This window comes from Mesorhizobium sp. B2-5-3 (assembly GCF_006441005.1).
Lineage (GTDB): Bacteria > Pseudomonadota > Alphaproteobacteria > Rhizobiales > Rhizobiaceae > Mesorhizobium.
In genome coordinates this window covers 1-111,374 of the sequence record NZ_VFUS01000008.1, presented here as the reverse complement: position 1 = coordinate 111,374, position 111,374 = coordinate 1, and the positions used below count along the sequence as shown (strand labels likewise).

116 protein-coding genes, 1 pseudogene and 1 riboswitch (1 of these 118 running past the window's edge) are annotated in these 111,374 nt (G+C 63.8%); of the genes and pseudogenes, 66 read left to right on the top strand and 51 right to left on the bottom strand.

Annotation, left to right across the window (positions count from 1 at the left end):
- From FJ867_RS19945 to FJ867_RS19920, 6 genes are all read right to left on the bottom strand, one after another.
- Window positions 1-663, bottom strand: partial view of a mandelate racemase/muconate lactonizing enzyme family protein gene (locus FJ867_RS19945; RefSeq protein ID WP_140818337.1) — the 5' portion only. The gene continues 522 nt to the left of window position 1, outside the view; 663 of the gene's 1,185 nt are visible here — the first part of the coding sequence; the start codon lies at window positions 661-663; its stop codon lies beyond the left edge, outside the window.
- Entirely contained in the window at window positions 660-1,766 is a 1,107-nt protein-coding gene (locus tag FJ867_RS19940; RefSeq protein ID WP_140818335.1) for a mandelate racemase/muconate lactonizing enzyme family protein, read from the bottom strand. Before FJ867_RS19940 ends, FJ867_RS19945 begins: the two co-directional genes overlap by 4 nt.
- Window positions 1,767-1,795: 29 nt before the next feature.
- On the bottom strand, window positions 1,796-2,488 hold the full coding sequence (locus tag FJ867_RS19935) for a GntR family transcriptional regulator (protein WP_140558256.1): 693 nt from the start codon (window positions 2,486-2,488) through the stop codon (window positions 1,796-1,798).
- Between the two features lie 176 nt (window positions 2,489-2,664).
- A complete protein-coding gene (locus tag FJ867_RS19930; RefSeq protein ID WP_140818333.1) occupies window positions 2,665-3,819 on the bottom strand; it encodes an efflux RND transporter periplasmic adaptor subunit in 1,155 nt (384 codons plus the stop codon).
- 15 nt (window positions 3,820-3,834) lie between these two features.
- Window positions 3,835-7,011 (bottom strand): multidrug efflux RND transporter permease subunit, encoded by a 3,177-nt coding sequence (locus tag FJ867_RS19925; protein ID WP_140629458.1) that lies wholly within the window; start codon window positions 7,009-7,011, stop codon window positions 3,835-3,837.
- Window positions 7,005-7,253 carry a hypothetical protein gene (locus FJ867_RS19920; protein ID WP_140818331.1) on the bottom strand — a complete coding sequence of 83 codons (249 nt, stop codon included), beginning with the start codon at window positions 7,251-7,253 and terminating at the stop codon, window positions 7,005-7,007. The genes FJ867_RS19925 and FJ867_RS19920 overlap by 7 nt, the downstream gene beginning before the upstream one ends.
- Window positions 7,254-7,498: 245 nt before the next feature.
- Here FJ867_RS19920 and FJ867_RS19915 point away from each other — a divergent pair, with 245 nt between their 5' ends.
- Window positions 7,499-8,092 (top strand): TetR/AcrR family transcriptional regulator, encoded by a 594-nt coding sequence (locus FJ867_RS19915; protein ID WP_140497923.1) that lies wholly within the window; start codon window positions 7,499-7,501, stop codon window positions 8,090-8,092.
- 332 nt (window positions 8,093-8,424) lie between these two features.
- Here FJ867_RS19915 and FJ867_RS19905 read toward each other — a convergent pair whose 3' ends face one another.
- The 5 genes from FJ867_RS19905 to FJ867_RS19885 all read right to left on the bottom strand — a co-directional run bounded on the left by FJ867_RS19905 (window position 8,425) and on the right by FJ867_RS19885 (window position 13,830).
- On the bottom strand, window positions 8,425-9,447 hold the full coding sequence (locus tag FJ867_RS19905; RefSeq protein ID WP_140514733.1) for a LacI family DNA-binding transcriptional regulator: 1,023 nt from the start codon (window positions 9,445-9,447) through the stop codon (window positions 8,425-8,427).
- A 116-nt stretch (window positions 9,448-9,563) separates the two neighbouring features.
- Window positions 9,564-10,355: an ATP-binding cassette domain-containing protein gene (locus FJ867_RS19900; RefSeq protein WP_140497927.1), complete on the bottom strand. Its 792-nt coding sequence runs from the start codon at window positions 10,353-10,355 to the stop codon at window positions 9,564-9,566.
- Between the two features lie 3 nt (window positions 10,356-10,358).
- Window positions 10,359-11,345, bottom strand: a complete 987-nt coding sequence (locus FJ867_RS19895) for an ABC transporter permease (protein WP_140558252.1) — start codon at window positions 11,343-11,345, stop codon at window positions 10,359-10,361.
- 119 nt (window positions 11,346-11,464) lie between these two features.
- Entirely contained in the window at window positions 11,465-12,400 is a 936-nt protein-coding gene (locus tag FJ867_RS19890; protein WP_140497931.1) for a substrate-binding domain-containing protein, read from the bottom strand.
- 272 nt (window positions 12,401-12,672) lie between these two features.
- Complete coding sequence (locus FJ867_RS19885) at window positions 12,673-13,830, bottom strand: fumarylacetoacetate hydrolase family protein (RefSeq protein WP_140818329.1); 1,158 nt, start codon at window positions 13,828-13,830, stop codon at window positions 12,673-12,675.
- A 127-nt stretch (window positions 13,831-13,957) separates the two neighbouring features.
- Between FJ867_RS19885 and FJ867_RS19880 the strand changes: the two genes are divergently transcribed.
- The 3 genes from FJ867_RS19880 (at window position 13,958) to FJ867_RS19870 (ending at window position 15,793) form a co-directional block, all read left to right on the top strand.
- Entirely contained in the window at window positions 13,958-14,737 is a 780-nt protein-coding gene (locus FJ867_RS19880; RefSeq protein ID WP_246675087.1) for a 2'-5' RNA ligase family protein, read from the top strand.
- 131 nt (window positions 14,738-14,868) lie between these two features.
- The gene (locus FJ867_RS19875; protein WP_140497937.1) at window positions 14,869-15,222 is read left to right on the top strand and encodes a nuclear transport factor 2 family protein; all 354 of its coding nucleotides are present in this window, start codon (window positions 14,869-14,871) and stop codon (window positions 15,220-15,222) included.
- 217 nt (window positions 15,223-15,439) lie between these two features.
- A complete protein-coding gene (locus FJ867_RS19870; protein ID WP_140520840.1) occupies window positions 15,440-15,793 on the top strand; it encodes an ArsC family reductase in 354 nt (117 codons plus the stop codon).
- Between the two features lie 186 nt (window positions 15,794-15,979).
- Here the strand turns inward: FJ867_RS19870 and FJ867_RS19865 are convergent, their stop codons facing one another.
- Genes FJ867_RS19865 through FJ867_RS19855 form a run of 3 tightly spaced genes read right to left on the bottom strand, consistent with a single transcriptional unit; the run spans window position 15,980 to window position 18,602 of the window.
- A complete protein-coding gene (locus FJ867_RS19865) occupies window positions 15,980-16,333 on the bottom strand; it encodes a DUF488 domain-containing protein (RefSeq protein ID WP_140520839.1) in 354 nt (117 codons plus the stop codon).
- Window positions 16,334-16,356: 23 nt separating this feature from the next.
- Complete coding sequence (locus FJ867_RS19860; protein ID WP_140818327.1) at window positions 16,357-17,613, bottom strand: aminopeptidase; 1,257 nt, start codon at window positions 17,611-17,613, stop codon at window positions 16,357-16,359.
- A complete protein-coding gene (locus FJ867_RS19855; protein ID WP_140580732.1) occupies window positions 17,610-18,602 on the bottom strand; it encodes a LysR substrate-binding domain-containing protein in 993 nt (330 codons plus the stop codon). The genes FJ867_RS19860 and FJ867_RS19855 overlap by 4 nt, the downstream gene beginning before the upstream one ends.
- A 93-nt stretch (window positions 18,603-18,695) precedes the next feature.
- On the opposite strand from FJ867_RS19855, the gene FJ867_RS19850 reads away from it, so the two are divergent.
- The 3 genes from FJ867_RS19850 to sbmA all read left to right on the top strand — a co-directional run bounded on the left by FJ867_RS19850 (window position 18,696) and on the right by sbmA (window position 21,508).
- On the top strand, window positions 18,696-18,896 hold the full coding sequence (locus tag FJ867_RS19850) for a hypothetical protein (protein WP_140520836.1): 201 nt from the start codon (window positions 18,696-18,698) through the stop codon (window positions 18,894-18,896).
- Window positions 18,897-18,972: 76 nt separating this feature from the next.
- Window positions 18,973-20,133 carry a YbfB/YjiJ family MFS transporter gene (locus tag FJ867_RS19845; RefSeq protein ID WP_140818325.1) on the top strand — a complete coding sequence of 387 codons (1,161 nt, stop codon included), beginning with the start codon at window positions 18,973-18,975 and terminating at the stop codon, window positions 20,131-20,133.
- Between the two features lie 115 nt (window positions 20,134-20,248).
- Entirely contained in the window at window positions 20,249-21,508 is a 1,260-nt protein-coding gene (gene sbmA / locus FJ867_RS19840) for a peptide antibiotic transporter SbmA (RefSeq protein WP_140497950.1), read from the top strand.
- A gap of 36 nt (window positions 21,509-21,544) precedes the next feature.
- Here sbmA and FJ867_RS19835 read toward each other — a convergent pair whose 3' ends face one another.
- On the bottom strand, window positions 21,545-22,558 hold the full coding sequence (locus FJ867_RS19835) for a polysaccharide deacetylase family protein (RefSeq protein WP_140818474.1): 1,014 nt from the start codon (window positions 22,556-22,558) through the stop codon (window positions 21,545-21,547).
- Window positions 22,559-22,748: 190 nt separating this feature from the next.
- Here FJ867_RS19835 and FJ867_RS19830 point away from each other — a divergent pair, with 190 nt between their 5' ends.
- Together FJ867_RS19830 and der are read left to right on the top strand one after the other, a co-directional pair.
- On the top strand, window positions 22,749-23,414 hold the full coding sequence (locus FJ867_RS19830; RefSeq protein WP_140514747.1) for a tetratricopeptide repeat protein: 666 nt from the start codon (window positions 22,749-22,751) through the stop codon (window positions 23,412-23,414).
- 3 nt (window positions 23,415-23,417) lie between these two features.
- A complete protein-coding gene (der, locus tag FJ867_RS19825; protein WP_140497954.1) occupies window positions 23,418-24,851 on the top strand; it encodes a ribosome biogenesis GTPase Der in 1,434 nt (477 codons plus the stop codon).
- Window positions 24,852-24,925: 74 nt separating this feature from the next.
- Here der and FJ867_RS19820 read toward each other — a convergent pair whose 3' ends face one another.
- Window positions 24,926-25,846 (bottom strand): LysR substrate-binding domain-containing protein, encoded by a 921-nt coding sequence (locus FJ867_RS19820; protein ID WP_140497956.1) that lies wholly within the window; start codon window positions 25,844-25,846, stop codon window positions 24,926-24,928.
- Between the two features lie 116 nt (window positions 25,847-25,962).
- On the opposite strand from FJ867_RS19820, the gene FJ867_RS19815 reads away from it, so the two are divergent.
- From FJ867_RS19815 to FJ867_RS19785, 7 genes are all read left to right on the top strand, one after another.
- Window positions 25,963-27,291, top strand: a complete 1,329-nt coding sequence (locus tag FJ867_RS19815) for an MFS transporter (RefSeq protein ID WP_140818323.1) — start codon at window positions 25,963-25,965, stop codon at window positions 27,289-27,291.
- A 100-nt stretch (window positions 27,292-27,391) separates the two neighbouring features.
- On the top strand, window positions 27,392-28,573 hold the full coding sequence (locus FJ867_RS19810) for a cell wall hydrolase (RefSeq protein ID WP_140818321.1): 1,182 nt from the start codon (window positions 27,392-27,394) through the stop codon (window positions 28,571-28,573).
- Window positions 28,574-28,829: 256 nt separating this feature from the next.
- Entirely contained in the window at window positions 28,830-29,228 is a 399-nt protein-coding gene (locus tag FJ867_RS19805) for an AtpZ/AtpI family protein (RefSeq protein ID WP_140498124.1), read from the top strand.
- A gap of 87 nt (window positions 29,229-29,315) precedes the next feature.
- A complete protein-coding gene (locus FJ867_RS19800; protein ID WP_140497962.1) occupies window positions 29,316-30,074 on the top strand; it encodes a F0F1 ATP synthase subunit A in 759 nt (252 codons plus the stop codon).
- Between the two features lie 84 nt (window positions 30,075-30,158).
- A complete protein-coding gene (locus tag FJ867_RS19795) occupies window positions 30,159-30,383 on the top strand; it encodes a F0F1 ATP synthase subunit C (RefSeq protein ID WP_140497964.1) in 225 nt (74 codons plus the stop codon).
- Between the two features lie 94 nt (window positions 30,384-30,477).
- Window positions 30,478-31,077: a F0F1 ATP synthase subunit B gene (locus tag FJ867_RS19790; RefSeq protein WP_140497966.1), complete on the top strand. Its 600-nt coding sequence runs from the start codon at window positions 30,478-30,480 to the stop codon at window positions 31,075-31,077.
- A 10-nt stretch (window positions 31,078-31,087) separates the two neighbouring features.
- Entirely contained in the window at window positions 31,088-31,579 is a 492-nt protein-coding gene (locus FJ867_RS19785; protein ID WP_140497968.1) for a F0F1 ATP synthase subunit B, read from the top strand.
- A gap of 291 nt (window positions 31,580-31,870) precedes the next feature.
- Here the strand turns inward: FJ867_RS19785 and FJ867_RS19780 are convergent, their stop codons facing one another.
- Both FJ867_RS19780 and FJ867_RS19775 read right to left on the bottom strand, forming a co-directional pair.
- Window positions 31,871-32,566 (bottom strand): ribonuclease HII, encoded by a 696-nt coding sequence (locus tag FJ867_RS19780; RefSeq protein ID WP_140497970.1) that lies wholly within the window; start codon window positions 32,564-32,566, stop codon window positions 31,871-31,873.
- Window positions 32,567-32,707: 141 nt separating this feature from the next.
- A complete protein-coding gene (locus FJ867_RS19775) occupies window positions 32,708-33,862 on the bottom strand; it encodes a PA0069 family radical SAM protein (protein WP_140514951.1) in 1,155 nt (384 codons plus the stop codon).
- 150 nt (window positions 33,863-34,012) lie between these two features.
- On the opposite strand from FJ867_RS19775, the gene FJ867_RS19770 reads away from it, so the two are divergent.
- Window positions 34,013-34,537, top strand: coding sequence for a glycosyltransferase (locus FJ867_RS19770; protein WP_140818473.1), 525 nt, complete (start codon window positions 34,013-34,015; stop codon window positions 34,535-34,537).
- Window positions 34,538-34,685: 148 nt separating this feature from the next.
- Here FJ867_RS19770 and FJ867_RS19765 read toward each other — a convergent pair whose 3' ends face one another.
- From FJ867_RS19765 to FJ867_RS19735, 7 genes are all read right to left on the bottom strand, one after another.
- Window positions 34,686-34,931, bottom strand: coding sequence for a hypothetical protein (locus FJ867_RS19765; RefSeq protein ID WP_140671798.1), 246 nt, complete (start codon window positions 34,929-34,931; stop codon window positions 34,686-34,688).
- Window positions 34,932-35,253: 322 nt separating this feature from the next.
- Complete coding sequence (gene moaB, locus FJ867_RS19760) at window positions 35,254-35,808, bottom strand: molybdenum cofactor biosynthesis protein B (RefSeq protein WP_140818319.1); 555 nt, start codon at window positions 35,806-35,808, stop codon at window positions 35,254-35,256.
- The gene (locus tag FJ867_RS19755; protein ID WP_140497978.1) at window positions 35,795-36,697 is read right to left on the bottom strand and encodes a 4-(cytidine 5'-diphospho)-2-C-methyl-D-erythritol kinase; all 903 of its coding nucleotides are present in this window, start codon (window positions 36,695-36,697) and stop codon (window positions 35,795-35,797) included. The genes moaB and FJ867_RS19755 overlap by 14 nt, the downstream gene beginning before the upstream one ends.
- Window positions 36,698-36,723: 26 nt before the next feature.
- Window positions 36,724-36,909 (bottom strand): hypothetical protein, encoded by a 186-nt coding sequence (locus FJ867_RS19750; protein ID WP_140497980.1) that lies wholly within the window; start codon window positions 36,907-36,909, stop codon window positions 36,724-36,726.
- A gap of 137 nt (window positions 36,910-37,046) precedes the next feature.
- Window positions 37,047-37,910, bottom strand: coding sequence for a S49 family peptidase (locus tag FJ867_RS19745; protein ID WP_140497982.1), 864 nt, complete (start codon window positions 37,908-37,910; stop codon window positions 37,047-37,049).
- Between the two features lie 87 nt (window positions 37,911-37,997).
- A complete protein-coding gene (locus FJ867_RS19740) occupies window positions 37,998-38,798 on the bottom strand; it encodes a methyltransferase (protein ID WP_140564280.1) in 801 nt (266 codons plus the stop codon).
- Window positions 38,798-39,022: a DUF2007 domain-containing protein gene (locus FJ867_RS19735; RefSeq protein WP_135901951.1), complete on the bottom strand. Its 225-nt coding sequence runs from the start codon at window positions 39,020-39,022 to the stop codon at window positions 38,798-38,800. Before FJ867_RS19735 ends, FJ867_RS19740 begins: the two co-directional genes overlap by 1 nt.
- 165 nt (window positions 39,023-39,187) lie before the next feature.
- Here FJ867_RS19735 and FJ867_RS19730 point away from each other — a divergent pair, with 165 nt between their 5' ends.
- From FJ867_RS19730 to FJ867_RS19710, 5 genes are all read left to right on the top strand, one after another.
- Entirely contained in the window at window positions 39,188-40,204 is a 1,017-nt protein-coding gene (locus tag FJ867_RS19730; RefSeq protein WP_140818317.1) for a polyprenyl synthetase family protein, read from the top strand.
- 106 nt (window positions 40,205-40,310) lie between these two features.
- Entirely contained in the window at window positions 40,311-40,979 is a 669-nt protein-coding gene (locus FJ867_RS19725; RefSeq protein ID WP_140497988.1) for a GntR family transcriptional regulator, read from the top strand.
- A 105-nt stretch (window positions 40,980-41,084) separates the two neighbouring features.
- A complete protein-coding gene (locus tag FJ867_RS19720) occupies window positions 41,085-41,666 on the top strand; it encodes a biotin transporter BioY (protein WP_140818315.1) in 582 nt (193 codons plus the stop codon).
- A gap of 8 nt (window positions 41,667-41,674) precedes the next feature.
- Window positions 41,675-42,142, top strand: a complete 468-nt coding sequence (locus tag FJ867_RS19715; RefSeq protein ID WP_140497994.1) for a DUF1284 domain-containing protein — start codon at window positions 41,675-41,677, stop codon at window positions 42,140-42,142.
- Between the two features lie 159 nt (window positions 42,143-42,301).
- A complete protein-coding gene (locus FJ867_RS19710; protein ID WP_140818313.1) occupies window positions 42,302-44,074 on the top strand; it encodes a tetratricopeptide repeat protein in 1,773 nt (590 codons plus the stop codon).
- Window positions 44,075-44,136: 62 nt separating this feature from the next.
- Here the strand turns inward: FJ867_RS19710 and FJ867_RS19705 are convergent, their stop codons facing one another.
- Window positions 44,137-44,598, bottom strand: coding sequence for a GNAT family N-acetyltransferase (locus FJ867_RS19705; RefSeq protein WP_140818311.1), 462 nt, complete (start codon window positions 44,596-44,598; stop codon window positions 44,137-44,139).
- A gap of 186 nt (window positions 44,599-44,784) precedes the next feature.
- Between FJ867_RS19705 and FJ867_RS19700 the strand changes: the two genes are divergently transcribed.
- The 3 genes from FJ867_RS19700 (at window position 44,785) to glyS (ending at window position 48,909) form a co-directional block, all read left to right on the top strand.
- On the top strand, window positions 44,785-45,729 hold the full coding sequence (locus tag FJ867_RS19700; protein ID WP_140818309.1) for a glycine--tRNA ligase subunit alpha: 945 nt from the start codon (window positions 44,785-44,787) through the stop codon (window positions 45,727-45,729).
- Window positions 45,730-45,870: 141 nt separating this feature from the next.
- Entirely contained in the window at window positions 45,871-46,533 is a 663-nt protein-coding gene (locus FJ867_RS29090) for a DUF559 domain-containing protein (RefSeq protein ID WP_246675086.1), read from the top strand.
- Between the two features lie 75 nt (window positions 46,534-46,608).
- Window positions 46,609-48,909, top strand: coding sequence for a glycine--tRNA ligase subunit beta (glyS, locus tag FJ867_RS19685; protein WP_140818307.1), 2,301 nt, complete (start codon window positions 46,609-46,611; stop codon window positions 48,907-48,909).
- A gap of 87 nt (window positions 48,910-48,996) precedes the next feature.
- Here glyS and FJ867_RS19680 read toward each other — a convergent pair whose 3' ends face one another.
- Window positions 48,997-49,446, bottom strand: coding sequence for a hypothetical protein (locus FJ867_RS19680; RefSeq protein ID WP_140559365.1), 450 nt, complete (start codon window positions 49,444-49,446; stop codon window positions 48,997-48,999).
- 162 nt (window positions 49,447-49,608) lie between these two features.
- On the opposite strand from FJ867_RS19680, the gene FJ867_RS19675 reads away from it, so the two are divergent.
- The 3 genes from FJ867_RS19675 (at window position 49,609) to FJ867_RS19665 (ending at window position 52,773) form a co-directional block, all read left to right on the top strand.
- Window positions 49,609-50,583: an L-threonylcarbamoyladenylate synthase gene (locus tag FJ867_RS19675; RefSeq protein WP_140762446.1), complete on the top strand. Its 975-nt coding sequence runs from the start codon at window positions 49,609-49,611 to the stop codon at window positions 50,581-50,583.
- A 10-nt stretch (window positions 50,584-50,593) separates the two neighbouring features.
- On the top strand, window positions 50,594-52,024 hold the full coding sequence (locus FJ867_RS19670) for an FAD-binding oxidoreductase (protein WP_140818305.1): 1,431 nt from the start codon (window positions 50,594-50,596) through the stop codon (window positions 52,022-52,024).
- 182 nt (window positions 52,025-52,206) lie between these two features.
- Window positions 52,207-52,773 (top strand): DUF6101 family protein, encoded by a 567-nt coding sequence (locus FJ867_RS19665; RefSeq protein ID WP_140498020.1) that lies wholly within the window; start codon window positions 52,207-52,209, stop codon window positions 52,771-52,773.
- Between the two features lie 75 nt (window positions 52,774-52,848).
- On the opposite strand, the gene ubiA is transcribed toward FJ867_RS19665, so the two are convergent.
- Window positions 52,849-53,832: a 4-hydroxybenzoate octaprenyltransferase gene (gene ubiA / locus FJ867_RS19660; RefSeq protein ID WP_140818303.1), complete on the bottom strand. Its 984-nt coding sequence runs from the start codon at window positions 53,830-53,832 to the stop codon at window positions 52,849-52,851.
- Between the two features lie 69 nt (window positions 53,833-53,901).
- Window positions 53,902-54,813 carry a LysR family transcriptional regulator gene (locus tag FJ867_RS19655; RefSeq protein ID WP_140818301.1) on the bottom strand — a complete coding sequence of 304 codons (912 nt, stop codon included), beginning with the start codon at window positions 54,811-54,813 and terminating at the stop codon, window positions 53,902-53,904.
- 91 nt (window positions 54,814-54,904) lie between these two features.
- On the opposite strand from FJ867_RS19655, the gene FJ867_RS19650 reads away from it, so the two are divergent.
- Both FJ867_RS19650 and purD read left to right on the top strand, forming a co-directional pair.
- Complete coding sequence (locus FJ867_RS19650) at window positions 54,905-55,726, top strand: phytanoyl-CoA dioxygenase family protein (protein WP_140818299.1); 822 nt, start codon at window positions 54,905-54,907, stop codon at window positions 55,724-55,726.
- A 158-nt stretch (window positions 55,727-55,884) separates the two neighbouring features.
- A complete protein-coding gene (gene purD, locus FJ867_RS19645; RefSeq protein ID WP_140818297.1) occupies window positions 55,885-57,168 on the top strand; it encodes a phosphoribosylamine--glycine ligase in 1,284 nt (427 codons plus the stop codon).
- Between the two features lie 24 nt (window positions 57,169-57,192).
- Here purD and FJ867_RS19640 read toward each other — a convergent pair whose 3' ends face one another.
- From FJ867_RS19640 to FJ867_RS29085, 4 genes are all read right to left on the bottom strand, one after another.
- A complete protein-coding gene (locus FJ867_RS19640; RefSeq protein ID WP_140580949.1) occupies window positions 57,193-58,308 on the bottom strand; it encodes a glycoside hydrolase family 25 protein in 1,116 nt (371 codons plus the stop codon).
- A 127-nt stretch (window positions 58,309-58,435) separates the two neighbouring features.
- Window positions 58,436-58,927: a GNAT family N-acetyltransferase gene (locus tag FJ867_RS19635; RefSeq protein WP_246675085.1), complete on the bottom strand. Its 492-nt coding sequence runs from the start codon at window positions 58,925-58,927 to the stop codon at window positions 58,436-58,438.
- Window positions 58,928-58,935: 8 nt separating this feature from the next.
- Window positions 58,936-59,223 carry a DUF1778 domain-containing protein gene (locus tag FJ867_RS19630; RefSeq protein WP_140514791.1) on the bottom strand — a complete coding sequence of 96 codons (288 nt, stop codon included), beginning with the start codon at window positions 59,221-59,223 and terminating at the stop codon, window positions 58,936-58,938.
- A gap of 38 nt (window positions 59,224-59,261) precedes the next feature.
- Window positions 59,262-59,510: a hypothetical protein gene (locus FJ867_RS29085; RefSeq protein ID WP_140514793.1), complete on the bottom strand. Its 249-nt coding sequence runs from the start codon at window positions 59,508-59,510 to the stop codon at window positions 59,262-59,264.
- A gap of 227 nt (window positions 59,511-59,737) precedes the next feature.
- On the opposite strand from FJ867_RS29085, the gene FJ867_RS19620 reads away from it, so the two are divergent.
- Entirely contained in the window at window positions 59,738-61,507 is a 1,770-nt protein-coding gene (locus tag FJ867_RS19620) for an acyl-CoA dehydrogenase (protein WP_140559372.1), read from the top strand.
- A gap of 19 nt (window positions 61,508-61,526) precedes the next feature.
- Entirely contained in the window at window positions 61,527-62,276 is a 750-nt protein-coding gene (locus FJ867_RS19615) for a crotonase/enoyl-CoA hydratase family protein (RefSeq protein ID WP_140818293.1), read from the top strand.
- Between the two features lie 140 nt (window positions 62,277-62,416).
- Here FJ867_RS19615 and pdxH read toward each other — a convergent pair whose 3' ends face one another.
- Window positions 62,417-63,034 carry a pyridoxamine 5'-phosphate oxidase gene (gene pdxH / locus FJ867_RS19610; RefSeq protein ID WP_140498039.1) on the bottom strand — a complete coding sequence of 206 codons (618 nt, stop codon included), beginning with the start codon at window positions 63,032-63,034 and terminating at the stop codon, window positions 62,417-62,419.
- A 40-nt stretch (window positions 63,035-63,074) separates the two neighbouring features.
- On the opposite strand from pdxH, the gene FJ867_RS19605 reads away from it, so the two are divergent.
- The 4 genes from FJ867_RS19605 to FJ867_RS19590 all read left to right on the top strand — a co-directional run bounded on the left by FJ867_RS19605 (window position 63,075) and on the right by FJ867_RS19590 (window position 66,146).
- Window positions 63,075-63,536, top strand: coding sequence for an RT0821/Lpp0805 family surface protein (locus FJ867_RS19605; RefSeq protein WP_140498041.1), 462 nt, complete (start codon window positions 63,075-63,077; stop codon window positions 63,534-63,536).
- A gap of 99 nt (window positions 63,537-63,635) precedes the next feature.
- Window positions 63,636-64,583, top strand: a complete 948-nt coding sequence (locus FJ867_RS19600; protein WP_140564266.1) for a DnaJ C-terminal domain-containing protein — start codon at window positions 63,636-63,638, stop codon at window positions 64,581-64,583.
- Window positions 64,584-64,688: 105 nt separating this feature from the next.
- Entirely contained in the window at window positions 64,689-65,507 is an 819-nt protein-coding gene (gene fabI, locus FJ867_RS19595) for an enoyl-ACP reductase FabI (RefSeq protein WP_140498045.1), read from the top strand.
- A 51-nt stretch (window positions 65,508-65,558) separates the two neighbouring features.
- Window positions 65,559-66,146: a histidine phosphatase family protein gene (locus FJ867_RS19590; protein WP_140520815.1), complete on the top strand. Its 588-nt coding sequence runs from the start codon at window positions 65,559-65,561 to the stop codon at window positions 66,144-66,146.
- A 104-nt stretch (window positions 66,147-66,250) separates the two neighbouring features.
- On the opposite strand, the gene FJ867_RS19585 is transcribed toward FJ867_RS19590, so the two are convergent.
- A complete protein-coding gene (locus FJ867_RS19585; protein ID WP_140498049.1) occupies window positions 66,251-66,511 on the bottom strand; it encodes a DUF1344 domain-containing protein in 261 nt (86 codons plus the stop codon).
- A 182-nt stretch (window positions 66,512-66,693) separates the two neighbouring features.
- Here FJ867_RS19585 and aroC point away from each other — a divergent pair, with 182 nt between their 5' ends.
- Together aroC and ribB are read left to right on the top strand one after the other, a co-directional pair.
- The gene (gene aroC, locus FJ867_RS19580) at window positions 66,694-67,815 is read left to right on the top strand and encodes a chorismate synthase (protein ID WP_140520814.1); all 1,122 of its coding nucleotides are present in this window, start codon (window positions 66,694-66,696) and stop codon (window positions 67,813-67,815) included.
- A gap of 100 nt (window positions 67,816-67,915) precedes the next feature.
- On the top strand, window positions 67,916-69,016 hold the full coding sequence (gene ribB / locus FJ867_RS19575) for a 3,4-dihydroxy-2-butanone-4-phosphate synthase (RefSeq protein WP_140498053.1): 1,101 nt from the start codon (window positions 67,916-67,918) through the stop codon (window positions 69,014-69,016).
- Between the two features lie 50 nt (window positions 69,017-69,066).
- On the opposite strand, the gene FJ867_RS19570 is transcribed toward ribB, so the two are convergent.
- A complete protein-coding gene (locus tag FJ867_RS19570) occupies window positions 69,067-70,290 on the bottom strand; it encodes an MFS transporter (RefSeq protein WP_140674977.1) in 1,224 nt (407 codons plus the stop codon).
- A gap of 120 nt (window positions 70,291-70,410) precedes the next feature.
- On the opposite strand from FJ867_RS19570, the gene FJ867_RS19565 reads away from it, so the two are divergent.
- Window positions 70,411-71,016, top strand: a complete 606-nt coding sequence (locus FJ867_RS19565) for a TetR/AcrR family transcriptional regulator (protein ID WP_140818291.1) — start codon at window positions 70,411-70,413, stop codon at window positions 71,014-71,016.
- A gap of 45 nt (window positions 71,017-71,061) precedes the next feature.
- Here FJ867_RS19565 and bluB read toward each other — a convergent pair whose 3' ends face one another.
- Window positions 71,062-71,814, bottom strand: coding sequence for a 5,6-dimethylbenzimidazole synthase (gene bluB, locus FJ867_RS19560; RefSeq protein ID WP_140818289.1), 753 nt, complete (start codon window positions 71,812-71,814; stop codon window positions 71,062-71,064).
- A 48-nt stretch (window positions 71,815-71,862) separates the two neighbouring features.
- Window positions 71,863-72,043: riboswitch (cobalamin riboswitch) on the bottom strand.
- 121 nt (window positions 72,044-72,164) lie between these two features.
- Here bluB and FJ867_RS19555 point away from each other — a divergent pair.
- The 6 genes from FJ867_RS19555 to FJ867_RS19530 all read left to right on the top strand — a co-directional run bounded on the left by FJ867_RS19555 (window position 72,165) and on the right by FJ867_RS19530 (window position 77,129).
- Window positions 72,165-73,091: a histone deacetylase family protein gene (locus tag FJ867_RS19555; RefSeq protein ID WP_140818287.1), complete on the top strand. Its 927-nt coding sequence runs from the start codon at window positions 72,165-72,167 to the stop codon at window positions 73,089-73,091.
- 3 nt (window positions 73,092-73,094) lie between these two features.
- Window positions 73,095-73,346: an exodeoxyribonuclease VII small subunit gene (locus tag FJ867_RS19550; protein ID WP_140498064.1), complete on the top strand. Its 252-nt coding sequence runs from the start codon at window positions 73,095-73,097 to the stop codon at window positions 73,344-73,346.
- Window positions 73,347-73,444: 98 nt separating this feature from the next.
- Window positions 73,445-73,711, top strand: coding sequence for a DUF2277 domain-containing protein (locus FJ867_RS19545; protein WP_010914875.1), 267 nt, complete (start codon window positions 73,445-73,447; stop codon window positions 73,709-73,711).
- A 40-nt stretch (window positions 73,712-73,751) separates the two neighbouring features.
- Window positions 73,752-74,672 carry a pirin family protein gene (locus FJ867_RS19540; RefSeq protein ID WP_140498066.1) on the top strand — a complete coding sequence of 307 codons (921 nt, stop codon included), beginning with the start codon at window positions 73,752-73,754 and terminating at the stop codon, window positions 74,670-74,672.
- Between the two features lie 77 nt (window positions 74,673-74,749).
- Window positions 74,750-76,687 (top strand): 1-deoxy-D-xylulose-5-phosphate synthase, encoded by a 1,938-nt coding sequence (dxs, locus tag FJ867_RS19535; RefSeq protein ID WP_181168400.1) that lies wholly within the window; start codon window positions 74,750-74,752, stop codon window positions 76,685-76,687.
- A gap of 148 nt (window positions 76,688-76,835) precedes the next feature.
- Entirely contained in the window at window positions 76,836-77,129 is a 294-nt protein-coding gene (locus FJ867_RS19530) for a hypothetical protein (protein ID WP_140520807.1), read from the top strand.
- Between the two features lie 25 nt (window positions 77,130-77,154).
- Here FJ867_RS19530 and FJ867_RS19525 read toward each other — a convergent pair whose 3' ends face one another.
- Window positions 77,155-77,556, bottom strand: coding sequence for a GFA family protein (locus FJ867_RS19525; RefSeq protein WP_140629233.1), 402 nt, complete (start codon window positions 77,554-77,556; stop codon window positions 77,155-77,157).
- Between the two features lie 174 nt (window positions 77,557-77,730).
- Here FJ867_RS19525 and FJ867_RS19520 point away from each other — a divergent pair, with 174 nt between their 5' ends.
- The 3 genes from FJ867_RS19520 (at window position 77,731) to FJ867_RS19510 (ending at window position 80,161) form a co-directional block, all read left to right on the top strand.
- The gene (locus tag FJ867_RS19520) at window positions 77,731-78,495 is read left to right on the top strand and encodes a TlyA family RNA methyltransferase (protein ID WP_140580777.1); all 765 of its coding nucleotides are present in this window, start codon (window positions 77,731-77,733) and stop codon (window positions 78,493-78,495) included.
- Entirely contained in the window at window positions 78,492-79,727 is a 1,236-nt protein-coding gene (locus FJ867_RS19515) for a class I SAM-dependent RNA methyltransferase (RefSeq protein ID WP_140818283.1), read from the top strand. Before FJ867_RS19520 ends, FJ867_RS19515 begins: the two co-directional genes overlap by 4 nt.
- A gap of 149 nt (window positions 79,728-79,876) precedes the next feature.
- Entirely contained in the window at window positions 79,877-80,161 is a 285-nt protein-coding gene (locus tag FJ867_RS19510) for a hypothetical protein (protein ID WP_140818281.1), read from the top strand.
- Between the two features lie 21 nt (window positions 80,162-80,182).
- Here FJ867_RS19510 and tldD read toward each other — a convergent pair whose 3' ends face one another.
- Window positions 80,183-81,595 carry a metalloprotease TldD gene (gene tldD, locus FJ867_RS19505; RefSeq protein ID WP_140818279.1) on the bottom strand — a complete coding sequence of 471 codons (1,413 nt, stop codon included), beginning with the start codon at window positions 81,593-81,595 and terminating at the stop codon, window positions 80,183-80,185.
- Window positions 81,596-81,759: 164 nt separating this feature from the next.
- Window positions 81,760-82,305: an invasion associated locus B family protein gene (locus tag FJ867_RS19500; RefSeq protein ID WP_140494976.1), complete on the bottom strand. Its 546-nt coding sequence runs from the start codon at window positions 82,303-82,305 to the stop codon at window positions 81,760-81,762.
- 258 nt (window positions 82,306-82,563) lie between these two features.
- Between FJ867_RS19500 and coxB the strand changes: the two genes are divergently transcribed.
- From coxB to rnhA, 12 genes and pseudogenes are all read left to right on the top strand, one after another.
- Window positions 82,564-83,580 carry a cytochrome c oxidase subunit II gene (gene coxB, locus FJ867_RS19495; protein ID WP_181167186.1) on the top strand — a complete coding sequence of 339 codons (1,017 nt, stop codon included), beginning with the start codon at window positions 82,564-82,566 and terminating at the stop codon, window positions 83,578-83,580.
- A gap of 38 nt (window positions 83,581-83,618) precedes the next feature.
- Entirely contained in the window at window positions 83,619-85,271 is a 1,653-nt protein-coding gene (ctaD, locus tag FJ867_RS19490; RefSeq protein WP_140494972.1) for a cytochrome c oxidase subunit I, read from the top strand.
- Window positions 85,272-85,343: 72 nt separating this feature from the next.
- Window positions 85,344-86,288, top strand: coding sequence for a heme o synthase (locus FJ867_RS19485; protein WP_140494970.1), 945 nt, complete (start codon window positions 85,344-85,346; stop codon window positions 86,286-86,288).
- A 2-nt stretch (window positions 86,289-86,290) separates the two neighbouring features.
- Window positions 86,291-86,452 carry a hypothetical protein gene (locus FJ867_RS19480; protein ID WP_140494968.1) on the top strand — a complete coding sequence of 54 codons (162 nt, stop codon included), beginning with the start codon at window positions 86,291-86,293 and terminating at the stop codon, window positions 86,450-86,452.
- 8 nt (window positions 86,453-86,460) lie between these two features.
- Complete coding sequence (locus tag FJ867_RS19475; RefSeq protein ID WP_140514826.1) at window positions 86,461-87,093, top strand: cytochrome c oxidase assembly protein; 633 nt, start codon at window positions 86,461-86,463, stop codon at window positions 87,091-87,093.
- A gap of 1 nt (window position 87,094) precedes the next feature.
- Entirely contained in the window at window positions 87,095-87,973 is an 879-nt protein-coding gene (locus tag FJ867_RS19470; protein ID WP_140494964.1) for a cytochrome c oxidase subunit 3, read from the top strand.
- Between the two features lie 76 nt (window positions 87,974-88,049).
- A pseudogene (locus FJ867_RS29080) lies at window positions 88,050-88,234 on the top strand (L,D-transpeptidase family protein); the annotation flags it as partial.
- Window positions 88,235-88,237: 3 nt separating this feature from the next.
- Window positions 88,238-88,624, top strand: coding sequence for a DUF983 domain-containing protein (locus tag FJ867_RS19460; RefSeq protein ID WP_140494962.1), 387 nt, complete (start codon window positions 88,238-88,240; stop codon window positions 88,622-88,624).
- On the top strand, window positions 88,621-89,373 hold the full coding sequence (locus FJ867_RS19455) for an SURF1 family protein (RefSeq protein WP_181168399.1): 753 nt from the start codon (window positions 88,621-88,623) through the stop codon (window positions 89,371-89,373). The genes FJ867_RS19460 and FJ867_RS19455 overlap by 4 nt, the downstream gene beginning before the upstream one ends.
- Before the next feature lie 87 nt (window positions 89,374-89,460).
- A complete protein-coding gene (gene ispH, locus FJ867_RS19450) occupies window positions 89,461-90,471 on the top strand; it encodes a 4-hydroxy-3-methylbut-2-enyl diphosphate reductase (protein WP_140558201.1) in 1,011 nt (336 codons plus the stop codon).
- A 5-nt stretch (window positions 90,472-90,476) separates the two neighbouring features.
- Window positions 90,477-91,439, top strand: coding sequence for a homoserine kinase (locus tag FJ867_RS19445; protein ID WP_140818277.1), 963 nt, complete (start codon window positions 90,477-90,479; stop codon window positions 91,437-91,439).
- Window positions 91,436-91,969: a ribonuclease HI gene (gene rnhA / locus FJ867_RS19440; protein ID WP_140494956.1), complete on the top strand. Its 534-nt coding sequence runs from the start codon at window positions 91,436-91,438 to the stop codon at window positions 91,967-91,969. Before FJ867_RS19445 ends, rnhA begins: the two co-directional genes overlap by 4 nt.
- Window positions 91,970-92,141: 172 nt before the next feature.
- Here rnhA and FJ867_RS19435 read toward each other — a convergent pair whose 3' ends face one another.
- The 3 genes from FJ867_RS19435 to FJ867_RS19425 all read right to left on the bottom strand — a co-directional run bounded on the left by FJ867_RS19435 (window position 92,142) and on the right by FJ867_RS19425 (window position 93,998).
- Window positions 92,142-92,621: a DUF2938 domain-containing protein gene (locus FJ867_RS19435; RefSeq protein WP_140520804.1), complete on the bottom strand. Its 480-nt coding sequence runs from the start codon at window positions 92,619-92,621 to the stop codon at window positions 92,142-92,144.
- Window positions 92,622-92,623: 2 nt separating this feature from the next.
- Complete coding sequence (locus tag FJ867_RS19430) at window positions 92,624-93,106, bottom strand: peroxiredoxin (RefSeq protein WP_140520803.1); 483 nt, start codon at window positions 93,104-93,106, stop codon at window positions 92,624-92,626.
- An 85-nt stretch (window positions 93,107-93,191) separates the two neighbouring features.
- Window positions 93,192-93,998, bottom strand: coding sequence for a protein-disulfide reductase DsbD domain-containing protein (locus FJ867_RS19425; RefSeq protein WP_140674956.1), 807 nt, complete (start codon window positions 93,996-93,998; stop codon window positions 93,192-93,194).
- 169 nt (window positions 93,999-94,167) lie between these two features.
- Here FJ867_RS19425 and FJ867_RS19420 point away from each other — a divergent pair, with 169 nt between their 5' ends.
- Window positions 94,168-94,776: a YqgE/AlgH family protein gene (locus FJ867_RS19420; RefSeq protein WP_140494949.1), complete on the top strand. Its 609-nt coding sequence runs from the start codon at window positions 94,168-94,170 to the stop codon at window positions 94,774-94,776.
- Between the two features lie 22 nt (window positions 94,777-94,798).
- Here the strand turns inward: FJ867_RS19420 and FJ867_RS19415 are convergent, their stop codons facing one another.
- Genes FJ867_RS19415 through thrC form a run of 4 tightly spaced genes read right to left on the bottom strand, consistent with a single transcriptional unit; the run spans window position 94,799 to window position 101,007 of the window.
- Window positions 94,799-97,687 (bottom strand): EAL domain-containing protein, encoded by a 2,889-nt coding sequence (locus tag FJ867_RS19415; protein WP_140514838.1) that lies wholly within the window; start codon window positions 97,685-97,687, stop codon window positions 94,799-94,801.
- A gap of 3 nt (window positions 97,688-97,690) precedes the next feature.
- Window positions 97,691-98,287 (bottom strand): GNAT family protein, encoded by a 597-nt coding sequence (locus FJ867_RS19410; RefSeq protein WP_140520802.1) that lies wholly within the window; start codon window positions 98,285-98,287, stop codon window positions 97,691-97,693.
- Between the two features lie 15 nt (window positions 98,288-98,302).
- On the bottom strand, window positions 98,303-99,595 hold the full coding sequence (locus tag FJ867_RS19405) for a pitrilysin family protein (protein WP_140494943.1): 1,293 nt from the start codon (window positions 99,593-99,595) through the stop codon (window positions 98,303-98,305).
- Window positions 99,596-99,609: 14 nt separating this feature from the next.
- A complete protein-coding gene (gene thrC / locus FJ867_RS19400) occupies window positions 99,610-101,007 on the bottom strand; it encodes a threonine synthase (RefSeq protein ID WP_140564255.1) in 1,398 nt (465 codons plus the stop codon).
- Window positions 101,008-101,136: 129 nt separating this feature from the next.
- On the opposite strand from thrC, the gene FJ867_RS19395 reads away from it, so the two are divergent.
- Window positions 101,137-101,862 carry a hypothetical protein gene (locus FJ867_RS19395; RefSeq protein ID WP_140514841.1) on the top strand — a complete coding sequence of 242 codons (726 nt, stop codon included), beginning with the start codon at window positions 101,137-101,139 and terminating at the stop codon, window positions 101,860-101,862.
- Between the two features lie 35 nt (window positions 101,863-101,897).
- On the opposite strand, the gene FJ867_RS19390 is transcribed toward FJ867_RS19395, so the two are convergent.
- Window positions 101,898-102,587 (bottom strand): HAD family phosphatase, encoded by a 690-nt coding sequence (locus tag FJ867_RS19390; protein WP_140514843.1) that lies wholly within the window; start codon window positions 102,585-102,587, stop codon window positions 101,898-101,900.
- 165 nt (window positions 102,588-102,752) lie between these two features.
- Here FJ867_RS19390 and FJ867_RS19385 point away from each other — a divergent pair, with 165 nt between their 5' ends.
- Window positions 102,753-103,886 carry a site-specific DNA-methyltransferase gene (locus FJ867_RS19385; protein WP_140514844.1) on the top strand — a complete coding sequence of 378 codons (1,134 nt, stop codon included), beginning with the start codon at window positions 102,753-102,755 and terminating at the stop codon, window positions 103,884-103,886.
- A gap of 66 nt (window positions 103,887-103,952) precedes the next feature.
- Here the strand turns inward: FJ867_RS19385 and FJ867_RS19380 are convergent, their stop codons facing one another.
- Both FJ867_RS19380 and mutY read right to left on the bottom strand, forming a co-directional pair.
- Entirely contained in the window at window positions 103,953-104,564 is a 612-nt protein-coding gene (locus FJ867_RS19380; RefSeq protein ID WP_140494934.1) for an HAD family phosphatase, read from the bottom strand.
- Window positions 104,561-105,775, bottom strand: a complete 1,215-nt coding sequence (gene mutY / locus FJ867_RS19375; protein WP_140494932.1) for an A/G-specific adenine glycosylase — start codon at window positions 105,773-105,775, stop codon at window positions 104,561-104,563. Before mutY ends, FJ867_RS19380 begins: the two co-directional genes overlap by 4 nt.
- A gap of 56 nt (window positions 105,776-105,831) precedes the next feature.
- Here mutY and FJ867_RS19370 point away from each other — a divergent pair, with 56 nt between their 5' ends.
- From FJ867_RS19370 to smc, 3 genes are all read left to right on the top strand, one after another.
- Window positions 105,832-106,332, top strand: coding sequence for a DUF721 domain-containing protein (locus tag FJ867_RS19370; protein WP_140555929.1), 501 nt, complete (start codon window positions 105,832-105,834; stop codon window positions 106,330-106,332).
- A 142-nt stretch (window positions 106,333-106,474) separates the two neighbouring features.
- Window positions 106,475-107,218, top strand: coding sequence for a DsbA family protein (locus FJ867_RS19365; protein ID WP_140494928.1), 744 nt, complete (start codon window positions 106,475-106,477; stop codon window positions 107,216-107,218).
- A gap of 114 nt (window positions 107,219-107,332) precedes the next feature.
- A complete protein-coding gene (gene smc / locus FJ867_RS19360) occupies window positions 107,333-110,791 on the top strand; it encodes a chromosome segregation protein SMC (protein WP_140818275.1) in 3,459 nt (1,152 codons plus the stop codon).
- A 79-nt stretch (window positions 110,792-110,870) separates the two neighbouring features.
- Here smc and FJ867_RS19355 read toward each other — a convergent pair whose 3' ends face one another.
- Window positions 110,871-111,239 (bottom strand): VanZ family protein, encoded by a 369-nt coding sequence (locus FJ867_RS19355; RefSeq protein WP_140818273.1) that lies wholly within the window; start codon window positions 111,237-111,239, stop codon window positions 110,871-110,873.
- Window positions 111,240-111,374: the final 135 nt, after the last annotated feature.

Below are 111,374 nucleotides of genomic sequence, written 5' to 3'. Positions count from 1 at the left end.
CTCTTCCAGCGGCCGCGTCAGTCGCCGGGCGGTGCTGAGCGAATAGGCCTGGTTGGAATCGATGCGGATCATTGCATCGTCGCCGAGCTTCCTGCGGATCAATTCGATCATCTTCAGCGAGATTTTTGGATCCTGCGTCGAGAACTTCCCTTCGAAGAAGGTCGTTCCGTGGGTCTCATGAAGCTCGACGCAGTAGTCGGCGACTTCCTCCGCTGTCGTCTCGCCTTTCACGCTTGGCCCGTTGCCGCGTAGCGAAAAGTAATCGGTGAACGGGATCTCCTTGCGCACGGCGCCGCCGAGCAATTGGTAGAGCGGCTGGTTCCACGCCTTGCCGCGCAGGTCCCAGAGCGCCATCTCGATCGCGCCGAAGGCCATGATGCGGGTGCGGTCGTTGATCGACTGCACGCCGGTCCAGTAGGGCAGGCAGACATGCTCGGCGCCGGCGATGTCGAAGGCGTCGCGGCCCACGAGCCGGGGTGCCAGGATGTCGTTGATGATCGCGGCTGCTGCCGGCATCGGTGCTTCGCCGAGGCCGATCAGGCCATCTTCGGTCTCCACTTCGACAATGGTCGGCGAGAAGCCGTCGAGTTCACCGAACACCCAGGCATAAGGCGCCTCGAGCCTGAGGTTGATCGGCGTCGCGTTGATGCCGCGGATTTTCACCGGCCGACCTCGAAGAAGGGCTTGCCGAGCAGATCCGGGACGACGTCGATGCCGAGGCCCGGACCATCCGGAACGCCCATGCGGCTGCCGGTGACCGGCGGCTTGTTCGACGCCGTGCGCACCGTCACCCATTCGTGGAAGGCGATGGCGTGCAGGCGGCGCTCCTGCGGCGTCGACAGCGACAGATGCGCCATGGCTGCCGTGTCGATCTCGGCGCCGCCGGTATCCTCGACGGTGATCATGAAGCCGAGGTCGACGGCGACATCGCGGATCAGCCGGGTCCTGCCGACGCCGCCGAGCCGCGAGATCTTCAGCGTCAGCCCGTCGGCCGCGCCTCGGCGATGGATTTCCAGCATGTCCTCGAGCGAGGTGACGGATTCGTCGAGCACCATCGGCTTGTCGAGCATGCGGCGCACCGACATGTTTTCCTCGATCGTCGTGCAGGGTTGCTCGAATGTGTAATCGATCGAGCGCGTCGCATCGGCGAACTGGCGCGCCTGGTAGGGCGTCCAGCCGGCATTAGCGTCGCAGAAGATGACAGTGTCTTTCGGCACTGAGGCGGCGACCGCCGTGACGCGTTCGATGTCGTCGCGGACGTTGCCGCCGACCTTGACCTGCAGCCGGTGGAAGCCGTCCTGGACGATGCGCTGCGCAAGGGCGGCCATGGCATCGACGCTGCCATGGGTGACGACCTTGTAAAGCTCGGCCGTATCGCTCTCCTTGCCGCCCAGCATCGTCACCAGCGGCACGTCGGCGGCGCGCGCGGCGAGATCCCAGCAGGCCATGTCGAGCGCCGACTTGATGTAGGGATGCCCTTTGAACACGATGTCCATCAGCCGGCCGATGCCGGCGAGGCCGCGCGGGTCGTGGCCGATGAGGTGCGGGGCGATCTCCATAACGCCGGCACGGGCGCCCGCCGGGAAGGCGGCCGAATAGAAATTGCCGAGCGGCGCCATCTCGCCCCAACCGGTGATGCCATCGTTCGAGGTGATGGCGACGATCACCGCGTCGAAGGCGTCGGCGACGCGCCCCTTGGACATGCGGTAGGGGCCGTCCACGAAGGGCTGCACGACATGGTAGGCTTTGATGGTTGCGATCTGCACGTTAATGTCCGTTGTCCGCTGGGGAAGTATCAGGCGCCCTTCGACGGGCGACGTTCGAGCGCGCGCGCGTAGGCTAGAAGCTCTTCGAAGTCGTGGTCTATATGCTCGCGGGCGTGGCGCTGGGCAGCGCGCATGTCGTCGCCCTTGAGCAGCCGCACGTAAGTCTCGTGAACGTTCTCGGCAGGCACCGCTTCGTTGCGTGCCTGCTGGTGCAGGGCAAAATACATCTGCAACCGGCTGGTCAGCCGTTGCCATGTTTCCAAAAGAACGGAATTGTCGGCCCATTCGTGAATCAGGCCATGCAGTTGCAGCGCGGTTTCGATCTGCCTTGTGGTGTCGCGGTCGCGCGTCGCCTGCTTCACCGCCTCATGGCGCCGGTCGAGCTCATCGAAAAAGCGCTGGTCGCGCAGCTCCCATGTCCGCTCGATGGCGAATTCGTCGAGCACCTTGTTGAGCGAGTAGACATCGTCGATGTCCTTGGCGGTGACATTGATGACGAAGGTGCCGGCATAGGGGATGCTGGTCAGGATGCCTTCCTGCACCAGCTCGCGCATTGCTTCGCGCAAAGGCGCGCGGCTGACGCGCATCTGCTCGGAAATCCTGAGCTCGTTGAGCTTTTGGCCCGGCTCCAACTGGCCGGTCAGGATTGCCCGTCGCAGCAGCGCCACGATCTCCGCGCGTCGGGTCGTATCCGCGATTGGACTGAAATCCGCCTTTGCCATCCCGGCCACTCCCGACGAAACAAGGGCAAGACAAGCAGATTGTCGACAATCTAACAAGGACTTTTGCGGCTTTTTTCACATGGCCGGTACTGGTCGGGCGGAGCTGCTCGCAAAAGCGGCGCCCGCGACCTGTGGGAAGGCCGGGGCGCCGCGCTGAAACCGGGCCTGCGGGGGAGTCAGGTGGCCGGTTTCTGTGGCAGTGGCGAAATCGGCATTCCAGGGCCGATCTTCTGCAGATTGCCTGTTATCACCCGGTCGCCTTCCGTGACTCCGCTCAGGATGGCCACCAGGTCGCCGCTGGTCGGCCCGGTCGAGACCAGCCGCTGGTCGACCGTGTTGCCCTTGCCGACGACGTAGAGATATTTGCCGAGCTGGCTCGAACCCAGTGCCACCTGCGGCACCATAAGCGCATCGGGCTGCTGTTTGACGTGCAGCCGGACGCGGACATATTGGCCAGGCAGCAGCGCGAACTTGGCGTTGCCGATGGTGGCGCGCGCGGTGATGGTGCCCGTCGAATGATCGATCGTATTGTCGATGAAGGTGAGCTCGCCCTTCTGATGGGCTTCGGTCTCGCCCGGGAGCAGCACCTCGACCTCGATCGGGCCGGCGGCGCGAGCTTCCTCGATCTGCGCCAGATCGCTCTCGCTCGGATTGAAGGTTACATAGATCGGGTCGAGCTGCACCAGCGTGTTGAGCACCGTGCCGGCGACGCTGACCAGCGTGCCGATCGAGGCCTGGTTACGGCCGATGCGGCCTGCGAAGGGAGCGCGAATCTCCGAATAGCTCAAATTGAGCTCGGCCGAGCGGACCGCCGCCTGGTTGAGCGCCAGCGACGCCTGCGCCTCGCGCAAGGTGCTGGTGCGCTGGTCGAAGCTGTCCTTGGCCAGATAGCCGCTCTTGGCGAGCTCGGTGCCGCGGCCGAGATTGGAGCGGGCATAGTCGAGCGTCGCTGTATCACGCTGCACCTGCGCCTTCGCCTGGTCGAGCGCCGCCTGGAAGTCCTGCGGCGCGATCTTGTAGAGGAGGTCGCCCTTCTTGACGTCGGCGCCGTCTTCGGCGGCCTGCTCTTCCAGGTAGCCCGGCACTCTGGCCTGCAGCGTGACGCTGCGGATCGGTTCGGTGCGGGCGGCATAGTCGAGATAGATCGGGATCGTCTTCTTCACCACGCTGGTCACCGGCACCGGCATGACGAATGCCGCGGGAGCGGGCGTTGCCGCTCCGGCCGTGCCGGCCTTGAGGCTGAGGCTGCCCATATCGAGCAGGTGAACGCTCGCCACCGAGATTGCACCCAGCGCGACAGCGGCGCCCAAAGCGATTTTCCATTTACGCATGTTCAGTCTCCAATCTTATTCGGCCGCTTGCGCCATGGGCGGCAAGGCGGGTTCGGCAGTTGGTTCGGAATGCAGGGAAGCGGGCTCTTCACCGCCGCGCCGTTCGCGCAGCTGTTCGATGACCGCATAGAAGACCGGCACGAACACCAGCGACAGGATGGTCGCCGCCACCATGCCGCCGAAGACGGTGGTGCCGATCGATTGACGGCTGGCAGCACCGGCGCCGGTCGCGAACATCAGCGGCAGCACGCCCAGGATGAAGGCGAAGGCCGTCATCAGGATCGGCCGCAGCCTCAGCCGTGCCGCTTCCATCGCCGCTTCGACGATGCTGAGGCCTTCTTCGCGCCGTCGCCGGGCGAACTCGACGATCAGGATGGCGTTCTTCGCCGCCAGGCCGATCAGCATGACGAAGCCGATCTGCGAGTAGACGTCGATCTGCATGCCGCGCACCCACAGCACCACGAACGCGCCGAACAAGGCGAGCGGCACTGCCAGCAGCACCATGAACGGCATCGCCCAGCTCTCATATTGCGCCGCCAGGATCAGGAAGACGAAGACGATGGCGAGGCCGAAGACGACCGACGCAATCGATCCCGCCTTGAGCTCCTGGAAGGTGATGCCGGTCCATTCGAAGCCGAAATCCCTTGGCAGAGCCGTGGCGGCGGCCCGTTCCATGGCGGCGACCGCCTGGCCCGACGAATAGCCGGGCGCGGCGCCGCCATTGATCGAGGCCGAGGCGTTGTTGTTGTAGTGCGGCACCGTTTCCGGGCCGACGAACGGCACCAGCTTGCCCAGCGTGCTGAGCGGCACCATGCCGCCGGAGGCATTGCGCACATAGAGCCGCGAAATGTCGGCCGCACCCGCGCGTGCATCCTTGTCGGCCTGGATGGTCACCCGGAAGGTGCGGCCGAACAGGTTGAAGTCGTTGACGTAGAGCGAGCCGAGATAGATCTGCAGCGTGTTGAAGACGTCAGGCAGGTTGAGCCCGAGCAGCTTCGCCTTGGCGCGGTCGAGGTCGTAGTTGAACTGCGGCGTCGAGGTCGAGAATGGCGAGAAAAGCTGCTGGGGGTTGATTTCCGGCTGCTTGCGCGCCTCGGCGATCACGGCTTGCGTCGCGTCGTTGAGCGCGGTGCTGCCGCGGCCGGTAAGGTCCTCGACGACGAATTCGAAGCCGCCCGTGGTGCCGATACCCGGGATCGAGGGCGGATCGAAGGAGAGCGCGAACGCCTCCGGGATCTGCATCAGCTTGCCGCGCACGTCGGCGACGAGCTTGGAGGCGCTCTGGTCGGGACCGCGCTCCTCCCACGGCTTGAGGATGGCGAATTCGACCGCGGAATTCGACTGCGCAGCGCTGGTCAGGAAGTTCAGGCCGCTGATCGAGCCGACGATGTCGACGCCGGGCGTCGATTGCAGGATGTCGCGCGCCTTCTGCGCCACCGCGTCGGTGCGTTCCAGTGAAGCGCCGTCGGGCAACTGGATGACGACGAAGAAATAGCCCTGGTCCTCGACCGGAAGGAAGGTCGAGGGAAGCTTCGCCCAGACGAAATAGGTGGCGACCAGCCCGGCCGCGAACAGGCCGAGCATGATCCAGCGCAAACGGATGAGGATGCGCACGCCATTGGCATAGGCATGCGACAGCCTGTCGAAGCCCGTATTGAACCAGCGGAACAGCACGAATTGCGTGCCTTGGCGATGGCGCAGGAAGGCGGCGCTCAGCGCCGGGCTCAGCGTCAGCGAATTGAAGGCGGAAATGCCGACCGAGATCGCCACCGTCAGCGCGAACTGGTTGTAGAGGCGTCCCGAAACGCCGGGGATGAAGGCGACCGGCACGAAGACGGCCATCAGCACGGCTGTGGTGGCGATGATCGGACCGGTGACCTCGGCCATGGCGGCTTTCGTCGCTGCCAGCGGTTTCAGCCCGGCCTCGAGCTGTCGTTCGACATTCTCGACCACCACGATGGCATCATCGACGACAAGGCCGATCGCCAGCACCATGCCGAGCAGGGAGAGCATGTTGAGCGAGAAGCCCATCATCTCCATGACGACGAGCGTCGCCACCAGCGACACCGGGATGGCGATCGTCGGGATAATTGTGGTGCGCCAGCTTTGCAGGAAGATGAACACCACGGCGACGACGAGAACCAGAGCCTCGCCGAGCGTGATCAGCACGTCATGCATGGAGGCCGAGACGAAGCGCGTCGTGTCGTAGTGCATGGCATAGCTGACGCCCTTGGGGAAGCGGGCGGACAGCTCCTGCATCTTGTCCTTGACGCGCTGCTGCAGATCGAGCGCGTTGGAGCCGGGCATCTGATAGACGGCGAGCACCACGGTCGGGTCCTTGCCGAAGAAGGCCGACGACGAATATTGCAGGGCGCCGAGCTCGATGCGGGCGACGTCGCGCAGCCGCACCAGCGAACCGGTGGTGGTGTTGGCGCGCACGACGATGTCGCCGAACTCCTTGGGATCGCTCAACCGGCCAACGGCATTGACCTGCATCTCGAAAGCGGTGCCGGCAGGCGCCGGAGACTGGCCGATCTTGCCGGCGGCCACCTGGACGTTCTGCTCGGCAATGGCGTTCTGGACGTCGACGGCGGTGATGCCGAGATTGGCGAGCTTGTCCGGATCGAGCCAGACGCGCATCGAATAGCGCCGCTCGCCGAAGATCTGCACGTCACCGACACCGGGCAGCCGCTTCAGCGGGTCGACCACTTGCAGATAGGCAAGGTTCGACAGTGCCACCGGATCGACGGAACCGTCGGGCGAGGTGAGGTTGACGATGAGGACAAAGTTCGGATTCTGCTTCTTGATCGTCACGCCGCCCTGATTGACGATCGCCGGCAGCGACGAGGCAGCCTGCGAGACGCGGTTCTGGACGTCGACGGCGGCGGTGCTCAGGGAATAGCCGACATCGAAGGTGATGGTGATCGTCGAGGAGCCGTCGTTGGAGCTGGTCGACGACATGTAGGTCATGCCTTGCACGCCGTTGATCTGCTGCTCCAGCGGCGTCGTCACCGTGTCGGCGACCACCTGCGCGCTGGCTCCCGGATAGTGGGCGCTGACCACGACCTGCGGCGGTGTGATGTCGGGAAACTGCGAGACGGGCAGCAGGAAATAACAAATCGTCCCGGCGAGCACCATGATGATGGCGATCGCCGAGGCGAAGATCGGGCGGTGAATGAAGAAGTTTACCACGACACGCACGCCTCTCCGGCTGCTCTTGCCCTGCCGAACGCAGTGGCAACCCTGGACAGCCTCTGGCCGCGTCCGAACTCTTCCGACGAACGGAGCAACGGCACCTCGCCGCGCTGCGAACCGGCAAGCGTGCGCAGCATTGTTTCGAAAGCGCGCGGATCGACCCCGTCGGCTTTCATGACCAGCCGGATCATCGGATCCCGGATGGCTTCATCTATGGTAAGATCGCGGCGCTGTGGCATTGGCCGGCTCCTTGTCTGTCGATTCGCAGCCCATGCTCGCGAACCGTTTTTCATCTCTTCACCGGCCGGAGCCGCATGAAATGCAATTTTTCGCCCGCCCCGATCTGGCCGGACCAGATCACGGTCTTGTTATTGACGGCGGACGCCATAGGTGTTACCAGTAAGTAACATTCTGGAAGTTACAGACCGGTAACACCCTAGTCAAGAGGTGGCCGAGGGATTTTTGGAAACGAAGGAGATCAATGATGACAGACGGCGTCGTGGAGCGTCCTCGTCCCCGGGATCGGATCCTGGAGACGGCGCGCGACATGTTCCACAAGCACGGCATCAAGGGCGTCGGCGTCGACGCCATCACCGAGGCTGCCGGCACGAACAAGATGACGCTCTACCGTCATTTCGAATCCAAGGACGATCTGATCATCGAATGCCTGCGCGCCACCGCATCAAAGGCCGGCGCGATGTGGGACGCATTCGAAGCCGAGCACCCGGGCGACAAGCTCGCGCAACTGCATGCCTGGGTTCGCAAGGCGGCCGAGATGCTTACGGCCGATTGCCGCGGCTGCGACATGGCCAACGCCGCGGTTGAGCTGACTGAACCCGACCATCCGGCCAGGCGCGTGATCAAGGAACTCAAGGAAGCCCAGCGCGAGCGCCTGGTGGCGCTCTGCCGGGGCGCCGGCATCGGCCAGGCCGAACTTCTGGCCGATACGCTTTCGCTGCTGTGCGAAGGCGCGCGCGTGAGCGTGCAGACCGTTGGCACCGAAGGTCCCAGCGCGCAATTGGTGCGCATGGCGGAAGGGTTGATCCAGTCCTTCAGGGGCGGAGCCGCCGCGGGCTGATCCATCGGCAAGGCTCATTGGCGCCGGACAGCGCGTGCGCTTCCGGTTTGCCGTGGCTTTGATGTTGCGTGGATTCCCTGCCGTTCCCGGAAATGTCCGGCATGCAATAAAAAAGCCCGCTGCCGGGAGGAGGTGGCAGCGGGCTCGATTTCGAATGTGGTGCGGGAGGAGGTGCACCCCACTCAGCGCCGGCATCGCATCTGGGAGGAGTAGATGGCCGACAACCAAAAGCTATGAGTTGCCCAATGATTCGGCAATCGTGAATCGTGCATAGCAGCTGTGCAGATTCGCCGTATCGCTCGCGACGTGATCGGAAGGCCTCGCGGCCCGCGTCACTGCACCGGGACGTTTTCCCGGAAGATCAGCCGCGGCTCGATGAATTTCCGCGTCAGGTAGGGCGCCGATGATGCGATCGAGCCAAGCAGGCGGATGACCGATTGCTCGGCGATCAGCCTGGCATTCTGGTCGATGACGACGTCGGCGAGATCGTCGACGAGATAGCCGCGCGTTTCCCTCGTCAGGTCGTGACAGATGAATACCGGCTTGCGGTTGGGCCTGGCCTCCCGGATGGCCTTGGCAACGCCGGAGCGTCCGGCTCCAATGCAATAGATGCCGAGCAGTTCCGGCTCGTTGCGCAGCGCCTTCATGGTTTCGGCATAGCTGGCACCGGTCTCGTCGTTGATCTCGACGGCGCTGCTGACGCTCAGGTTGGGGAACTCCTCGCCGAGCACGGAGCGGAAACCCATCTCACGTTCCTCATGGCCGCGATAGGAGCGCGAGCCGACCACCATCGCCAACTGGCCCTCGCGGTCGGCGAGGAAGCGCCCCATCAGGAGTGCGGCGGTCCGTCCCGCCACCCGGTTGTCTATGCCGACATAGGCCGAGCGTGGTGCGGCCGGAATATCGGACACCAGCGTCACCAGGCGAATGCCGGCCTCGACGATGTCGCGCAGGATGTTGCGCGTCCTGGGATGATCGACGGCGATGACGCCGACGCCGTTGGCTTTCAGCGACAGGTTTTCGACGGCGGTCTGCAAAGCGTTCGGCGAGATTCCGGCGAGGTTGTGGATCCGGCACGAGGCAACGAGCGGCAGGCGCGAGGCATAATCCTCGATATGCCTGGCCAAATCCTGCATGAAGGCGTTGCTGCCGATCGGCAGGAAGAATTCCAGATTGGCCGGCCGCGAGGGGAGCGTTACCTGATCGGCGACCGGCAGATAGCCGAGTTGCTTGGCGGCCTCCATGACGCGCTGCCGGTTGGCCGCGCTGACCCCCTTCCGGTTGTTGAGCACCCTGTCGACCGTCGCCGTCGACAGTTCGCAGTTCCTGGCGATGTCAGAGACGGTGGCTTTCATGCCGCAACCCTATTGCCGATGCGATGGCACGCCAGACGGGCGATTTGAGCGGCGCCGATCGCGCCCATCGCCCGGATGCCCATTCTGCTGTTTCGCCAGGGATGTTGCGCTCGTCCTCAATGCGACCCCTTGCCATCGGCGATGGCGTCGCGGATCTCCTTGTCCGACATGCCGGTGATGACGCGTTCAACCTCCGCCACGCTGGTCGTCTTGGGGTCGATGTCCCCGGCCACCACCTTGCCGCGCCGCATGACGACGATGCGGTCCACCACCTGGAAGACATGGTGGATGTTGTGCGCGATGAAGATGCAGGAATGGCCGGAATCGCGCGCGCTGCGCACGAAGCTCAGCACGCCCTGGGTTTCGGCGACGCCGAGATTGTTGGTCGGTTCGTCGAGGATGATGAGATCGCTGTCGAAATGCATGGCGCGCGCTATCGCCACCGCCTGGCGCTCGCCGCCGGAGAGCGAGCCGATCGGCGTCGTCGGCGGAATGTTCTTGGAAATGCCGACCTGCTTGAGTAGGTCGCGGGCGACCGTGTTCATCGCCTCCTGGTCCATGCGGTTGAGGAAGCGCGGCGGCTTGATCGGCTCGCGCCCGAGGAACAAATTGCGGGCGATCGACAGTTGGGTGACCAGCGCCGAATCCTGGTAGATGGTCTCTATGCCGTTGGCGATGGCGTCGCTGGTGTTGCGCAGGTTCACCTTCTTGCCGCGGATGAAGATGTCGCCGCTGGTCAGCGGCACCGCGCCCGACAGCACTTTGATCAGCGTCGACTTGCCGGCGCCATTGTCGCCGAGCAGGCCGACGATCTCGCGCTCGTTGACATGGAAATTGGCGTCCACCAGCGCCTGCACGCGCCCGTAGGACTTGCGGATGTTCTGCATGCGGATCAGTGGCTCGGCCATGGTTCACGTCCCTGCCTGATGCCGGCGTTCCAGCCATGAATGAAGCGCCATCATGCCAAGGATGATCGCGCCGATGAAGATGTTGTAGGCAAGGCCGGGCACGCCGATCAGCACGATGCCGTTGCGCATGACGCGCAGGATCAGGATGCCGAGCACGGTGCCGATGATGGTGCCGCGCCCGCCCGTCAGCGCCGTGCCGCCGATCACCACCATGGCGATGACCTCGAGTTCGTAGCCGGTGCCGCTGTTGGGGTTGGCCGCCGAGGTGCGCAGCGAGGAGATGACGCCTGCAAGCGAGGCCATGACCGAGGACAGCACGAACAGGCCGATCTTGACGCGGCTGACATTGACGCCGCGCGCCCTCGCAGCGTTCGGGTTGCCGCCGGCGGCCTGGATCCAGTTGCCGGTGCGGCTTTGCGTCAGCACATAGCCCAGCGCGATGGCCGCGGCGATGAACCAGAACAGCGACATGTAGATGCGGAACGGGCCGATGAAGAAATCGCCGACCAGCGCCTCCGCCAGCCAACTGCCCTCGGCGCTCCAGGTGCGCTGCGGAAAGCCGTCGGTGACGAACAGCGCGGTGCCGCGCACCACCAGGAGCATGCCGAGCGTGACCAGAAAGGACGGGATCTTGAGCTGCGTGACGAACCAGCCATTGACCAGGCCGATGAAGGCGGCGACCAGCAGCGCGACAACGAAGCCCATCTCCAGCGAGGTGAGGCCGCTGTTGAACAGCGTCCACATCAGCACCGGCGAGAAGCCGAACAGCGAGCCGACGGAAAGGTCGAATTCGCCCGACGTCATCAGCAACGTCATCGCCAGCGCGATCAGCCCGAGCTCGACCGTGAAGGCCAACGTGTTGGAGATGTTCTGGGGTGACAGGAAGTCGTGGTTGAAACCCCAGAAGACGGCGATCTCGACGACGAGCAGCACGAAGGGGCCGAATTCCGGCCGCGCGATCAGGCCTTGGACAAGCGAACGATTTTCCACGTGTAACCCGCGACTGGTTGGAATGGGCCGGACCATCGGGCCGCATCAAACGGCTCGATACCAGGCGAAAGGGCGGGACGCCGCACGCCCGGTGGACGCGCGGCGCTGGAGATCAGGGGCTATTTGCCGGACAGGATCTTGTCGTAGATCTCGGCGGTGTCTTTCTCATAGAGCGCGCCGGTGATGACGTTGAAGCCCGGGGGAATGCCGCTTGCGGCCATGTTGGCGAGCGACAGCGCGACATAGCTGGTCGCTTGCGGATCCTGCCACTGGCCGGCATTGACGTAGCCGTTCAGCACTTCCTGGGTGGTGTCGAGCGAGTTGCCCCAGCCGACGACGGGGATTTCGCCGGGCTTGACGCCGACCTGGTCGAACACGCGTTTGATCGAGCCGGTGACGAGGTCGCCAAGGCCGATGATCGCCTTCACCTTAGCCTTGTTGGCGGTGAGATAGTCGACCATGCGGTTGATCACCTCGGCCTGGTCGAGCGTCGCCTCGGTCACCTCATAGGTGATGCCGAGCGGCTCGAACACGCTCTTGATGCCTTCCTCTTCCTGCACGCCATAGGTGGCGCCGGGAATCTCGACAGGCATCCAGACGAAGTCGCCCTTCTTCACCAGGCCCTTGTCGACCAGATACTGCGCCCAGTGCTTGCCGAAGGTGACATTGTCGCCGCCGACATAGGCGTTGAAATTGGCCTTGGGATCGGGCGTGTTGAAATTGATGATCGGAATGTTGGCCGCGCGGGCTTCCTTGACGATCTCGACAAGGCTGCCCGGATCGGGGCTGGTGGTGGTGATGCCGTCGGCCTTGGCCGAGATCGCGGCCCGCACCGCCTCCTGCTGCGAGGCGACGTCGCCATTGTGGAACGAGGTGTTGACGGTATTGCCGGTGTCCTTGGCCCATTGCTTGGCGCCGGCAAGGAAGTATGTCCAGACCGGATCGGCCGGGCCGCCATGTGAAATCCAGTAGAACGTCTTGGCCTGCGCCGCCGCCGGAATGACCGTCAGCGCGACCAGCAGGCCGTATAGAACCACTCTTAGCCGTGTCAGCATTTGATTTCCTCCCGTTTGAAACTGATCAGTTCGAAACCGCCCTCTTGATCGGGCAAGACCGCGTCCTCCCCGCCAACGTCGTGTTGGATGATCAGAGCATCCTCTTTTTCGACAAATGGCAAGCCTCCGCCTGTCAGTCGTAGTCGGCGCCTGACGGGGCGCCATCAGCGGTCCCATCAGATTGCATCAGTTCGGATGATTTTTCGCGGCAGGTGATACCGGCCTCGAGGGTCGCCGGAGCGATGATTGACCGCCCTCGGGTGAACCCAGAGCTAGAGGAGGCCGGCCCTGGCAAGATCGCGCATCAGATGGCTGGCGCCGTAGGTCCAGTGCGGGCAGTCCGGCGACAGTCGCACCCGGTTGACCAGCGCGCCGAATTTCTCCGACGAGATGGTGACGATGTCGCCGACCTTATGGGTAAACCCCTTGCCCTTCTCGCCGCGGTCCTTCGAAGGCACGAACATGGTGCCGAGATAGAGCGCCAGGCCGTCCGGGTACTGGTGATGCGCGCCCATGGCAGCCGCTACGAGCTCTTCGGGAGAGCGGCTGATCTCGGCCATCGAGCTCGCGCCCTCCAGCGAGAACCCGTCCTCACCTTCCACTTTCAGCCGGACCACGGCCCGCTTTACGTCGTCGATGGAGAACGTGCCGTCGAACAGGCGGATGAAGGGGCCGAGCGAGGCGGAGGCGTTGTTGTCCTTGGCCTTGCCGAGCAGCAGCGCGGAGCGCCCTTCGACATCGCGCAGATTTACGTCGTTGCCGATGGTGGCGCCGACGATCCTGCCGCTTGAGGCGGCGATCACGGCGATCTCCGGCTCCGGATTGTTCCAGGTCGAGACGGGATGCAGGCCGACATCGGCGCCGAAACCGACCGAGGCCATCGGCTGGCATTTGGTGAAGATCTCGGCATCGGGGCCGATGCCCACTTCCAGATATTGCGACCAGGCGCCGCGCGCGATGAGCTTGGCCTTGATCTCCATCGCTTCCGGCGAACCGGGCTTGAGCTTGGACAGATCGTGGCCGATCAGCCCGGCAATGTCGGCGCGGATGGCGTCGGCCTTTTCCGCCGAACCGCGCGCCTGTTCCTCGATGACACGTTCCAAAAGGCTGACGACGAAGGTGACGCCCGAGGCCTTGATCGCCTGCAGGTCGACGGGGGAGATGAGATAGGGCCTTGCCGGATCACGCGTGGCTTCGAAACTGTTGGCCGCGATGCCGTCGAGCGAGCCGATCGGCTTGCCTTTGGCCGAGCGCACGTATCCTGCCGGATCGCCCATCTCGCAAATATCGCGCACGGTTGGCGCCGTACTCGACGTGATGTCGAACACGGTGCCGTCGCGCACCGTGACCACCATGGGATGCGAGGCATCGCTGCTCCTGGCGCGCCCGACAAAAAGGCCTTCGGCGGGCAGTTGCATCGGGTTCGTCATGTGTGCGGTCCTCTGATCATCAAAAATGCGGCTTGCTGGTTCGGCGCGGCACTTTCACCGGATTCCTGTCAAAGGTCTATCCCGTTTGTGGTGAGCCAGGCGCCATGTCTGCCGGCGTCGTCGGCGATTGGCGTACCGCAAGGAAGCACTCCTTCAGGGGTTGAATGCATGCGGCGGTGCGGGAGTCCCGACGCCTGCTTCATTTTTCGGCTTGCGTTTGTTCTCGTTTTGTTCTAATATGCCCAACCTGAGTCAATTGGCGGACGAGATCAGTATGAGTGGGCAACCCGCATTCGGAACCGCGAAGAACGGCCAGGCCTTTTTCCGATGGGAACAGGCCGGGAAGCATTTCCACCGGCTGTTCTTTGCCATCCTCGTCGGCAGCGCGATTGCTGGTCGTCTCGCGCGAAAGGCCATTGCCTTGAACCGTGAGTTCAGATTGCAAGGCTGGCTGGTTCCGGAAAATCACATCCACATCTCGCTTGTCGGCCTCGGCGACCATGAGGAGTACCCGCAGGAGTTGGCAGAGGCCGCCTGTCATATCGGATCGATGATCGTTGCGAAGCCCTTCGAGGTCTCGTTCGATCGCCTGTCGGCTTTTGGCGGTGGTGCACTGGTCCTGCGCGGCAGCGATGGCAATCCGTCGCTGCAGAAGTTCTGGCGTGACCTGACGGCGGTGATCTCGGACAGCCCGCTAAAACCCTTTCTCACCAGGTCCATCGAACCGCATGTCACATTGCTTCGTGATGAAGTGGGCGTTCCCAGCATTCGCGAGCGGTCGATCGATCCGATCGGCTGGATTGTCCGGGATTTTGTGCTGATCCACAGTCTCATTGGGAAAGGCGCCTACAAGCAGCCCGGACGCTGGCGGCTGACCGGTCAGGACGATGCACTGCCCGCCATGTGAGAGCCTGGAATCGTCCTCGCATAGTCCGCGCGGTCCATCATCCTGACATGGCATGTCAGCTACCAGACGGCACGACGATGGCAGGCCGCCAACCTTTCCCTATTTGCAATGCGTCTGAACAGGAGGAACACATGACCAACACGGAAATTGCCAAGGATTTCACGGAGCTTCTCAAGCGCGGTGACTACGAAAGTGCTGCCGAGAAATACAACGCCGACGACATCGTCAGCTATGAGGCCATGGAGGGGCCGATGGCCGTCTGCCGCGGCAAGGACGCCGTCAAGCAGAAAGGCCAGTGGTGGCAGGAAAACAACGAAGTCCATGGCGGCTCGGTCGAGGGCCCTTATGTCAACGGCGACCAGTTCGCCGTGCGCTTTACATTTGACATAACGCCCAAGGCCACGGGCCAGCGTGTCACCATGGACGAGGTTGGCCTGTACACGGTCAAGAACGGCAAGATTGCCGAAGAGCGCTTCTATTATTGAGACGGGTTTCCGGCTGTCGGCACATTTCGCCGCATCCTAAGCGGCCAGGATCATGTCCTGGCCGCTATCCGACCTGATGCACATCGTCGTCACGGATCGGCGACCGCGCGCCCGCCATTGAAGAAACTTACTCTTCGATGGTTCTGCCGGGCCGCTGGCAAAGCGCGCCGGGGCTGCTTAATCTGCGGCCAGATTCGAAGTCCGGAAGGCACCTGTTTTGACGATCACCATGTACGGCATCACCACCTGCGACACGATCAGGAAGGCCCGCGTCTGGCTGGAGGGCCACGACGTGCCGTACCGGTTCCACGACTATCGGGCCGAAGGCATCGAGGCGGGCAGGCTGGATGGCTGGGTCCGCAAGGTCGGCTGGGAAAAGCTGCTCAATAAGGGCAGCACCACGTTCCGCGAGTTGCCGGACAAGGATAAGCAGGGCCTGGATGAAAAGAAGGCCAAGGCACTGATGCTGGCCAAGCCGACGATGATCAAACGGCCTGTGCTCGAGGTTGGCGACCGCATCCTGGTCGGGTTCAAGCCGGATGTTTATGAGGCGGCGGTGGTCGGGAAGTAGGGCGCGGTACACTCTCAGTTCGTCATCCTAGGGCGGAGCAAGGAGCGAAGCGACGCGGCGCAGACCCTAGGATCCATGCCGTGACTTTTGGGCGTCGCAGCCGTGCAGATTCTGCTCCGTTGCATTTGCGGACGGACGTCACGGCATGGATCCTCGGGTCAAGCCCGAGGATGACGAAGGGACAGGTCACTGTCCTCTCAGATACCCCGCCAGTACCACGGCATTGTTGTGCGCCTCGTCATGGGCGCCGTAGAGCAGCGTCACCTTGCCGTCGCGGAGCAGGGCGCGCAGTTGCGCCACGGCCTCGCCATTGCCTTCCAGTTCGGCACGATACCGCTTCTGGAACTCGGCCCATCGTTCGGACTCGTGCCCGAACCACTTGCGCAAGTCGGTGCTCGGCGCGATGTCCTTCAGCCATAGCGCCAGCGCGGCATGCTCCTTGCTGACGCCACGTGGCCAGACTCGATCGACCAGGACCCGCTGCCCGTCATCGAACGAGGGTGGTTCATACACCCGCTTGACCGCGATCTCGAAGGCCATCCGCTCTCCTTCGTGCGCTCCCGTCAGGCCCACTCGCCCTTGCGCATGACCGGCACGCGGCTGCCGTCCTTGCCGACGCCTTCGATGTCGATCTTGTCCGAGCCGATCATCCAGTCGATGTGGATGAAGCTCTTGTTGCCGCCGCGCTCCGCGATCTCGGCCTGGCTGAGCGAGGCGCCGTCGACGAAGCACTTCGAATAGCATTGGCCGAGCGCGATGTGACAGGCGGCGTTTTCGTCGAACAGCGTGTTGAAGAACAACAGGCCGCTCGCCGAGATCGGTGAGGAATGCGGCACCAGCGCCACTTCGCCAAGCCGGCGTGCGCCCTCGTCGGTGTCCAGCACTTTCTTCAGCACGTCCTCGCCCTTCGAAGCCTTCGCCTCGACGATCCTGCCGCCCTCGAAACGCACCGAGATCTCGTCGATCAGCGTGCCCTGGTAGGAGAGCGGCTTGGTCGATGAAACATGGCCTTCCACCCGCCGCGCATGTGGCGTGGTGAAGACCTCCTCGGTCGGGATGTTGGGATTGCAGGTGACGCCGTTCTTGGCGGTGGAGGCGCCGCCCATCCACTCATGGCCGTCGGCCAGCCCGACCGTCAGGTCGGTGCCCGGCCCGGTGAAATGAAGCGAATGGAAAGCATGGCCGTTGAGCCATTCGGTGCGGCTGCGTAGGGCCGCATTGTGCGCCTTCCAGTTGCCGATCGGATCTTCCACGTCCACCCGCGACGCGGCGAAGATGGCGTCGGCGAGCTTGGCCACCGCAACGTCGTCGGCATCATCGGGGAAGACCTGCTTGGCCCAGGCGAGATCGGGATAGGCGACGATGTTCCAGTTGATGTCGAAGCCGGTGATCTTTTCCAGCGCCGGCTGGTAGGCCATCGAATTGGCCTTGTTGGCGCGCGCCACGTTCGCCGGGTCCTGCGCCGACAGGAGCGAAGGATCTTCGCCGCGCACGGCAAGTCGCGCCGCATTGTTGGAGAAGGCTTTGGCCATGCCTTCATAGAGCCAGCCGGCGGCGCGGTCGAAGCCGGCGTCCGCGCCATAACGAAAGCGCGCCAGCGTGATCTCGTCATCGTTGAAGATCGGCGTCACCAGCCCCGCGCCGGCCTTGTAGGCATGCTCGACGATGCGCCGGGTCAGCGGCAGCGCGGCGATGGAGGAGGTCAGCACCAGGTCCTGCCCGGGCTGCAATTGCAGCCCCACCTTGATGGCGACTTCGGCCAGCCTGTCGAGCTTCACCGGGTCGATCGTTGCGGAAACGCCGCGCGAATGTGTGGTCATGATCCTGCCTGCCGTAGTTTGATGTCGGACTCTACATAGACCGGCGCCACGGTGCTTTCCACCGTGATCGCATCGGTCGTGCCCGTCTTCGCGGAGCCGAACCGCGCCATCGTCGCCTCGATCTCTTCCCTGATCCAGAGCTTGAAATCCCGGACCTTGCGGCTTTCGGCCTTGGCGGCGGAGGTCACCAGCCAATAGCCAAGCCCGCTCTGGGCGCGGATCCCGAACGGCGCGACGAGCCGCCCGTCGGCCAGCGCGTCGGCGGCGAGCAACTGCCAGCCCAGCATCACGCCATGGCCGGCAATCGCCGATTCCAGGCAAAGCATCGGATCGGTGAAGCGAGCGCCCTTCAGGAAAGTGACTGGTTCGACACCGGCGGCGTCGAACCAGCTTTCCCAGTTGATCATCGCTCGTTCGTCGGTAATCGCGCAGGTCTGGGCAAGGTCTTCGATCGATTTCAGTTTCTTCGCTATCGAGGGCGCGCAGACCGGGAACACCTCTTGTGCCAAAAGCAACTCCGCCTTGCTGGCCGGCCATGTGCCGTCGCCAAGCCGGATGGCGATATCGATATCGGAATGGTCGAGGTCGGCCAGCCGCACCGAGGCGTCGATGCGCAACAGCACGTTGGGATGCCGGGTGAAGTGATGCGACAGCCGCGGCAGCAGCCATTTCGAGGCGAATGCCGGCGCCACGGAAACCACCAGCGTGCATTGTCGCGCCTCGTCGGCCAGCGCCACGGCCTGGGTGAGCTCGCGGAAACCCGCGCCGAGGCGCATCGCGAACATGGCGCCGAATTCGGTCAGGACCAGCCCCTTGGTCGTTCGCTCGAACACGGCCTGGCCGAGCTGCTGCTCCACGCGCTTTATCTGCTGGCTAACGGCGCTGGCCGAAACGTTGAGTTCGCCGGCGGCCGCGGCGAGCGAGCCGAGACGGGCGACGGTCTCCACGGCGCGAAGGCCGTTGAGGTGGACGCGGTTGAGCATGGCCATTGAGTTTTTCTAAACCAGCGGGGCTGAAATCTCAATTGAAAGTGATGCCGAAAACGCAGACTTTATTCACGGGACAGGCCTGCGGAGGCTGACATGTTGAGGCTGTTATCGTCGCTCAAGATAGTATTCCCTGTGCACGAGCCGCCAGACGGCTGCGAAATGGTCGCCTGGCTGGCCGATCCGCTTGCGCATCCCGTGCTCGACGCCATGTCGGAGCGTGAGCTCGGCGACATGCCGTTCCGGCTGACGGCGCGACGCACCGCCCACGAGACGGCGCAAGCGGGCTGCCGCTGATTGGTGCTGACGGTCCGGCGTCTGGCCCAACGCAAGCGCGTTGTGTCGCCGGTCTTCGCACTTATTGTGCACCGCGATGACATCCGCTACCTCAACAGCGCTGCGGTTCGCTTTCGCCGGCATGATCGCCATGGCTGTCGCCATGGGCATTGGTCGTTTCGTCTATACGCCGATCCTGCCCGGCATGATGGAAGAACTCCATCTGTCGGCGGCCGATGCGGGCTGGATCGCGTCAGCCAATTATCTCGGCTACCTCGCCGGCGCCTTCGCCGCGGCGGGCGGCTGGGCGCATGGACGCGAGCGCCTGCTGATGCTGGCCGGCCTCGGCGCCAGCGCCTTGCTTGCCGCGCTGATGGGCTTGTCGGATACGATCGCCGCCTTTCTCGTCATCCGCTTTCTTGCAGGCCTGGCCAGCGCCTTCGTCATGGTGTTCCTGGCCAGCATTGTTTTCAGCCATCTTGCCGCGGCCGGCCGCAACGATCTGCAGGCGTGGCATTTCGGCGGCGTCGGCCTCGGCATCGCCGTTTCCTCGGTGCTGATGGCGGTCCTGGTCAGCGAACATGCCGGCTGGGCGGCGGGCTGGCTGTGGTCGGCGGCGATCTCGGCTTGTGGCTTCATCGTGGTGGCGCTGCTGGTGGACAGCGGTCCGCTGGCCAGCGGCGATACCGGCCGCGAGCCGGCGCTGCCAAAGGACCGCTCGCTGACCAAGGTGATCGTCGCTTACGGCTTGTTCGGCTTCGGCTACGTGGTGACGGCGACCTTCCTGGTCGCCATTGTCCGGCAAGGCGGCGGCGGACGCGTGTTCGAGGCGGTGGTCTGGATGGTCACCGGTCTTGCCGGCTTTCCCTCGGTCTGGCTCTGGCAGAAGATATCGGCGCGGATCGGCCTATACGCGACCTATGCGCTGGGATGTTTCGTCGAGGTCGTCGGCATTGTCGCAAGCGTCGCGGTAGGCGGGCGCACCGGGCCGCTGCTCGGCGGCCTGCTCGTTGGCGGCACGTTCATAGCCATCACCGCGCTTGGCCTGCAGACCGCGCGGCAACTGGCGCCACAGGCCCCCCGGCGGACCTTCGCCTTGATGACGGCTTCGTTCGGTCTTGGCCAGATCATCGGCCCGATTGCCGCCGGGCTCCTGGCGCAGGCGTCGGGCGATTTCTTCCTTGCCTCGATCGCCGCCGCGGCCGTTCTGGTCGCCTCCGGCGTCATCATATGGTCGGCCGCGCCAAAATCGCCATGATTGTGGGTTTGCTCGGTGCCGGGCATCGGGCATGGGCATTTTCTTTCCCCCTAATGTGTGACTTTATGCCTGCTGAACCCAGCTGATTTGCGCAAAAATCGAGGAATTCGCCACAGTGTTCGTATCCTTCTTCCCGCAGCCGAAGCTGTTTTTCTCTTCGGCCGCCGTCTGGAGCCTTGCGGCGATCCTGTTCTGGTTTTTCGGGGGTGAGCAACTGGGCGCCGTCTTCGGCCTGCCGCCGGCAGCAGCCGGTGCACCGCCCATTATCGGCATCGCCGTCCTCGTCTCGAAGCCGTTTCTCTGGTTCTACATCTACTTCGCGTTTTGCGTGGTCGCTTTCTATGCGTTCTGGAGCTGGTATTCGCCGCATCCGTGGCAACGTTGGTCTATCCTGATGACGGCGGTCATCCTGTTCTTCATCTATTTCAATGTGCAGGTCAGCGTCGCCGTCAATGCCTGGTACGGCCCCTTTTTCGACTATGTGCAGGGGCTGATGTCGGGCACCGGAAAATCGACCAACGCCGAATTCTACATTGGGCTGGCCGATTTCTCGTGGCTTGCGCTGGTCGGCATGAACGTGCAGGTGGTCAACGCCTTCATCGTCAGCCACTGGATCTTCCGCTGGCGCACGGCGATGAACAACTATTTCGTCGAGAACTGGGGCAGGCTGCGCCACATCGAGGGCGCCTCGCAACGTATCCAGGAGGACACGATGCGGTTTTCCCAGATCATGGAAGATCTGGGTTCCAGCTTCGTCCAGTCGATCATGACGCTGATCGCCTTCCTGCCGGTCATGATCCAGTTGCAGGCCCATATAACCGAGTTGCCGATCATCGGCGCGATCCCCCAGCCATTGGTGGTCGCGGCACTGGCCTGGTGTCTGTTCGGAACGATTTCGGTCATGATCGCCGGCATGAAGCTTCCAGGGCTGCAGTTCCGCAACCAGCGCGTGGAGGCGGCCTACCGCAAGGAGCTCGTTTACGGCGAGGATCATGCCGACCGGGCCCAGCCCGCCACCACCGCCGCGCTGTTCGCCAATGTTCGCCACAATTATTTCCGGCTGTATTTCCACTACATCTATTTCAATGTCGTCCGGTACACCTACCTGCAGGCCGACAATATTTTCTCGCTGCTGATCCTCGGGCCGTCGCTGGTCGCCCACAAGATAACGTTCGGCGCGCTGAACCAGATTTCGAATGCATTCGGCAAGGTGACGGGTTCCTTGCAGTTCCTGCTCACCTCCTGGTCGACCATCGTCGAACTGCAATCGGTGCATAAGCGCCTGCGCGCCTTCGAGGCGACGCTGCAGGGCGAGCCGCTGCCGGAAATCGACCAGCGCTATCTGGCGCGGCAAGGCGCCGAGGATCCCGCTTAAGTCAGGAAAGACCTGGGTGCGAAACGGGTCGGCGGCTCAGCCGCCGACGGAAGCCTGCTTCTGGCCAGCACCCTGCCGCGAGATATAATCGCGAAAACTGATGCATTCGACGTCTGATTTGACGCAGACCTCGCCGGCAAAACGCTCCAGCGCGTTCCAGTAGGCGCCGTCATTCATCAGCGCGAAATGGAAGCCGAGTTGCAGCGGAACGCGCTTGCCCCGGTATTGATCCTCGAAGGCGGCGCGGAAAGCCCGGTAGGTGCGGTCCGCGAACTCGCCTGCCTTGCTCGGCCGCTCGAAGCCGCCGGAATGCCTGACATAGAGATTGTAGTCCATGGCGATAACCGGCCGCGATTTCGGTCCTTCCGGGATCTGCGGCAGTGAAAAGCGCGCGAGGCCGGCGGTGGTCGGCGGCTGGACCGGGCCGCGCGAGACGCCGCTGGCGTCGAACCGGTAACCGGCGGCGGGCAGCGCCTCGTAGAGCGCCTTGCTCGTCGACAGATAGGGCGCGCGGAAGCCAACCACCGCATGCCGCGCGAAATCGCGCCAGCCGGTCGGCTCGGGCTCGATGCCGTTGATCGCATAGGCGTTTTCGAGGATGTGCTCGAACGAGGCGAACTCCTTCAGCCAGTCGGCCTTGCTCCAGCCCTTGCCGTCGAAATGGCCGCAGCCATGACTGGCGATGTCATGGCCTTCCGATGCCGCAAGCCCGATCTGCTCCAGCCGCTGGCTCACTTCCTGCGTCGAGGCGGCGAAGCCGATGTTGGATTTGCCCGATGTCTTGCCCGGCGCGGTGTATTGGCTGCGCGTTTCCGATGACAGCAGGAAGACACAGGAGAGGAAATAGGTGAAATGCGCTCCGGTGCGCTTCGCCAGCGCCCGGCTGCGCTTCCATTGCGAGATGTCGCGGGCGCTGTCGAAGGAGATGATGACGACCTGCTTCGGCCTTGCCGGCAAAGGCGCCCGCGAGCCGGGTGGATCGGCGAAAGCCGCACCGGCCGTGGCAAGCGAAGCGAGACAGAACGCGGCAACGCGAGACGAAAAGGATATTGGCAACAGCTACTGACCCCCGGCGGTTTTGGCCCCGCTATAGCGCAAATGTGGCGTGGGTGCGGTGGGCTTTTTGTCCGTTTGCCCCGCGAATAGGTGATTTTCCCGTCGAACCCCTTCCATGCCGACAAAATTTCGCTAAAACGCGGGCTCGCGAACGCTCCGGCCCGGGGCAGGAATGGTTTTATTGATGTCCGACGACAGTTTTATCCGTGAAGTCAACGACGAGATCCGTCGCGAACAGGCGCAGAAGCTGTGGGACCGTTTCGGCCCGGCCCTGCTTGTGGTCGCGGTGCTGGTCGTGCTCGGCACCGCCGCCTTCGTCGGCTACCGCTACTGGGACGAGACCCGCGCCAACCGTTCGGGCGATGCCTTCTCGCAAGCGTTGAAGCTGGCCAATGACGGCAAGAACGACGAGGCGCTGGCCGCGCTCGATCAATTGGAGAAGGATGGCTACGGCGCCTATCCGCTGCTCGCTCGCATGCGCGCGGCCACCGTCAAGGCCGACAAGGGCGATGTCGACGCAGCCGTCAAGGATTTCGACGAGGTGGCGGCCGACGCCGCCATTCCCCAGGGCATTCGCGACATGGCGCGGTTGAGGGCGGCGCTGCTGCTGGTCGATCACGGCTCCTTCGCCGATGTGTCGAGCCGCGTCGAGGCCCTGACCTCGGACACCAACACGCTGCGCCACACCGCGCGCGAGGCGCTCGGGCTGGCCGCCTGGAAGGAAGGCAAGACCCAGGATGCGCTGAAGCTGTTCGACCAGATCGCCGCCGATGACGGTGCCCCGCGCAACACCCGTGAACGGGCGACCCTGATGTCCGAGCTGATCCGCGGCTCGGGCAGCGCGTCGTGACATATGAGCTTCAAAGTCGCCATCATCGGCCGGCCTAACGTCGGCAAATCGACTCTTTTCAATCGGCTGGTGGGAAGGAAGCTGGCGCTTGTCGATGACACGCCGGGCGTCACCCGCGACCGCCGCGTCCATGCGGCAAAGCTTTACGACCTGCATTTCGACGTCATCGACACTGCGGGTTTCGAGGACGCCGCCGCCTCGACGCTGCCCGGCCGCATGCGTGCGCAGACCGAGATCGCTATCCGTGAGGCCGACCTGATCTTCTTCACCGTCGACGCCAAATCCGGCCTGTTGCCGGACGACCGGACCTTTGCCGAGATCGTGCGCAAATCCGGCAAGCCGGTCGTGCTGGTCGCCAACAAGGCCGAGGCGAAGGGCGCGCAGGGCGGCATGCTGGAGGCCTGGGAGCTCGGGCTTGGCGAGCCGGTTCCGGTCTCGGCCGAACACGGCCAAGGCATGCCCGACCTGCGCGACGCGGTGATCGCCGCACTTGGCGAGGCGAGAGCCTTTGGCGAAGATGAGGACGACGACGAGGAGATCGCCTCCAGCGAGGTGCTGATCGGCGAGGATATCGCCGATCCCGACGCCGACGAGGTGCCGGCCTATGACGACACCAAGCCGATGCGCATTGCCGTCGTCGGCCGCCCCAATGCCGGCAAGTCGACGCTGATCAACGCACTGATCGGCGAGGAGCGGCTTTTGACCGGACCGGAAGCCGGCATCACCCGCGATTCCATCTCGGTCGATTGGGACTGGCGCGGCCGCCGCATAAAATTGTTCGACACCGCCGGCATGCGCCGCAAGGCCAGGATCCATGAAAAGCTCGAGGTCATGTCGGTGCAGGATGGCCTGCGCGCCATCCGCTTCGCCGAGATCGTCATCATCGTGCTCGACGCCACCATCCCTTTCGAGAAGCAGGATCTCCAGATTGCCGACCTGATCATCCGCGAGGGCCGCGCGCCGGTGATCGCCTTCAACAAATGGGACCTGATCGACAATCCGCAGGAACTGTTGGCAGAACTGCGCGAGAAAACCGAACGGCTTTTGCCGCAGGCGCGCGGCATGCAGGCGGTGACGGTTTCGGCCGAGACCGGACGGGGCCTCGACAAGCTCATGGAAGCCGTCATCCGCACGCACAAGGTCTGGAACAGCCGCGTCTCGACCGGCAGGCTCAATCGCTGGCTGGAAGGCATTCTTGCGCATCATCCGCCGCCCGCGGTTGCCGGTCGCCGGCTGAAGGTCAAATATGTCACGCAGGCCAAGACGCGCCCGCCGGGCTTCGTCGTCTCGTGCTCGCGCCCGGATGCGATGCCGCAATCCTATGTCCGCTATCTCACCAACAGCCTGCGCGAAGCCTTCGACATGCCGGGCGTACCGATCCGCATGGCGTTGAGGACTTCGGACAATCCCTTTGCCGGCAGGGCCAAGAAGCGCTGACGTCCGGGGGAAGGGTGCCAACCCTTCGACGCGGTGTAGACCCTGGAATGACGAAGAGGGGCTGCGACCAGGGCCTAGGCGACCTTCAGCAGGTTCTCATCCGTCCGCGCGCCCTCCGGTAGTGCCTGCCGCGCCGCTTCCAGCAGGATATCGGCGAGGCGGGCGGCCACCGGTTCGGGTTCGGCATCCCTGCGGTGCAGGAACAGCGTCATCCTGGGCAGCGCCGGCAGACCGGCAATCTCCGGCGTCATCGCGCTGACGCTGGCCGGCAGGCCGATGTCGGTGCGGATCGTCAGCCCGAGCCCGGCTGCCACAGCCGCCCAGATGCCACCAAGGCTCGGGCTGGAGAAGGCCATGCGCCAGGGCAGGCCGGCGCGGTCGAGCGTTTCGGTTGCGACCGTGCGCAACAGGCAAGGTGCTTCCAGCGCCACCAGCGGCAGCGGCTCGCCATGGCGCAGGCTGGTCTCGATGCGCTTTGCCGGGCCGATCCAGCGCATCTGCACGTCGGCGACATGCTGGCTGTATGGCAGCGTCGCGCCGCTGTGCCAGGCAAGTGCGATGTCCAGGCTGCCCGAGATGATCCGCTCCGCGAGCTCATGGCTGCGCGCGATGCGGGCCTCGATCTTGACTTTGGGATGGGCACGGGCGAAGCGGCCGAGCACGTCAGGTAGCACCGCCTCGCCAAAATCCTCCTGCAGGCCGAGCCGCACCCAGCCTTCCAGCTCGACATCATGGATAGCGGCGGCCGCCTCGTCATTGAGCTCGACCAGCCGCCGCGCATAGCCGAGCATGGTCTCGCCGGCTTCCGTCAGTGCCAGCCCGCGTCCCGACTTGCGGAAGATAGGCGTCGCCGCCTGCTCCTCCAGTTTCTTCAACTGCGCGCTGACCGCCGAGGTCGAGCGGCCAAGCCGGTCGGCCGCCTTGGCGAAGCTGCCAAGCTCCATTCCGGTGACGAAGCTTCTGAGGACGTCGAGGTCGAATGTCACGCGTCGCATGATAATCCCGTTTTTTAGGATTGTGCGTCAAAAACTTCCTGATTTTATGGACAAAGCTATGGCGATAGACATGCGCCGTCAAGGCCGGTCACCGGGCCGCAAACGGGAATGAAACCATGTCCGCCATCGTCACCCGCACCGATTGTCAGTCGACGCCACGGGCCGAAGGCTCCGGCTCCAGGACCTTCGCGCCCAACCACCGCTGGAAGGTGCTGGGCATCGGCGTCGCCGCCAATGCCGGTTTTTCCGCTACTTTCTCCGGCATACCGGCAACCGCGGTGCTGATGCGGCAGGGCTATCATCTCGGCAATGCTCAGCTCGGCCTGGCGCTTGGCCTTCTCGGTCTGGGCGTTGCGCTCAGCGAACTGCCCTGGGGCCTGCTCACCGATCGCTGGGGCGATCGCCGTGTGCTTTTGACCGGGCTCGGCGCCACGGCGGCGTGGCTGTTCCTGATGGCGTTGCTCATCGTTCCATCCTCGTCCGGCGAGCCGGGCGTTCATGTCCTGGCCGCTGCCTTGCTCGTCACCGGCCTGCTCGGCGGCAGCGTCAACGGTTCGAGCGGCCGCGCCATCATGGGCTGGTTCCGCGAAGGCGAGCGCGGATTCGCCATGAGCATCCGGCAGACGGCGGTGCCGCTTGGCGGCGGGCTGGGCGCTCTTGTCCTGCCCTCGCTTGCCGCCAGGCATGGCTTCGCGGCGGTCTATGGCCTGCTCGCCGCCTTCTCCGTGATCTCCGCCTTCTTCGCCTGGCGCTGGCTGCACGAACCGCCGACGCAGGGTTCGGCCGCGCCGACCGTTCTGGCCGGGCCCCCGCCGCTGCGCAATGTCGAGGTCTGGCGCATCGCAGCGGCCATCGGCCTGCTGTGCTTTCCGCAAGTGGCCGTACTCACCTTCGCATCGGTCTTCCTGCACGACTTCGCCGGCATGGGGACCCTGGCCACCAGCGCAAGCCTCGCCGCCGTGCAGACCGGCGCCATGGCGATGCGCGTCTGGAGCGGCCGCTTCACCGACCGCCACGGCAACCGCCGGCCGTTCCTGCGCCTGTGCAGTGCGCTCAGCGCGCTTGCCTTCACGCTGCTCTGGCTGCTGGTCCTGGCCGGCCCGACCATATCAGGCGGCCAACCCGTCGTGATGGCCACGCTTCCCGTGATGCTGATTGTCGCAGGCATCCTGGTCTCCGCCTGGCATGGCGTCGCCTACACCGAGCTTGCCACGCTTGCCGGCGCTGGCCATGTCGGCACCGCGCTCAGCCTGGCCAACAGCTTCGTTTTCATAGGTTTCTTCCTGGTTCCGGTGGCCATTCCGGGGCTCTTGCATCTCTGGTCCTGGCCCGGCGTTTGGTTGTCGGCGGCGGCGTGCGCGTTGATCGCGTGGCCCATCTTCCTGCGGCCGGCCTCCATGTCCGTCCCGCCGCAAAACCGCCCCACTTCGCAACCACGAGCCTGAGCCGACCGGGAAAACCCGATCGAAGCTGTTAACGTCCCATCAAGGTTAATGCATCATTTTGCTCTCCAGTGGGGTCAGTAGCGTTCCTGGAGAGAGTTCCGTGCATCGACGTGTCTTGACGCGCCTTGTTGCCGTCGCCGGTGAGAAGAAACGCAGCCTCGTGGCACCTTTCATCGTCGGCCTCGGCATCTGGATCGGATTTCCGACGGTTTCCGCCTACCAGGATATGACGAGCCTCGTTTCCGGCCTCGAGGCGCCGACCCGCTGGAATTCCTATGTCGAGAAATCCGTCGCCGGATCGGTCCATGCCGCTGAGATGCCGTTTGTCGACGACGCTGTGACGGGTTCGCTCTCCGGATCGGGGGTGCGCCTGCCCGGCGTCGGCGCCGTCTCCTTTCGCGGCAAGGGCGGCAAGGTCAGCACTACGCCTGATGAGGACCGCATCGTGCGCGCCGACAAGAAGGGCCGCATCGTCCAGATCTCTCCCGTCGCCCCGCCGAAGAACTTCAACGCCGGCTCGATCTTCGAGCGCACCTCATCCCTGCTGCGGCCCAGCATGGACAGCGGCCTGAAGATGGCTTTCGCCAAACCCCAGATCAAAGGCAAGGAAATCCAGATCGCCGCGGCATTCCACGCGCGTGAGGACAAGAAGCCGGATCCCGGCGTGTCGCCCATGCTTGCCGCCCTGGTCAACAACGATCATCCGGATGTGCTGGCGACGGCCTATGCGCAGGCCGCGCCCGATTATGCCAAGGCGTCGCCCTTCGAGGCCCTGCTCCAGGACGAGGAGCCCAACAGCGGCCGTTTCATCCCGCCGATGGCCAAGGGCGACCATTCTTGGATCCAGAATCCGCTTCCGGCGAGCGTCTTCTCCAAGCCCGAGCAAAAATGCCTGGCCAACGGCATCTACTTCGAGGCGCGGGGCGAATCCGTGCGCGGCCAGGCCGCCGTTGCCCAGGTCATCCTCAACCGTGTCCGCAATCCGGCCTATCCCAATTCGATCTGCGGCGTCGTCTACCAGAACGACAGCTGGTTCAACCGTTGCCAGTTCTCCTTCGCTTGCGACGGCAGGAAGAAGCGCATCGACAACCCGGTCGCCTACAAGGCCGCGCAGGATGTCGGCATGGCGGTGACCGCCGGCAAGGTCTTCATTCCCGAAGTCGGATCGTCGACCCATTACTATGCCAATTACGTCCATCCCAACTGGGCGCGCACGATGCAGAAGATGACCAAGATCGGCCTGCATATCTTCTACCGCACCTATGGCGGCGGCTGGAGCTGAACGCCCGATAGGCGTCCATATTTTTGCGCGGCTGCGCGGTCTCTCGAAGAGCCGTCGCGCGGAGGATTCGCTCAAGGCGTTCGCGCCGCCATGGCGGGCACGATGTCGCACCTCTCTATTATATTGATTTCATTGTATAAAATACATGGTAACGAACTTCCGCCCGTGGCTTGACGGGCGCAAACCCTCTAACTATGTTGCCGGCGACTTTAGAAGCGGACGGACGGTGACGGTCTGCCCGGGCAGGGGGGTTGCGATGGCCGACGAAACTGGGCCAGGCGGAACCGGAGAAACCGGCCGCGGCAAGCAGCACGAAGCCGCCATCCGCGACGACGAACTTGAGCGCCGCCGGCGTGAACTTGAAGCATCGCTTGCGACAAGACGGCCGGACCGGCTCGAGGGGAAAGACGCGAAACCAGTGACCGGGTACGGTCAGGCACTCAAGCTGTCCAGCGAGTTCATCGCCGGGGTGGTAGTCGGTGCCGCCATCGGCTGGATCATCGACCGTCTGGCGGGGACATCGCCATGGGGTCTGATCGTGTTTCTGCTGCTTGGTTTTGGCGCGGGCGTGCTCAATGTCATGCGTTCGGCAGGCGTTGTGGCGGAATTCGGACAGGGCGACAAATCGCGCTCTGGCCGCGACGACAGCAAGTGACCGCCGTTCAGGCGGCACTTGGAAATAGCCGCCTTTCGACGGGCGGCATGGTAACAAGGCCGCATGCGGCACTGACGGGGTTTGAACGTGGCAGCTGACAAGGTCGATCCGATCCACCAGTTCCATATCAACAAGCTGATACCGATCGATATCGGCGGTTACGACTTGTCCTTTACCAATTCGGCGCTGTTCATGGTCGCGACCGTGGTCGTCGCCGCGGCATTCCTGTTTCTGACGACGTCGAGCCGCAGCCTCGTTCCCGGCCGGCTGCAATCGATCTCCGAAATGGCCTATGAATTCGTCGGCAACATGTTGCGCGACGCCGCCGGCACGCAGGGCATGAAGTTCTTTCCCTTCGTGTTTTCCCTGTTCATGTTCGTGCTGGTCGCCAACCTGCTTGGCCTGTTTCCGTATTTCTTCACCGTCACCAGCCACATCATCGTCACCTTCGGCCTCGCCGTGTTGGTTATCGGCACCGTGATTGTCTACGGTTTCGGCAAGCACGGCCTTGGTTTCCTCAAGCTGTTCGTGCCGCAAGGCGTGCCGGTGTTCCTGCTGCCGCTGGTGGTGCTGATCGAAGTGATCTCGTTCGTGTCGCGCCCCGTCAGCCTCTCGGTTCGTCTGTTCGCCAACATGCTCGCCGGGCACATCACGCTGAAGGTCTTCTCCGGCTTCGTGGTCAGCCTCTCGGCGCTGGGCGCGGTCGGCGTCGCTGGCTCGGTGCTGCCGCTGGCGATGGCCGTGGCGTTGACCGCGCTCGAACTGCTGGTCGCCTTCCTTCAGGCCTATGTCTTCGCGGTGCTGACCTGCATGTATCTCAACGACGCCCTGCACCCGGGGCACTGATAAAAAATTTCCGGCGCAAGAGTTTTCAACATTGCCGCCGGAATGGAATCGCAACGGAATTTCAGATCCAAAGGAGTTGAACAAATGGACGTAGAAGCAGCAAAGTACATCGGCGCCGGCATCGCTTGCCTCGGCATGGGCGGCGCGGGCATTGGCCTCGGCAACATCTTCGGCAGCTATCTCTCGGGCGCGCTGCGCAACCCGTCGGCCGCCGATGGCCAGTTCGGCCGTCTGATCTTCGGCTTCGCCGTGACCGAAGCTCTGGGCATCTTCTCGCTTCTCATCGCGCTGCTGGCCCTGTTCGGCTGAGCCCCTGTTTGGCTGAGCCGCCATTTGGCTAAGCTATGGGAAGATTGGACAGGCCGGCCGCGAGAGCGGCGGGTCTGATATCAGGGGATAGTCCATGTTCGTGACATCTGCCTTTGCGCAAGAGTCCGCGCCTGCCACCGAGGCTGGCCACGCTGCGACGGAAGGCGACACGCATTCCGGCACCAGCGTGCCTGCCGAAGCTCATGGCATGTTTCCGCCATTCGATCCGGCGACGTTTCCGTCGCAGCTTCTTTGGCTGGCGATCACGTTCGGGCTCTTCTACCTCTTCCTGAAGAGGGTGGTGGTGCCGCGCGTCGGCGGCATCATCGATGTCCGCAACGACCGTATCAGCCAGGATCTCGATCAGGCCGCGAAGCTGAAGGGCGAGGCCGACGCCGCCGTTGCTGCTTACGAGCAGGAGCTGGCGGAAGCCAAGAAGAACGCCAACGCCATCGGCCAGCAGGCCAATGACGCGGCCAAGGCGGAAGCCGAGACCGCGCGCAAGAAGATCGAGGCCGCGCTCGACGAGAAGCTCGGCGAGGCCGAGGCGCGCATTTCTTCCATCAAGGCCAACGCCATGAAGGAAGTCGGCAGCATCGCCGAGGACACTGCCTCGGCGATCGTCGAGGCGTTGGTCGGCGGCAAGGCCAGCAAGGCCGAGATCGCGGCCGCGGTCAAATCCGTGGCCGGGTGAGGAGCGCATCATGGACGCCACATCTCTTGCAACGCTCTGGGCCACGATCGCCCTGGTCATCTTTTTGGGCATCGCCATCTACATCAAGGTGCCCCGCCTGATCGCCAAGGCGCTCGATGCCCGCGCCGCCAGGATCAGCAGCGAGCTTGACGAGGCGCGCAGGCTGCGCGAGGAGGCCCAGCAGCTGCTTGGCCAATACCAGCGCAAGCGCAAGGAAGCCGAGCAGGAGGCCGCAGACATCGTCGCCGCGGCCAAGCGCGAAGCCGAACTGCTCGCCGCCGAGGCGCACAAGAAGACCGAGGACTACGTCGCGCGGCGCACCGCTCTTGCCGAACAGAAGATCGGCCAGGCCGAGCGCGAGGCGATCGGCGAAGTGCGCGCCAGCGCCGTCGACATTGCCGTCGAAGCCGCTCGCACGCTGCTCGCCGGCAAGATCGACGCCAAGGCCGGCGCGGATTTGTTCAAATCCGCGCTCCAGGATGTGAAGGCGAAGCTGAACTGAGCCTTGACCGACGCAGAACAATCAAAAGCCGCCTGGGCAACCTGGCGGCTTTTTTGTTGGAGCAGTGCGCAGAAGCTGCCAATCTCCCCCCTCGTGGGGGAGATGCCCGGCAGGGCAGAGGGGGGCGCTGTCCCGCCAGCCTGTCAGACAATCCCTCAGACAATCCCTGCGCTGCCTTGCGACTTCTGCGTGAGTAGAAGTAGTTCTGGAAGGTAGCGATCTTTCGCGCCCCCCTCTGTCCTGCCGGACATCTCCCCCACGAGGGGGGAGATCAGCTATATCGCTGCCGGCTCACTCCAGCCCGGCGAAGCTCTCTTCTTCCACCACCTCGGCACCTTCAAGCCTGAATGGCGCGAACGACACGCGGTGCAGCCGCGCCACCGGCCCGTGCGTCTCGATCGCGGTGCGATGGCGGACCGTGGCATAGCCCATATGCACTTCGAAGCCGTAGTGCTGGTGATGGCTGCCGCAGCCGCACATCATGCGGTCGCGCATCACCTTGGCGACGATCGAGGCGGCGGCGATGGATTGCGAGCGCTGGTCGCCCTTGATCAGCGCGCGCCCCGTGCAAGGCAGGCCCGGCGGCACGTCGCGCCCATCGGCAAGCGCGAGCTTCGGCTGCACCGGCAGGCCGGCGACCGCACGGCGCATCGCCTCCAGGCTCGCCTTGAGGATGTTGCTGCCGTCAATGCCCTCGGCGCTGACCGAGGCCATCGACACGCCGAGCGCGGAGCCGATGATGCGCACGAACAGCGCCTCGCGTTGCAAATGGCTGAGCCGTTTGGAATCGTCGAGGCCGTCGGGGATGTTGGCAGGGTCGAGCACGACCGCAGCCGCCACCACCGGTCCGGCCAGCGGGCCGCGTCCGGCCTCGTCCATCCCCGCGACCGGCCACAGGCCTTCGGCCATCGCCTTCGTCTCGAAGGAGAAATCGGGTTTCTCGACGATTTCGAAGAGAGGCGGAGAATCAGAACGCGCGCGAGCCATGTTGCGGCGAGGTTCGCATCGGCTCTGATTCTCCGCAAGTCCCTCCGGGTCGGGTGGGGCGCCGGACCGGGAGGGCACCGTCTGCAGGCCGGGGCAGGCCGGACGGGATTTTTCGCCACGGCGGCAAACAGCCGCGGTCGTTCAAAGCAGCATCAACTGCTCCTGGTCCTTGCCGGCGGCGACGAACTGGTCGGTCCGCAGCGTGCGCCGCTCGGCATTGAGACCGAGCCGCTTGGCGGTGATTTCGAAGCGCCGGCCGATCTGCCAGGCGTAAGGACCCGCGCCCTTCATGCGCTTGCCCCATTCCGAATCGTAATCCTTGCCCTCGCGCATCGAGCGGATCAGCGACATCACATGGCGATAGCGGTCGGGATAGTGGCGCAGCAGCCAGTCCTTGAAGATCGGGCTGACCTCGAGCGGCAGACGCAGCACGACATAGCCCGCCTCGCGTGCGCCGGCATGGTGCGCCGAATCGAGGATGCGTTCCATCTCCTGGTCGGTCAGCCCGGGGATGATCGGCGCCACCATGACCGAAGCAGGGATGCCGGCATCCGCAAGCTGCCTGATCGCCTCCAGCCGCTTGGCCGGCGTCGAGGCGCGTGGCTCCATGGTGCGCGCCAGCATGCGGTCGAGCGTCGTCACCGACAACGCCACCTTGGCGAGGCCCCGTTCAGCCATGCGTGACAAGATGTCGATATCGCGCGTCACCAAGGCGGATTTGGTGACGATGCCGACCGGGTGGCCGCGCGCCTCCAGCACTTCGAGGATCTCGCGCATGATCCGATACTGCTTCTCGATCGGCTGGTAGGGATCGGTATTGGTGCCGATGGCGATGGTTCGCGGCTGGTAACCGTCCTTCGACAGTTCCTTGTCGAGCAGGCGCGCCGCGTCGGGCTTGGCGAACAGTTTGGATTCGAAATCCAGCCCCGGCGACAGGCCCATGAAACTGTGCGTCGGCCGCGCAAAGCAATAGACGCAGCCATGCTCGCAGCCGCGATAGGGATTGATCGAGCGGTCGAAGGAGATGTCGGGCGATTCATTGCGGGTGATTATGGTACGCGGCTTCTCGACCTGCACCTCGGTCTTGAAGGGAGGCAGTTCCTCCAGCGAGTTCCAGCCATCGTCGAAGACATGCCGGCTGACCGGCTCGAACCGGCCGGACGGGTTGATGCCTGCCGACCGGCCGCGGTTGCGGTCCGGACGCACGCGCATGCCGCTCTGCTCGATCATCGCGTTGGCCATTTCGGCTCGTCCTGCTCCGAAGGCGGCAATGTCGGCGCGCATGATCGGTTCCATCTTCGCCCGCTCCCAGGGACTGTCCATGTTGTTTCGAATCGCTCTGTTCATGAATTTAATCCTATTTGCCGAACGAGAACAAAGCAAGAACTTTCTATGGTGCGCCGCAAAAACTGGCGCTGCGTTCCGCTTTCCGCTATTCGGCAAATGATGCTCACCGTTCTCATAGAGACCCACAATGACGAGGAGGGCCTCGCTCGCACCTTGGCGACGCTGATCGGCGGCGCCGTGGAGGGCGTGGTTCGCGAGGTCATCGTCTGCGACGCCGGTTCCACCGACCAGACCCATCGCGTCGCCGAGCATGCCGGGTGCCAGTATGCGACCGACGGCGTCGCGGCGGCCATCCGGCACGCGAAGGGCGATTGGCTGTTGCTGCTGGAACCGGGCGCGCGGCTGGTCGACGGATGGATCGGCGAGGTCGTTGCGCATACAGCGAGGCAAACCATGGCGGCGCGGTTTTCACGCACACGCGCCGGCCGCGCGCCATTCCTGGCCCGTATCTTCTCGGGAAACCGTGCCTTGGCCGACGGGCTGCTGATCAGCAAGCGCCAGGCCACATCCTTGTCGAAAAGAGCCGGCAGCGCCGAGGCTCTCGCTCGCGGCCTGGCGACCAAGCGGCTGGATGCCGAAATCTGGGCCGCTCCGGCAAAACAAGAGCACCGCCCGTCCAAATGATTTTGCAGCTGCTCTGTCTACGTGCGTTGCACATGTGACGCGCAGCCAGTTTCCGATCACGCGGGTGCCGGCGCGCAGGCCGCGGCTGATGATGGAAGTGGTTTCGGTGTCTCGCGGTCCTCGCGCCGGCGCTTCCACGGCGAGCCGGTCATTCGCTAAAACGCATCTCGACAGGCATCCAGCGAAGACGACGTCTGGCTTGACGCTGTGCCTTGCTTTCCGCGTCGTAGTCGACCGGGATCGGTTCCTGACTGAACGACCTTTGATCGTCCAGGGCGTTGATGATGACGATTGCCCTGGCATCGTCCTCTCCGGCGATTGCGGCGGTATAGACACCGCATTCACCGCAGATAAGGTAGTCGGCCGTCCCCAATCCAAAACGGTATTTCTTCAATCGCTGGATGTCCTTGACTGAGATGACCAGTCTGCCGTCCGGATCGGCGACGGCGCGCGAGCCATGCTTCGTACAGAACGAGCACTGGCAGGCGCGAACCTCGATTTTCGATGGATCGAGCTCGGTTGAAAATCGAAGGCGTATGTTGCCGCAATGGCACCCGCCATTATGCACTGTCATCGCGTCCGCCCGTCTTCAACGGCGATGGCCGCCGCCGCGAGACGATACGTCCTGCCGCATCCGGTTTGGAATGGTCTTTCGAAGGCGAAGGCGGTGTTCTGCCTGGCAAACGCGGCGTGAAACCAGCGCCTTGCCTCGGCTTTCACGGAGCCGACATGCCGCGCCGCAGGTGCTCGTCCAGGCGCGGCATGATCTCGACGAAGTTGCAGGGCATGTGCCGGTAGTCGAGCTGCGCCTTCAAGATGCCGTCCCAGGCATCCTTGCAGGCGCCGGGCGAGCCCGGCAGCACGAAGACGAAGGTGGCGTTGACGACGCCGCCGGTCGCCCGGCTCTGGATCGTGGAGGTGCCGATCTTGTCGTAGGAAATGCGGTGGAACACCTCGGAAAAACCATCCATGCGCTTTTCGAAGATCGGCTCCAGCGCGTCCGGCGTCACGTCGCGCCCGGTGAAGCCGGTGCCGCCGGTGGTGATGACCACATCGATCCCATCATCCTTCGACCAGCCGAGCACCTTGTTGCGGATCTTGTCTCCATCGTCGGTGACAATGTCGCGGGCGGCGAGGATGTGGCCGGCATCCGCGATGCGATCGGCCAGCGTCTGGCCGGACCTGTCGTCGGCAAGGCTGCGCGTGTCGGAAACGGTCAGCACCGCGATGCGGACCGGAATGAAGGAACGGCTCTCGTCAGTCCTGGCCATGGGCATCTGCCTCCGCCGTCATGCTGCGCGTCGCGGCGACGAACCAGTCGGGTTGCCGGGCGCGGATGTCCGCGGCCGCGCGCTTGGCGACATTGCCGGTCTCGAACAGGCCGAAGCACGTGGCGCCGGAACCCGACATGCGGGCACAACCGGCCCCGGCCTTGTTCAGCACCGAAAGTGCCTTGCCGATGGCGGGCTCGATGGCGCGGGCCGCCGGCTCGAGATCGTTGCGCGTTATCTCCAGCCAGTTGCGCAGGCCGTGGAAGTCAACCACATGCGGCAGCGGCGGCAGCGCATCATTGTCGCGCCGCGACAGCGCGTTGAATACGTCGGCGGTCGAGACCGCCTTGCCGGGATTGACCAGCACCAGTCCGAGCGCCGAGAAATCAGGCACGATCGACAGCTCCTCGCCGATGCCGCGTGCAATCAGCGGCCTGGCTGCCAGACACATGGGAATATCGGCGCCAAGCGAAAGCCCGATCCGCGCCAGCGCGACATCGTCGATGTCGAGTTGCCAGCTTGCCGCAAGCCCGCGCAGAACTGCTGCCGCATCGCTCGACCCGCCGCCGACGCCGGAAGCGACGGGCAGGTTCTTTTCGAGCTTGATGGCGACCGGCGGCGTGCCGCGAGGACCGGCTGCCTGCCGCAGCGCGTCACGCGCCCTGAGCACCAGATTGCTGCCGTCGACGGGAACATCCGGAGCGTAGCGGCCGGACACGCTGAAATCGTCTCGCTCGGCAAGCGCGATCTCGATCCTGTCGCCAAAGCGCGTGAACACCGCCAGGCTTTCGATCAGATGATACCCGTCATCGCGCCTGCCGGTGACATGCAGAGCGAGGTTTATCTTGGCGGGCGCCGGCCATATCCGGACGCGCTGGCCGGATTCCAGGCTCTCGATTGCGAGTGAAATGAGGATCAGTCCTTGGCCAGCCGGTACTCGCCGGTCTTCGGATCCTTCACCAGCGTCCCCATCGCGCCGTTTGCCGTCTGCTTTTCGGTGCGCCGCACCTTGGCGGTTACACGCTCGGCCTCGCGGATGAAGGTGCGGTAGCCAAAATAAGCGGCGATCCCGACGACGGCGAAGAAAATGATCTGCGGCATATCAAAACTCCTCCCACGCTGGGCCGGCGAAGGGCGGCCGGTCGGGTCGGTTGGCGCATGTCGTCCAAAGGCGGTTTCTGGAGAAAAACGACATGCATGGAACTTCGAGGTTCATGCTAGACGGTTTTGCCGGGTTTTCAAAGCCCGAAGCGCGCCCACAAAGCGCGCTCTTGCGCCGCATCGATCACGCCCCCGGTGGCAGCGGCGGCAATATCGGGCGCCGAAAATCCCTTGCTCGAGCCGAACAGCCCGAAGCGGCCGAACAAACCGCGCGGCGCCGAGATCAGCTTGAGTTGGGTTTTCGCCCCGAACCGCGTCTTGAGCACGGATCGCATGTCGCCGAGCGCATCGACAAGCCCAAGCTCCAGGCCGCGCTTGCCGGTCCAGAACAGGCCCGTGAACAGGTCGGGATCGTCCTTGAGCTTCGTGCCGCGCCGCTCCTTGACCAGATCGATGAAGGTTTCGTGCACTTCGAGCTGCAGCGCCTTCAGCCGTTCGATGTCTTCCTTTTTCTCGGGCTTGAACGGATCGAGCACCGACTTGTTCTGCCCTGCCGTGTGGACGCGGCGCTCGACGCCGATCTTCTTCATCAGCTCCGGGAAGCCGAACGAAGCCGAGACCACGCCGATCGAGCCGACGATGGACGATGGATCGGCGAAAATCTCGTCGCCGGCGACCGCGATCATGTAGCCGCCCGAGGCAGCGACGTCCTCGACGAAGACCAGCACCTTTCTGTTCTTCTCGATCGCCAGGTCGCGGATACGCTTGAAGATCAGCCGCGACTGCACCGGCGAGCCGCCGGGCGAATTGATGGAGATGGCGATCGCAGGCGCGTCGAAGGAAAACGCCTTTTCGATCAGCCCGGCGGTGGAGGCAAGCGACAGGCTGGGACGGAACGGGCCGCCGCCCGCCAGGATGGTGCCGTGCAACCGGATAACCGGAATGGTGACGACCGTGGAACGCCAGGATTTCGGCAGCAGGCGGTTGAAAAGGCGTTTCACTGAGGTCGATCTCCGCTCGATGGGTTGCCAGCATGTAGGAATTTCAAGGCCAACGGCAATGCCGCGGCCATCGCGGCCAGGTTGTGTTCAATCTCCGAACAGGGAGGCGAGGCCGTTGTTGATCATCTCCGTCCGTTCCGACGGGCCGTCGCCCGTCTGCGCGTGAAGCATCAAAGGCGGCCGGATGGCGAGTTTGCCGCGCGCCCCGAGCGTTGCCCTGACGATGATGCGGATCGCCGCGGCATCGGGGCGGGGATGCACGGCCAGCATCTCGGCGTCGCCGAAACGGCCCGCGATCGCATCGAGAAGCGAACCGAGTTGCTCGGGCCGCGCGATGATGGCAAGCCCGCCGCGCGGCCTGACCACCGCTGCGGCACTGCGGATCCAGCCCTCTAACAGCCCGTCCTCCATGACATGCGCTTCCTTTCTCAAGCGCTCGGGCGTGGCGCGGTCCTGCGCGGCGTTGAAGGGCGGATTCATGATGACGAAATCGAAATCATTGTCGCCGAGGCCGGCCGCCGTCCTGGCGCGGCCCGAAAGCGCGACATTGGCGACGAGCACCGAAGCGCGGTCGACGAGGTGAGCGTTGCCGGGATGCGCGAGCGTGGCCGCGGCGAAAGCCGCCATTTCCGGCGCGCGTTCGACCAGCACGGCCCGGGCCGTCGGGCAGCGCGCCAGAACGGCAAGTGCCGCGGCACCGGCGCCGGCGCCGAAATCGGCGAGACGCCCGCCGAAGGAGGACGGCACGGCAGCCGCCAGCATCATGGCGTCCATGCCGGCGCGATGGCCGCCATGCTTGGGCTGCACCAGCCAGAACCGGCCGCGATGGAAGGCATCGACCGTGTGGGCTGGCGTGTCCGGGGCGAGAGCGGCTGGCGCGGCGGACATTATTTTTGGCGGATCTCGTTGGCGATGCCGGCATCCGTCAGGATGCGCCGCGCCGCGTCGGCCTTGTCGGCGTCGACCATGACGCGCCGCGGCAGGATGCCGAGCGAGCCGTCGAGCACGCTCATATTCTGGTCGGCCACGAAGCAGCCGATGCCGGCATCGCGCATCAGCGATTCGACGAAGGAGATGATGACCGCGTCGTTGGTGCGAATGAGCTCTATCATCGGACGAAACTCTCAGTTTGCCGCGTTCATGTAAACGCATGCGAGGCCCGAAACCAGAGAAGCCGCGCCAATTCGCCACTTGCCGTGGCCGCGTTCGCCGCCCTAGAGTCCGTAACGGAACTAAGGGTGCCGTCGCACGCGTTACATCAGACGGGAGAGTTTGTCGTGGGTGTCGTTCTCAACATCGAAAACGGAAAGCGGGAACCCGCCTCCATCAAGGATCTGATCGACCTGACGGCGGCCGACATGGGGCGCGTCAACGATTTGATCCTGTCGAAGGCCGGATCCGATGTCGAGATGATCCCGGAGGTCGCCAACCACTTGATCTCGTCGGGCGGCAAGCGGCTCAGGCCAATGCTGACGCTCGCCGCCGCACAGATGTTCGGCTATGCCGGCGAGGGCCACGTCAAGCTCGCCACATCGGTCGAGTTCATGCACACGGCGACGCTGCTCCACGACGACGTCGTCGACGAGAGCGGCATGCGACGCGGCAAGAAGACGGCCCGCATGATCTGGGGCAACCAGGCTAGCGTGCTGGTCGGCGACTTCCTGCTTGGCCAGGCATTCCGCATGATGGTCGATGTCGGTTCGCTGGAGGCGCTCGACATCCTGTCGAGCGCGGCCTCGATCATCGCCGAGGGCGAGGTCATGCAGCTTGCCGCCGCCAAGAACCTGGAGACCACCGAGGACGAGCATTTCGCCGTCATCAAGGCCAAGACCGCGGCCTTGTTCTCGGCTGCCGCCGAGGTCGGCCCCGTCATCGCCCAGGCGACGCGCAACGACCGCGCCGCCTTGCGCTCCTACGGCATGAATCTCGGGCTCGCCTTCCAGCTGATCGACGATGCGCTGGACTATGGCGGCACCAGCAAGGATCTGGGCAAGAATGTCGGCGACGATTTTCGCGAGGGCAAGGTGACGCTGCCGGTCATTCTCGCCTACCGGCGCGGCAGCAAGGCCGAGCGCACCTTCTGGAAGCGGGCCATCGAGGACAATGTCACCGATGACGCCGGCCTCGGAAAGGCGATCGGGCTGATGACCCACCACGGCGCGATCGCCGACACGATCGGGCGCGCCCGTCATTTCGGCGAGATCGCCCGCGACGCGCTGGCGCCGCTGGAGGCGACGCCGCAGAAATCGGCGCTGATCGACGTCATCGACTTCTGCATCAGCCGGGTGAACTGAGCCGCTGCCTTTCACGCAGCTCTCCTCTGGCTCGTGCTGGGGAGAAATCCGTGAATCCTTCTCCGCCGCCTCGACAAGCTGCCCGGCTGCAAATTATCTATAAAACATGGCAAAGGGCACGGACGACACCATCGCGGTGCGCATCGGCAAGGTTCTGGCGGATCGCATCATCTCGGGCGCGATCGAGCCGGGCGCCCGGTTGCGGCAGGACCATGTCGCCGAGGAGTTTAATACCAGCCATGTGCCCGTGCGCGAGGCCTTTCGCCGCCTCGAGGCGCAAGGCCTCGCCGTCAGCGAACCGCGCCGCGGCGTGCGCGTGGCGGCTTTCGACCTCGGCGAGGTCAAGGAGGTCGCCGAAATGCGGGCGGCGCTCGAAGTGCTGGCGCTGCGCCACGCGGCGCCGCATCTGACCTCCGCTATTCTCGATCGGGCCGAGGAGGCCAGCAAGGCCGGCGACAAATCCCGGGACGTCAGGTCGTGGGAAGAAGCCAACCGCGCCTTTCACCGGTTGATCCTGACGCCATGCGGCATGTCGCGTCTTCTCGCCACCATCGATGACCTGCACGCCGCAAGCGCCCGTTTCCTGTTCGCCGCATGGCGCTCGGAATGGGAGACCCGTACCGACCAGGACCACCGGGCGATATTGGCCGCCTTGCGGCAGGGCAACACCGAATCGGCCGCGGCGACATTGGGGCGGCACGTGCAATGGATTGGCCGCAAGCCGGTCAGGACAGCCTCCGGCACCACGCGAGAGGCCTTCGCGATCGTGGGCTAACCGCCTTGCGCAAGGCGTGCCTTGCCATCGTCCGAAAATTGTGGCTTCGATAATAGATCGAAGGCAAAAATTATCTATAATTTTGGATCGACCAAGGGAGCCCCTATGACCGACATCGCGTTCTCGTCCGCAAAACCGTCCTTCAGCCCGCTCCGGCTTCAGGAGCGATCGCTCGGCTGGCAGGCGGGCGCCGTCGTGCTCGGCACCCTGTTCCTGGCGCTGTCCTCCTACATCGAGGTGCCGATGGTGCCGGTTCCGGTGACGATGCAGACCTTTGCCGTGACGCTGGTCGGCGCGCTCTACGGCTGGCGGCTGGGCGCGATCACCATCGCCGCCTGGCTGGCCGAGGGTGCGGTCGGCTTCCCGGTTCTGGCCGGCGGGGCTGCCGGCGTACAACATTTTATTGGCCCGACGGGCGGCTATCTCTTCGCCTTCCCGGTTGTCGGCGCACTGGTCGGCTGGCTGGCGGAGCGCGGTTGGAACGGCGGCAGGGTCGTGCTTGCCTTCGTCGCCATGCTGCTCGGCAACCTGCTGTGCCTAGCCCTTGGCACGGCGTGGCTCGCCGTCATCATCGGCGCCGAGAAGGCTGTTGCCTTCGGCTTCCTGCCGTTTGTCCTCGGTGGCCTGCTCAAGTCGGCGCTTGGCGCCGCCACGCTGATGGCGCTCCCGCGCGGCAAGGCGAAATAGCGCCAGCCGTGACGATAAGGCTGCGCGCTCATCACCTCCTTTGCCTGCTCACCTATGTGGGCAAGGGATACAGCCCCGCATTCACGGCCAACTACGACGGTATCGCGCAGCGCCTTGGCCGGGGCGAGGACATACTGGTCGTGTCCGGCCCGGACGACATCTGCGCACCGTTGCTGGATGAACAGGAGCCACATTGCCTGCGGGACAGCGCCGCCGAGCGGGACCGGCTTGCCGCCCACGATGCCGGCGCCTTGCTCGGGCGACCAATCCGGGCCGGTGCGCGCCTCGATCCCGGTGCGGACATGCTGGCGCGGATGCGGCAGGCCTTCTCGGCCGGCCTCACGCGCGAGGCCTGCCGAGGCTGTGAATGGAGCGGCCTGTGCAGCGCGGTGGCGTCAGGCGGATATCAGGGCGCGCGCCTGCGGCCCTCCGGTCTTCCGGGCACTCCTGACGCCGATGCGCCGGTTTCGGGCTGAAAGCCGTTCTTTGCCGGCATGGTTTGTTAATCGGGTGACCCGATTGTGAATTCGAGGCGGATTGAAGCGTGACCCCAAAAAGGCCATGCTTTTCTCCGAAAGATCGAATCTACGTCGATCCCGCTGACGCGGAGATGGCGCCTGGCTGAAAGGGATACGATGCAGCAGGGACGTGCGCGCTGGCTGACAAGGCTGGCACTTGTGACGGGCATGGCGATTTCGGCGCTGCCGGCCTATGCCAAGCAGACCACCGAACCGGTGAAGATCACATCTTTCTCGGGAGCCTATCTGGCTGCCCGGATCGCCGAGGGTGACAACGACCTGGATAATGCCATTGCCTACTACAAGCAGGCCCTGGCCTTCGATCCAAGCGATACGGGCCTGCAGCAGAGCCTGATGCTGTCGCTGATCGCGCAAGGCCGCTTCGACGAATCCCTTGTCTATGCCGACAAGCTCAAGGAAGTTCCCGACGTCGAACGGTTCTCGCGCCTGGCGCTGGCGGTCGATTCCTTCCACAAGAAGGATTTTTCCAAGGCGCAGTATTGGTTGAAGCTGTCGCTGGAATCCGATCTCGACCGGCTGATCTCCGGCGTCATGTCCGGCTGGGCCCAAGAGGGCGCCGGCGACCCCAGCGAGGCGATGGCATCCATCGACAAGCTGCAGGGGCCGGACTGGTTCGGCCTGTTCAAATCCTTCCACCGCGCGCTGATCGCCGACGCGTCCAACATGCCTGAGAAGGCCGACGCGATCTATGCCGCGACCATGCAGGACACCGCCGCCGGCAGCGCGGCTCCCGAAACATGGATGCGCAATGCGCAGGCCTATGCCTCGTTCCTGGCCCGCAAGGGCGACACGGCCAAGGCGGTATCGGTGCTCGACCAGGCCGAGGCGTTTTCGCCGGGCAAGCTGGAAATTGTCGCCTTGCGCGACAGGATCAGCAAGGGCGACAAGATCCCGCCCTTCATAGCCGGCCCATCCGACGGCGCCTCCGAGATATTGCTCGATCTGGCAACCGCGCTCAATCGCGGCGGCGGTGAGCCTTTCGTCAGGCTCTATCTGCAGTATGCGCTGGCGCTGAAACCCGACAGCGATGCCGCCCTGGTGCAGCTTGCCGCCGTTTCCGAACAGCTGAAGGACGGCGAGGGGGCCATCGCGCTCTACCGACGGATACCGGATACCTCGCCGCTGAAGGAGCTTTCGGACTTACAGCTTGGCCTCAACCTGGCCGATCTCGATCGCCATGACGAGGCGATCACGCATCTGAAGGCCTTCGTCGATGCGCATCCCAACGACATGCGCGCCTATCTGGCGCTTGGTGGGGTCTACTCGTCGAAGGAGGATTTCCGTTCCGCCGCCAATCTCTACGACAAGGCCGTCGAGGCGCTGAAGACGCCGACCGCCGCCAACTGGAATATCTTCTACCAGCGCGGCATCGCCTATGAGCGGCTGAAGGAATGGCCGAAGGCCGAGCCCAATTTCCGCAAGGCGTTGGAATTGCAGCCCGACCAGCCGCAGGTGCTGAACTATCTCGGCTATTCCTGGGTCGACATGAATATGAACCTGAAGGAAGGCTTGGCGATGATACAGAAGGCCGTCGATCTCAGGCCGAGCGACGGTTACATCGTCGACTCGCTGGGTTGGGCCTATTTCCGCCTCGGCAGGTACGATGACGCGGTGCGCGAAATGGAACGCGCGGTGTCGCTGAAGCCGGAAGATCCGGTGCTGAACGACCATCTCGGCGACGCCTATTGGCGCGTCGGCCGCAAGCTGGAAGCCACCTTCCAGTGGAACCAGGCGCGCGACCTGAAGCCGGATCCCGACGTGCTTGCCGCCTTGCAGCAGAAGCTGATGAAGGGCCTGCCGCCGATCGAGTCCAACACGGCGCAGGAAACCCCCAAGGTCAAGCCGGCACCGGCTGCGCCGAAGGGCTAAAATGAAATGATGTTGGTCGTGAACGGGGCCCTTGTCGGGCTCCGTTTTCGTTGGCAGCCACGTCAGAACAGCTTGCGGTAGACGACGAAGCCCGAGCGTTCGCCGATCCTGTCGTAGAGCTTCATGGCGGTGTGATTGGTCTCGTGCGTCAGCCAGTAGACCCGGCCCGAACCGGCCGCCTGCGCCCGCTCGTAGACGCCCTCGATGAGAGCCCGGCCGATGCCCTTGCCGCGCAAGGTCTCGTCGGTGAAAAGATCCTGCAGGTAGCAGTTTGGCGCGATCGCCGTGGTGCTGCGGTGGAAGAGGTAGTGCACGAGGCCGACGAGCCGTCCTTCACTTTCGGCAACCAGCGCATGCACCGGCTCATAGGCGTCGAAGAAGCGCGACCATGTCATGGCGGTGATCTCGCTTGCCAGCGCCGTCTCGCCCGAGCGCCCGTAAAACGCGTTGTAGCCGTCCCACAGCGGCAGCCATTGCGCGAAATCCTGGCGCGTGACCGGGCGGACGGTGATGGAGTTGGGCATGGCTGACCTGTTGTCTGGCGAGGCGGAGTTGTGAGCGTTCACCAGAAGGCACGTGCTCATCGCCGGCAATGGGCCAGCCGCTCGCAAAGCTTTCGACATGCCTCGCGACGCCCGCGCCTTGCTTGACGCTTCGCCGCCGTGTCTCTAGGACGGGGCCGCAAGTCAGCCCTTGCAGCCGAGGCCACCGTGACGATTGAAATCCCCGCCCATATGCATCCCAGCCGCTCCTTTCAGGGGCTGATCCTGACTCTGCACAATTACTGGGCGGACTATGGCTGCGTCATCCTCCAGCCCTACGACATGGAGGTCGGCGCCGGCACCTTCCATCCGGCCACGACGCTGCGGGCGCTTGGACCGAGGCGCTGGAACGCCGCCTACGTCCAGCCTTCGCGCCGCCCCAAGGACGGCCGCTACGGCGAGAATCCGAACCGGCTGCAGCACTACTACCAGTATCAGGTGATCCTGAAGCCCAATCCGCCCAACTTGCAGGAGCTCTATCTCGGCTCGTTGGCGGCGATCGGCGTCGACCCGCTGCTGCATGACATCCGCTTTGTCGAAGACGATTGGGAAAGCCCGACGCTGGGCGCCTGGGGCCTTGGCTGGGAATGCTGGTGCGACGGCATGGAGGTGTCGCAGTTCACCTACTTCCAGCAGGTCTGCGGCATCGAATGCGCACCGGTTGCCGGCGAACTCACTTATGGCCTGGAACGATTGGCCATGTATGTGCAGGGCGTCGACAATGTCTACGACCTCAATTTCAACGGCCGCGACGGCGCCGACAAGGTCACCTACGGCGATGTCTTCCTGCAGGCCGAGCAAGAATATTCGCGTCACAATTTCGAATACGCCGACACGGCGATGCTGCTGCGCCACTTCGACGATGCCGAGGCCGAATGCAAAGCGCTGCTTGAGGCCGGCGCGCCCGCATCGAACGACAATCTGCCTATGCACCGCATGGTCTTTCCCGCCTACGACCAGTGCATCAAGGCCAGCCACGTCTTCAACCTGCTCGACGCCCGCGGCGTGATCTCCGTCACCGAGCGGCAGAGCTATATCCTGCGCGTGCGCAATCTGGCGAAAGCCTGTGGCGAGGCGTTCTTGAAGACGCAGGCCGGCGGATTGGCGGCCTGAGCTCAGGCATTTTCGCTCATCAATTCGAGGGAAGCGTTGATCGGCGATAGAATCTGGCCGCTCGGGCCGGCCATTATACGCAATGCTTGGCGCACGCCCGGCATCGAGAAGGCGCCATGGGCCTGAGCGGTGAAGCAGGCGATGAGCGCCAGGATTTGCAAAAGTCTGGATGCCGTTTTCATGGTCGTTCAGCCAATAGCTCTCTGCCTGAGCGTGGGTCGCTTCAGCGCTGCGTTCGGTTCATGGAAATCTTTGATCCAAGGACGAGTGGGATCATCCCGTCCCGACAGGACGCCCAAAATTTCTGGAAAGGGTGACAGCGGCCAGCCGAGTTGCTATGGCCTCTTTACCTCCCCCTGGATGGGGGAGGTCGCCGCGAAGCGGCGGGTGGGGGTGACAGCGCGACTTCTCATGCCGAAACTCGATCGGTTCAAACTGCGGTCGGCGCAACGGCTTCGTGCGGCGATGACCGACGAAGAACGCATCTTGTGGCGGCACCTATGGCGCATCCCGGTGGAAGGCACTCATTTTCGCAAGCAGGCGTCGGTCGGTATTTACTTCCCTGATTTCATCTCACACCGCCTGAAACTGATCGTCGAGGTGGACGGCGCTCACCACAGTTTCGATCGTCAGCAACGACACGACGAAATTCGGACAAAATGGTTCGAAAGTCAGGGCTATCGTGTCATCCGTTTCTGGAACCACGAAATCAAAAACGAACTGGATTCCGTGCTCGATACGATCTATGCGGCGGTGGAAGAACGAAAAACAGACCTTCGTCCGCCAGACGCCGAAGGCGCTTGAGATTGAGACGCCGCCACCCCACCCCGGCGCTGACGCGCCGACCCTCCCCATCGAGGGGAGGGTGAGGAGCTATCCATGCCTGACCTGCTTCTAGAACTTCGCTCCGAGGAAATCCCGGCCCGCATGCAGCGCAAGGCGGCTGGCGATCTGAGGAAGATGCTGACCGACGGCCTGGTCGAGGCAGGGCTGACCTACGAGGCGGCGCGCGAGTACTGGACACCGCGGCGACTGGCGCTCGACATCAGGGGCCTGACCGCGCGCTCGAAGGATATCCGCGAGGAGATCAAGGGGCCGTCGACGACGGCGCCGGAACAGGCGGTCCAGGGCTTCCTGCGCAAGGCCGGGCTTTCCTCGGTCGCCGAGGCACACGTCCATTCCGACCCGAAGAAAGGCGATTTCTACGTCGCCCATGTCTCGAAGCCGGGCAGGGCGGCGGAAGAGATCATCGCCGGACTGGTGCCTGACATCATCCGCAATTTCCCGTGGCCGAAATCGATGCGTTGGGGGCCGGCCTCGGCCAAGCCCGGCTCGCTGCGCTGGGTGCGGCCGCTGCAATCGATCCTGTGCACCTTCGGTCCGGAAACCGAGGAGCCGGTCGTGGTCGATTTCGAGATCGACGGCATCCGTTCGGGCAATGTCACTTACGGCCACCGCTTTCACGCGCCCGGCGAAATCACCGTGCGCCGCTTCGACGACTATGTAAGCAAGCTGGAAGCGGCCAAGGTCGTGCTCGACGCAGACCGGCGCAAGGAGATCATCCTTGCCGATGCCCGCAACCTCGCTTTCGCCAACGGGCTTGATCTGGTCGAGGACGAGGGGCTTCTGGAAGAGGTGTCCGGGCTGGTGGAATGGCCTGTCGTGCTGATGGGCGCGTTCGAAGACGCTTTCCTGGCCATTCCGGCCGAGGTGATCCGCCTGACCATCCGCGCCAACCAGAAGTGCTTTGTGACATCGCGCCCAATCTCCCCCCTCGAGGGGGAGATGTCGGCGAAGCCGACAGAGGGGGTCGGCACGACGGGACGCGACTCCCTTTCGCACACAGAGGACGCCGGCGCTCCACGTGAGACGACCCCCTCTGCCCTGCCGGGCATCTCCCCCTCAAGGGGGGAGATCAGCGAACTTTCCAACCGTTTCATCCTCACCGCCAATATCGAGGCTAGTGACGGCGGCAAGGAGATCGCCCACGGCAACGGCAAGGTGGTGCGCGCGCGCCTCTCCGACGCGCTCTATTTCTGGACGACCGACCAGGGCGATCTGCCTGATCTCGCTGAGCTCGAGGCGTCGGCGAAAAAGTTCGGGCTTGACCTGAAGAAGCCTCTCGACCAGCGCATCGCGCGCCTCGACCACCTCAATGTGACCTTCCATGCCAAGCTTGGCATGCAGGGCGCGCGCGTGGAGCGGATCAGGCGATTGGCGGAGGAACTGGCGCCGCTCGTCGGCGCCGATCCCGCGCTCGCCGCTCGCGCCGCGGTTCTCGCCAAGGCCGATCTGACCACCGAAGTGGTCGGCGAGTTTCCCGAATTGCAGGGCGCCATGGGCCGCAAATACGCGTTGCTCCAGGGCGAGCATCCGTCCGTGGCGGCAGCCATCGAAGAGCACTACAAACCGCAGGGGCCGTCCGATTACGTGCCGAGCGATCCGGTGTCGATCGCCGTCGCGCTCGCCGACAAGCTGGATACGCTTGTCGGCTTCTGGGCCATCGATGAAAAACCGACCGGCTCGAAGGATCCTTACGCGCTGCGCCGCGCTGCGCTCGGCGTGGTGAGGATTTTGGTCGAGAACCGCATTCGACTGGGGCTGACGACGATCTTCGGCAGCGCCTCCATGAATTACACGGTTGGCAGTACGGATCAGGTCCGAGACCTCCTCGCCTTCTTCCACGACCGCCTGAAAGTCTACCTGCGCGATCAGGGCGCTCGCCACGACCTGATCGACGCTGTCATCACGCCGCAGTCGGATGACCTGCTGCAGATCGTACGCCGCGTCGAGGCGCTCGGCACTTTCCTCGACACCGAGAACGGCAAGAACCTGCTTGCCGGCACCAAGCGCGCGGCCAATATTTTGGCTGCCGAGGAGAAGAAGAAAACGGCGATCGCCGAAACCGTCGAGCCCGCGCTGTTCCGCGAGGATGCCGAGAAATCGCTGTTCGCGGCGGTGAATCAGGCCGAGAAGCAAGCCGGCGAAGCGATTCAAAACGAAGACTTTTCCGCCGCCATGCTGGCGCTTAGCGTTTTGCGCGAACCGGTTGATTCATTCTTTGAACGCGTTCTCGTGAATGATGAGGATCAGGCCGTGCGCGCCAATCGATTGGCGCTGCTCGCCCGCATCCGCGCGGCCACCGACCAGGTTGCGGATTTCTCCAAGATCGCGGGCTAGAGACTTCAGGCGGCGACACTCGTCCACGGCGCAAAAGCGGCCTGTCCGGCAATGGTGCCGGACGCCGGACCGACGTCAAGACAGCCGCTACTTGAGCTTGCCGACTCCAGGGACGGGCTGCTGCGCTGCCGCCGCCGGCGCGGCTGCCGGTGATGTCGCCGGGGTCTTCTGCCCATTCGCCGCCGGTGCCGTCGAAGCGGTGGCGGTTGCAGGGGCAGTGGCCGGCACCTTGGCCTGCGTGGGCGTCGAGAAGGCGCTGCCGACGATACCGCCGCGAATGATCATCGGGTTTTGCAGGAAGCCGTGCCGCGCCTCAGGCGCGTTCGGGATCGCCGCCACCTTTTCATAGGTGACGTCAGGGTCGCCGAGTGCGGTGACCGACCGCGTATCGCCTGCCTGGGCAGCGTCGGCTGCCTCCAGCGTGACAATGGACGGCGTTGCGGACGGCGCTCCGGGAAAGACCAGTGACGAGGCCTGGGCCCCGCCGGCCATCGCCGCCAGAGTGACACCCAGCGTTCCCCAAATACGCACAGACACGATGAAAGCTCCCCATTACCCGGAAGCCCCACGATAGCGGGTCGGAATTGATGCCGGCTTTCGCGGAACCGTAGCATTTTAGGGATTGTTAAATCGCCAAGGGCCGGGCTTGCCCCTTGGACGCCATCGTACTACGCAGCCGGCATTCGTGAGGTGACCAGAGTGGCTGAAATTCTTGCCGTCGGCGAGGCGATGGAACGGGCATTGGCGCTGCTTGAAAGCGGCGAGGTGGTCGCCATTCCGACCGAGACCGTCTATGGGCTCGCCGGCGACGCCACCAACGGCATCGGCGTGGCGCGCATCTTCGAGGCCAAGGGGCGGCCGCGCTTCAACCCTCTGATCGCCCATATCGCCGATATGGAGATGGCCGAGCGCATCGCTGTGTTCGATCCGCTGTCGAGGAAATTGGCGCTTGCGTTCTGGCCAGGTCCTTTGACGCTGGTGCTGCCGCAGCGGCCCGGCAACGGCACCCATCCTTTGGTCACCGCCGGGCTCGACACGATCGCCTTGCGCATGCCGAGGGGCTTTGGCGGCGACCTGATTGCAAGGCTCGGCCGGCCGCTTGCGGCCCCCAGCGCCAATTCCTCCGGCAGGATCAGCGCGACGACGGCGCAAGCCGTGGCGGCTGATCTCGGCGCACGCATAAAGCTGGTCGTCGATGGCGGGGCGACGCCGGTCGGGCTGGAATCGACCATCGTCAAGGCCGAAGAGGGAAAATTGCGTCTGCTGAGGCCCGGCGGGATTGCCGCCCAGGAAATCGAGGCGGTCGTCGGCATGGAGTTGTTGCGCGGCGCCGACGCCGGTGTCGAGGCGCCGGGCATGCTTGCCTCGCACTATGCGCCTGACGCCGCGGTGCGGCTCAACGCCGGGACCGTCGGCGAAGGCGAGGCGCTGCTGGCCTTCGGCAAACGTCGCGCCGAAGGCTGGCAAAACGCGGCCGCCTGCCTCAATCTGTCCGAGGCTGGCGACCTGCGCGAAGCGGCGAGCAATCTTTTCGCCTACATGCAGGAGCTCGATCGCAGCGGCGCGCGGATCATCGCCGTCGAACCGGTTCCCTTCGACGGGCTCGGCGAAGCGATCAACGATCGGCTTTCGCGGGCCGCCGCGCCGCGTGACAATAGCTTGCCGCCAACATAGTTTCGCGCACATGACCGACATCGCCGAGATTCCCGACACCGCTCTCATCGACCGCTTCGCGGCGATCGTCGGTGAGAAATACGCGCTGCGCGACCAGCGCGATATAGCACCCTACATCACCGAACGGCGCGGGCTGTGGCATGGCGCGACATCGCTTGTGCTGCGGCCAGGCAGCGTCGAGGAGGTCAGCCGGATCATGCGGCTGGCGACCGAGACGGCAACGCCGGTCGTGCCGCAAAGCGGCAATACCGGGCTGGTCGGCGCCCAGGTGCCGGACAACTCCGGCCGCGAGATCGTGCTGTCCCTGTCGCGGCTGAACCGCATCCGCGAGATCGATGTCTTGTCCAACACCGTGACGGCGGAGGCCGGCGTCATCTTGCAGACGTTGCAGGAAGCGGCCGATGCCGCAGACCGGCTGTTTCCGCTGTCGCTGGCCGCGCAGGGCTCCTGCCAGATCGGCGGCAATCTTTCCTCCAATGCCGGCGGCACCGGCGTGCTGGCCTATGGCAATGCACGCGAGCTCTGCCTCGGCGTCGAGGTGGTGTTGCCGACCGGCGAAGTGTTCGACGATCTGCGCAAGCTGAAGAAGGACAATACCGGCTACGACCTCAAGAACCTGTTCGTCGGCGCCGAAGGCACGCTCGGCATCATCACCGCCGCCGTGCTGAAACTGTTCCCGAAGCCGAAAGGTCGCGAGGTCGCGTTCGTCGGCCTGCCGTCGGCCGAGGCGGCGCTGTCGCTGTTCAGCCTGGCGACGGACCGCGCCGGCGCCGCGCTCACCGCCTTCGAGCTGATCGGCAAGCGGCCCTACGATTTCACGCTGGCGCATGCCCAGGGCGTGGTGCGGCCGCTGGCGCAGGATTGGCCGTGGTATGTGCTGATGCAGATCTCGTCCGGCCGTTCACCGGAAGATGCCAGGGCCTTGATCGAGGACGTGCTCGGGGCCGGGCTGGAACAGGAAATCGTCGGCGATGCGGTGATCGCGGCCAGCCTTGCGCAAGGCGATGCCTTCTGGAATTTTCGCGAGGTGCTGCCCGACGCGCAGAAGCCCGAGGGCGCCTCGATCAAGCATGACATTTCGGTCCCGGTGGCATCGATCCCACGTTTCATCGAAGAGGCCGCCGGCGCGGTGGCTTCGGTCAGCCCCGGAGCGCGCGTGGTCTGCTTCGGCCATATGGGCGACGGCAATCTCCACTATAACATCTCGCGGCCAGTCGACGGCGACGACCAGGCGTTCCTCGATCTCTACCACCCCATGAACAAGGCCGTGCACGACGTCGTGCGCTCCTTCCACGGCTCGATCTCGGCCGAGCACGGCATCGGCCAGTTGAAGCGGGACGAACTGATCGCCACCGCCCCGCCGATGGCAATCGACCTGATGCGCAGGGTCAAGCAGGCCTTCGACCCCGCCGGCATCATGAATCCTGGTAAGGTTATCTGATCCTTTCGGATTCAAGCGCTCGGTCGCATTCCGATAACCATCCCCGTGATCAGCAAAATTTAACCGACTTTCTTAAGCGCGGCGGTAAGGAGGCCGCGCTACTGTTTCCCCATAACGAGGCCGGGAAAACTGGCCCGGAGAGAACCGGACACCGGCTCTCAGGAGAAACAGGAAGGCATTCAATGAACACTGGACTGAAGCCAGTCTGGGCGGGACGCAACATGCGCCTCGACCCATTCCGCCTGCCGCAGGTGGTAAGCTACGCCACGCGCGACGACTATGGCGACGTGACCTTCACCATCGACCACCGTGGCGCCGTGATCCGCCGCCTGCTCGAGATGAGCGGCGTACCGGCAATCATCGCTCTGCCCGCCAATGCGTTCCGCGGCGTTGCCGCCCGCGCGATGGAGGACCCGGAAGGTAACGTCACGGTGACTTTGGAACTCCTGCACAATGATCCGATGCTGTCGGTGCCGCTGCTGGTGGCCGACGATCTCGACGACGTCGCCGCCGACTGGCGCGCCTGGGCCGACGCCTATCGCCTGCCGATGCTGTTGATCGAATCGGACGGCATCGCCCGCACGCTGGAGGAATCGCTCGGCGCGGCCATCAAGACGCTGCCGCCGCAGGACCGCCGCAAGGGCCGCGTTTCGACCATGCGCCGCCCGCGCTTCCTCGCCCGCCGCAGGGCGGGTGACCTCGGTCTCAGGCTGGTGATCGGCGGCGAGGAGATCATCGCGCGCGAATAGGCTGAAATTCTGTCTGGAAGGCTGGCGCCGGCTGCCGCCACCTTCTCTCCGTAAACGGGGAGAAGGGAAAGAAAACTACACCAGCGGCTTCAGCGCCACCCACAGCGCGCCGCCGATGAGGCCGAGGAAGATCAGCCAGCCGACCTGGTTGTTCGACCTGAACAGCCGCAGGCATTGATCCGGATTGTCGATATCCAGCACCAGGATCTGCCGCGCCATGTGGGCGCCGGCGGCGATAAGTCCGGCCAGAGCCACGACAGGGGCCTGCGCTGACGCGAAGGCGATGGCGAAGCAGACAAGCGCGCCGCCGTAAAGCCCGGCCAGCCACGACTTGGTGTTGTCGCCGAACAGGCGCGCGGTCGAGCGTACGCCGACGATGGCGTCGTCTTCCTTGTCCTGGTGCGCATAGATCGTGTCGTAGCCGATCACCCACAGGATCGAGCCGAGATAGAGCATGACGGCCGGCCCGTCCAGGTCGCCGAACTCAACCGCCCATCCCATCAGCGCGCCCCAGGAAAAGGCAAGGCCAAGAACCAGTTGAGGCCAGTTGGTGATCCGTTTCATGAATGGATAGATGGCGACGATGGCCAGCGAACAGGCGCCGAGCAGGACGGCGAAGCTGTTGAACTGCAAGAGCACGGCAAGTCCGACCAGTGCCTGCAGGATGACAAACAGCCATGCCCCCCGCCGCGTGACCTTGCCCGACGGAAGCGGCCGCGAGCGCGTGCGCTCGACCTGATTGTCGATGTCCTCGTCGGCCAGATCATTATAGGTGCAACCGGCGCCGCGCATGGCGATGGCGCCGGCCAGGAACAGCACGAGATACAAGGGCGCCGGCAGCAGCGAAGGCAGCGGATCGCCCGGGCGCGGATAGGCGCTGGCCGCGAGAGCCGCGGACCACCAGCACGGCCACAGAAGCAACTGCCAGCCGATCGGCCTGTCCCATCGGGCAAGCTGCGCATAGGGCCATATCGGCCGCGGCAGCACGCGGTACACCCAATGGCCGTTCGGCGCGTCGGCGACGCGGCCCTGGGCTGCTTTCGACTGAACCGTTTCCATGAACGATGGAGTGGCAGCAGCCGCGCAAACCGTCAAGCGGCGAGCAGGGCAGTGGCATTCGTCAGCGCTTCAGGAGGCGAAGATGTCGCGGGCGGAGAACCAGCTCTTTGCCACGTCGACGAAGGCCAGCACGGCATTGGGCAGGCGCTGGTGCGTGTCATGGGTGAGGATGATGCGCTGCATGGGCAGCGGATCGGAAAGCGGCTTGCAGACGAGAGGCAAGCCGTCATAGCTGCGGTCGCCATGCGGCCTCGTGTAACTGACGGCGACGCCGAAGCCGTTGGCCACCATGCTGCGCTGGAGTTCGAACGAGCTTGTCTGCCTGTCGGCGACCGGCGACAGGCCACGGCTGCGGAACAGGTCCAGCATGTGCTGCCAGCTATGCGGCTGGTCCGTCGTGATCAGCGGATAGGCGGCCAGATCGGCCAGGCTGACATCGGGACGATCCGCCAGCGCGTGTCCAGCCGGCAAAAGCGCGTGCGGCCTGAGCTCATGCAGCAGGATGCGGGCGAAATGCGAAGGCAGCCCAAGATCATAGGTGAGCCCGAGGTCGACGGCGGCATCGCCGAGGCGCCGCCCGAGCGTCTCGAAGGTCTCGTCGCGCACGATCACTGCAACCTCAGGATGGCGTTCCGAGAAGGCGCGGATCAGGGCCGGCGCGAAATAAGGCGCCAGATCTTCGAAGCATCCGAGCACCAGTTCGCCCCCGAGCGCCGACTTGCGCGAGCCGAGACCGATGAGCTCGTCCGTCTCGGCAAGGACCTGTTTCGCCTTGGCCACCACGGCGCGGCCGAAGGATGTCAGCGAAACGCCGCTTCCGCGCTGGCGCACGAAGAGTTTCTGGCCGAAATCCTGTTCGACCGCGTCGATCGCCACCGAAATGGACGGCTGTGAAACGTTCAACGCCCTAGCCGCGCGGGTAACGCTGCCATGGCGAGCGACGGCAACCAGATAGCGCAATTGCGTGAGGGTAGGGCCCATAGAGTATAACTATATGACGGATCAGAAGTTATTATTTTACTAAATGAAAGAGAGTTGCGATAGTGGCATCGATCCCTGAAAGGAGAATGCCATGGCTTCCCAGACCGCACCTCGCGCGATCGACACAGGCTTGATCGATGCGCGGACAATAGCGGATTACCAGTGCGACGGCGCTGTCTGCATCCGCGGCGCTTTCAAGGACTGGGTCGAAACGATCGCCGCCGGCATCGAGCGCAACATGCAAAACCGCAGCGCCACCGCCTCGGACATCGCCAACGGCCGCGGCAGCTTCTTCGACGATTACTGCAACTGGGAACGCATTCCCGAATTCGTCAAGCTGGTCCGCGAATCGCCGGCGGCCGAACTGGCGGCCGCGGTGATGCGGTCGCGCACGGCGCAGTTCTTCCACGATCATGTCCTTGTCAAGGAACCGGGCACCCAGAAGCCGACGCCCTGGCATCAGGATATCCCTTACTACTTCGTCGACGGCCGGCAGACGGTGAGCTTCTGGATCCCTATCGACCCTGTAAAGGAGGCAACGCTGCGGCTGATTGCCGGCTCGCACAAATGGGACAAGATGATCCTGCCGGTGCGTTGGCTCGACGACAGCAATTTCTATGCCGACGAGGGCGACTACCTGCCGGTGCCGGATCCAGACACGGACCCCTCGCTGGAGGTGCTTGAATGGGAAATGGAGCCGGGCGATGCTATCCTGTTCGATTTCAGGACAGCGCATGGCGCACGCGGCAACCTCACTGCGGCGCGGCGGCGTGCGCTATCGCTGCGCTGGGTTGGTGACGACGCCCGTTATGTCGAACGGCCGGGGCGCACCTCGCCGCCCTATCATGGCCATGGCATGCAGCCGGGGCAGAAGCTGCGCGAGGACTGGTTCCCGATCGTCTTCCAGAGCTGAGGCGCTTGCCCGAAATCGGCGGCGGAGGACGCCGCCGATTCTTGGGCAGGGGTAACGTTCCCGTGCGCAATTTCGACCAAATCGCCCGGATGCCTTGACCCGTCGTCCAGAGAGCAATAGCGGGTTCTTTGGAAGATTACAGGCATCAAGAGGTGGCCATGAACGTTCTTCTTCTCGGCTCCGGCGGCCGCGAACATGCGCTCGCCTGGAAGATCGCCGCGTCGCCGTTGCTGACCAAGCTCTATGCTGCGCCCGGCAATCCTGGCATGGGCCGCGAGGCGGAGCTGGTCAAGCTCGACATCGCCGATCATTCCGCTGTCGCCGCCTTCTGCAAGGACAAGCAGATCGGCCTCGTCGTGGTCGGGCCGGAAGGGCCGCTGGTGGCCGGCATATCAGACGATCTGCGTGGCTGGGGCATCCGCGTCTTTGGCCCGTCGCGTGCGGCGGCGCGGCTCGAAGGATCGAAGGGCTTCACCAAGGATCTCTGCGCCAGATATGACATCCCCACCGCCACCTATGGCCGTTTCTCAGACCTGGCATCGGCCAAGGCCTATGTCGAGAAGATGGGCACGCCGATTGTCATCAAGGCCGATGGCCTTGCCGCGGGCAAGGGCGTCACGGTCGCAATGACGATGGATGAGGCGCTGGCCGCGCTCGACGCCTGTTTCGACGGCTCTTTCGGCACGGCCGGCGCGGAAGTCGTGGTCGAGGAGTTTCTGACCGGCGAGGAGGCCAGCTTCTTCTGCCTGTGCGACGGCACTACAGCACTGCCCTTCGGCACCGCGCAGGATCACAAGCGCGTCGGCGACGGTGATGTCGGCCCCAACACCGGCGGCATGGGCGCCTATTCGCCGGCCCCGGTGATGACGCCGCAGATGGTAGAGCGCACCATGCGCGAGATCATCGAACCGACCATGCGCGGCATGGCTTTAACGGGTGCCTCCTTCGCCGGCATTCTCTTCGCCGGGCTGATGATAACGGACGAAGGGCCGAAGCTGATCGAATACAACACCCGCTTCGGCGACCCCGAATGCCAGGTGCTGATGATGCGGCTGAAGGACGACCTGCTGGTGCTGCTCAATGCCGCCGTCGATGGCCAGCTCGCGCACATATCGGCGCGCTGGAGCGACGAGGCGGCACTGACCGTCGTCATGGCCGCGAGGGGCTATCCCGGCACGCCCGAAAAAGGCTCGGTCATTCGCGGGCTCGATGAGGCTGCCAGCGAAGGCGCCCAGATTTTCCATGCCGGCACCGCCATCAATGGCGGTGCGCTGGTCGCCAATGGCGGTCGCGTCTTGAACGTCACCGCGGTCGGCGCGACTGTCGGCGAGGCGCAGGAGAAGGCCTATGCCGCGCTCGACCGTATCGACTGGCCGCAGGGCTTCTGCCGCCGCGACATTGGCTGGCAGGCCGTGGCGCGCGAAGCGGCAGGAGCAAGCTGACCGCAAGGATCCTGTCGCGCGCTTTCAGCGTTTGCCGCGGTCGGGTTCGGTAGAAGCGGTGCTCACCGGGTCCGCCGCCGCAGCGAAGGCGGCGTCGAGTTGCGCTGGGGTACGCTGCCCGGTGCGCTTCCAGGAGACATATTGGACGATGCCGAAGATCGGCCGCCGCGGCACCGTCTTCACGACAGGCATGCGGAACCCGTCGCGGAATTTCGACCAGCGCGAACCAAGCACCGCGACCATTTCCCCGAAACTCGGTGGCGTCGCCACATCGGCGTAGATGAGAGTGGTCTTGCCGGCCAAAGCGGCTTCGCGCGAGAGCGGCACCGGTACGCTGGCGAGATAATCCGCCGGCACGTCGATCAGCCCGCCGAACGGCCATTGCTGGCGCAGCGTGGCGGCATCTGTCGGCGCGACGTTGACGTCGATGTCGTCGGGCGTGCCGGCTACCCTGTAGGGGCACCGGAAGCGGCCGCAATTGGCCTGCGCCGAAAACTGCCAGAGCGCATAGCCTTGCCAGTTGCCGATGGGAAAATGCACGTCGATGTCAGGCTTGTAGCGCGCGTACCAGAGCGGCAGCCGCGACAGCAGCCGGTATTTGTAGCTGTTGTCGGCGATATACTGGGCGGTCTTGCCATTGGTGTAGAGTACCGGGAAGCGGCCGATGCGCCGATGCACCTGGCGCACGAACGCCTCGGCGTCGTCGAGCGACATCCATTGCGCGGGATCAATGCCTTCGATGTCGAGGGCCATGAGGTCGTCCGGCGCGGGATCGGCGAAATCGAGGAAATTATTGGCCTGCTCGACCGGATTGCCGGGGCGGGCGAGGTGATAGGCCCCCCATTTCAGGCCGAGGGCCTTGGCGACCACCTTGCGCGTCTGGAACAGTTCGCGCGTCACCGCATGGCGTTTCCACAGTGCCTTGCAGAGTTTGACCTCGGTATCGTCTCCGGAGCAGGAATAGGGCGGCGACATGCCGTCGGAGGCTTTGTTGATGAAGCCGACGACGCGCTTGTCCGTGGCAAGCTGCGCCCAGTCGATGGAATTGTATTCGTAAGCATCGACGACAAGCGCCCGGTCGGCACTTTTCCACGGCTCGGAGAAATCCGAGACCCTTGCCGCCGTTGTCAGCGCCATCATCGCCGCGAGAGCGATCGCTGGGCGGCGAAGAAGATGCGCCGTTCTCTTCAAACAGGAATCCCCGTTGATCAAAGGCAAATCCTGGACCGCTATGGTTAAGGATTCGCTTTCAAGGCAATGCGGTCCGTCAGCCGAACAGCTTCAACGCCGTCGCTACTGATAGGAACAGCGACAACCGCCGGTCTTGAAATGGCCTGAAACCATATTTGCAATAGAAGGCGGCGGCCATGTCGTCCTTTGCGTCGACGATCAGTGCGAAGGAAGCAGGAGCAGCTTGGGCGCAGCGCCGAAGTGCATCCACGATCAGTATCGATCCTACTCTTTTTCCCTGATATCGGGTATCAACTGCCAACCTTCCGATCAATATGGCGGGCAGGACCGGGTAACTCGGTAGGCGTCTTGTCAGGTCTTCCGGCAGAGAAGTGATGGGCACATTTGACGCTGCAAGAGTGTAGTATCCGGCAATGAGATCGACATCACGGTCCGCGGCGACAAAGCAGTTGCTAACTCGGCGTTTGACGTCCTGGCTTGCCAACTCGTGTAGATATTGGCCGAGTGCCAGCACGCCACAGCTGAATGTCTTACGATCATACGATCCGCCCAGCGGCTCGATGATCAAGCCTAGACTCACCGGGATTCGACGACAACTCGCTTGTAGGCGTCGGCGGCTTTGCGCAGCGCTTCATTAGGTTCGGGCGGATTGAGAATGGCCTCTACCAGAGCGAGCTGATCCTCGATGGACAGGCGGATGATAGCGATCTCCTCAATGGTGCGTTGTGCAGCTTCCTGCGCTGCGGAGACCACGAAGTCGCTGACGCTGCGGCCCTGGATTTCGGCGGCACGTTTCATCACACTCAGCATATCCGGGGATATCCGAGCTTCGAGACGGGAGGTACGGGTCAGTTGGTTTGTCATTTCGATCACCTCTAGCACGGTATGTACGGGAATACATATCAAGTGCGACGGTCAGCGCGGCCGAATGGCTGAACTTCAAACGGATCCGGCGCGGGCTGTTGCGGCAGCGTGCCTTCGGCCGCGCGTTTGCGATGATGGGCGATCGAGCATTTCGGCGAGCACAATATACCGCGATCCGACCAATAGGCGGCGCCGTTTTCCAATTCACCGTGATAATATGAGAACCCCGCCGCCCGGTAGGGCAGGCCGCACTCGATACAACGGTAGGCGTCAGGTCTGGCAAGCATGAGTTGGTTTCCAGTCGGCTGGTTCTGGTCTGTTGCCGGTCGATTTTGACCCGGCGTCCATCGCATTTAATACGAGCCGGCGCGATTGCAAAATCAGCGTGACAAAATTTGACGTTTACGTAAAAAGAAGATGGGCGATCGCCCAAAGGCGAATACGGTGTGTGGCAAGCAGGTCCCACTCAGGTCCTAGGATCAGCCTGGCCGATGCATCAGGAGGAGCGAGCGGCATGTATCTGGCACCGGTCGAGGACATCGCGTTCACCCTCAAGCATGTGGCCGGCCTGAAGCCTGCCCTCGATGACGGCACGTTCGGCGATCTCGGCGAGGATCTCGTCGACGCCGTTCTTAGCGAGGCCGGCCGCTTCGCCACCGAAGAGGTCGCGCCGCTCTACAAGATCGGCGACGAGCACGGCGCGGTGCTGAAGGACGCGGCAGTGACCATGCCGCCGGGCTGGAAGGAACTTTATCGCCGCTGGATCGACGGCGGCTGGAACGCGCTCTCCGGCCCGGAAGGATATGGCGGGCAGGCGCTTCCGACCATGCTCGGCGTCGCCGCGCTCGAAATGTGGAATTCCGCCGCCATGGCCTTCGGCATTGGCCCGACGCTGACCATGGGTGCGGTCGAGGCGCTCGACAAGCACGCTTCGGAAGAGCTCAAGGCCAAGTATCTCGCAAAGCTCGTCTCCGGCGAGTGGATGGGCACGATGAACCTGACTGAGCCGCAGGCCGGCTCGGACCTCGCTGCCTTGCGCACGCGCGCCGAACCGGCCCGCGACGGCACCTACCGCATCTTCGGCCAGAAGATATTCATTACCTATGGCGAGCATGATCTCACCGACAATATCGTCCATCTGGTACTGGCGCGGCTGCCTGACGCGCCTGCGGGCACGCGCGGCATCTCGCTCTTCCTGGTGCCGAAATTCCTGGTCGGCGCGGACGGCTCGCCTGGCGCACGCAACGACGTCTTCTGTTCGGGCCTCGAGCACAAGCTCGGCATCCATGCCTCGCCGACCTGCACCATGATCTATGGCGACGGTTTTCAGGGCGCCAAGCCCGGCGCCATCGGATGGCTGATCGGCGAGGAGAACAAGGGGCTGGCCTGCATGTTCACCATGATGAACAATGCCCGCCTCGCCGTCGGGATGCAGGGCGTGGCGGTCGCGGAAGCCGCGACCCAGAAGGCGATCGCCTATGCCAATGAGCGCCGCCAGGGCAAGGCGGCGGATTACGCCGGCGCCGGCATGGCGCCGATCGTCCATCACCCCGACGTGCAGCGCAATCTCCTGACCATGAAGGCGCTGACGCAGATCGCGCGGGCGATCAGCTATTCCTGTGCCCATGCCATCGACCTGGCGCGCGTATCGTCTGGTGACCAGGCGGCGCATTGGCGCGACCGGGCCAACCTGTTGACGCCGCTTGCCAAGGCTTTTTCGACCGATATCGGCGTCGAGGTCGCCTCGCTTGGCGTCCAGGTCCATGGCGGCATGGGTTTCATCGAGGAGACGGGGGCTGCGGCACTCTATCGCGACGCCCGCATCGCGCCGATCTACGAGGGCACCAACGGCATCCAGGCGATCGATCTGGTGACCCGAAAACTGCCGCTCGGCGGCGGCGAGCATGTGCACGGCTTCATCGCCGAGCTTGCCGCTGTCGCCAGCGCCGTGCGGACATCGAATCTCGAAGGGTTTGGCCATACGGCCGATGCTCTCGACCGCGGGCTCGACGATCTGACGCAAGCGACACGTTTCCTGCAAAAACTGTCGGCCGATGGCCGGACTGGCGAGGCGCTTGCCGGCGCGACACCCTATCTCCGGCTGGTCTCGCTTGCAGCCGGCGGCGCCTACTTGGCGCGGGGCGCCGTTGCCGATCACGGCCGCGTCGCCCTTTGCCGCTTTTTCGCCGAAAACCTGCTCGGCGAGACAAGTGCCTTGAAGGAGCGCGTTGTCGACGGCGCCGCAAGCCTCGCCGCTGCCGGCAAGACATTGATCTCCGCCTGACGTTCACAAGGAAAGAACCGTGACAGACCATATCCTCGTCGAGCGCCAGGGCGCCATCCAGATCATCCGCATAAACCGCCCGGACAAGAAGAACGCGCTGACGCGCGCCATGTACGCCAAGATGTCGCAAACCTTGGCCGAAGGGGATGCGGATCCGGCAATTCGCGTCCATGTCTTTCTCGGCGTGCCCGGTGCCTTCTCCTCCGGCAACGACCTCGCCGATTTCATGGTCGTCGCCACTGGCGGCGAAGGCGGCACGGAAGTCTGGGATTTCCTGATGGCGCTGGCCAGGGTCGCAAAACCCATCGTCTCCGGTGTCGACGGCATCGCGGTCGGCATCGGCACCACGCTCAATTTGCACTGCGACCTGACCTTCGCCACGCCGCGCACCGTGTTCAGGACACCCTTCGTCGACCTCGGCCTTGTGCCCGAAGCGGGATCGAGCCTGCTGGCGCCGCGCATCCTGGGCCAGCAGGGCGCGTTCGCGCTGCTCGGCCTTGGCGAAGGCTTCTCGGCCGAACGCGCCAAGGCCGCTGGTCTGATCTACGAAGTTGTCGAGGAAGGAGCGCTGGAGGCGTCGGTTCTGGCGGCCGCCGGCCAGATCGCCACCAAGCCGCCGCAGGCGCTCAGGATCGCGCGCGACCTGATGCGCGGCTCTCGCGAGGACCTCGTCGCCCGCATCAACGTGGAAAGCGAGCATTTTCGCGAGCGGCTGAAATCGGACGAAGCCCGCGCTGCACTGACGGCATTCATGACCAGAAAAAAATAGTTCGGCCCCCGCCTCCCTTAGATGGGGAGGTCGGCCCGCAGGGTCGGGTGGGGTGGAGCGCCGACCTATCCCGCGTGCCTCGGTCGCCACTGGCCAGCCCGGGCTAGGCGCAGTGAGGATGTCGGCGCTAGTTTACAAAGTCAGGGATAAAGCCGCGTCTTCTCCCAACCGCCCCCGGCATTGCGCGAAAACACCACGCGGTCATGCAGCCGAAACGGTCTGTCGTGCCAGAACTCGATCGTCTTCGGCACGATGCGGAAACCCGACCAGTGTTTTGGGCGCGGAATCTCGCCGATGGCGTAGCGGGCCGTGTATTCGGCCACCGCCTTTTCCAGCGCGAACCGGCTTTCCAGCGGCCGCGACTGTTTCGAGGCCCAGGCGCCGATGCGGCTGCCGCGCGGCCGTGTCGCGTAATAGGCGTCGGCTTCGGCATCGCTGACGATCTCCACCGGCCCGCGCACGCGCACCTGGCGGCGCAGCGATTTCCAGTGGAAGCACATCGCCGCCTTCATGCTGCCTAGGATCTCCCGGCCCTTGGCGCTTTCGAAATTCGTGTAGAACACAAAGCCGCTCTCATCGAACCCCTTGAGCAGCACCATCCGCACATCCGGCATGCCCTCGGCATCGACGGTTGCCAACGCCACGCCGTTGGGGTCGTTCATTTCGCTTTTGGTGGCGTCGTCCAGCCATGCGGCAAAAAGGCGAAACGGCTCGGCGGCCTCGGTAAAGTCACCGCTTGTTAACTCAGTCTCACTCATAGTTTTTCTCAAATTTTCATCAAACAGGGGAGGTTGCCGATTGTCGCGTATCGCGCAAGCTTTTGACAGCAGGCAAGGCAGCCTATTTGCTTCAGCCAGCGCCAAAGCCGCGATCGTGATGATTGCCTTGCCGCTTGCCGCATGTGGCGCGGGCGGCTTCAGCCTGCAAAAAGCCGAGGTCGATCGCTCGATCCTGACCGGCAGCATTTCGGCTCCAGCCGCGTCGGCCGATTCGGACCGCGATTCCGACCAGACGACGATCGGCAACGCGGTGTCCTCCGCCGACATCGAGCAGCTCGGCGGTCAAGCCGTGCCGTGGGCCAATGCCGGTACGGGTTCGCGCGGCTCCATCACCGAACTGGCGGAATTGAAGGACGGGGGTCAGACCTGCCGCCGCTTCAAGGCTTCGCGCGAAAGCTTTGACGGCGTTGCCATGTTCGCGGGCGAACTTTGCCTGGCCAGCGCCGGCGGCTGGCGCATGCAGGACTTCAGGGCGCTTTGATCTTCCACCTTTGAAATAACGTCCAGCACTGGAATTTCTTCCTATGCGAGCGCATATAAGAGGCGACTATGGACTCACTCTTTCTCCAGGGCAGGAAGCATGCGCGACCCCTATGAGGTGCTGGGCGTTGCAAAGAACGCATCGGCCAAGGACATAAAATCGGCGTACCGCAAACTCGCCAAGAAGCATCATCCGGACCAGAATCCGAATGATCCCAAGGCGAAGGACCGTTTTGCCGCGGCCAATCAGGCCTATGAGATCGTCGGCGACGAGAAGACCCGTGCCGCTTTCGATCGCGGCGAGATCGACGCCGACGGCAAGCCGCGTTTCCAGGGCTTCGAGGGCGCCCCCGGTGGCGGTGACCCCTTCGGCGGTTTTCGCCGCCAGCAGCAGGGAGCTGGCGGTTCGCGATTCGAGTTCCGCTCCGGACGCCCTGGCGGCGATCCGTTCGATGGCAACAGCGATATCTTCAGCCAGATTTTTGGCGACGTCTTCTCCGGCTCGCGCGGCCCCGGCCAAAGCGGGGCAGGAATGGGTGACCGCCGCCAGCCGGCAACCGCCGCCGACCTCAATGTCACGCTCGACGTTACCATCGAGGAAGCGGCGAACGCTGAAAAGGTCACGGCGATGTTCCCTGACGGCCGCAAGGTGGCGGTCAAGCTGCCGGCCTATGTCGAGGACGGGCAGACCATCCGGCTGAAGGGGCAGGGCGAGCAAGGGCCGGGCCAGCCCGGCGACGCGTTGGTCAAGATCCGCTTCCGCCGGCATCCGCGCTACCGCCTGGAGGGCCGCGACCTGCATGCCGATTTGCCGGTGGGGCTGGCCGATGCCGTGCTTGGCGCCAAGGTGGCCGTAGAAACGCCGACCGGCAAGCTCGCGGTCAACGTTCCCGCCTGGTCGAGCTCGGACAAGGTCCTGCGCCTGAAGGGCAGGGGCCTGCCGGAAAAGGCCGGCGGCCACGGTGATCTCTACGCCCATGTGCGCATCATGCTGCCAGAAGGCGGCGACAGCGCGCTCGAAGGGCTGTTGCGCAGCCAAAAAGGCTGATTGGCGGCTCTTGTCCCCGAACTGTCCCGTTTGAGCGCTTGAAGGGGCTCTGTGCCTGTGCGATAGGGCTCTCCACAAGTAAGAAATCTTGCGGAGAGCACGCATATGGCGGGTGGACAGGGCCTGATGGCCGGCAAACGCGGCCTGATCCTCGGCGTCGCCAACAACAGGTCGATCGCCTACGGCATCGCCAAGGCATGCGTCGACCACGGCGCCGAGATCGCGCTGACCTATCAGGGTGAAGCGTTCAAGAAGCGGGTCGAGCCACTGGCTGCGGAACTCGGCGCCTTTGTCGCCGGCCATTGCGATGTAACTGATCCGGCGAGCCTCGACGAGGTTTTCGCAAATGTCGCCAATCATTGGGGCAAGCTCGACTTCCTCGTCCATGCCATCGCTTTTTCCGACAAGGACGAACTGACCGGCCGCTATGTCGAGACGACGCGCGATAATTTCCTGCGCACGATGGACATTTCGGTCTATTCCTTCACCACCATCGCCAAGCGCGCCGAGGCGCTGATGACCGATGGCGGTTCGCTTTTGACGCTGACCTATTACGGCGCCGAAAAGGTGATGCCGCATTACAACGTCATGGGCGTCGCCAAGGCCGCACTCGAGGCCAGCGTGCGTTACCTCGCCGTCGATCTCGGCGCCAAGAAGATCCGCGTCAACGCGATCTCGGCGGGCCCGATCAAGACGCTGGCCGCTTCCGGAATCGGTGACTTCCGCTACATCCTGAAGTGGAACGAGTACAATTCGCCGCTGAAGCAGACGGTCACGCAGGAAGAGGTCGGCGATTCCGGCGTCTATTTCCTGTCCGACCTGTCGCGCGGCGTCACCGGCGAAGTGCATCATGTCGATTCCGGCTATCACGTCGTCGGCATGAAGGCGGTCGACGCACCTGACATTTCGACAGTCAAGGATTAACTCCTCCGCCTATCCTCCGCCCAGGCCCTGGCCCGACCTCCGGAAGACCTGATGTACCCGCTGGTTTATATCGTGCGCCACGGCCAGACCGCGTGGAATGCCGAATTCCGGCTTCAGGGGCAGGCCGATACCGACATCAATGCGCTCGGCCGCGAGCAGGCGAGCGCAAATGGGCATCGGCTGGCTGACCTGATCTCCAATCCCGCAGAGTTCGATTTCGTCGCCAGCCCGATGCGGCGCACGCGCGAGACCATGGAGCGCATTCGCGCCGCCATGAAACTCGACCCCGCTGCCTATGGGACCGATCCCCGCCTTGTTGAAGTGAATTTCGGCGACTGGCAGGGTTTCACCTTTGCCGAGCTGGAGACGCAATTTCCGGGTGCGAGCAGGACGCGTGCGCTGGACAAATGGAACTTTCAGCCGCCGGGCAAAGATGCCGAGAGCTACCAGATGCTGCTCGAACGGGTAAAGCCGTGGTTCGACGCGCTCGAGCGCCAGACAGTCTGCGTGACGCATGGCGGCGTCATGCGCACCTTGTTTCGCTTCGTGCTTGACATGGCCGAGGACGATGCGGCGAAGCTGGCGATACCGCAGGACCGCGTGCTCAAGCTGGAAGGCGACACCTTGGGATGGCTTTAGGCACCCGGCACGATCCAGGAAGGCTCATGCAGGCCGCCGGCGCAGGTGCATAAAACGGCTGTAACGGCTCAACAAACGCCGAACAGCCGATTTGCATTGGAAGCCTAGTCGGAGTCGCTGTCAGGCAACTGCATATCGGTGACCACGTTTTCGCCATTGGTCACGTCATAGGCGATGACGATGTCCATGCCGGGCTTCAGCGCGTCGAGATCGGTTTCCGCGTTCAGCTTGTAGGATTTGCCGTCGTCCAGCGTCAGGGTCAGCGCGTCCTTGTCGATCTTCTTGATCAGGCCTTCGGTCTGCCCGGCGAAAGCGGCGGTGCAAAGCAGGAATGTGGCGGCAACAGCGCCAATCAGGGTACGCATCATCGTCCTCTTTGGTATTGCGCCGGCATGGGTAGCGGCGGATCCTCAACGGCGAATGGAGCAGAGCAGAAACCAATCGAATGTGTCAAAACTAAATCCGAAGATCACGGTTTGACCCCTGTGGAAAACGCCAATAGAAGGCAGGCTTCAGTCGGCTCCGATGCCGGGCAAGGCACTTTGCGATGTCTCACAACACGTTCGGCCATCTTTTCCGCGTCACCACCTGGGGCGAAAGCCATGGGGCCGCATTGGGCTGCGTGGTCGACGGCTGCCCACCCGGCATCCGCTTCACGCGTGACGAAATCCAGGCCGAACTCGACAAGCGCCGGCCCGGCCAGTCGCGCTTCGTCACGCAGCGCCGTGAGCCTGACGAAGTGAAGGTGCTGTCGGGCTTCATCCTTGACGATGACGGCGAGACGATGATCACGACAGGTACGCCGATCTCCATGCTGATCGAGAATGTCGACCAGCGCTCGAAGGACTATGGAGAGATCGCCCGCCAGTACAGGCCGGGCCATGCGGACTACACCTATGACGTCAAATACGGCGTGCGCGACTATCGCGGCGGCGGCCGATCCTCGGCGCGCGAGACCGCGGCTCGGGTCGCCGCCGGAGCCCTCGCCCGCAAGGTCGTGCCGGGCATGGTGGTGCGCGGTGCACTGGTATCGATGGGTGAGAAGTCGATCGACCGCGCCAACTGGAACTGGAATTTCATTGGCGACGCGGACAATCCGTTCTTCACGCCGGATCCGGCGTCCGTTCCCGTTTTCACGAGCTATCTCGACGGCATCCGCAAGGCGGGTTCCTCCGTCGGCGCCGTGATCGAGATCGTCGCCGACGGCGTTCCGGCCGGCCTCGGCGCGCCGATCTACGCAAAGCTCGACCAGGATATCGCATCAGGCCTGATGTCGATCAACGCCGTCAAGGGCGTCGAGATCGGCAACGGCTTCGAGGCCGCCCGCATCACCGGCGAACAGAATGCCGACGAGATGCGCATCGGCAATGACGGCCAGCCGGTGTTCCTGTCCAACAATGCCGGCGGCATCCTTGGCGGCATCTCGACCGGCCAGGCGATCATCGCCCGCTTCGCCGTCAAGCCGACGTCTTCAATCCTGACGCCCCGGAAGTCGATCGACAAGGACGGCAACGACGTCGAAGTGATGACCAAGGGTCGCCATGATCCGTGTGTGGGCATTCGCGCCGTACCGATCGGCGAGGCGATGGTTGCCTGCGCAATCGCCGACCATTATCTGCGGCACCGAGGACAGACAGGCAAGGAAGGCAGTAGGGCAGTAGGGCAGTAGGGCAGTATGTTAAGCTGCCCGCGAGACGAGCAATTTTTCCTTTCCCCTACCGCCTTACCGCCCTATTCCCCTACTCCCTTGCGAGCGAAGCGAGCATTCCATGTCTTACGACCAGAAGAAGATCGTCGAAGCAATCCGGGCCTTCGAGCGCGGCGAGATCGTCGTCGTCATGGATGATGACGGGCGCGAGAACGAGGGCGACCTGATCGTCGCCGCCGTCCATTGCACGCCGGAAAAGATGGCCTTCATCGTGCGCAACACTTCGGGCATCGTCTGCACGCCGATGCCGCGCGAGGAGGCCAAGCGCCTCAACCTTGCGCCGATGGTCGCCGACAATGATTCGGCGCACACCACCGCCTTCACGGTTAGCGTCGATTTCAAGCACGGCACCACGACTGGCATTTCAGCTGACGACCGCACGCTGACCGTGCGCAATCTCGCCAACGGCAATGTCGGCGCCTCCGATTTCGTCCGCCCCGGCCACATCTTCCCGCTCATCGCGCGCGAAGGCGGCGTGCTTATGCGTTCGGGCCATACCGAGGCGGCCGTCGATCTGTGCAAGCTCGCCGGCCTGCCGCCGATCGGCGTGATCTCGGAACTGGTCAATGATGACGGCACCGTCAAGCGCGGCCCGCAGGTCGCGGCTTTTGCCGAGGAGCACGGCCTCAAGCAGGTCTCGGTCGCCGACCTCATCGCCTATCGGCAACGCAAGGAAACACTGGTCGAACGCGTGGCATGCTCCGAGATCGACACGCTCGGCGGCAAGGCGCAAGTCTTCACCTACACGCTGCCCTGGGATTCCATGCATCATGTCGCCGTCGTCTTCGGCGACATCCGCGATGGGGAAGAGGTGCCTGTGCGTCTGCACTCCGAGGACGTGGTGACCGACGTCTTCGGCACCAGCCACCGGCTGGACGCCATCATGAAGGCGATGGGCGAGCGCAAGCGCGGCGTCATCGTCTATCTGCGCGAGGGCTCGGTCGGTGTCGCCCACCAGGAGCGCAACCGGCCGGCGAGCGGCGACGGGGAGGACCACGAAGAGGCGCGCCGCCGCGAGAATGAATGGCGCGAGATCGGGCTCGGTGCTCAGATCCTGAAGGATCTCGGCATTTCCTCGATCAATTTGATCGCCTCGCGCGAGCGCCACTATGTCGGCCTCGAAGGTTTTGGCATCCACATCGCCAAGACCGAGATTCTCTAGATTCGACGGCGGCAATAGCGTCCGATCCGCTGAACCGGACGCGTCATGGTTCATTCCGCGGCAGCGACGGCCGCTTCACACCCATCCAACTCGCATTTGTGAGTGGCAAGACTGCGCTGGCCGAGCAGCACCGTGACCAGCGCGATGCCGCCCGCGACCACCGAGACCCAGAACCCGTTCTGGGCGCCGAACGCATCCACCACCGCGCCGGCGGCGAAAGAGCCCAGCGCCATGCCGATGCCGATTCCCGTTGTCACCCAGGTAATGCCCTCGGTCAGCATCGCTTCCGGCACATGCCGTTCGATCAGGCCGAATGCCGTGATGAAAGTCGGCGAGATCGCCACGCCGCTGATGAAGACGGTCAGCGCCAAAATCGGCACGCTGTCGGCAGTGAGCGGCAAAATCGTGCTGACTGCGATGATGGCGACCGCGACGGTCAGCTGGCGCTGTAGCGGCGTCTTGAGGTTGAGCGCGCCGACCACGATGCCCAACACGAACGATCCCAGCGCATAGACGCCGATCACCAGGCTTGCGGCACCGGCTTGGCCGAACTCCTTGGTGATCGCCACCGTGCTCACTTCCGTCGTCGCGAAGGTCGCGCCGATGAAGATCAGGGCGAAGGTGATGATCTGTACCGGCCGCAGGCGGATTGCCGAGCCAGTCGAACCATGGTCCACCGGCCGCACTTTCGGCTCCGTCGATCGCTGCAGGATGAATGCTATCGAGCCCAAAGCGAGAAACAACGTGCTCGCCAGCATGCCTGCTTCCGGAAACAGCGCCGCACTGAGGCCCACCGACAGCGACGCGCCGGCGATATAGACCAGTTCGTCGGCCGCCGATTCGAAGGCGAAGGCGGTGTTCATCTCCGGCCGGCCGCGAAAAAGCTCGGTCCAGCGCGCGCGCACCATTGCCGGCATGCTGGGCATGGCCGCTGCCAGCAGCGCCGACACGAACATTGTCCATACCGGCCAATCCTGGTTGGCCGACGCAATCAGCAGCAGGAATGCCAGCACGGAGATGATGGTGGTGGGCACGACGATCCATGTCTGGCCGAGGCGGTCGACCAGCCTGGAGATCTGCGGCGCCAGGAAAGCGTTGGCCAGCGCGAATGTCGCCGAGACGGCACCCGCCAGCCAGTATTCGCCACGCGTCTGCGACAGCATCGCCACGATGCCGATCGGCGCCATGGCGATCGGCAGGCGCGCCATGAAGCCTGCAGCGGCAAAGCCCTTGGCGCCAGGGGCTCGAAAAATCTCGGAATAGGGGTTCTGCATGGTCCGTTCCTCGACAAAAGGCGATTCGGAAATTACATACGATGCGTATGAATACTAAATAGATCATACGTCGCGTATGTCAATTGGCATACGTGACGTATGTAGATAAGGCCAGAAGAGATGCACAAGCCCCGCAGGGAAATGATCGCCGAAACGCGCGCCAAATTGATTGCCGCGGCCCGGCATGCGTTCGGAACGATCGGTTATGCCGAGGCATCGATGGATGATTTCACCGCATCGGCAGGGCTGACGCGCGGTGCGCTCTATCATCATTTCGGGGACAAGAAGGGGCTTTTGCAGGCGGTTATCGCCGAGATAGACGCCGAGATGGCGGCACGGGTGAATGAGGTTGCAGCGAAAGCACCGACCCGCTGGCAAAGCTTCGTCGACGAATGCACGAGCTACATCGAAATGGCGCTGGAGCCGGAAATCCAGCGCATCATGTTTCGGGACGGTCCGGCCGTGCTGGGGGATCCCGCGCAATGGCCGAACGCCAATGCCTGCGTCGCGTCGATGACCGATCACCTGACGACGCTGCAGGGCGGCGGGGTGGTTGTCCCGGGCGTAGACCCCGAGACCGCGGCACGGCTGATCAACGGGGCGAGCAGCCAGGCGGCGCAGCGGATCGCCAATTCGAACGACCCGGAAGCGACGTCGAAGACCGTGGTGGCGGCATTCAAGCAACTGCTCGAAGGATTGTTGAGGAAGGATGCCGGAGCCGCCTGACGACGGCAGGCCGCCGGCAGCGCGCTGCGCATGCCGTATCGGCAATCAAATCAAGGGTTTGTCAGACGTTTCGCATGTTGCCGCCTTGAGGCGTGCGATCGTTGATTTGAGCGGAACTTCGCCCTGTCCGCAAAACGTCTCGCTCATGATCAGCTCGGGCAGCGGCAGCCGCCGCCCCCAGCCATGTGTTTCGAGGTCCGGTTTCGGCGCGAACTCCGAGACACGGCCGACACAGAGATAGGCCACCGGCGTCACGTGCTCGGGAATCGACAGAAGGCCTTTCAACGCCTGCGCCTCGATAATGCTGACCCAGCCAACGCCGACGCCTTCGGCGCGCGCCGCCAGCCAGAAATTCTGCACCGCGCAGACCGTGCTGTAGAGATCCATCTCGGGATTGTGCCAGCGTCCCAGCGGCGAACCCTGTGAGCGTCGGCGGTCGCAGGTGATACAGATATTGAGCGCGCTTTCGCAGATGCCTTCCAGCTTGAGCTTGCGGTAGAGCGCCCGCCGCTCTTCCTCGATCGCCGGCAATTCCTGCTCGCGCGCCGCGAGGAACAGGTCGCGCACCTGTTCCCGTCGTTCGGTGCCACGAATGACGATGAAATTCCATGGCTGCATGAAGCCGACCGATGGCGCGTGATGGGCGGCAAGCAGCAGCCGCGCCAAGACCTCGTCGTCGACGGCCTCTGATGTAAAATGGCTGCGGACATCGCGCCGCGTGAACATGGCGCGGTAGACCGCATCGCGCGCCATCTGGTCGAATCCGTCACCCACGGGGATGGTCATATTGTCCGGCATCGCTTGTCCCCTTGCGATTGCAATCAACTGCCGTCCGCCTGACCATGCGGATGACGATGCCTGCCAGGCCGGTCTTCTGGCTCGGGATCAACCCGCATCCGGCGCCTTCCCGTCATCGACAGTGGCATTTACCGGCGCGGTCCCCCTTACAGCGTTGGGCACGCCACGGTATCAAACCGTGTTCCCGATTCTCCCGCTCGCGGCGGGCACCAGGCAGTGGCCGGGACTTTACGACGAAGCCCCTGCGCCGCCAATCCCCGCGGCGACGCGAACGGACGCAAGCGCGATTTTCCCCAACCATCAGGCCGCAACGCATGGCCATCGCCGCGCCAGGGCACTAGATAGGGAGCATGGCCACTCGTCTCTACACCCATCCGATCTTCCTCGAGCACATCACGCCACCCGGCCATCCGGAGCGGCCGGACCGCTTGCGCGCCATTGAGCGCGTGCTCGACGACGAGGCTTTTGCCGCGCTCGACCGCCTCGAGGCGCCGGAAGGCGATGAGGCCACCATTCTCTACGCGCATCCCGAGGATTTCGTCGAGCGGGTACGCGCCGCCATTCCCGATACGGGCATCGCCCGCATCGATGCTGACACAACGGCCAGCCCGAAGAGCTGGCAAGCGGCGATCACCGCGATCGGAGCCGCCAACGCCGCCGTCGACGACGTCTTTGCCGGCAGGGCAGACAACGTTTTCGTCGCCGCCCGGCCGCCCGGCCATCATGCGGAGAAAGCGACGGCGATGGGCTTCTGCCTGTTCAACACGGCGGCCATCGCCGCACGTTATGCACAGCGCAAACACGATATCGAACGCGTCGCCATCGTCGACTGGGACGTGCATCACGGCAACGGCACGCAGGATGTTTTCTGGGACGATCCGTCCGTGCTTTATTGCTCGACGCACCAGATGCCGCTCTACCCCGGCACCGGAGCAAAGAACGAAACCGGCGCCGGCAACATCGTCAACGCGCCGCTTGCGCCGCAGACCGGCAGCGAGGCGTTCCGCGATGCCTTCCTGTCGCGCGTGCTGCCCTCGCTCGACAATTTTGCACCCGACCTGATCATTATTTCGGCCGGCTTCGATGCGCATCATCGCGACCCGCTGGCCGAGATCAACCTGACCGAGGATGATTTCGACTGGGCGACCGGCCAACTCATGCAGCGCGCGGCGCGCCACAGCGGCAACCGGCTCGTCAGCCTGCTCGAGGGCGGCTACGATCTGCAAGGATTGGCATTTTCGGTCGCCGCCCATGTCGGGCGACTGATGAAAGGATGAATGATGGCTGGTGAAACCAACGAAGACGTCAAGGCGATGAGCTTCGAACAGGCTCTCGACGCGCTGGAGAAGATCGTCGATGATCTGGAGCGTGGCGATGTGCCGCTCGACCAGTCGATCAGGATCTACGAGCGCGGCGAGGCGCTGAAGGTGCATTGCGACCGGCTGCTCAAGGCGGCCGAGGACAAGGTGGAGAAGATCAGGCTGTCCCGCGACGGCAAGCCGGTCGGGACGGAGCCGCTGGACGCGGATTGAGGCACGCAGCCGTCTCTCTGGTTTTTGACACGATCATGATTGAGGATAGAACGCGTCCCGATTGAAACGGCTCCAGGACAAGAGGAGATACGGAAGCGATGTGCAGAAACATCAAGACCCTGTTCAATTTTGATCCGCCGGCGACCAACGACGAGGTGCGCGATGCAGCCCTTCAATTCGTTCGCAAGCTGAGCGGAACGACGCGGCCTTCGAAGCAGAACCAGCACGCATTCGACCATGCCGTCGAGGCCATCGCGGCGTCGGCGCGCGAGCTTCTCGATTCGCTTGAAACCAACCAGCATCCGCGCAATCGCGAGGAGGTTGCGGCCAAGCTGCGGGCGAAGGCGGCGATCCGCTTTGCCTGATCTGGCCAAAGCAGCCATCGGCCGCTGACAAGGAGAGTTCATGAGCTTCTTTCCCGGGAAGGACCCTGAAGCCGGCGATGCCTTTGCCAGCGACCAAATCGAATTGATGGTCATTCCGAACGCCAAGGACATTGGCGGTTTTCAGGTTCGCCGCGCCTTGCCGACCGCCAAAAGGCGGCTGGTCGGTCCCTTCATCTTCTTCGACCGCATGGGCCCGGCCATCCTTCGTGCCGGTCAGGCGCTCGATGTCCGGCCGCATCCTCATATCGGCCTGTCGACGGTCACCTACCTGTTCGACGGCAGGATCAGGCATCGCGATTCGCTCGGCACCGAGATGGTGATCGAGCCGGGTGACGTGAACCTGATGACCGCCGGCCGCGGCATCGTCCATTCGGAGCGCACGCCGGAAGAACTGCGCGGCGCGCCGATGTCGATCTCGGGGCTGCAGACATGGTTGGCGCTGCCGGACGGCAAGGAGGAAGTGGCGCCGGTTTTCGAAAACACCGCTGTCGCGCGGCTTCCCGACATCGACGCGGAAGGCGTCAGTGGCCGCATCGTCATAGGCGATTTCCAGGGGCTGCGTTCCCCGGTGCGGGCCGATTCCGAGACGCTCTACGCCGACCTCAGGCTGGCGCCCGGCGCCAGCGTGAAAATCCCTGCCGACGCGGAAGAACGCGCCATCTATACGCTGGAAGGCGAGGTCTCGATTTCCGGCGACGTGTTTCCGGCGGAACGGCTTCTGGTGTTCCGACCCGGCGACGAGATCGTCGTATCCTCACAGGCTGGTGCCCATTTCATGCTTTTCGGCGGTGCCTCGCTGGGCTCGAAGCGCTACATCTGGTGGAATTTTGTCTCGTCCTCCAAGGAGCGCATCGAACAGGCCAAGCAAGAATGGAAGACCGGCCGCTTCGACATCGTTCCCGGCGATGAGGAAGAGTTCATTCCACTGCCGGAAGGCTGAGGAAGTCGACGACGGGGCGTGCCTTTCGCGTCATTTGGCAGGCATTTACTTTCGCCTGCCGGCGGCCTATCCCGCGCATGAACAGAAGCTTGGGCCTACCCGTGAACGCAACGCCGCATACGCCGCTTCTCGACAAGGTCCGTATCCCGGCCGAGCTGCGCACGCTTTCCGAAAGCGAATTGCCGCAACTGGCATCAGAGCTTCGCCTCGAACTGATCGACGCGGTGTCGAGCACCGGCGGTCATCTCGGCGCCGGGCTTGGCGTGGTCGAACTGACCGTGGCGCTGCACTATGTCTTCAATACCCCCGATGACCGGTTGATCTGGGATGTCGGCCACCAGGCCTATCCGCACAAGATCCTGACCGGGCGCCGCGATCGCATCCGCACCCTGCGGCAGGAGGGCGGCCTCTCCGGCTTCACCCGCCGCACCGAGAGCGAATACGATCCGTTTGGCGCCGCCCACTCCTCGACGTCGATATCGGCCGGCCTCGGCATGGCGGCGGCCCGCGATCTTGCCGGCGGCCGCAACAATGTCATCGCTGTCATCGGCGACGGCGCCATGTCGGCCGGCATGGCCTACGAGGCGATGAACAACGCCGGCGCGCTCGATGCCCGCTTGATCGTCATCCTCAACGACAACGACATGTCGATCGACCCGCCGACCGGCGCCATGAGCGCCTATCTGGCGCGCCTGGCCTCTGGCAAGGCCTATGTCGGCCTGCGCGACTTCGGCAAGAAACTGACCTCGTATCTTGGCAAGCGTGCCGACCGTGCCATCACCAGGGCGGTCGAGCATGCGCGCGGCTACGTCACCGGCGGCACGCTGTTCGAGGAGCTCGGCTTCTACCATATCGGTCCGATCGACGGCCACAATCTGGACCATCTGATCCCGGTGCTGAAAAATGTTCGTGACAATGGCAAGGGCCCCGTGCTGATCCATGTCGTCACCCAGAAGGGCAAGGGCTACGCGCCGGCCGAGGCCGCGGCCGACAAATATCACGGCGTCAACAAGTTCGACGTCATCACCGGCGCTCAGGCCAAGGCCCCGGCCAACGCGCCGGCCTATACCAAGGTGTTCGCCGAAAGCCTGATCCGGGAGGCCCAGGAGGACGAGCGCATCGTCGCCGTCACCGCCGCCATGCCGGGCGGCACCGGGCTTGACCTGTTCGGCGAAGTGTTTCCGGCCAGGACCTTCGACGTCGGCATCGCCGAACAGCATGCGGTGACGTTCGCGGCCGGCCTCGCGACCGAAGGCTACAAGCCGTTCGCGGCGATCTATTCGACCTTCTTGCAACGTGCCTACGATCAGGTCGTGCACGACGTGGCGATCCAGAAATTGCCGGTGCGCTTCCCCATCGATCGCGCCGGCTTCGTCGGAGCCGACGGCGCTACCCATTGCGGCGCCTTCGACACCACCTTCCTGGCCTCCCTGCCGGGCTTCGTCGTCATGGCGGCGGCCGACGAGGCGGAACTGCGCCACATGGTGCGCACCGCGGCAACCTACGATGACGGCCCGATCGCCTTCCGCTATCCGCGCGGCAATGGCGTCGGCGTCGACATGCCCGATCGCGGCTCGGTGCTCGAAATCGGCAAGGGCCGCATCATCAGGGAAGGCGGCAAGGTGGCACTCCTCTCCTTCGGCACGCGCTTGCAGGATTGCCTGATCGCGGCCGAGGAGCTGGGCGCGGCCGGGCTTTCGACCACCGTCGCCGATGCGCGCTTCGCGAAGCCGCTCGACGAGGACCTGATCCGACGGCTGGCCCGCTCGCACGAGGTTCTGGTCACGGTGGAGGAGGGCGCCATCGGCGGCTTCGCCAGTCACGTTTTGCAGTTCCTCGCCCATGAGGGCCTGCTGGAAAGCGGCCTGAAAGTGCGCCCGCTTGTGCTACCGGACGTGTTTGCGGACCACGCCAAGCCGGAAAAGATGTATGCCGATGCCGGTCTCGATGCCGCCGGCATCGTCCATACGGTTTTCACCGCCCTCGGGCAGGCGCTCCGCGCCCAGCGCGCCTGACTCGACACATCAAGCGCTTGAATCGGTTTGCCGGCTCGATGTCGTAACGCATTGTTGACATTGCGGTTTGGCGTTTTGCTTACCGTGTCTCTTGCCCGTTTTTCAACGGCACGCTGCTAGGTTCTGGCCAGGCAGGGAGACAACAACAGTGAAGACGCTTCTGTGCGGCATGGCGATCCTGACCGCCATCGCAGCGCCGGCCATCGCCGGAACGCGCTACGACCGCAATCTCGAAAAGGCGGCCGTGGATATAGTCGCCAGCAGGATGGGGCATATCAGGGGCGGCTTCTCCTACAAGCAGCTGCCGCAGCTTGTTGTCCCGCCGGACGCCGCATCGGCATCCGCCGCGCCAGTCGAGCGCCCGCGCAGGGAAGTTGCCCGCGATCGGGATGACGGCCTGTCTCCCGCCGTCGAACGGCAGGCTCCCCGCACCATCTTCTGATCTCGCCCAAATCAAACCACCCAAATCAAAACCACATGTCGCGCACGCAGCGGCCATCGCGCGGCAGATCGTCGTAGGTCTCGAGACCGTCGAAATGGTCGATCGGCAGGTCGGCCACGGCTTCCGGCGGCGCAAGCCTTACATTGACGGCGATCCGCGTGCGGCCGGACTCGGCTGGGCGCAAACCGCGCCAGGCAAGCACGCACGCACATGTCGGGCAGAACAGGATCTCGAGCGTGGGTTCGGCCTTGCCGGCACGTTTATAGCTTTTTATCGGCCCCACGACGCGGATACGTTCATCGACAAAGTCGTAGGCCCAGAGCGTGCCGTAACGTCGGCACAGCGTGCAGTTGCAAGCGGTGATCGGCCCGGGATCGCCCTTCAAGGTCCAGTGGGCCGCACCGCAATGGCAGATTCCCGTCAGCATCCGTCCTCCTTCGCCTTCGGCAGCAAAACGGCGTTTCTTCCTTATCATCGTGGCCGACCTGATGCGATATGCGACTGGCCGCGAGCGGCTCTCTGCGGTCGCCGCCCTGGGGGATGTTGCTTCTCCCGCTCCAATATCCTTGCCTTCGCCGCCGGCTTTCGCCAAGGAAGACCGATGAATTTTCCCCCGCCAGCCAGCACGCGCCAGCGGCTCGACGATCTGCTCGTCCAGCGCGGCCTGTTTGCCAGCCGCTCGCGTGCCCGCGACGCGGTCGAGCGCGGCACGGTAACGGTGGACGGCGCTATTGCCCGAAAGCCTGGCCAGGCCGTGCAACCGGAATGTGTCATCGCCGTTGATGACCCGGCCCAAGGCTATGTCTCACGCGCGGCGCTGAAGCTGATCGCCGGGCTCGACCATTTCGGCCTCGATCCGGCCGGCTGTGAGGCGCTCGACATCGGCGCCTCGACCGGCGGATTCACCCAGGTCCTGCTCGAACGCGGCGCGACCCATGTCACGGCGATCGATGTCGGTCACGGACAGATGCATGCTGATATCGGCAAGGACGCGCGCGTGACGGTCATCGAGGGGCTGAACGCCCGCGATCTCTCAACCGCCGATCTTGGCGGCCGCAGTCCGGACTTCATAGTCTCCGACGTCAGTTTCATTTCACTGAAACTGGCCCTGCCGCCTGCGCTTGCCATCGCCAAGCCCGGTGCCGCAGCGATGTTTCTGGTCAAGCCGCAGTTCGAGGCGGGTCGCGAGGCGATCGGCAAGGGCGGCCTGCTGAAAGACCCCTATCATGCCGCCCGTGTCGCCGGCTTGCTGCAGGATTGGCTGGATGCCGTGCCCGGCTGGCGCTCGCTCGGCTTGCATCTGTCGCCAATCGAGGGCGGTGACGGCAATCGCGAATTCCTGCTTGGTGGGGTCAAGGACCGATGAGTGCACGCTTCACCATCAAAAAGCTTGGCGCCCAGGGGGATGGCATCGCCAACGCCGAAAGCGGCGATCTGTTCATTCCTTTCACGCTGCCAGGCGAGGTCGTCACCGCGGCGCGTGAAAGGGATCGCGCCACGCTGATGGCGCTGATCGAGGCCTCGCCCCTGCGCATCGAACCCGCCTGCCGCCATTTCGGCGAGTGCGGCGGCTGCGCCCTCCAGCATTTGGAGGCGCAAGCCTATCAGCAGTGGAAGCGCGAGAAGGTCGTGCATGCGCTGAGAGGCATCGATTGCGAAATAGGCGGTCTGGTCGCCTGCGCGCCGCACACGCGCCGCCGCGTCGTGCTCGCCGCCAGGCGCACCGAAACAGGCATGCTGCTCGGCTTCAATCGCCATCTGTCGCCGGAAATCATTTCCATCTCCGAATGCCCGATCTCGCTGCCTGGGATCGTCAACGCGCTCGACAGCTTCAGGGCACTCGCCGAATTGATCTGCGCCACCCCGAAATCGTTTCGCATGGCGGTCACAGTGACGGGTTCCGGCCTCGACGTGGCGGTGCATGAATCGGGCAAGCTCGGCGAAAACCAGCGCCGCATCGCCGCCAATTTTGTCATTGCGCAGGGCTTTGCCAGACTGTCCATCGATGACGAGATCATCATCGAGCCGAAGAAGCCTGTCGTCATGTTCGGCAGCGTTGCCGTCGCGGTGCCGCCGGGCGCCTTCCTGCAGGCGACGGAGGCAGCCGAACGGACCATGGCCGATATCGTCGGCGGACATCTGAAACGTGCCAAAAAAATTGCCGATCTCTTCGCCGGCTGCGGCAGCTTCGCCCTGCGGTTGGCCGCGAGATCGGAAGTGCATGCGGTGGAGGGCGATGCGGCCGCACTTTCGGCGCTCGATCGGGGTTCACGCTTCGCCACCGGCCTGAAACGCGTGACCGGCGAGCGCCGAGACCTGTTCCGCCGTCCGCTGACGTTCAAGGAGTTAAACGCCTTTGATGGCGTTGTCTTCGATCCGCCCCGCGCGGGCGCGGAGGATCAGTCGAAGCAGATCGCCCGCTCGGATGTTCCATTCGTTGCCGCGGTCTCCTGCAACCCGGTGACGCTCGCGCGGGATTTGCGCATCCTCATCGACGGCGGCTACACGGTGAAAAGCGTGACGCCGATCGATCAGTTTCTGTGGTCGCCCCATGTCGAGGCTGTTGCCTTGCTGGAGAAGCCGCGGAAAAGACGTTAGGTGCTTAGCCCTGCTCAGCGAGACTGGTCGCGTCATGCAGTCTGCCCCGAAATCCCAGCCAGATTTATCGCTAAAGTTGTGGATCATCGCCACTGCAGTTGAATCTGTCCCTCATAAAGGCATAATCCAAATTGGGATAGGGGGAGAAGATGATTTCACCAGGTTTTGTTGCCGAGATTTTTGGTTCGGCTCTCATCATGGCGCTCACCGGTGCGGTGCTCGCTTGGATCTTGAGAAAATTGACGCGTGTGGGGCTGGTGCCATCCTATGCGCTTGGCGTCGCGGTCATGACGTTTGTGGGCGCTGCGCTCTATGTCTCGGGCCATGATGGGACCGTCGACTACCTGAGTGCATGGACCCAGTACGCGATCGGCGGCGTTATCGGCTTCCTGATCCTGTATGCCACGTCGCGCCGGTCTGTGAGCAAGACCTAGCAGACTGGCCACGAGGCGGCTTCAAACCCTTGTGCCGCCGACCGTCATCTGGTCCATCCTGAGGTGCGGCTGGCCGACGCCGACCGGCACGCCCTGTCCAGCCTTGCCGCACATGCCGATGCCGTTGTCGAGCTTCATGTCATTGCCGATCATCGAAACGCGGTGCATGGCGTCGGGCCCGTTACCGATCAGCATTGCGCCCTTGATCGGCTGCGTCACCTTGCCGTTCTCGATCATGTAGGCTTCGGTGCAGCCGAACACGAACTTTCCGGAGGTGATGTCGACCTGGCCGCCGCCGAAGGAGACGGCATAGATGCCGTTCGTGACGGAGGCGATGATCTCGTCCGGCTCTATGTCGCCCGATGTCATGTAGGTATTGGTCATGCGCGGCATCGGCTGGTGCGCGTAGCCCTCGCGCCTTCCGTTGCCGGTGGCCCGCATGCCCATCAGCCGGGCGTTCTGGCGGTCCTGCATGTAACCGACCAGCTTGCCGTCCTCGATCAGCACGTTGCGCGCCGAAGGCGTGCCTTCATCGTCGACGGTGAGCGATCCGCGCCGCTCGGCGATCGTGCCGTCATCGACGACGGTGACGCCCTTTGCAGCCACCTGCTGGCCCATCAGGCCGGCGAAAGCTGAAGTTTTCTTGCGGTTGAAGTCGCCTTCAAGCCCGTGGCCGACGGCCTCGTGCAGCATGACGCCGGGCCAGCCGCTGGAGAGCACGATGTCGAAAGTGCCGGCCGGCGCCGGTACGGCTTCGAGATTGACCAGCGCCTGACGCAGCGCCTCCTTGGCGGCGTGCTTCCAGCTGTCCTCGACGAGGAAGTCGCCGAACGCCTTGCGTCCGCCCATGCCGTAGGAGCCGCTTTCCTGGCGGTCGCCGTCGCCGACCACCACCGACACGTTCACCCTGACCAGCGGCCGGATGTCGCGCACCACCTGGCCGTCGGCGCGCACGATCTCGACATGCTGCCAGGACGAGGTCAGCGATGCCGAGACCTGGCGCACGCGCGGATCCTCGGCGCGCAGCCATGCGTCGACTTCCTGCAACAGCTTCGCCTTGGCCTCGAAGGAAGGGGAGGGGATCGGGTTCTCATCGCCATAGAGATGGCGGTTGGTGCGGGCGGGCGCGGCGGCAAGCGTTCCGGAATAACCGCCCTTGACGGTCGAGACGGCGTCAGCCGCGCGTCGCAGCGAAGCCTCGGACAGGTCGCTGGAGTGGGCATAGCCGCTGGCTTCGCCGGCAACCGCGCGTAGGCCGAAACCCTGGTCGGTGTTGAAATTGGCCGTCTTCAGCCGACCGTTGTCGAACATCAGCGCTTCGCTCTCGCTGTATTCGACGAACAACTCGCCATCGTCGGCGCCGTTGATGGTCTCTGCGACGATCTCCTTGACGCGATCGTCGGAAATATCGAATTGGCCGATAAGGCTGTTCATGGCGTATGTCCGTGGATGAATGGTTATATCCGGGATGTAGGCGCGAAGCCGCGCCCAGACAATCGCCAATCGTCATTCAAATGCAGGGCGGCGGCGTCCCGGATCTATCCCAGGTCCGGAAAACCTATCGTTGATCGGCAGCTCCCGGGTCGAGGCGCGGGAGTCTACGGCAGGGCCGCAAATCCGTCGGCAAAACCCTTGAGGTCCACCGGGATGCCGATGCCTTCTTCTGGCGTCTGGAAGACGATGAACGTGGCCGACGTGCCGGTCTTCAGCGTATCGAGCAGCGGCTTCTCGAGAATGACCTCAGCGTAGCAGCCGTCCTGGAAGCAGCGCACGAAATAAGCGCGGCCGATATCCTTGCCGTCGACATTGAGGCCGAGCCCGTTGGGCAAGAGCACGCCGAGCGGCGCCAGCACGCGCAGGATCTCCGCCTTGTTGTCGGCGGTGCGCAGCACCACGACCGACAGCCCCATCTCGGGGCGGTCCTCGGCGACGACGTTCTGCATCATCACGCATTGTTCGGACGTGGCGCCGGCCGGCGTGTCGCAGATGATCGACCACGCGCCATGGGTCGAGCGCACCGTGCCGCTCGGCTGGGCCGCGTTGGCCTGGCCGGCGGCCGACAAGCCGGCGACGGACAAGGCGGCGAGAAAGATGACCTTCGCCAAGGGGCTCGAAAGCCCAAATCCCGACAGCCAAGAGTTCATGACGGCTCCATTGCGAATCACGGCACTTTAAGCCGCGCCAAAGCCAAGTAAAGGACGAGACAGCGGCCGAGCCGCCACGAAAATGCCCATGCGGCGCTTTTCCTAGCCAATTTCGCCCGAATTACGACGCCAGGCGCGCCGGCCGGCAGGAAGCAGCCGATCCGTTGAACATAGCCGATTCGCCATGGCGGCCGCCGCCTTCAAAGATGCATTCCGGCTTGCGCGCAAAAATGCCGCACGGTTTCCTCCGCTCCTTTCTTGCGGAGGGAAAAAGAGTATGGTTTGAACCAGCTTGAGACAGTCGGGATTCCCGTCCCGGCATTGTTCGTTATTCTCGTGGACACAGCCGCGAGGAACTGGGAGACGAAGAGGGCGATGAGAAATTTCCTGGCAAACGCCAAGCTTCCAGCAAGTGCCAAGTTTCTAAGCGCTTGTGCCGTTACCACGTTTTTCGCCGGCACGGCCGCCCATGCCGATCAGCCCGTCGAGTGGGAGACGACCTTCCAGGCGCCGGCAACCGACATGATGCGCCAGATCGAGTGGTTCGGAAACTACACGATGTGGTTCATCATCCCGATCACCGCCCTGGTATTGGTCCTTCTGATCTACTGCATCGTGAAATTCCGCGCGAGCGCCAACCCGGTTCCGTCCAAGACCAGCCACAACACGCTGATCGAGGTGATCTGGACTGTCGGCCCCGTCGTCGTCCTGCTCTGCCTCGCCATCCCCTCGTTCCAGCTCTTGACCGCGCAGTACACGCCGCCGGAAGAAGCCAAGCTCACCGTCAAGGCGACGGGCAACCAGTGGAACTGGGATTACGAATACCAGACCGACAACACGCTCTCGTTCAACTCGGCGATCCTCCAGGATGGCGACCGTGCCGCCGCCGGCAAGGAAGATCGCAAGGTCTATCCGCGCCTGCTTGCCGTCGACAACGAGATGGTGGTGCCCGTCCACACGATGACCCGGGTGCTCGTCACCGCGACCGACGTGATCCATTCCTTCGCCATGCCGTCCTTCGGCATCAAGATCGATGCCATTCCCGGCCGCACCAACGAGACCTGGTTCAAGGCGGAGAAGGAAGGCCTCTACTACGGCCAGTGCTCGCAGCTCTGCGGCAAGGACCATGCCTTCATGCCGATCGCCATCCGCGTCGTCTCCGACGCGCAGTTCAAGACCTGGCTGGCTGCGGCCAAGACCGATCTGCCCGGCGCCAACAAGACGCTGATGGCCGAGGTCGATGGCCAGAACAAGGTAGCGGCCGCCGGCAACTGATGCCGCGGGTTAGCAAGATTTAGGGAACGGAGCGGAACATGGCAGACGCTGCAGCTCACGACGGGCACGACCACAAGCCTTATCATGGTTGGGTGCGCTGGGTTTATTCGACCAACCACAAGGACATCGGTACGCTCTACCTGATCTTCGCGATCATGGCCGGCATCATCGGCGGCGCGCTGTCGGTCGCCATCCGCATGGAGTTGCAGGAGCCTGGCATCCAGATCTTCAGCGGTCTGGCGCAGATGGTCTACGGCATGAACGGTGACGCCGCGATCGACGGCGGCAAAAGCATGTACAACGCCTTCGCCACGGCGCACGCGCTGATCATGATCTTCTTCATGGTCATGCCGGCCCTGATCGGCGGTTTTGCCAACTGGATGGTGCCGATCATGATCGGCGCCCCGGACATGGCGTTCCCGCGCATGAACAACATCTCGTTCTGGCTGCTGCCGCCGGCTTTCATCCTGCTGCTTATCTCGATGTTCGTGCCGAGCGCGCCTGGCGCCTACGGCGTCGGCGGCGGCTGGACGCTCTATCCGCCGCTTTCGACCTCCGGTCAGCCCGGTCCGGCCATGGATCTGGCGATCCTGTCGATCCACATCGCCGGCGCGTCCTCGATCCTGGGTGCCATCAACTTCATCACCACCATCTTCAACATGCGCGCGCCAGGCATGACGCTGCACAAGATGCCGCTGTTTGCCTGGTCGGTGCTGGTCACCGCATTCCTGCTGCTGTTGTCGCTTCCGGTCCTTGCCGGCGGCATCACCATGCTGCTTACCGACCGCAATTTCGGCACGACCTTTTTCGCTCCCGATGGCGGCGGCGATCCGCTGCTGTTCCAGCACCTGTTCTGGTTCTTCGGCCATCCGGAAGTGTATATCCTGATCCTGCCGGGCTTCGGCATCATCAGCCATATCGTCTCCACCTTCTCGCGCAAGCCGGTGTTCGGCTATCTCGGCATGGCCTACGCCATGGTCGCGATCGGCGCGGTCGGCTTCATCGTCTGGGCGCACCATATGTACACGACCGGCCTGTCGCTCGACACGCAGCGCTACTTCGTCTTCGCCACCATGGTCATCGCGGTGCCGACGGGCGTGAAGATCTTCTCCTGGATCGCGACGATGTGGGGCGGATCGATATCGTTCAAGCCGCCGATGCTGTGGGCGCTGGGCTTCATCTTCCTGTTCACGATCGGTGGTGTTACCGGGGTTCAGCTGGCCAATGCCGGTCTCGACCGGTCGCTGCACGACACCTATTTCGTGATCGCGCACTTCCATTACGTGCTGTCGCTGGGGGCGGTGTTCGCCATCTTCGCCGGCTGGTACTACTGGTTCCCGAAGATGACCGGCTACATGTATTCGCCCGTCATCGCCAACACCCATTTCTGGGTCATGTTCGTCGGCGTCAACCTTGTCTTCTTCCCGCAGCACTTCCTCGGCCTTGCTGGCATGCCGCGCCGCACCATCGACTATCCGGACGCGTTTGCGGGCTGGAACATGGTGTCGTCCTACGGTTCGTACATTTCGGCCGTCGGCGTGGTGATCTTCCTCTATGGCGTGTTCGAAGCCTTCCAGAAGAAGCGGATCGCTGGCGCCAATCCATGGGGCGAGGGCGCAACGACGCTGGAATGGCAGCTGCCTTCACCGCCGCCGTTCCACCAGTGGGAGCAGCTGCCGAAGATCAAATAAGGCGGCAGCCCGGAATCGAAACCGCCGGTTCGCCGGCGGTTTCGGCCAAACGGAATATGGATTTGAGTACGCATGGCCCTTGTCGACGAAACCAGCATTGACGAAGCGGGCTTCCGCATGTCGGAAGCGACGGCGGGTGATTTCTTCGCCCTCCTGAAGCCACGCGTCATGTCGCTGGTGGTGTTCACCGCCTTTGTCGGACTGGTCGCGGCGCCGGTGACCATCAACCCGCTGCTGGCGGTGATCGCGATCCTGGCTATTGCCATCGGGGCTGGTGCCTCCGGCGCTCTCAACATGTGGTACGATGCCGATATCGACGCGGTGATGACACGCACCGCCACCCGCCCGGTGCCGGCCGGCCGCATCCAACCCCACGAGGCGTTGAGCTTTGGGTTGGTGCTTTCGGTTTTGTCGGTGATGACGCTCGGCGTGCTGGTCAACTGGCTGTCGGCGGCGCTGCTGGCCTTCACCATCTTCTTCTATGCCGTCGTCTACACGATGTGGCTGAAGCGCTGGACGCCGCAGAACATCGTCATTGGCGGTGCTGCCGGCGCCATCCCGCCCGTGATCGGCTGGGCCGCGGTAACCGGCACGGTCAGCCTGGAGAGCGTCGTCCTGTTCCTCATCATCTTCCTGTGGACGCCGCCGCATTTCTGGGCGCTGGCGCTGTTCAAGTCGCAGGATTATGAACGCGCCGGCATCCCGATGATGCCCAATGTCGCCGGCCCGGCGTCGACCCGCCGTCAGATCTTCGCCTATGCTCTGGTGCTGGCCCCGGTCGGTGTGCTGCCGTGGCTGCTTGGCTACACCACGCCGTTCTATGGCGTGGCTGCCCTGCTGCTCGGGCTCGGCTTTGTCTGGTATGCGTGGAAAGTGCTTGGCATGTCCGACGACGATCGCGCGATGAAGCCAGCCAAGGCGTTGTTCGGCTATTCGCTGCTCTATCTCTTCGCCATCTTCGCCGTCTATCTCGCCGACAGCGTCGTCGAACGTGCACTTGCGGTGGGTGGAGCATGAGCATGATCGAAGACAAGCTCGAAACGGTCACCTTGACCGAACGCCAGCGGAAGGCCCGGCGCAACCGCTCGGTCGCCATCGGCGTAGCCTTGGCCGTGCTGGTCGTTATCTTCTATATCGCGACGATCGTGAAGTTCGGTCATAACCTCTCTGGCACGATGTGAGGCGGGAGATGGGTGTCGACACGAGTGCCAAACCGGCCGGGCACAACAGCAACCGCCTTGTTGCGGCCGTCTGCCTTGCCTTCTTCACCGGCATGATCGGCATGGCCTATGCCGCGGTGCCGCTGTACAAGATGTTCTGCCAGGCGACAGGCTATGGCGGCACGACGCAACGCGTCGAGAAGCAGTATGCCGGCCGCGTGCTCGATCGCGAGATCACCGTCCGCTTCGATGCCAATATCGCCGGCGTGCCGTGGGATTTCCAGCCGGTCCAGCGCTCGATGACCATGAAGATCGGCGAGACGGTGCAGGCGCACTATCAGGCGACCAACAAGTTCGATCGCCCCATCACCGGCCGCGCCACCTTCAATGTCCAGCCTGAACTGGCGGGTCCCTATTTCAACAAGGTCGAATGCTTCTGCTTCACCGACACCACGCTGAAGCCCGGCGAAACGCTTGACATGCCGGTCCTGTTCTACGTGGACCCCGATATCGTCAACGTGCCGGAACTGAAGGACGTGAAGACGATCACCCTGTCCTACACGATGTTTCCGGTCGAGAAGAACAAGCCGGTCGCATCGTCGGAGCCGGTCCAGGGCAACAGCAAGACAATTTCAAATACCGAAGGAAATCTCGGGGGTTGATATGGCAGACGCGCACGCAAAACATCACGACTATCATCTCGTCGACCCGAGCCCGTGGCCTTTCCTGGGATCGATAGGGGCGCTCGTCACCGCCTTTGGCGGCGTTTGCCTCATGGAATACCTGAAGGGCGGCTCGTTCCCGATCTTCGGCTTCAACATCGCCAATCCGTGGCTGTTCTTCATCGGCCTTGCTATCGTCCTCTACACCATGTTCGCCTGGTGGTCGGACACGATCAAGGAAGCGCATGAGGGCCATCACACGCGGGTCGTGTCGTTGCATCTGCGCTATGGCATGATCATGTTCATCGCCTCCGAGGTGATGTTCTTCGTCGCTTGGTTCTGGGCCTATTTCGATGCCAGCCTGTTTCCGAGCGAAGCCCATCAATATGCCCGCACCGCGTTCACCGGCGGTGTCTGGCCGCCGAAGGGCATGGAGGTTCTCGATCCTTTCCATCTGCCGCTGTATAACACCGTGATCCTGCTGTTGTCGGGCACCACGGTCACCTGGGCGCACCACTCCCTTATCCACGGCGATCGCAAGGGGCTGATCAACGGACTGGTGCTGACCGTCGGCCTCGGCATGCTGTTCACCATGGTGCAGGCCTACGAGTACATGCATGCTCCGTTCGCCTTCAAGGATTCCATCTATGGCGCCACCTTCTTCATGGCGACCGGGTTCCACGGCTTCCATGTCATCATCGGCACCATCTTCTTGGCCGTCTGCCTGATCCGCGCCATGAAGGGCGATTTCACGCCCAAGCAGCATTTCGGTTTCGAGGCTGCCGCATGGTACTGGCATTTCGTCGACGTGGTCTGGCTGTTCCTGTTCGCCTCGATCTATGTCTGGGGATCGGTCGGCGCGGTAATCGAAGCCCACTGATACCGGTCTGATGACTTTGAAGGGGCGGCTGCGGCAACGTGGCCGCCCTTCTTCTTTTCGGTCCAATGCGATCCGGGCGGTTGCGAGGGCGCACAGTGTCGATGCCGGCGGTATGATCATGATCCACGGCCAGCCGAACGGATTCGGCGGCTGCTTCAATTGGTCGGCTGGACCGACGGCGGCATTGCCGTTACGGACTCCGGCATGGACGAAGTCTGGGCGGTGGTGATCGATGGAACACCCATCAGGATTGAGCGGTAAGCAATGAGCGACGACAAGGCGATCTGGCCTCCGATCGACCCTATTTCGGCGGGCTTGCATGGACGCTGCCCGCGCTGCGGCGAGGGGCGGCTGTTTTCCGGCTTTCTCACCGTAGGCAAACGCTGCACCAATTGCGGTCTTGATTATTCCTATGCCGATGCCGGCGACGGGCCCGCGGTTTTCGTCATCCTGATCATCGGCTTCATCATCGTCGGCCTGGCGCTCTGGGTCGAAGTGACGCTGAGCCCGCCGCTCTGGCTGCATCTGCTGGTCTGGATCCCGCTGGCGCTGGTGCTGTGCCTGACGGCGCTCCGGCTGATCAAGGGAGTGCTGCTTACGCTGCAGTACCGCAACAAGGCGGCCGAGGGCCGGCTGGATCGCGGCGAATGACCGACATGTCCGCCAAGGGCGGTCGTTCGCGGCCAGGATCGGTATTGCTGCTTGGCATTGGCCTCGTCCTGCTCCTGATCCTGCTGGCGCTCGGCACCTGGCAGGTCCAGCGCCTGCACTGGAAGGAAGGTCTTATCCAGACCATCGACCAGCGCACCCACTCGCCGCCGCTCCCGCTGGCCGAGGTGGAGAAACAATTCGCCTCGACTGGGGACGTCGACTACACGCCGGTGACGGTGACCGGCACGTTCCTGCATTCCGGCGAGCGGCATTTCTACGCAACATGGGAAGGCGAAGCCGGCTTCAACGTCTACACGCCGCTGGCCCTCGACGATGGCCGCTTCGTCCTGATCAATCGCGGTTTCGTGCCATACGATCTGAAGGATGCCGCCAAGCGCGCCAAGGGACAGGTCGCGGGCAAGGTCACGGTCACCGGCCTCGCTCGCAATCCGCTGCCGGCAAAGCCGTCGATGATGCTTCCCGACAACGACGTGGCGAAGAACATCTTTTACTGGAAGGACCGTGACGTGATGGCGGCGAGCGCTGGCTTGCCGGCGAGCGCCAAGCTGGTGCCAATCTTCATCGACGCCGACAAGACGCCGAATCCGGGCGGTTTGCCCATCGGCGGTGTCACCATCATCGACCTGCCGAACAGCCATCTGCAATATGCTATGACCTGGTATGGGCTTGCCGCGGCACTTGCCGCCGTTCTCATCCTGCGGCTTCGCAGGCCAGCGAAAGAGGAATGAGCGCGACCGACCCGCTTGAAGGGTCATCGCCCTTGACAGGACGGGGGTAGGCACCTCATTTCGGCTCTGATCAAACGGCCCGGATTCATGCTTCAGACCACCACAAAGCCTTCTCTGACGATCCGCCTCTGTCAGCCGCGCGGTTTTTGCGCCGGCGTCGACCGTGCTATCCAGATCGTCGTGCTGGCGCTGAAGAAATATGGCGCGCCGGTCTATGTCCGCCACGAGATCGTGCACAACCGCTATGTCGTCGAGGGTCTGCAAAGCCTTGGCGCCGTCTTCATCGAGGAACTTTCCGAGATCCCGGCCGAACATCGGCAGTCGCCCGTCGTCTTTTCCGCGCATGGCGTGCCGAAGTCGGTACCGGCGGATGCCCAGGCGCGCAATTTGTTCTATCTCGACGCCACCTGTCCGCTGGTCTCCAAGGTCCACAAGCAGGCGATGCGCCACCAGCGGCTCGGCCGCCACGTGCTCCTGATCGGCCATGCCGGACACCCCGAGGTCATCGGCACGATGGGACAATTGCCGGAGGGCGCGGTAACGCTGATCGAGACCGAAGCCGATGCCGCGAGGCTTGCGCCGGCGGACCCGAAGGCGCTCGGCTTCGTCACCCAGACCACGCTATCGGTCGAGGACACGGCCGGCATCATCCGCGCGCTGCAGGACCGCTTTCCCGACCTGCAGGCGCCGGCGGCGGAATCGATCTGCTATGCCACCACGAACCGTCAGGAAGCGGTCAAGGATACCGCCGCAGGCGCCGATCTCTACCTGATCGTCGGCGCGCCCAATTCCTCCAATTCGCGGCGTCTTGTCGAAGTGGCTGAGCGTGCGGGGGCTGCGATGTCGCTTCTCGTGCAGCGCGCCGCCGAGATTCCGTGGGACGACATCGGCGACATCTCGACGCTCGGTCTGTCGGCGGGGGCATCCGCCCCGGAGATAATCGTCGACGAGATCATCGATGCGTTCCGCCAGCGCTTCGATGTCACGATCGACCTGGCCATCACGGCCACCGAAACGGAGGATTTTCCCGTCATGCGGGTACTGCGCGATGTCGAACTGACGGCGGCCGACATGGCTTTCGTCAACGGGGCGCCGTAAGGCACATGGCGGTCTACACCGACGTTGCGGAAGGCGAACTCGGCGCATTCCTGAAGCACTACCCAGTCGGCGATCTCCTGTCCTACAAGGGCATCGCGGAGGGCACCGAGAACTCGAATTTTTTGCTGCACACCTCCAGCGGCTCCTACATCCTGACGCTCTATGAAAGACGGGTCGAAAAGGCGGATCTGCCGTTTTTCCTCGGGTTGATGGGCCATCTCGCCAAAAAGGGCGTGTCCTGCCCGCTGCCGGTAACCGCGCATGACGGCAGCGTCATCGGCACGCTGGCGGGCCGGCCGGCCGTCATCATCACTTTCCTCGAGGGTCTCTCGCTCCGGCGGCCGACATCGATCCATTGCGCCGAGGTCGGCAAGGCGCTGGCCGCCCTGCACCTGGCCGGAGCCGACTTTCCGATGACCCGCCCCAATGCGCTCGCCATCGACGGCTGGCGCAAGCTCTGGTCGGCAGCCCGCGACCGTGCCGATGAGGTCGAGCCGGGCCTTGCGGCCGAAGTCGACGTCGACTTCGCCGACTTCGAGCGGAATTGGCCGAAGGGTCTCCCGGAAGGCATCATCCATGCCGATCTTTTCCCGGACAATGTGTTCTTTCTCGGCGAGAAGCTCTCCGGCTTGATTGATTTTTATTTCGCTTGCAACGACCTCTACGCCTATGACGTCGCCACATGCCTGAACGCCTGGTGTTTCGAGAAGGATTTTTCCTTCAATCTCACCAAGGGCAAGGCGTTGCTTGCCGGCTACCAGGATGTGCGGCCTCTGAGTAATCAGGAAAAGGCAGCACTTCCGATGCTGGCACGGGGCTCGGCGCTGCGTTTCATGCTGACCCGGCTGTATGACTGGCTGACCGTTCCCGATGGCGGGCTGGTGATGAAACGCGATCCGACCGAATACATCAGGAGAATGCGGTTTCATCGGACGATCAAATCTGCTTCGGAATATGGGCTGGCATGAGCAAACACGTTGAGATCTTCACCGATGGCGCCTGTTCGGGCAATCCCGGCCCGGGCGGCTGGGGCGCGATCCTGCGCTTCAACGGCGCCACCAAGGAACTATCGGGTGGCGAGGCCGAGACGACCAACAACCGCATGGAATTGCTTGCCGCCATCTCGGCGCTGAATGCGCTCAAGGAGCCTTGCACCGTCGATCTTCACACCGACAGCAAATATGTCATGGACGGCATTTCAAAGTGGATCCATGGCTGGAAGAAGAACGGCTGGAAGACCGCCGACAAGAAGCCCGTCAAGAACGGCGAACTCTGGCAGGCGCTGGATGAAGCCAATCGGCGTCACAAGGTCACCTGGATCTGGGTCAAGGGCCATGCCGGCCATACCGAGAACGAACGCGCCGACGAACTCGCTCGTGAGGGCATGGCGCCGTTCAAGAAGGGCCCGGTCAGGCTTGTTTCTACCCCACCCAAGCCGGTCTCGCAGTCCAAGCAGCCGGCGGTGGCAAAGGCGCGGCGTTCGACCCAAAGCTATTGAATTCCGGGGCGGCACCATCCCCAGGCTGGGATCTCTGTCATGCCGGGCCTGCACTATGTGACGCATCCCCAGGTTCAGGTGGACGCCAAGATTCCGGTGCCGGAATGGGACGACGCGCGCCGAATTGTCCACGGGTGGCGGCCGATCGGCAGGCCGGCACAGCCGCAGATCCTCAGCGGATCAGCAGCGCCGTACCGTAGAGTCCGAAAGCGAACACTGTGTGTGACACCAGATTCAGCGCCCGTACCTTCATCGGGTTGGGCCGCTTCGACGCTGCCCAGCCCGCGCCCATGCCGGGCGCCAGCAGGAACCAGCCGGCGCCGACCGTGACCATGCCGAGGATGAAAGCCGGCAGGAAAGTCGGCGCGACAAGCCAGCCCGCTCCGGCCACCACGACAAGGATGATGCCGTAGACGATGCCGACAAAATAGTGAAAGGCCCAGCCCAAAGCCGATTCGTGTACATAGGGCGTCGCATCGCCAATATCGTCGTGAAAGACTTTTTCCCGTAAATGCCAGACCCAGCGGCCAACGGGGGCCCAGTTCGGCCGTGCTTGACCGAACATCTTGTAGAGAAGAAAGGCCCAGATATCCATCAGCAGCGTGGCGCCGACGCCGATCGCCACGCTACGCCAGACGATGTCGAACGTCATGGTCAGAGCAGTTCGAGGATCTTGGCGGCGCCGGATTCATCGACGCCGGGCTTGGTCTCGACATTGAGGGCGGTGACCTTGCCGTCATCGACGATCATTGAAAACCGCCTCGACCGAAGACCCATGCCTCCGCCGGAGAAGTCGGCGTCGAGGCCGATCGCCTTGGCGAAGTCGCCATTGCCGTCGGCGAGGAACAGGATCTTGCCTTCACCGCCGGTGAAGCGTGCCCAGGCGCCCATGACATGGACGTCGTTGACCGAAACCACGGCGACCGTATCGACACCGCGCGCCAGGATGGCGTCGCGGTTCTCCAGGTAGCCCGGCAAATGATTGTTGCTGCAGGTCGGCGTGAAGGCGCCAGGCACGGCAAACAGCACGACTTTCTTTCCCGCAAAAATCTCGGCCGTCGTGATCGGCTTGGGACCGTCGGCAGTCATCGTCTTGAACGTCGTATCGGGCAGTCTGTCGCCAGCGGAAATGGTCATGAGTTCCTCGCTTGGGAGAATGGGGAAGGACGTAGCCTTGGGTAGCGAACTATGCGGTTTCCCGCAACCATCGCGGAGGGCTGGATCAAGGGAAAGGCAAGAGCCCTTCGACCGCGCCTGCCGAACTCGTCAGTGTATAGTGAAGTCCGCCATCCGTGGGGGTCGTCGAGGGCCGGTCGAGGATCGGCACGGTGAAGATCAGCTTGCCATCCTTCTGGCTGCGGGCCGGCGAACCGAACATGTAGTCGCGGTCTCCTGCGACGAAGAAGTCCGCCGCTTCCGGATCGCCGGGAAAGCTCGCCTCCACAACCAGCGTTTCATGGTCGCCTGGCAGCACGTTGATGCCGAAGTCGGATCTTGCCGGCGCGGGCAAGGCGGCGAAGCTCGCCTTGACCAGCTCCGCGTCCTCGGCATTGTCCGGGTCGGAGCCGGGGTCGACGGTCAACCGCGTCTGCACAGGGATGCAGATCGTCTCGCAAATGCCGAGAAAAATGTCGGCGTCGATGACGGACGGATCCTTCGCGGCCGACAGCGTGAACGTCACCGGCAGCGAGACCGGATAGTCGTAGCCCGCCCATTTGCCGTAGCCGTCGTCATGACGCTTCGGCGCCGGGAAGGAGAGGCTGGCATCGGAAATGTTGGTGCTGGCCGAGATATCGAGTTGCGGCGGCACGCCCGCGTCGCCCGGGTCGCGCCAATAAGTCTTCCAGCCAGGCTTGAGCGCTATGTCGAGAACGCCCCGGATGCGGCCGGCATCGTCGGGCTTGCCGCTCGTCACCAGCCGTACCTTGCCGCCTTCGCTGTTGTACCAGGCGGACGAAGAGGCGGCGGCTGGGGGTGTGATTGCCGATCCGACAGCGGCGCCGAGCAACAGGATTTTCAAGCTTTGCATGGTGATGATTTGATCGTCCGTTCATAGCCGTGCAATGATTTCATGGTCTTGCCGGTATCATATTTGCGTGACCTTTGCCGCAGGTAATGATCGGCCGGCGGCACGGGCTTGGTCGAAAACCGGCGCGGTACATCTTTTCGGCGCCCGGGAAACGCGTTACCCTCTGATTATGGACTTGTTGCGCCACAAGAAGACAGCCGCCGGCAGCGGCTTTCTCGACGATCAGTTCCTCATTGCCATGCCCGGCATGAAGGACGACCGTTTCACGCGCTCGGTCATCTACATCTGCGCCCACAGCGATGAGGGCGCGATGGGCCTGATCATCAACCAGACGCAGCAGATGCTGTTTCCGGACCTTTTGGTGCAACTTGGCATCATGAACGAGCACGAGGCGATCCGGTTGCCCGCCCGTACCCGTGATTTCGTCGTTCGCAATGGTGGGCCCGTCGACCGCAGCCGCGGCTTCGTGCTGCATACGGGCGATTACCGGGTGGAGTCTTCGCTGACCGTTTCCGACGATGTCTGCCTGACCGCGACCGTCGACATATTGCGCGCCATATCGTCGGGCCGGGGACCCCGTCACGCGCTGATGGCGCTGGGCTATTCGGGTTGGGGCGCCGGCCAGTTGGAAACCGAGATAGCCGAAAACGGCTGGCTGACCTGTCCGGCCACTCCGGAGCTTCTGTTCGATACCGACATCGAGCGCAAATACGACCGGATTCTCGCCTCGATCGGCATCGACCTCGCGCATTTGAGTGTAGCGGCCGGCCACGCCTGAGCTCCAGCGGCGTGTAAGCCAACTACGCCTGCGTCAGCGGATACTGTTCCTTCAGCGTCTTCAGCACCTGATCCCCGGGCATCGGGGCGCCGAACATGAAGCTCTGCACATATTCGCAGCCCATCTGGCGCAGCTCCAGCGCGTCGCGCTCGTCCGAAATGCCTTCGGCGACCACCGACAGGCCGAGCTCATGCGCCATGCTGACCATGGATTTGAGCAGCACGGCGCGTTTGGGCGTGCTGTCGTCCACGAAACTCTTGTCGATCTTGATCGTGTCGAAGGGAAAGCGCGTCAGGTAGGCCAGCGAAGAATAGCCGGTACCGAAATCGTCCAGCGACAGGCCGATGCCGAGCTGCTTCAGCTTGGTCAGCACATGGGCAGTCTGCTCGGGATTGTCCATAACCAGCGATTCCGTGAGCTCGAGCCGGAAGCAGCGCGGCTTCAGATTGGCCCGCGCAATCACGGAGCGGACGTCGCTGACCAGGTCGCGGCGGATGAGCTGGCGGCTGGAAAGGTTGACCGAAACCGACAGCGGCGCGTCGCCGATCTGCTTTTGCCATGCCGCCAGATCCTCGGCGGCCTGCTGCATGGCGAACAGCCCAAGCTGTACGATCAGCCCGCAGCTTTCGGCGACCGGAATGAAATCCGCCGGCGGGATCATGCCGCGGCGCGGATGGTCCCAGCGCAGCAATGCCTCGAAGCCGGCGACGCTGCCGTCTTCCAGCCGAACGATCGGCTGGTAGGCAAGCGTGAATTCGCGCCGTTCGATGGCACGGCGCAGGTCGGATTCGAACTGCAGCCGATCGGTGCCGACGGTGCGGAAGGCCGGGCGGAACGGTTCGATCCTGTCGCCGCCGAAGCGCTTGGCCTGATGCATGGCAAGCTCGGCGTCCTTGACCATGTCCTCGGCCGAGGTCTGCGCCGAGGTCCAGGTGATCAGCCCGATCGAGGCGGTCAGCACGATCTCGCGCTTGGCAAAGGTGATCGGGGCGTTGATGGCATGCTTGATGGCGTCCGCCACCGCCGCGATGCGGGCCGGGTCCTGCTCGGAAAGCAGCATCAAGGCGAACTGGTCGCCGGCGAAGCGTGACAGCGAGTCCTTCGGCTTCAAGAGCCGGTGCAGGCGTCGCGCGATGGTGAGCAGGATGGTGTCGCCGGCCGAGATGCCGAGCCCGTCATTGACCTGCTTGAAGCGGTCGATGTCGATGACGAAGACGGTCGGGCGCACCTTCTCTTCGGTCCGTGCGATCGAGATGATCGCCTCGAGCCGGTTCATGAACAATTCGCGATTAGGCAGGCCGGTGAGGTTGTCGTGCACCGCGTCGTGCAGCAGCCTCTCCTCGGATTTTTTCTGCTCGGTGACGTCAACCATGGTGCCGACACAGCGGATGACCTCACCGTCCGATCCGATAACCGGGCGCGCGCGCAGCGCAAACCAGTGATAGTGGCCGTCGGCGCCGCGCAACCGGAAGTTCTGCGCCACCTTGCCGCGACGGTGCTCGAGCACCACGTCGAGCGTGGTGCGGAACGTGTCGCGGTCATCGACATGCAGCACCGGCAGCCAGTTGCGGGCGGCACCCCCCAGGCTGTTGGGGGCGAGGCCGAGCTGGATGCTGACGTCGGGCTTGGTGACGACGCGGTCGCGCAGCACGTCCCAGTCCCACACCGTGTCGCCCGAGCCGGCCACCGCCAGCGCCTGCCGCTCGAGGTCGGAGAACAGGCCCTGGTGCAGCGCGCCTCCGGCGAAGGCATGCTGCATGACGGTGAAGCCGATCAGCAGGATGATGAGGATCAGACCGCCGCCAAGCGCCGGCTGGGCGATGTCGTTGTCGAGCATGCCGGTTATCGCCATCCACGATCCGCATAGCCACAACAGCACCATCACCCAACTGGGCACAAGCATGATCGCGCGATCATAACCGCGTATGCCGAGGAAGATGATCAGGCCGAGCCCGGTCAGCGCGGTGGCGGCGAAGGACAGCCTGGCGATGCCCGCGGCAACCGCCGGGTCGACGATGGCGACGCCGGCGATCAAGAGCAGGCCAAGGATCCAGACCAGCGCCCCATAGCTGAAATGGCCGTGCCATCGATTGAGATTGAGATAGGCGAACAGGAACACCACGAAGGTCGCCGCCAGGGCCACCTCCGTTCCCGCCCGCCACATCTGCTCGTTGCCGGGCGATATCTCGATGATCTTGTTGAGGAAGCCGAAATCGACGCAGATATAGGCAAGCACGGCCCAGGCGAGTGCTGCGGTCGCAGGGAACATGGAGGTTCCCTTGACCACGAACAGGATGGTCAGGAACAGCGCGAGAAGCCCGGCGATGCCGATGACGATGCCGCGGAACAGCGTGTAGGAATTGACTGAGTCCTTGTAGGATTCCGGGTCCCAGAGATAGACCTGCGGCAGCTTGGGCGAGGCGAGTTCGGCGATGAAGGTGATCACCGTTCCCGGGTTCAGCGTCACCCGGAAGACGTCGGCGTCCGGGCTGCTCTGGCGGTCGAGCGCAAAGCCTTCGCTGGGCGTGATGGCGGCGATACGGGTCGAGCCGAGATCCGGCCAGAAGATGCCGGAATTGACCAGTCGGAAATGCGGCGCCACGATCAGCCGGTCGAGCTGCTGGTCGGTGGTGTTGGCAAGCGCGAACACGGCCCAGTCGCCGGTGGAACGGGCGTCATTGGCCTCGACCTCGATGCGTCGTACGATGCCGTCGGGCCCGGGCGCGGTCGAAACCTGGAAGTTTTCGCCCTGGTTGCGGTAGATTTCCACGGCGCCGGACAGATCGAGCGCGACATCGTCGCGAGCGATCTTGATCGGTTCGACGGCAAAGGCCGAGGACGCCGCGCACAGCGTCAGGATCGTCGCGAGGACAAAGGCGAACAGCGGCCCGTTGCGCAGGAATTTCGTCAAAAATCAGTCCTTCGTTCCAGCGCCTGGCGGATCGTCCGCGATCCGGGCGTAGAGGTAGTGGTCCTGCCAGATGCCATTGATCCTGAGGTAGGATCGCAGAAGTCCTTCGCGCCGGAATCCGGCTTTTTCAAGCACACGGATCGACCTGATATTGTCGGGAATACAGGCCGCTTCGATCCGGTGCAACCTCAGCGTATCGAAGGCGAAGCGGGTCACGACCTTGACGGCGTCGGTCATCAGGCCACGGCCGCCGAAGCGCTCGCCGATCCAGTAGCCGACATGCCCGCTTTGCGAGACCCCGTGGCGTATGTTGCCGAGCGTAATTCCGCCAGCCAACCTGCCGCTCGATTTCTCGAATATGAAGAAGGCGATCGCCGTCCCTTGCGCATAGTCCTCGCGGTAACGGCTGATGCGCAGCCGCCATGCCGCCCGGTCAAGCTCGTCCGGCGCCCAGCGCGGCTCCCATGGTTCTAGAAAGGCCCGGCTCTCGCCGCGCACCGCCGACCACTCCCGGTAGTCATTGGTGAACGGCACGCGCAGCGTCACGCGGTCGCCCTTCAGTGCCGGCAGGTCGCGGCGAAAGAAAGGGAGCGCGAACACGGCGCTTGTGCGGGCTTAGACGGCGAGCTTGCGGGCCGTGGTGGGCGTGCCCGGAAGCGAATCGAGGATCGCTTCGTATGGCGCCAGCGTACCCACAGGCCCTACAGCGGTAAGCGTCGGTTTGGTCGAGAACAGCCGTGACGACAGGTCGGTCAAACGATCGACCGTCAGCGCCGAGAGCCGCTCCATCAGTTCCTCCTTGGCGATCGGCCGGCCGAACAAGAGCAGCTGTCTCGCGATCTGCGAGGCGCGGCTGGCCGGGCTTTCCGCCGACATGATCAGACCTGCGCGGTATTGTGCGCGCGCCCGGTCGAGCTCTTCCTGCAGGATGTTCTCGCCGGCCTTCTGCAATTCCTCGATGATGACGGGCACCAGTTCGGCGATGTCGCTCTGCCCGGTCGCGGCATGGACGCCGAATATGCCGGTATCGGAAAAGCCCCAGTGGAAGGCATAGACCGAATAGCACAGGCCACGCTTTTCGCGGACTTCCTGGAACAGCCTGGACGACATGCCGCCGCCGAGGATCATCGACAGCACCTGCGAGGCGTAGAAATCGCGCACATGGTAGGCGCGGCCTTCGAAGCCCAGCACGATCTGCGCGTCCATCAGGTCGCGGTCCTCGCGGAAATCGCCGCCGACATATTGCGCATATTGCGGGATGGTGTTGTCGGCCTTGGTGCGGAAGCCGCCGAGCTGCTTTTCCACTTCGCGCACGAAATTGTCGTGCTTGATGTCGCCGGCGGCCACGATCACCATGCGTTCGGCGCCATACTGGCGCTCGATGAAATCGTGCAATTGCTTCGAGGTAAAGGATTTGACGGTTTCCGGCGTGCCCAGAATCGAGCGGCCGATGGTCTGGTGGCGAAAGGCCGTCTCGGTGAACCGGTCGAACACGATGTCATCGGGCGTGTCGTGCGCGGCGCCGATTTCCTGCAGGATCACGTGCTGCTCGCGTTCGAGCTCCTGCGGATCGAATTCCGATTCCTGCAGGATGTCGGCAAGAATGTCGACGGCCAGCGGCACGTCGTCGGAGAGCACCCTGGCATAGTAGGATGTGGTCTCGACGCTGGTGGCGGCGTTGATCTCGCCGCCCACGTCCTCGATCTCCGATGCGATCTCGAAGGCTGTTCGCCGCTTTGTGCCCTTGAACGCCATGTGCTCGAGCAGATGGGCCATGCCATGCTCTTCATCACGCTCATTGCGGGCACCCGACTTGACCCAGGCACCCAGGGCAACCGATTCGATGCTTGGAAGGGTTTCGGTGGCGACTGTCAGGCCGTTCGACAGACGGCTTACCTCAACACCCATATGGTTCGTACTCCTTAACGCGCCGCTCGCGCACGGCGGCTGACGTAATCTTCCACCATTTTCAGGTCGGATGGAAGTACTGTGTATTTTTCCTCCGATGTCATCAATCCACCTAGCCATGCGGGCAGTGCGGGCGACACGCCGCTGGCGGCCTCGACGGCAGCCGGGAATTTTGCTGGGTGCGCAGTGCCCAGCACCACCATCGGCACGGCATTCGAAGCCTTGCCGGCCGCGACATGCACGGCTGCCGCGGTATGCGGATCAAGCAGGTAGTTGCTGGCCGCGAGCGTCGAGCGGATCGTCGCGGCGACCTCGTCCATATCTGCGCGGCCGGCATCGAATTCGGCTCGCATCCCTGCGATTTCCGTGGCTTCTATGGTGAAGGCGCCGGATTGTTTGAGCCCGGCCATGTAGCGCCGCACAGTCGCCGGGTCGCGGCCCGACGCCTCGAACAGCAGGCGCTCGAAATTCGACGACACCTGAATGTCCATGGAAGGCGAGGTGGTCGCGAACACGCCCTTGGTGCGGTATTCGCCGGTCGCGAAAGTGCGTGCCAGTATGTCGTTGTCGTTGGTGGCGATGACCAGCCGATCGATCGGCAGGCCCATTTTTTTGGCGGCGTAACCGGCAAAGATATCGCCGAAATTCCCTGTGGGCACGGTGAAGGAGACGGGGCGATCGGGCGCGCCGAGCGACAGGGCCGAGGAGAAATAATAGACGATCTGGGCCATGATGCGGGCCCAGTTGATTGAATTCACCCCCGACAGCGAGACACGGTCGCGAAAGCCGTGATCGTTGAACATGTCCTTGAGCATGCCCTGGCAATCGTCGAAATTGCCTTCGATCGCCAGGGCATGCACGTTCTCAGCCTTCGATGTCGTCATCTGCCGTTGCTGCACCGGCGACACGCGGCCATGCGGGAAGAGAATGAAGATGTCGGTGCGGCTGCGCCCGGCGAAGGCGTCTATCGCTGCTCCGCCGGTGTCGCCCGATGTGGCTCCGACGATGGTGGCATGCTGGTTGCGTTCGGCGAGCACATGGTCCATCAGCCGGGCGAGCAGCTGCATCGCGACATCCTTGAAGGCGAGCGTAGGTCCATGGAAGAGTTCGAGGATAAAAGCGTTGGGGCCGGTCTGGACCAGCGGGCAGACAGCCTCGTGGCGGAAGGTGGCATAGGCCTCCCGCACCAGACGCTCGAACACGGGAGCCGGGATTTCGTCGCCAAGAAACGGCGACAGCACGCGGATGGCCAGCTCGGAATAGGCCAGGCCGCGCATGGCGCGGATCTCGGCCATCGAGAATTGCGGCCACTGGCGCGGCACATAGAGCCCGCCGTCGCGTGCCAGGCCTGTCAGGACGGCATCGCAAAACCCAAGCGCGGGCGCCTCGCCGCGGGTACTCACATATTGCATCGTCACAATTCCGTTACTGCCTTGGGTTTTCGACCCACGCAAGGTGGTTAATTTCTACGCTGGCTCAGTCGCATTTTTGCCGCGCGGTTGATATACGTCACCAGCTTTGCGAGAGGGAAGTGCAGTTTCATGGCGTTTCATACATTCAGCGGTCGCTTTTTCGCGGGTCTTGCGCTCACCGGCTTTATGCTTGCCGCCGCCGGCTGCCAATCAGGCGACAACGGTATGCTGAACCTGGGTTTTGGCAAGAAGGACCCGACCGCGCCACCGCCGCCGCAGGACCCCAAGATTCTGGCCAGCCAGTTGAATGCCTATTGCCCGAGGGTGATGCTTCGCGACGGCACGGCATTCTTCAACACCTACGCCAACGAAGCCCGGAAGCCCAGGCCCAAGCTCAAGAAGACCGGCGACGCCGCGCAGGATGCCGCGGCCCAGGCTGCGGCCGATGCTGCCGCTGCTACTCCGCCGGACGATTCGGCGAGGGTCATTTATCAGGCCTCGATCAGCGACGTGACCCGCGATTGCAGCCGCGCCGACGGACAGCTGACGATGAAGATCGCCGTCGCGGGCAAAATCGTGCCAGGGCCGAAATTCACGCCCGGCACCATCACCATGCCGATCCGCACCGCGGTGATGCATGGCACCGAGGTGCTTTATTCGCAGATCCACCAATATCAGGTCCAGGTTACCGACCCCTCGGTCGCCACGCAGTTCGTCTTCACCGATTCCAACGTCGTCGTGCCGGCGCCGACGGCGCAGGATTATCAGGCCTATGCCGGCTATGATGAAAATGCGCCGAAGGCCGCGACCGACAAACCGAAGAAGAGCAGGAAGAAAGCCGCCGCGACCAACTAAATCCGCGGGGGTGCTCGTCGGGGCCTAGCGGACGCTCACGCGTCCGCCGACCATTCTGATAGGGCGGCCAGCGTGCCGCTCAGATCCGCCCAGCGGCGGATCACCGTCTCGGCGCCCGCCTCCGTCAGCGCATCGGCATGGCCGGGATAGCTATGGGCGGCGCCGGTGAACCCGATGACACGCATTCCTGCCGACCTTGCGCCGGTCACGCCGTGCACGGAATCCTCGATGACGAAAGTGTTTGCCGGATGGGCGCCGAGCTTTTCGGCGGCGAACAGGAACACGTCGGGAGCCGGTTTGGTTTTTCCGGTCGGCGTCTCCATCGCGGAGAAGATGCGCCCGGCAAAGAATGGCAGCAGATGCACCTTCTCCAGCATGAATTCTATCCGCTCCGAGCGTGAGTTGGAGCAGATGCAACGTTGCGCCGTCACCGAGGCGACCGCTTCGCGCACGCCCTCGATGGCACGAACGTCGCTGCGCAGTTTCCGGTCGACCAGCTCTTCGGCGCGATCGATCAGCGAAACCTGGAACGGGATGTTGGACTTCTCCTCAACCCGCATCAGAATGTCCTTGAACGTCAGCCCCGCATAAGTCTCGGCAATCTCCTCGGCCGAGATTTCGTATCCGGACAAGGTCAGGAGCTCGGCCTCGACGCGCGCGGCGATGATTTCGGAATCGACGAGCACGCCGTCGCAATCGAAGATGACAAGGTCTGGCTGGGGCATGGTGATCCGGGCAATGAGAACGGGCAGGCTTCAGGCGGCGCGGCATACACCAACGGGCACGTCGGCGCAAACCGGCGGCGTCCGATCGCTGCCCTTCACCGAATATTTACGCTGATCGGTAACCATAACCGGGAGTAAACAGTAACGCGTGCCTTGGGTGTAAAAATGTCAGCCGTGCGTCTTGTCGACGAGCTTTCCCATGCTCCCCAGCAATCCGAATGGCTGGACACGATCCTGAAGGGCGACTGCGTCGCGGCGCTCGACCGGCTGCCCGAAAAATGCATCGACGTCATCTTCGCCGATCCACCCTACAATCTGCAGCTCGACGGCGACCTGCACCGGCCCGACCAATCCAAGGTCGATGCGGTGGACGACGACTGGGACCGGTTCGAGAGCTTCGAGGCCTACGATGCCTTCACGCGCGCCTGGCTGCTGGCCGCGCGCCGGGTGCTGAAGCCCAACGGCACCATCTGGGTCATCGGCTCCTATCACAACATCTTCCGGGTCGGGGCCAAGATGCAGGACCTCGGCTTCTGGATCCTCAACGACGTCGTATGGCGCAAGACCAACCCGATGCCGAATTTTCGCGGCCGCCGCTTCCAGAACGCGCATGAGACGATGATCTGGGCCTCCCGCGACCAGAAGGGCAAGGGCTATACCTTCAACTACGAAGCGTTGAAGGCGTCGAACGACGACATACAGATGCGTTCCGACTGGCTGTTCCCGATCTGCACCGGTGGCGAGCGTCTGAAGAACGACAATGGCGATAAACTGCACCCGACGCAGAAGCCGGAGGCGCTGCTCGCCCGCGTCATGATGGCCTCGACCAAGCCCGGCGACGTCGTGCTCGATCCCTTCTTCGGCTCCGGCACGACAGGCGCGGTGGCGAAGCGCCTCGGCAGGCATTTTGTCGGCATAGAGCGCGAGCAGGCCTATATCGACGCCGCCAATGAGCGCATCGACGCGGTGCGGCCGCTCGACGGCGCGGACCTGACCGTGCTCACCGGCAAGCGCGCCGAGCCGCGCGTCGCCTTCGTCAGCCTGATCGACACGGGGCTGGTGACGCCCGGCGCGACGCTCTACGACGCCAAGAAGCGCTGGGCGGCCAAGGTCCGCGCCGACGGCACGGTGGCGATCGGCGACAGTGCCGGATCGATCCACAAGATCGGCGCCGAAGTTCAGGGCCTGGATGCCTGCAACGGCTGGACCTTCTGGCACTATGAGCGCAGCGGCGGCCTGACCCCGATCGACGAACTGCGTCGCATCGCGCGTCTCGGCATGGAAAGGGCAGGGGGCTGACCCTGCCGATTGCCGCGGCCTTGGCGTTGGTTCAAAGTCTCAACGAAGTACTGGAAGCGATTCAAATCACGCCTTGATTCCGAGCCGCTCAAGGTCTGCTTGAAGTGTCTTGGCATCGGTGAACAGCACTGCCTGCCAGCCGGCCGCTTTGGCGCCGTCGACATTCTTCTGGCTGTCGTCGATGAACAGCGTCGCGGACGGTTCGAGCTCGAACGCGGCGACGTGATGGTCGTAGATGTCGCGATCCGGCTTGATCTTGCCGATCTCACCCGAAATGGTGACACCGCGCGGACGATTGAGAAAATCGAAGCGTTTGCGCGCTTCGGCCAGCGTATCGGCGGCGAAGTTGGTCAGCATGGTGACATCGTGGCCGCTGTCGATCAGACCGACCATGATGGCGACGCTGTCGTCATAGGCATGCGGCACCATGTCGTGCCAGTGGCGGCGAAAATTGCGGATGTTTTCCGCGTGATCCGGGTGGTCCGCGATCAGCAGCGTTTCCGCCTCTTCCCATGTCCGGCCGCGGTCCTGCTCGATGTTCCAGTCATGCGTGCAGACATTGTCGAAGAACCACTTTCTCTCCTCGGCATCGGGAATAAGCCGGCTGAACGGGATGTTCGGGTCGTAGTGGATCAGCACTTTGCCGATGTCGAACACGATGTGGCGGATTTCAGTCATGGGGCCTCTCTGCACTGTTCGGTGACGGCTTTTTTCGTCGCGCCGGGTATCGCAGCCTCGATTGCCTTTTTCATGACAGTGGGCAGCGCTTCACCCGAAATGTCCGACGGCAGCGACCAGAAATGCCCGGCGGGCGTCTCGCCGGTGCTTCGGGCGAGGAAGATTTCGAGCTCGAGCGCAAAATGGGTGAAGACATGCGCGATCCGGCCGGCTTGTCGCCAGTCGCCGGGAAAGGGTGCGGCCGCCGCTGTGGTCGCGCCGTCCAGCCGCGCCGTCCAGCCGGTCGTCGGCACCTCGGTCATGCCGCCGAGCAGCCCTTTGTCGGCGCGTTTGCGCAGAAGAATGGCACCGTCGCTTCGCACGGCGACGAAGGCTGCGCCGCGCCGCAGCGGTTTGTCGGCCTTGGGCAGGCGCACGGGATATTGTTCAGGATCGCCTGAAACGACCGCGCTGCAGCCCTCGCGCAGCGGGCAAAGCATGCAGCGCGGCCGGCGCGGGGTACAGATCGTGGCGCCGAGGTCCATCATCGCCTGAGCGAAATCGCCGGGCCTCGTCGTGGGAACCATGCGCTCGACACGGGCGCGAATGTCGGCCTTGGCTTCGCTGAGCGGCGTGGCAATGGAGAACAGGCGGGTCACGACACGTTCGACATTGCCATCGACGACGGCAGCCGGCCGGTCGAAAGCGATCGCCGCGATCGCCGCCGAAGTATAGGCGCCGATGCCCGGCAATTCCTTCAAGCCGGCTTCCGTATCCGGAAACCGGCCGTCGCGCCCGGCCACCAGATCGGCACAGGCCTTGAGGTTGCGGGCACGGGAATAGTAGCCGAGCCCTGCCCAGGCTTTCATCACGTCCTCGACGGGCGCCGCCGCCAGCGCCGCGACATCAGGCCATTTCTCGACAAAGGCGCGAAAATAGGCCTTCACGGCTTCAACCGTGGTCTGCTGCAGCATGACCTCCGACAGCCAGATCCGGTAAGGATCGGGCCGCACGCCACGGGCATGGTCGCGCGGGGTCACGCGCCACGGCAACTCGCGATGATGCACGTCGTACCATGCGAGCAGGCGGGATGCGGTATCGCCAGCTTTGCTGCTGTCCCCGGACGCAGCTCTGCTGCTGTCACTAGACGCAGCTTTGCTGCTGTCACTAGACGCAGCTTTGCTGCTGCTGTCCTCTGATATGGCCTTGCGGGTCTGCTCGTGCGGTGCCATTGATCTCGTATCGGCCTCGGCCGGGAAGAGTGGAGGTGGGTGGCTGGAGAACGCACATGGCAGGGAAAAGGCCCTTCGGCAATCCCGTTCCGGTGAGCGATCTCGCCACCGCGATCCTCGACCCGGTGCTGCGCAAGCGGGCGGGCATTTCGGTCAGCCTGGTCCAGTCGTGGGAAGAGATTGCCGGTTCGCGCCTGGCCGGCCATTCGCGCCCTGAAAAGATCCAGTGGCCTCGGCGGCTGCACGAAGACGACCCGTTCGAGCCGGCCGTGCTGGTGATCGCCTGCGAGGGCATGGCGGCGCTCCATCTGCAGCATGAGGCCGGCGAGATCATCAATCGCGTCAATGCATTTCTCGGCTTCACGGCCATCGGCCGCATCAGGATAGTGCAGAAGCCGGTTCTAAGTGAAAAGGCGCGGCCGAAACCACCCGTCAGGCCTCTCAATGAGGCGGAAAAATCAAGACTGTCGCACATCGTCGGCAAGATAGAAGACGATGGCCTGCGTGCCTCTCTGGAGCGGCTCGGCGCCACTATTCTGGGACAAAGAAAGTCATAGCACCGTCGCCAATCTCGCGATTTCGTGATTATAAGCTTCAAGTTTCACGATTGGATTGGGGACGGCGATGCCTTAATTCGCGCCAACTCTCGCCTTTTCGTGCCTTTGCGTTGCAAAATCCAACCCCTGTCAGGTGATTCGTATGAACCGTCCTCCGTTCGGCAAAAGCTTGTCCCGCAGAAACCTGCTGTCTTCGCTGGCCGCCATTCCGGTGGTGGCCGTGCTTGCGGCATGCAGCGACTCTGGTGAGGAAGCCAAGGCGGCCGATGTGAAGCCTGCCGCTCCCGCCGCACCCGCGACATCGGCCACGCCGGCCGCCGTCAAGGCGCCGGAGGCTCAAGGCACCGTCGACATGGCCGAACTGCTTAAGCCCGGCGCATTGCCCGACAAGCAACTCGGCAAGGACGACGCCAAGGTCACGATCGTCGAATACGCCTCGATGACCTGCCCGCATTGCGCGCATTTTGCCGAAACCACCTTTCCGGAATTGAAGAAGAAATACATCGATACCGGCAAGGCGCGCTATATTCTGCGCGAATTCCCGTTCGATCCGAGCGCCGAGGCCGGTTTCATGCTGGCGCGCTGTGCCAAGGACAACTACTTCCCGATGGTGGATGTCCTGTTCAAGCAGCAGGCGAACTGGGTGGGCGTGTCCAACACCAAGGATGCGCTGCTGCAAATCTCCAAGCTCGCCGGTTTTACACAGGAGTCCTTCGAAGCCTGCTTGACGGACCAGAAACTTCTGGACGATGTGAGGGCGGTCCAGAAACGCGGCGCCGACGAATTCAAGGTCGACTCGACGCCGACCTTCTTCATCAACGGAAAGACCTACAAAGGGGCGATGTCGATTGAGGAAATGTCGGCCATCATCGACCCTCAGCTCTGACGTCTTGGCGATGCCGAAGCGGCAGCGCTTCGGCATGCGTGGCCTTTGGCCGTGCTGCGCGCCGCCGCAAACCCGCGGCGCGTTTTCGCAAAAGTCGCTTTCAGGGCGGCGTGAATGAAGTTTTCGCGCCTTCGCCTCCTCGGTTTCAAATCCTTCGTCGAACCAGGCGAGTTCGTGATCGAACGCGGCCTGACGGGCATTGTCGGGCCGAACGGCTGCGGCAAGTCTAACCTTGTCGAGGCGCTGCGCTGGGTGATGGGCGAAAGCTCCTACAAGAACATGCGCGCGTCCGGCATGGACGACGTGATCTTTTCCGGCTCGGGCACGCGCCCGGCACGCAATACCGCCGAGGTCACGTTGTTCCTCGACAACAGCGATCGCTCGGCGCCGGCAGCCTTCAACGACGCCGACGAATTGCAGGTCTCGCGCCGCATCGAGCGTGAGGCGGGCTCGCTCTACCGTATCAACGGCAAGGAAGCGCGCGCCAAGGACGTGCAGCTTCTGTTCGCCGACCAGTCGACCGGCGCGCGTTCGCCCTCGATGGTTGGCCAGGGTCGCATCGGCGAGCTGATCCAGGCCAAGCCCCAGGCGCGCCGCGCCCTGCTGGAAGAAGCGGCTGGCATTTCCGGCCTGCATACGCGCCGCCACGAGGCCGAACTCAGGCTCAAGGCCGCCGAGCAGAACCTCGAGCGCCTGGATGACGTCGTTGGCGAGCTGGAAAGCCAGATCGAAAGCCTGAAGCGCCAAGCACGCCAGGCCTCCCGCTTCAAGAACCTGTCGGCCGACATCCGCAAGGCCGAGGCGACGCTGCTCCATCTGCGCTGGACGCTGGCCAAGGCCCAGGAAGGCGAGGCACGTTCGGCGCTGGCCGTCGCCACCGCCCTGGTTGGCGACCGCGCCGCCGCCCAGATGGCGGCCGCCAGGGAGCAAGGTATCGGCGCGCATCGGCTGCCCGATTTGCGTGACGCCGAAGCTGCGGCGGCCGCGGCCTTCCAGCGCCTGTCGATCGCCAGATCGCAGATCGAGGAAGAAGCCGGCCGCATCCGCGCCCGTCAGGCGGAACTCGAGCGCCGGCTCCAGCAGCTCGACGGTGACATCGCCCGCGAGGAGCGCATGGTGCGCGACAATGCGGATATCCTGGAACGCCTGCGCGCCGAGGAAGCAGCGCTCAACTCCGAAAATGGCGGCGCGGCCGAGCGTGAAGCAACCACCCGCGCCGCCTTCGAACAGGCAGCCGCGACGCTCTCGCAGAGCGAAGCCAGGCTTGCAGCACTTACCGCCGAGCGGGCCGAGGCCGCCGCTTCGCGCAATCAGGTCGAGCGGACGCTGCGCGAGACCGCCGAGCGTCGGGACCGTTTCGCCCGCCAACTCGCCGATGTCGACCGCGAATTGTCGGAAATGCTCTCCAAAGTCGCGGGCCTGCCCGACCCGGCCGAGAAGCGACTTCTGGTCGAGGACGCGCTGGCGCGGCTCGAAGAGAGCGAGGCCGGCGCGATTGCCGCCGAACAGGCGGTCGCCGAGGCGCGCGCCGCCGAAAATGCCGCCCGCCCGCCGTTACAGGACGCCAGGGCCGAACTGGCGCGCATCGAAACCGAAGCCCGCACGCTGGCCAAGATCCTGAACGCAGCCAGCGGCGATCTCTTCCCGTCCGTGCTGGAACAGATCAGCGTCGAGCGCGGCTATGAGACGGCCTTGGGCGCCGCCCTCGGCGAGGACCTTGACGTGCCGCTCGACCGCAGCGCCCCGGTGCATTGGGGCGAGAGCGCGATCCAGACCGGTGACGCCGCGCTTCCCGAAGGCATCAAGAGCCTGGCCAGCGTGGTACGTGCCCCGGCGCAGCTTGCCCGCCGGCTGGCGCAGATCGGCATTGTCGAAGCCGCCGACGGCCGCCGCCTGCAAGGGCTGCTCGCGCCCGGCCAGAGGCTGGTCAGCCCTGAGGGCGCGCTGTGGCGGTGGGACGGGCTGACCGCCAGCGCCGACGCGCCGACCGCGGCCGCGCAACGCCTGGCGCAAAAGAACCGGCTGGCCGAGCTCGATGCCGAAGCGGTGCAGGCGACGCTTGTGCTGCGCGAGGCCGAGGCAGTGCTCGCACAGGCCGAACAGTCCCTTCGCGAGGCCAGCGAGGCCGAGCGCGCCGCGCGTCAGGCCGGACGCGACGCCCAGCACGGGCTGGACGCCGCCCGCAACGCGCTGGCCGAAGCCGAAAAGGCCGGCGGCGAGTTGTCGAGCCGGCGCGCCGCCCTGGACGAGGCCCGCGCCCGTATTGTCGACAGTCATGAAGAAACTTCGGCCGCCTTTGCCGAGGCGGAAATGCTGCTGCAGGACGCGCCCGATCTCGGCGACCTGCAGATACAGCTCGAGCAATCCTCGGCCAATGTCGCCCGCGACCGCGCCACGCTCGCCGATGCGCGTGCCGTCCATGAAGGGTTGCGGCGGGAGGCCGAGGCGCGTTCGCGCCGGCTCGATGCGATCGGCGCCGAGCGCAGCAACTGGCTGGAGCGCGCCGAGAACGCTTCGACGCAGATCGCCTCGCTGGGCGAACGCAAGGCAGAGGCCGAGGCCGAACGCGAGAGATTGGCCGACGCACCCGACGAGATCGATGCCAAGCGGCGCGCCTTGCTGTCGCAGCTCACCGAAGCCGAGACCTTGCGCAAGGCGGCAGCCGACCGTCTGCAGGAAGCGGAGAACAGGCAGGCCGAACTGGACAAGGCGGCCACCGGCGCCATCCAGTCGCTGGCCGAGGCGCGCGAGACCCGTGTCCGCGCCGAGGAGCGCTTGACCGCGGCCGACGAGCGCCGGCTGGAGGTCGAGGCGCGCATCCAGGAGACGCTGAACACGCCGCCACATCTGGTCATCCGCCATACCGGGCTGGAAGCGGACGATCCGATGCCCGAAATGGCCGAGATCGAGCGCCAGCTCGACAGGCTGAAGATCGAGCGCGAGCGGCTCGGCGCCGTTAACCTGCGCGCGGAGGAAGAGCAGAAGGAGCTTTCGGACCGGCTGGAGACCATCGTCTCGGAGCGCGAGGACATCATCGAGGCGATCCGCAAGCTCCGGCAAGCGATCCAGAGCCTCAACCGCGAGGGCCGCGAGCGGCTTCTCGCGGCCTTCGACGTGGTCAACGGCCATTTCCAGCGGCTGTTTTCGCATCTCTTCGGCGGCGGCACGGCGGAATTGCAGCTGATCGAATCCGAGGATCCGCTCGAGGCGGGGCTTGAAATCCTTGCCCGTCCGCCCGGCAAGAAGCCGCAGACCATGACGCTGCTGTCCGGCGGCGAACAGGCACTTACGGCGATGTCGCTGATCTTCGCCGTGTTCCTCACCAACCCGGCGCCGATCTGCGTACTCGACGAGGTCGATGCGCCGCTCGACGACCATAATGTCGAACGCTTCTGCAATCTGATGGACGAGATGGCCAAGACCACCGAGACGCGCTTCGTCATCATCACCCACAATCCGATCACCATGGCGCGCATGGACAGGCTGTTCGGGGTGACCATGGCCGAGCAGGGCGTCAGCCAGCTCGTTTCGGTCGATCTGCAGGCAGCCGAAGCCATGCGCGAGGCAAGCTGACTTCACCTTCAACGTGCCGTGCTGAAGCCTGATTTTGAGCGTTGTCTTCGCGGTAAGGCAAGTCGGGTTCGGCTTCTTCTCACCTTGCGCGTTGCACGACCCAGGTGGCCCAGATCGCGGCCAGCAGACCGCATGCAATGCCAATGCAATCGGCAACCCAGTCGAGCACGTCGAAATCGCGGCCTATCACCGTGGTGCCCTGGAGGACTTCGATGGCGGCACCGACAAAAGCCAGAAAGACGATCAGCGCCGGCTTCTGCCGCGGCCAGCCGAGGCTGCCCAGGAAAGCCAGCACGGCGAATGCGCTGGCGTGATTGAGCTTGTCATAGTGGAAGCCGATATCGATCCCGAATTGCTTGAGGCGATGTGCCGGCAGCAGCGCGAGAACGAGGACGGCCAGGAGCGTGACGACAAAGGCAATCCGCTCGGCGACGGAATAGATTCTCATTCTGCTCCAACAACATGTCTCCGGTATAAACCGTAACCGATGTGTCCGGAACGGACCTTGAGCGACCCGAGACATAGGTGACGTTTTGTACCGGACACATGGGTAACACTTTTGGCTTTTGGCCGGAGGTGTTGA

Bases quoted from the DNA above. Each gene is read 5' to 3' on its own strand.
- FJ867_RS19805 (WP_140498124.1), top strand. From the start codon at position 28,830: ATGGCCGACGAAACTGGGCCAGGCGGAACCGGAGAAACCGGCCGCGGC.
- FJ867_RS19785 (WP_140497968.1), top strand. From the start codon at position 31,088: ATGGACGCCACATCTCTTGCAACGCTCTGGGCCACGATCGCCCTGGTC.
- ribB (WP_140498053.1), top strand. From the start codon at position 67,916: ATGTCTTACGACCAGAAGAAGATCGTCGAAGCAATCCGGGCCTTCGAG.
- FJ867_RS19390 (WP_140514843.1), bottom strand. From the start codon at position 102,587: ATGCCCCAGCCAGACCTTGTCATCTTCGATTGCGACGGCGTGCTCGTC.
- FJ867_RS19655 (WP_140818301.1), bottom strand. From the start codon at position 54,813: ATGGGCCCTACCCTCACGCAATTGCGCTATCTGGTTGCCGTCGCTCGC.
- FJ867_RS19710 (WP_140818313.1), top strand. From the start codon at position 42,302: ATGCAGCAGGGACGTGCGCGCTGGCTGACAAGGCTGGCACTTGTGACG.
- FJ867_RS19650 (WP_140818299.1), top strand. From the start codon at position 54,905: ATGGCTTCCCAGACCGCACCTCGCGCGATCGACACAGGCTTGATCGAT.
- moaB (WP_140818319.1), bottom strand. From the start codon at position 35,808: ATGGCCAGGACTGACGAGAGCCGTTCCTTCATTCCGGTCCGCATCGCG.
- FJ867_RS19750 (WP_140497980.1), bottom strand. From the start codon at position 36,909: ATGCCGCAGATCATTTTCTTCGCCGTCGTCGGGATCGCCGCTTATTTT.
- tldD (WP_140818279.1), bottom strand. From the start codon at position 81,595: ATGAACAGCCTTATCGGCCAATTCGATATTTCCGACGATCGCGTCAAG.
- FJ867_RS19790 (WP_140497966.1), top strand. From the start codon at position 30,478: ATGTTCGTGACATCTGCCTTTGCGCAAGAGTCCGCGCCTGCCACCGAG.
- FJ867_RS19510 (WP_140818281.1), top strand. From the start codon at position 79,877: ATGATTTCACCAGGTTTTGTTGCCGAGATTTTTGGTTCGGCTCTCATC.
- rnhA (WP_140494956.1), top strand. From the start codon at position 91,436: ATGAGCAAACACGTTGAGATCTTCACCGATGGCGCCTGTTCGGGCAAT.
- pdxH (WP_140498039.1), bottom strand. From the start codon at position 63,034: ATGAGTGAGACTGAGTTAACAAGCGGTGACTTTACCGAGGCCGCCGAG.
- FJ867_RS19885 (WP_140818329.1), bottom strand. From the start codon at position 13,830: ATGACGAACCCGATGCAACTGCCCGCCGAAGGCCTTTTTGTCGGGCGC.
- FJ867_RS19405 (WP_140494943.1), bottom strand. From the start codon at position 99,595: ATGGGTGTTGAGGTAAGCCGTCTGTCGAACGGCCTGACAGTCGCCACC.
- FJ867_RS19355 (WP_140818273.1), bottom strand. From the start codon at position 111,239: ATGAGAATCTATTCCGTCGCCGAGCGGATTGCCTTTGTCGTCACGCTC.
- FJ867_RS19875 (WP_140497937.1), top strand. From the start codon at position 14,869: ATGACCAACACGGAAATTGCCAAGGATTTCACGGAGCTTCTCAAGCGC.
- FJ867_RS19590 (WP_140520815.1), top strand. From the start codon at position 65,559: ATGTACCCGCTGGTTTATATCGTGCGCCACGGCCAGACCGCGTGGAAT.
- FJ867_RS19585 (WP_140498049.1), bottom strand. From the start codon at position 66,511: ATGCGTACCCTGATTGGCGCTGTTGCCGCCACATTCCTGCTTTGCACC.
- FJ867_RS19365 (WP_140494928.1), top strand. From the start codon at position 106,475: ATGAACCGTCCTCCGTTCGGCAAAAGCTTGTCCCGCAGAAACCTGCTG.
- FJ867_RS19725 (WP_140497988.1), top strand. From the start codon at position 40,311: ATGGCAAAGGGCACGGACGACACCATCGCGGTGCGCATCGGCAAGGTT.
- der (WP_140497954.1), top strand. From the start codon at position 23,418: ATGAGCTTCAAAGTCGCCATCATCGGCCGGCCTAACGTCGGCAAATCG.
- FJ867_RS19865 (WP_140520839.1), bottom strand. From the start codon at position 16,333: ATGGCCTTCGAGATCGCGGTCAAGCGGGTGTATGAACCACCCTCGTTC.
- FJ867_RS19420 (WP_140494949.1), top strand. From the start codon at position 94,168: ATGGACTTGTTGCGCCACAAGAAGACAGCCGCCGGCAGCGGCTTTCTC.
- FJ867_RS19380 (WP_140494934.1), bottom strand. From the start codon at position 104,564: ATGACTGAAATCCGCCACATCGTGTTCGACATCGGCAAAGTGCTGATC.
- FJ867_RS19395 (WP_140514841.1), top strand. From the start codon at position 101,137: ATGGCGTTTCATACATTCAGCGGTCGCTTTTTCGCGGGTCTTGCGCTC.
- ubiA (WP_140818303.1), bottom strand. From the start codon at position 53,832: ATGGAAACGGTTCAGTCGAAAGCAGCCCAGGGCCGCGTCGCCGACGCG.
- FJ867_RS19525 (WP_140629233.1), bottom strand. From the start codon at position 77,556: ATGCTGACGGGAATCTGCCATTGCGGTGCGGCCCACTGGACCTTGAAG.
- glyS (WP_140818307.1), top strand. From the start codon at position 46,609: ATGCCTGACCTGCTTCTAGAACTTCGCTCCGAGGAAATCCCGGCCCGC.
- FJ867_RS19570 (WP_140674977.1), bottom strand. From the start codon at position 70,290: ATGCAGAACCCCTATTCCGAGATTTTTCGAGCCCCTGGCGCCAAGGGC.
- FJ867_RS19890 (WP_140497931.1), bottom strand. From the start codon at position 12,400: ATGCTGACACGGCTAAGAGTGGTTCTATACGGCCTGCTGGTCGCGCTG.
- FJ867_RS19780 (WP_140497970.1), bottom strand. From the start codon at position 32,566: ATGGCTCGCGCGCGTTCTGATTCTCCGCCTCTCTTCGAAATCGTCGAG.
- ctaD (WP_140494972.1), top strand. From the start codon at position 83,619: ATGGCAGACGCTGCAGCTCACGACGGGCACGACCACAAGCCTTATCAT.
- FJ867_RS19935 (WP_140558256.1), bottom strand. From the start codon at position 2,488: ATGGCAAAGGCGGATTTCAGTCCAATCGCGGATACGACCCGACGCGCG.
- FJ867_RS19820 (WP_140497956.1), bottom strand. From the start codon at position 25,846: ATGCGACGCGTGACATTCGACCTCGACGTCCTCAGAAGCTTCGTCACC.
- FJ867_RS19445 (WP_140818277.1), top strand. From the start codon at position 90,477: ATGGCGGTCTACACCGACGTTGCGGAAGGCGAACTCGGCGCATTCCTG.
- FJ867_RS19430 (WP_140520803.1), bottom strand. From the start codon at position 93,106: ATGACCATTTCCGCTGGCGACAGACTGCCCGATACGACGTTCAAGACG.
- FJ867_RS19900 (WP_140497927.1), bottom strand. From the start codon at position 10,355: ATGGCCGAGCCACTGATCCGCATGCAGAACATCCGCAAGTCCTACGGG.
- FJ867_RS19480 (WP_140494968.1), top strand. From the start codon at position 86,291: ATGATCGAAGACAAGCTCGAAACGGTCACCTTGACCGAACGCCAGCGG.
- FJ867_RS19500 (WP_140494976.1), bottom strand. From the start codon at position 82,305: ATGAACTCTTGGCTGTCGGGATTTGGGCTTTCGAGCCCCTTGGCGAAG.
- FJ867_RS19485 (WP_140494970.1), top strand. From the start codon at position 85,344: ATGGCCCTTGTCGACGAAACCAGCATTGACGAAGCGGGCTTCCGCATG.
- FJ867_RS19620 (WP_140559372.1), top strand. From the start codon at position 59,738: ATGTATCTGGCACCGGTCGAGGACATCGCGTTCACCCTCAAGCATGTG.
- FJ867_RS19930 (WP_140818333.1), bottom strand. From the start codon at position 3,819: ATGCGTAAATGGAAAATCGCTTTGGGCGCCGCTGTCGCGCTGGGTGCA.
- FJ867_RS19435 (WP_140520804.1), bottom strand. From the start codon at position 92,621: ATGACGTTCGACATCGTCTGGCGTAGCGTGGCGATCGGCGTCGGCGCC.
- FJ867_RS19470 (WP_140494964.1), top strand. From the start codon at position 87,095: ATGGCAGACGCGCACGCAAAACATCACGACTATCATCTCGTCGACCCG.
- FJ867_RS19550 (WP_140498064.1), top strand. From the start codon at position 73,095: ATGGCTGGTGAAACCAACGAAGACGTCAAGGCGATGAGCTTCGAACAG.
- FJ867_RS19665 (WP_140498020.1), top strand. From the start codon at position 52,207: ATGAACACTGGACTGAAGCCAGTCTGGGCGGGACGCAACATGCGCCTC.
- bluB (WP_140818289.1), bottom strand. From the start codon at position 71,814: ATGCCGGACAATATGACCATCCCCGTGGGTGACGGATTCGACCAGATG.
- FJ867_RS29090 (WP_246675086.1), top strand. From the start codon at position 45,871: ATGAGCGCCAGGATTTGCAAAAGTCTGGATGCCGTTTTCATGGTCGTT.
- FJ867_RS19905 (WP_140514733.1), bottom strand. From the start codon at position 9,447: ATGAAAGCCACCGTCTCTGACATCGCCAGGAACTGCGAACTGTCGACG.
- FJ867_RS19385 (WP_140514844.1), top strand. From the start codon at position 102,753: ATGTCAGCCGTGCGTCTTGTCGACGAGCTTTCCCATGCTCCCCAGCAA.
- FJ867_RS19545 (WP_010914875.1), top strand. From the start codon at position 73,445: ATGTGCAGAAACATCAAGACCCTGTTCAATTTTGATCCGCCGGCGACC.
- aroC (WP_140520814.1), top strand. From the start codon at position 66,694: ATGTCTCACAACACGTTCGGCCATCTTTTCCGCGTCACCACCTGGGGC.
- FJ867_RS19640 (WP_140580949.1), bottom strand. From the start codon at position 58,308: ATGATGGCGCTGACAACGGCGGCAAGGGTCTCGGATTTCTCCGAGCCG.
- mutY (WP_140494932.1), bottom strand. From the start codon at position 105,775: ATGGCACCGCACGAGCAGACCCGCAAGGCCATATCAGAGGACAGCAGC.
- FJ867_RS19775 (WP_140514951.1), bottom strand. From the start codon at position 33,862: ATGGAACCGATCATGCGCGCCGACATTGCCGCCTTCGGAGCAGGACGA.
- FJ867_RS19600 (WP_140564266.1), top strand. From the start codon at position 63,636: ATGCGCGACCCCTATGAGGTGCTGGGCGTTGCAAAGAACGCATCGGCC.
- FJ867_RS19565 (WP_140818291.1), top strand. From the start codon at position 70,411: ATGCACAAGCCCCGCAGGGAAATGATCGCCGAAACGCGCGCCAAATTG.
- FJ867_RS19915 (WP_140497923.1), top strand. From the start codon at position 7,499: ATGACAGACGGCGTCGTGGAGCGTCCTCGTCCCCGGGATCGGATCCTG.
- ispH (WP_140558201.1), top strand. From the start codon at position 89,461: ATGCTTCAGACCACCACAAAGCCTTCTCTGACGATCCGCCTCTGTCAG.
- smc (WP_140818275.1), top strand. From the start codon at position 107,333: ATGAAGTTTTCGCGCCTTCGCCTCCTCGGTTTCAAATCCTTCGTCGAA.
- FJ867_RS19460 (WP_140494962.1), top strand. From the start codon at position 88,238: ATGAGCGACGACAAGGCGATCTGGCCTCCGATCGACCCTATTTCGGCG.
- FJ867_RS19555 (WP_140818287.1), top strand. From the start codon at position 72,165: ATGGCCACTCGTCTCTACACCCATCCGATCTTCCTCGAGCACATCACG.
- dxs (WP_181168400.1), top strand. From the start codon at position 74,750: ATGAACAGAAGCTTGGGCCTACCCGTGAACGCAACGCCGCATACGCCG.
- purD (WP_140818297.1), top strand. From the start codon at position 55,885: ATGAACGTTCTTCTTCTCGGCTCCGGCGGCCGCGAACATGCGCTCGCC.
- FJ867_RS19845 (WP_140818325.1), top strand. From the start codon at position 18,973: ATGACATCCGCTACCTCAACAGCGCTGCGGTTCGCTTTCGCCGGCATG.
- FJ867_RS19855 (WP_140580732.1), bottom strand. From the start codon at position 18,602: ATGGCCATGCTCAACCGCGTCCACCTCAACGGCCTTCGCGCCGTGGAG.
- FJ867_RS19515 (WP_140818283.1), top strand. From the start codon at position 78,492: ATGAGTGCACGCTTCACCATCAAAAAGCTTGGCGCCCAGGGGGATGGC.
- FJ867_RS19455 (WP_181168399.1), top strand. From the start codon at position 88,621: ATGACCGACATGTCCGCCAAGGGCGGTCGTTCGCGGCCAGGATCGGTA.
- FJ867_RS19770 (WP_140818473.1), top strand. From the start codon at position 34,013: ATGCTCACCGTTCTCATAGAGACCCACAATGACGAGGAGGGCCTCGCT.
- FJ867_RS19815 (WP_140818323.1), top strand. From the start codon at position 25,963: ATGTCCGCCATCGTCACCCGCACCGATTGTCAGTCGACGCCACGGGCC.
- FJ867_RS19475 (WP_140514826.1), top strand. From the start codon at position 86,461: ATGGGTGTCGACACGAGTGCCAAACCGGCCGGGCACAACAGCAACCGC.
- thrC (WP_140564255.1), bottom strand. From the start codon at position 101,007: ATGCAATATGTGAGTACCCGCGGCGAGGCGCCCGCGCTTGGGTTTTGC.
- fabI (WP_140498045.1), top strand. From the start codon at position 64,689: ATGGCGGGTGGACAGGGCCTGATGGCCGGCAAACGCGGCCTGATCCTC.
- FJ867_RS19370 (WP_140555929.1), top strand. From the start codon at position 105,832: ATGGCAGGGAAAAGGCCCTTCGGCAATCCCGTTCCGGTGAGCGATCTC.
- FJ867_RS19705 (WP_140818311.1), bottom strand. From the start codon at position 44,598: ATGCCCAACTCCATCACCGTCCGCCCGGTCACGCGCCAGGATTTCGCG.
- FJ867_RS19735 (WP_135901951.1), bottom strand. From the start codon at position 39,022: ATGATAGAGCTCATTCGCACCAACGACGCGGTCATCATCTCCTTCGTC.
- FJ867_RS19520 (WP_140580777.1), top strand. From the start codon at position 77,731: ATGAATTTTCCCCCGCCAGCCAGCACGCGCCAGCGGCTCGACGATCTG.
- FJ867_RS19740 (WP_140564280.1), bottom strand. From the start codon at position 38,798: ATGTCCGCCGCGCCAGCCGCTCTCGCCCCGGACACGCCAGCCCACACG.
- FJ867_RS19830 (WP_140514747.1), top strand. From the start codon at position 22,749: ATGTCCGACGACAGTTTTATCCGTGAAGTCAACGACGAGATCCGTCGC.
- FJ867_RS19720 (WP_140818315.1), top strand. From the start codon at position 41,085: ATGACCGACATCGCGTTCTCGTCCGCAAAACCGTCCTTCAGCCCGCTC.
- FJ867_RS19860 (WP_140818327.1), bottom strand. From the start codon at position 17,613: ATGACCACACATTCGCGCGGCGTTTCCGCAACGATCGACCCGGTGAAG.
- FJ867_RS19670 (WP_140818305.1), top strand. From the start codon at position 50,594: ATGACCGACATCGCCGAGATTCCCGACACCGCTCTCATCGACCGCTTC.
- FJ867_RS29085 (WP_140514793.1), bottom strand. From the start codon at position 59,510: ATGCTTGCCAGACCTGACGCCTACCGTTGTATCGAGTGCGGCCTGCCC.
- FJ867_RS19630 (WP_140514791.1), bottom strand. From the start codon at position 59,223: ATGACAAACCAACTGACCCGTACCTCCCGTCTCGAAGCTCGGATATCC.
- FJ867_RS19795 (WP_140497964.1), top strand. From the start codon at position 30,159: ATGGACGTAGAAGCAGCAAAGTACATCGGCGCCGGCATCGCTTGCCTC.
- FJ867_RS19920 (WP_140818331.1), bottom strand. From the start codon at position 7,253: ATGCCACAGCGCCGCGATCTTACCATAGATGAAGCCATCCGGGATCCG.
- FJ867_RS19850 (WP_140520836.1), top strand. From the start codon at position 18,696: ATGTTGAGGCTGTTATCGTCGCTCAAGATAGTATTCCCTGTGCACGAG.
- FJ867_RS19425 (WP_140674956.1), bottom strand. From the start codon at position 93,998: ATGCAAAGCTTGAAAATCCTGTTGCTCGGCGCCGCTGTCGGATCGGCA.
- FJ867_RS19540 (WP_140498066.1), top strand. From the start codon at position 73,752: ATGAGCTTCTTTCCCGGGAAGGACCCTGAAGCCGGCGATGCCTTTGCC.